The sequence below is a fragment of the Duganella sp. S19_KUP01_CR8 genome, from assembly GCF_036688705.1.
GTDB lineage: Bacteria > Pseudomonadota > Gammaproteobacteria > Burkholderiales > Burkholderiaceae_D > Rugamonas.
Genome location: NZ_JAQQPR010000004.1, coordinates 56,568 through 171,910 on the forward strand (window position 1 = coordinate 56,568; position 115,343 = coordinate 171,910).

General features: G+C 64.8%; 88 protein-coding genes (2 of these 88 cut by a window edge). 46 read left to right on the forward strand and 42 right to left on the reverse strand.

The features are described 5' to 3' along the window. From V6M89_RS05425 to V6M89_RS05450, 6 genes are all read left to right on the forward strand, one after another. Positions 1-460, forward strand: the 3' portion of a protein-coding gene (locus V6M89_RS05425) for a LysR substrate-binding domain-containing protein (RefSeq protein WP_332852235.1). 458 nt of this gene lie to the left of the window's left edge; 460 of the gene's 918 nt are visible here — the last part of the coding sequence; the start codon falls outside the window, past its left edge; its stop codon occupies positions 458-460. Between the two features lie 11 nt (positions 461-471). Next, the gene (locus tag V6M89_RS05430) at positions 472-906 is read left to right on the forward strand and encodes a GNAT family N-acetyltransferase (protein WP_332852405.1); all 435 of its coding nucleotides are present in this window, start codon (positions 472-474) and stop codon (positions 904-906) included. Between the two features lie 11 nt (positions 907-917). Further along, positions 918-1,400, forward strand: a complete 483-nt coding sequence (locus tag V6M89_RS05435; RefSeq protein WP_332852236.1) for an SRPBCC family protein — start codon at positions 918-920, stop codon at positions 1,398-1,400. 2 nt (positions 1,401-1,402) lie between these two features. Beyond that, entirely contained in the window at positions 1,403-2,083 is a 681-nt protein-coding gene (locus V6M89_RS05440; RefSeq protein WP_332852237.1) for a hypothetical protein, read from the forward strand. A gap of 71 nt (positions 2,084-2,154) precedes the next feature. Next, positions 2,155-2,475 (forward strand): hypothetical protein, encoded by a 321-nt coding sequence (locus V6M89_RS05445; protein WP_332852238.1) that lies wholly within the window; start codon positions 2,155-2,157, stop codon positions 2,473-2,475. A gap of 126 nt (positions 2,476-2,601) precedes the next feature. Further along, entirely contained in the window at positions 2,602-2,976 is a 375-nt protein-coding gene (locus V6M89_RS05450) for a YajD family HNH nuclease (RefSeq protein WP_332852239.1), read from the forward strand. A gap of 32 nt (positions 2,977-3,008) precedes the next feature. Here the strand turns inward: V6M89_RS05450 and V6M89_RS05455 are convergent, their stop codons facing one another. The 5 genes from V6M89_RS05455 to ygfZ form a co-directional block, all read right to left on the reverse strand. Beyond that, the gene (locus tag V6M89_RS05455; protein ID WP_332852240.1) at positions 3,009-5,915 is read right to left on the reverse strand and encodes a TonB-dependent receptor domain-containing protein; all 2,907 of its coding nucleotides are present in this window, start codon (positions 5,913-5,915) and stop codon (positions 3,009-3,011) included. A 141-nt stretch (positions 5,916-6,056) separates the two neighbouring features. Then, positions 6,057-6,866: a hypothetical protein gene (locus tag V6M89_RS05460; RefSeq protein ID WP_332852241.1), complete on the reverse strand. Its 810-nt coding sequence runs from the start codon at positions 6,864-6,866 to the stop codon at positions 6,057-6,059. 64 nt (positions 6,867-6,930) lie between these two features. Beyond that, complete coding sequence (locus V6M89_RS05465; protein ID WP_116993864.1) at positions 6,931-7,674, reverse strand: NRDE family protein; 744 nt, start codon at positions 7,672-7,674, stop codon at positions 6,931-6,933. Further along, complete coding sequence (locus tag V6M89_RS05470) at positions 7,665-7,952, reverse strand: DUF4936 family protein (RefSeq protein ID WP_332852242.1); 288 nt, start codon at positions 7,950-7,952, stop codon at positions 7,665-7,667. Before V6M89_RS05470 ends, V6M89_RS05465 begins: the two co-directional genes overlap by 10 nt. A gap of 1 nt (position 7,953) precedes the next feature. Next, entirely contained in the window at positions 7,954-8,970 is a 1,017-nt protein-coding gene (ygfZ, locus tag V6M89_RS05475) for a CAF17-like 4Fe-4S cluster assembly/insertion protein YgfZ (RefSeq protein WP_332852243.1), read from the reverse strand. A gap of 155 nt (positions 8,971-9,125) precedes the next feature. Here ygfZ and mltG point away from each other — a divergent pair, with 155 nt between their 5' ends. From mltG to V6M89_RS05500, 5 genes are read left to right on the forward strand one after another with little or no spacing between them, the layout of a single operon-like run. Continuing rightward, positions 9,126-10,115 (forward strand): endolytic transglycosylase MltG, encoded by a 990-nt coding sequence (mltG, locus tag V6M89_RS05480; RefSeq protein WP_332852244.1) that lies wholly within the window; start codon positions 9,126-9,128, stop codon positions 10,113-10,115. A 14-nt stretch (positions 10,116-10,129) separates the two neighbouring features. Next, positions 10,130-10,753, forward strand: a complete 624-nt coding sequence (gene tmk / locus V6M89_RS05485) for a dTMP kinase (protein WP_332852245.1) — start codon at positions 10,130-10,132, stop codon at positions 10,751-10,753. Between the two features lie 42 nt (positions 10,754-10,795). Further along, positions 10,796-11,830, forward strand: a complete 1,035-nt coding sequence (locus V6M89_RS05490; protein WP_332852246.1) for a DNA polymerase III subunit delta' — start codon at positions 10,796-10,798, stop codon at positions 11,828-11,830. Between the two features lie 10 nt (positions 11,831-11,840). Continuing rightward, a complete protein-coding gene (locus tag V6M89_RS05495) occupies positions 11,841-12,224 on the forward strand; it encodes a PilZ domain-containing protein (protein WP_036622204.1) in 384 nt (127 codons plus the stop codon). Between the two features lie 30 nt (positions 12,225-12,254). Further along, positions 12,255-12,776 (forward strand): GNAT family N-acetyltransferase, encoded by a 522-nt coding sequence (locus tag V6M89_RS05500; RefSeq protein ID WP_332852247.1) that lies wholly within the window; start codon positions 12,255-12,257, stop codon positions 12,774-12,776. 3 nt (positions 12,777-12,779) lie between these two features. Here the strand turns inward: V6M89_RS05500 and V6M89_RS05505 are convergent, their stop codons facing one another. Then, positions 12,780-13,796, reverse strand: coding sequence for an alpha/beta fold hydrolase (locus V6M89_RS05505; RefSeq protein ID WP_332852248.1), 1,017 nt, complete (start codon positions 13,794-13,796; stop codon positions 12,780-12,782). Positions 13,797-13,864: 68 nt separating this feature from the next. Here V6M89_RS05505 and V6M89_RS05510 point away from each other — a divergent pair, with 68 nt between their 5' ends. From V6M89_RS05510 to V6M89_RS05530, 5 genes are all read left to right on the forward strand, one after another. Continuing rightward, positions 13,865-14,644, forward strand: a complete 780-nt coding sequence (locus V6M89_RS05510) for a TatD family hydrolase (RefSeq protein ID WP_332852249.1) — start codon at positions 13,865-13,867, stop codon at positions 14,642-14,644. Between the two features lie 7 nt (positions 14,645-14,651). Next, positions 14,652-15,323, forward strand: coding sequence for an ankyrin repeat domain-containing protein (locus V6M89_RS05515; RefSeq protein ID WP_332852250.1), 672 nt, complete (start codon positions 14,652-14,654; stop codon positions 15,321-15,323). Between the two features lie 135 nt (positions 15,324-15,458). Then, entirely contained in the window at positions 15,459-16,382 is a 924-nt protein-coding gene (locus tag V6M89_RS05520; RefSeq protein ID WP_332852251.1) for a methyltransferase domain-containing protein, read from the forward strand. A gap of 59 nt (positions 16,383-16,441) precedes the next feature. After that, a complete protein-coding gene (locus V6M89_RS05525; protein ID WP_217945244.1) occupies positions 16,442-16,690 on the forward strand; it encodes a hypothetical protein in 249 nt (82 codons plus the stop codon). 131 nt (positions 16,691-16,821) lie between these two features. Then, positions 16,822-17,022 (forward strand): hypothetical protein, encoded by a 201-nt coding sequence (locus tag V6M89_RS05530; RefSeq protein ID WP_332852252.1) that lies wholly within the window; start codon positions 16,822-16,824, stop codon positions 17,020-17,022. A 6-nt stretch (positions 17,023-17,028) separates the two neighbouring features. On the opposite strand, the gene V6M89_RS05535 is transcribed toward V6M89_RS05530, so the two are convergent. Beyond that, positions 17,029-18,168: a phospholipase A gene (locus V6M89_RS05535; protein WP_332852253.1), complete on the reverse strand. Its 1,140-nt coding sequence runs from the start codon at positions 18,166-18,168 to the stop codon at positions 17,029-17,031. A 149-nt stretch (positions 18,169-18,317) separates the two neighbouring features. Between V6M89_RS05535 and fusA the strand changes: the two genes are divergently transcribed. Continuing rightward, positions 18,318-20,429 (forward strand): elongation factor G, encoded by a 2,112-nt coding sequence (gene fusA, locus V6M89_RS05540; RefSeq protein WP_332852406.1) that lies wholly within the window; start codon positions 18,318-18,320, stop codon positions 20,427-20,429. A gap of 86 nt (positions 20,430-20,515) precedes the next feature. On the opposite strand, the gene V6M89_RS05545 is transcribed toward fusA, so the two are convergent. The 6 genes from V6M89_RS05545 to V6M89_RS05570 form a co-directional block, all read right to left on the reverse strand. Then, on the reverse strand, positions 20,516-21,007 hold the full coding sequence (locus V6M89_RS05545; RefSeq protein ID WP_332852254.1) for a hypothetical protein: 492 nt from the start codon (positions 21,005-21,007) through the stop codon (positions 20,516-20,518). Between the two features lie 34 nt (positions 21,008-21,041). Beyond that, positions 21,042-21,824 carry a sterol desaturase family protein gene (locus tag V6M89_RS05550; protein ID WP_332852255.1) on the reverse strand — a complete coding sequence of 261 codons (783 nt, stop codon included), beginning with the start codon at positions 21,822-21,824 and terminating at the stop codon, positions 21,042-21,044. A gap of 78 nt (positions 21,825-21,902) precedes the next feature. After that, positions 21,903-22,631: a PEP-CTERM sorting domain-containing protein gene (locus tag V6M89_RS05555; protein ID WP_332852256.1), complete on the reverse strand. Its 729-nt coding sequence runs from the start codon at positions 22,629-22,631 to the stop codon at positions 21,903-21,905. A 215-nt stretch (positions 22,632-22,846) separates the two neighbouring features. Next, positions 22,847-23,908, reverse strand: a complete 1,062-nt coding sequence (locus V6M89_RS05560) for an acyltransferase family protein (RefSeq protein WP_332852257.1) — start codon at positions 23,906-23,908, stop codon at positions 22,847-22,849. 11 nt (positions 23,909-23,919) lie between these two features. Next, complete coding sequence (locus V6M89_RS05565) at positions 23,920-25,068, reverse strand: DUF5009 domain-containing protein (protein ID WP_332852258.1); 1,149 nt, start codon at positions 25,066-25,068, stop codon at positions 23,920-23,922. Beyond that, positions 25,055-27,802, reverse strand: coding sequence for a TonB-dependent receptor (locus V6M89_RS05570; RefSeq protein WP_332852259.1), 2,748 nt, complete (start codon positions 27,800-27,802; stop codon positions 25,055-25,057). Before V6M89_RS05570 ends, V6M89_RS05565 begins: the two co-directional genes overlap by 14 nt. Before the next feature lie 159 nt (positions 27,803-27,961). Here V6M89_RS05570 and V6M89_RS05575 point away from each other — a divergent pair, with 159 nt between their 5' ends. The 6 genes from V6M89_RS05575 to V6M89_RS05600 all read left to right on the forward strand — a co-directional run bounded on the left by V6M89_RS05575 (position 27,962) and on the right by V6M89_RS05600 (position 34,939). Next, positions 27,962-28,618 (forward strand): response regulator transcription factor, encoded by a 657-nt coding sequence (locus V6M89_RS05575; protein WP_332852260.1) that lies wholly within the window; start codon positions 27,962-27,964, stop codon positions 28,616-28,618. Continuing rightward, on the forward strand, positions 28,615-29,991 hold the full coding sequence (locus tag V6M89_RS05580) for a sensor histidine kinase (RefSeq protein ID WP_332852261.1): 1,377 nt from the start codon (positions 28,615-28,617) through the stop codon (positions 29,989-29,991). The genes V6M89_RS05575 and V6M89_RS05580 overlap by 4 nt, the downstream gene beginning before the upstream one ends. 61 nt (positions 29,992-30,052) lie before the next feature. After that, positions 30,053-31,447, forward strand: coding sequence for a DUF2799 domain-containing protein (locus tag V6M89_RS05585; protein WP_332852262.1), 1,395 nt, complete (start codon positions 30,053-30,055; stop codon positions 31,445-31,447). Positions 31,448-31,542: 95 nt separating this feature from the next. Continuing rightward, on the forward strand, positions 31,543-33,405 hold the full coding sequence (locus tag V6M89_RS05590) for a serine hydrolase domain-containing protein (RefSeq protein WP_332852263.1): 1,863 nt from the start codon (positions 31,543-31,545) through the stop codon (positions 33,403-33,405). A 107-nt stretch (positions 33,406-33,512) separates the two neighbouring features. Next, on the forward strand, positions 33,513-34,067 hold the full coding sequence (locus V6M89_RS05595) for a sigma-70 family RNA polymerase sigma factor (RefSeq protein ID WP_332852264.1): 555 nt from the start codon (positions 33,513-33,515) through the stop codon (positions 34,065-34,067). Then, positions 34,064-34,939 (forward strand): hypothetical protein, encoded by an 876-nt coding sequence (locus V6M89_RS05600; protein ID WP_332852265.1) that lies wholly within the window; start codon positions 34,064-34,066, stop codon positions 34,937-34,939. Before V6M89_RS05595 ends, V6M89_RS05600 begins: the two co-directional genes overlap by 4 nt. Here the strand turns inward: V6M89_RS05600 and V6M89_RS05605 are convergent. Next, positions 34,932-37,847 carry a VIT domain-containing protein gene (locus tag V6M89_RS05605; RefSeq protein ID WP_332852266.1) on the reverse strand — a complete coding sequence of 972 codons (2,916 nt, stop codon included), beginning with the start codon at positions 37,845-37,847 and terminating at the stop codon, positions 34,932-34,934. The two genes, V6M89_RS05600 and V6M89_RS05605, sit on opposite strands and share 8 nt — an antisense overlap. A gap of 135 nt (positions 37,848-37,982) precedes the next feature. Here V6M89_RS05605 and V6M89_RS05610 point away from each other — a divergent pair, with 135 nt between their 5' ends. From V6M89_RS05610 to V6M89_RS05625, 4 genes are read left to right on the forward strand one after another with little or no spacing between them, the layout of a single operon-like run. After that, on the forward strand, positions 37,983-38,933 hold the full coding sequence (locus V6M89_RS05610) for a phosphate acetyltransferase (protein ID WP_332852267.1): 951 nt from the start codon (positions 37,983-37,985) through the stop codon (positions 38,931-38,933). A gap of 4 nt (positions 38,934-38,937) precedes the next feature. After that, the gene (locus V6M89_RS05615; protein WP_332852268.1) at positions 38,938-40,131 is read left to right on the forward strand and encodes an acetate/propionate family kinase; all 1,194 of its coding nucleotides are present in this window, start codon (positions 38,938-38,940) and stop codon (positions 40,129-40,131) included. After that, positions 40,128-40,904, forward strand: a complete 777-nt coding sequence (fabI, locus tag V6M89_RS05620; RefSeq protein WP_332852269.1) for an enoyl-ACP reductase FabI — start codon at positions 40,128-40,130, stop codon at positions 40,902-40,904. The genes V6M89_RS05615 and fabI overlap by 4 nt, the downstream gene beginning before the upstream one ends. Positions 40,905-40,912: 8 nt before the next feature. Further along, positions 40,913-41,386 (forward strand): GNAT family N-acetyltransferase, encoded by a 474-nt coding sequence (locus V6M89_RS05625; protein WP_332852270.1) that lies wholly within the window; start codon positions 40,913-40,915, stop codon positions 41,384-41,386. Here the strand turns inward: V6M89_RS05625 and V6M89_RS05630 are convergent. After that, the gene (locus V6M89_RS05630; RefSeq protein WP_332852271.1) at positions 41,360-43,570 is read right to left on the reverse strand and encodes a patatin-like phospholipase family protein; all 2,211 of its coding nucleotides are present in this window, start codon (positions 43,568-43,570) and stop codon (positions 41,360-41,362) included. The genes V6M89_RS05625 and V6M89_RS05630 overlap by 27 nt on opposite strands. A 161-nt stretch (positions 43,571-43,731) precedes the next feature. Here V6M89_RS05630 and V6M89_RS05635 point away from each other — a divergent pair, with 161 nt between their 5' ends. The 6 genes from V6M89_RS05635 to V6M89_RS05660 all read left to right on the forward strand — a co-directional run bounded on the left by V6M89_RS05635 (position 43,732) and on the right by V6M89_RS05660 (position 49,063). Further along, the gene (locus V6M89_RS05635) at positions 43,732-44,568 is read left to right on the forward strand and encodes an endonuclease/exonuclease/phosphatase family protein (RefSeq protein ID WP_332852272.1); all 837 of its coding nucleotides are present in this window, start codon (positions 43,732-43,734) and stop codon (positions 44,566-44,568) included. An 83-nt stretch (positions 44,569-44,651) separates the two neighbouring features. After that, complete coding sequence (locus V6M89_RS05640; protein WP_332852273.1) at positions 44,652-44,999, forward strand: hypothetical protein; 348 nt, start codon at positions 44,652-44,654, stop codon at positions 44,997-44,999. Positions 45,000-45,052: 53 nt separating this feature from the next. Continuing rightward, positions 45,053-46,411 carry a TolC family protein gene (locus V6M89_RS05645; protein ID WP_332852274.1) on the forward strand — a complete coding sequence of 453 codons (1,359 nt, stop codon included), beginning with the start codon at positions 45,053-45,055 and terminating at the stop codon, positions 46,409-46,411. Continuing rightward, positions 46,408-47,799: a multicopper oxidase family protein gene (locus V6M89_RS05650; RefSeq protein WP_332852275.1), complete on the forward strand. Its 1,392-nt coding sequence runs from the start codon at positions 46,408-46,410 to the stop codon at positions 47,797-47,799. The genes V6M89_RS05645 and V6M89_RS05650 overlap by 4 nt, the downstream gene beginning before the upstream one ends. 11 nt (positions 47,800-47,810) lie before the next feature. Next, positions 47,811-48,182 carry a copper homeostasis periplasmic binding protein CopC gene (gene copC, locus V6M89_RS05655; RefSeq protein WP_332852276.1) on the forward strand — a complete coding sequence of 124 codons (372 nt, stop codon included), beginning with the start codon at positions 47,811-47,813 and terminating at the stop codon, positions 48,180-48,182. Further along, complete coding sequence (locus V6M89_RS05660; RefSeq protein WP_332852277.1) at positions 48,182-49,063, forward strand: copper resistance D family protein; 882 nt, start codon at positions 48,182-48,184, stop codon at positions 49,061-49,063. Before copC ends, V6M89_RS05660 begins: the two co-directional genes overlap by 1 nt. A gap of 15 nt (positions 49,064-49,078) precedes the next feature. Here V6M89_RS05660 and V6M89_RS05665 read toward each other — a convergent pair whose 3' ends face one another. Beyond that, positions 49,079-52,273, reverse strand: coding sequence for a di-heme oxidoredictase family protein (locus tag V6M89_RS05665; RefSeq protein ID WP_332852278.1), 3,195 nt, complete (start codon positions 52,271-52,273; stop codon positions 49,079-49,081). A gap of 299 nt (positions 52,274-52,572) precedes the next feature. On the opposite strand from V6M89_RS05665, the gene V6M89_RS05670 reads away from it, so the two are divergent. The 3 genes from V6M89_RS05670 to V6M89_RS05680 all read left to right on the forward strand — a co-directional run bounded on the left by V6M89_RS05670 (position 52,573) and on the right by V6M89_RS05680 (position 54,145). Next, positions 52,573-52,896, forward strand: a complete 324-nt coding sequence (locus V6M89_RS05670; protein ID WP_332852279.1) for an ArsR/SmtB family transcription factor — start codon at positions 52,573-52,575, stop codon at positions 52,894-52,896. Continuing rightward, complete coding sequence (locus V6M89_RS05675; RefSeq protein ID WP_332852280.1) at positions 52,896-53,318, forward strand: SRPBCC family protein; 423 nt, start codon at positions 52,896-52,898, stop codon at positions 53,316-53,318. Before V6M89_RS05670 ends, V6M89_RS05675 begins: the two co-directional genes overlap by 1 nt. 98 nt (positions 53,319-53,416) lie before the next feature. Next, the gene (locus V6M89_RS05680; RefSeq protein ID WP_332852281.1) at positions 53,417-54,145 is read left to right on the forward strand and encodes a hypothetical protein; all 729 of its coding nucleotides are present in this window, start codon (positions 53,417-53,419) and stop codon (positions 54,143-54,145) included. Between the two features lie 56 nt (positions 54,146-54,201). Here the strand turns inward: V6M89_RS05680 and V6M89_RS05685 are convergent, their stop codons facing one another. After that, on the reverse strand, positions 54,202-54,693 hold the full coding sequence (locus V6M89_RS05685) for a hypothetical protein (protein WP_332852282.1): 492 nt from the start codon (positions 54,691-54,693) through the stop codon (positions 54,202-54,204). Positions 54,694-54,726: 33 nt separating this feature from the next. Next, positions 54,727-55,647 (reverse strand): hypothetical protein, encoded by a 921-nt coding sequence (locus tag V6M89_RS05690; RefSeq protein WP_332852283.1) that lies wholly within the window; start codon positions 55,645-55,647, stop codon positions 54,727-54,729. Positions 55,648-55,905: 258 nt separating this feature from the next. On the opposite strand from V6M89_RS05690, the gene V6M89_RS05695 reads away from it, so the two are divergent. Beyond that, positions 55,906-58,107 carry an OsmC domain/YcaO domain-containing protein gene (locus V6M89_RS05695; protein ID WP_332852284.1) on the forward strand — a complete coding sequence of 734 codons (2,202 nt, stop codon included), beginning with the start codon at positions 55,906-55,908 and terminating at the stop codon, positions 58,105-58,107. Positions 58,108-58,126: 19 nt separating this feature from the next. Here the strand turns inward: V6M89_RS05695 and V6M89_RS05700 are convergent, their stop codons facing one another. Together V6M89_RS05700 and V6M89_RS05705 are read right to left on the reverse strand one after the other, a co-directional pair. Then, complete coding sequence (locus V6M89_RS05700) at positions 58,127-58,678, reverse strand: DUF4123 domain-containing protein (RefSeq protein WP_332852285.1); 552 nt, start codon at positions 58,676-58,678, stop codon at positions 58,127-58,129. After that, on the reverse strand, positions 58,671-59,297 hold the full coding sequence (locus V6M89_RS05705) for a hypothetical protein (RefSeq protein ID WP_332852286.1): 627 nt from the start codon (positions 59,295-59,297) through the stop codon (positions 58,671-58,673). The genes V6M89_RS05700 and V6M89_RS05705 overlap by 8 nt, the downstream gene beginning before the upstream one ends. 304 nt (positions 59,298-59,601) lie before the next feature. On the opposite strand from V6M89_RS05705, the gene V6M89_RS05710 reads away from it, so the two are divergent. Further along, positions 59,602-60,366, forward strand: coding sequence for a hypothetical protein (locus tag V6M89_RS05710; protein WP_332852287.1), 765 nt, complete (start codon positions 59,602-59,604; stop codon positions 60,364-60,366). On the opposite strand, the gene V6M89_RS05715 is transcribed toward V6M89_RS05710, so the two are convergent. The 9 genes from V6M89_RS05715 to V6M89_RS05755 form a co-directional block, all read right to left on the reverse strand. Further along, entirely contained in the window at positions 60,324-60,713 is a 390-nt protein-coding gene (locus V6M89_RS05715) for a hypothetical protein (protein WP_332852288.1), read from the reverse strand. The genes V6M89_RS05710 and V6M89_RS05715 overlap by 43 nt on opposite strands. Before the next feature lie 9 nt (positions 60,714-60,722). Next, positions 60,723-63,998, reverse strand: a complete 3,276-nt coding sequence (locus V6M89_RS05720) for an nSTAND1 domain-containing NTPase (RefSeq protein ID WP_332852289.1) — start codon at positions 63,996-63,998, stop codon at positions 60,723-60,725. A gap of 125 nt (positions 63,999-64,123) precedes the next feature. Beyond that, a complete protein-coding gene (locus tag V6M89_RS05725; protein ID WP_332852290.1) occupies positions 64,124-75,325 on the reverse strand; it encodes a hypothetical protein in 11,202 nt (3,733 codons plus the stop codon). Positions 75,326-75,337: 12 nt separating this feature from the next. Then, the gene (locus tag V6M89_RS05730) at positions 75,338-76,540 is read right to left on the reverse strand and encodes an endonuclease/exonuclease/phosphatase family protein (RefSeq protein WP_332852291.1); all 1,203 of its coding nucleotides are present in this window, start codon (positions 76,538-76,540) and stop codon (positions 75,338-75,340) included. Further along, positions 76,537-79,971: a hypothetical protein gene (locus tag V6M89_RS05735; RefSeq protein ID WP_332852292.1), complete on the reverse strand. Its 3,435-nt coding sequence runs from the start codon at positions 79,969-79,971 to the stop codon at positions 76,537-76,539. Before V6M89_RS05735 ends, V6M89_RS05730 begins: the two co-directional genes overlap by 4 nt. A gap of 8 nt (positions 79,972-79,979) precedes the next feature. Beyond that, positions 79,980-81,209 (reverse strand): hypothetical protein, encoded by a 1,230-nt coding sequence (locus V6M89_RS05740; RefSeq protein ID WP_332852293.1) that lies wholly within the window; start codon positions 81,207-81,209, stop codon positions 79,980-79,982. A 107-nt stretch (positions 81,210-81,316) separates the two neighbouring features. Continuing rightward, positions 81,317-81,802 (reverse strand): hypothetical protein, encoded by a 486-nt coding sequence (locus tag V6M89_RS05745; protein ID WP_332852294.1) that lies wholly within the window; start codon positions 81,800-81,802, stop codon positions 81,317-81,319. Positions 81,803-81,819: 17 nt separating this feature from the next. Then, positions 81,820-82,236 carry a hypothetical protein gene (locus tag V6M89_RS05750; RefSeq protein ID WP_332852295.1) on the reverse strand — a complete coding sequence of 139 codons (417 nt, stop codon included), beginning with the start codon at positions 82,234-82,236 and terminating at the stop codon, positions 81,820-81,822. A 268-nt stretch (positions 82,237-82,504) separates the two neighbouring features. Further along, positions 82,505-84,034 (reverse strand): hypothetical protein, encoded by a 1,530-nt coding sequence (locus V6M89_RS05755; RefSeq protein ID WP_332852296.1) that lies wholly within the window; start codon positions 84,032-84,034, stop codon positions 82,505-82,507. A 286-nt stretch (positions 84,035-84,320) separates the two neighbouring features. Here V6M89_RS05755 and V6M89_RS05760 point away from each other — a divergent pair, with 286 nt between their 5' ends. Next, entirely contained in the window at positions 84,321-91,802 is a 7,482-nt protein-coding gene (locus V6M89_RS05760; RefSeq protein WP_332852297.1) for a two-partner secretion domain-containing protein, read from the forward strand. 79 nt (positions 91,803-91,881) lie between these two features. After that, positions 91,882-92,013 carry a hypothetical protein gene (locus V6M89_RS05765; protein WP_332852298.1) on the forward strand — a complete coding sequence of 44 codons (132 nt, stop codon included), beginning with the start codon at positions 91,882-91,884 and terminating at the stop codon, positions 92,011-92,013. 170 nt (positions 92,014-92,183) lie between these two features. Here the strand turns inward: V6M89_RS05765 and V6M89_RS05770 are convergent, their stop codons facing one another. Next, positions 92,184-93,551, reverse strand: a complete 1,368-nt coding sequence (locus tag V6M89_RS05770) for an ISNCY family transposase (protein WP_332852299.1) — start codon at positions 93,549-93,551, stop codon at positions 92,184-92,186. A 349-nt stretch (positions 93,552-93,900) separates the two neighbouring features. On the opposite strand from V6M89_RS05770, the gene V6M89_RS05775 reads away from it, so the two are divergent. After that, complete coding sequence (locus tag V6M89_RS05775) at positions 93,901-94,758, forward strand: hypothetical protein (RefSeq protein WP_332852300.1); 858 nt, start codon at positions 93,901-93,903, stop codon at positions 94,756-94,758. Between the two features lie 87 nt (positions 94,759-94,845). Here V6M89_RS05775 and V6M89_RS05780 read toward each other — a convergent pair whose 3' ends face one another. Further along, positions 94,846-96,270 (reverse strand): SAM-dependent methyltransferase, encoded by a 1,425-nt coding sequence (locus V6M89_RS05780; protein WP_332852301.1) that lies wholly within the window; start codon positions 96,268-96,270, stop codon positions 94,846-94,848. Between the two features lie 144 nt (positions 96,271-96,414). Here V6M89_RS05780 and V6M89_RS05785 point away from each other — a divergent pair, with 144 nt between their 5' ends. Next, positions 96,415-97,164: a hypothetical protein gene (locus tag V6M89_RS05785; RefSeq protein WP_332852302.1), complete on the forward strand. Its 750-nt coding sequence runs from the start codon at positions 96,415-96,417 to the stop codon at positions 97,162-97,164. A 25-nt stretch (positions 97,165-97,189) separates the two neighbouring features. Here the strand turns inward: V6M89_RS05785 and V6M89_RS05790 are convergent, their stop codons facing one another. Further along, entirely contained in the window at positions 97,190-99,010 is a 1,821-nt protein-coding gene (locus V6M89_RS05790) for a glycoside hydrolase family 35 protein (RefSeq protein WP_332852303.1), read from the reverse strand. Positions 99,011-99,188: 178 nt separating this feature from the next. Here V6M89_RS05790 and V6M89_RS05795 point away from each other — a divergent pair, with 178 nt between their 5' ends. The 3 genes from V6M89_RS05795 (at position 99,189) to V6M89_RS05805 (ending at position 102,076) form a co-directional block, all read left to right on the forward strand. Further along, the gene (locus tag V6M89_RS05795; RefSeq protein WP_332852304.1) at positions 99,189-100,202 is read left to right on the forward strand and encodes an ABC transporter substrate-binding protein; all 1,014 of its coding nucleotides are present in this window, start codon (positions 99,189-99,191) and stop codon (positions 100,200-100,202) included. Between the two features lie 110 nt (positions 100,203-100,312). Beyond that, complete coding sequence (locus V6M89_RS05800; RefSeq protein WP_332852305.1) at positions 100,313-101,293, forward strand: porin; 981 nt, start codon at positions 100,313-100,315, stop codon at positions 101,291-101,293. Between the two features lie 12 nt (positions 101,294-101,305). Continuing rightward, entirely contained in the window at positions 101,306-102,076 is a 771-nt protein-coding gene (locus tag V6M89_RS05805) for a substrate-binding periplasmic protein (protein ID WP_332852306.1), read from the forward strand. On the opposite strand, the gene V6M89_RS05810 is transcribed toward V6M89_RS05805, so the two are convergent. From V6M89_RS05810 to V6M89_RS05820, 3 genes are read right to left on the reverse strand one after another with little or no spacing between them, the layout of a single operon-like run. Beyond that, entirely contained in the window at positions 102,073-102,963 is an 891-nt protein-coding gene (locus tag V6M89_RS05810; protein ID WP_332852307.1) for a ribose-phosphate pyrophosphokinase, read from the reverse strand. The two genes, V6M89_RS05805 and V6M89_RS05810, sit on opposite strands and share 4 nt — an antisense overlap. Further along, positions 102,963-104,261 carry a thymidine phosphorylase family protein gene (locus V6M89_RS05815; protein WP_332852308.1) on the reverse strand — a complete coding sequence of 433 codons (1,299 nt, stop codon included), beginning with the start codon at positions 104,259-104,261 and terminating at the stop codon, positions 102,963-102,965. Before V6M89_RS05815 ends, V6M89_RS05810 begins: the two co-directional genes overlap by 1 nt. Beyond that, positions 104,258-105,619 (reverse strand): MBL fold metallo-hydrolase, encoded by a 1,362-nt coding sequence (locus tag V6M89_RS05820; protein ID WP_332852309.1) that lies wholly within the window; start codon positions 105,617-105,619, stop codon positions 104,258-104,260. The genes V6M89_RS05815 and V6M89_RS05820 overlap by 4 nt, the downstream gene beginning before the upstream one ends. 148 nt (positions 105,620-105,767) lie before the next feature. Between V6M89_RS05820 and V6M89_RS05825 the strand changes: the two genes are divergently transcribed. Beyond that, the gene (locus V6M89_RS05825; protein WP_332852310.1) at positions 105,768-106,433 is read left to right on the forward strand and encodes a DUF6901 family protein; all 666 of its coding nucleotides are present in this window, start codon (positions 105,768-105,770) and stop codon (positions 106,431-106,433) included. A gap of 3 nt (positions 106,434-106,436) precedes the next feature. Here the strand turns inward: V6M89_RS05825 and V6M89_RS05830 are convergent, their stop codons facing one another. The 7 genes from V6M89_RS05830 to V6M89_RS05860 all read right to left on the reverse strand — a co-directional run. Then, on the reverse strand, positions 106,437-107,906 hold the full coding sequence (locus V6M89_RS05830) for a CHASE3 domain-containing protein (RefSeq protein ID WP_332852311.1): 1,470 nt from the start codon (positions 107,904-107,906) through the stop codon (positions 106,437-106,439). A gap of 88 nt (positions 107,907-107,994) precedes the next feature. Beyond that, complete coding sequence (locus V6M89_RS05835; RefSeq protein WP_332852312.1) at positions 107,995-108,375, reverse strand: response regulator; 381 nt, start codon at positions 108,373-108,375, stop codon at positions 107,995-107,997. 23 nt (positions 108,376-108,398) lie between these two features. Next, the gene (locus V6M89_RS05840; RefSeq protein ID WP_332852313.1) at positions 108,399-111,308 is read right to left on the reverse strand and encodes a response regulator; all 2,910 of its coding nucleotides are present in this window, start codon (positions 111,306-111,308) and stop codon (positions 108,399-108,401) included. Then, the gene (gene cheB, locus V6M89_RS05845; RefSeq protein ID WP_332852314.1) at positions 111,305-112,348 is read right to left on the reverse strand and encodes a chemotaxis-specific protein-glutamate methyltransferase CheB; all 1,044 of its coding nucleotides are present in this window, start codon (positions 112,346-112,348) and stop codon (positions 111,305-111,307) included. Before cheB ends, V6M89_RS05840 begins: the two co-directional genes overlap by 4 nt. Then, entirely contained in the window at positions 112,345-114,354 is a 2,010-nt protein-coding gene (locus V6M89_RS05850) for a response regulator (RefSeq protein ID WP_332852315.1), read from the reverse strand. Before V6M89_RS05850 ends, cheB begins: the two co-directional genes overlap by 4 nt. Then, on the reverse strand, positions 114,347-114,874 hold the full coding sequence (locus tag V6M89_RS05855) for a chemotaxis protein CheW (protein ID WP_332852316.1): 528 nt from the start codon (positions 114,872-114,874) through the stop codon (positions 114,347-114,349). The genes V6M89_RS05850 and V6M89_RS05855 overlap by 8 nt, the downstream gene beginning before the upstream one ends. Further along, on the reverse strand, positions 114,871-115,343 hold the final stretch of the coding sequence (locus V6M89_RS05860; protein WP_332852317.1) for a CheR family methyltransferase. The gene runs 1,027 nt beyond the window's last position; the window shows 473 of its 1,500 coding nt (coding positions 1,028-1,500); its start codon lies off the right edge, out of view; the stop codon is at positions 114,871-114,873. The genes V6M89_RS05855 and V6M89_RS05860 overlap by 4 nt, the downstream gene beginning before the upstream one ends.

The window sequence follows — 115,343 nt, forward strand, 5'->3', positions numbered from 1 at the left end:
GCCGCACCTGATCGCGCGCCGGCTGATGGACAACCACCGCATCCTGTGTGCCGCGCCGTCGTATCTGGAACGGCGCGGGACGCCGCGCACGCTTCAGGAATTGGCCGACCATGACTGCCTGGCGATCAAGGAACGCGACATGCCGTTCGGCGTATGGCGCTTGCGCAGCGGCGCGCAGGACGAGATTGCGGTGAAGGTGACGGGGCCGCTGTCGTCCAACCACGGCGAGATCGCGCTGCAATGGGCGGTGGCGGGCGCGGGCATCGTGCTGCGCTCGCGCTGGGATGCGCAGCCGCACCTGGACCGTGGCGACCTGGTGCAGGTGCTGCCCGACTACACGCAGGACGCCAACGTCTGGGCGGTGTATCCGCAACGGCTGGCCAGTTCGGCTAAGGTGCGCGTGTGCGTGGACTTCCTTGAGCGGCACCTTGCATGCGACAATCCTGCTTCCCCCAACTAGCCTGCACGCCGATGACCAACACCGCCAAGCACGACATCCGTACCGGAGACTGGACCACCCTCAATGCCGACGCCAGGCTGATACGCTTTGAAGTCTTCGTCGAAGAACAGAAGGTCCCCGCCGAACTGGAAATGGACCACATGGACGCGGTCTGCCTGCACGCGGTGGCCTACGATGCCAGCGGCACGCCGGTCGGCACCGGCCGCCTGCTGCCGGACGGCCATGTCGGTCGCATGGCGGTGCGCCAGGTCGCGCGCGGCAGCGGCGTTGGCGGCGCCTTGCTGCAGGTTCTGATGGAGCAGGCGCGCGCCCGTGGCGACAAGCAGGTGGTGCTGAGCGCGCAATCGCACGCCGCGCCGTTTTACGAGCGCCACGGTTTCGCCATCGACGGCGACGAATTCTTTGAGGCCGGCATCGCCCACATCAACATGCGGTTCACCTTTTAAGGAGCTCAGCCATGACGCACATCGTAGAGAATTTCGATCCCAAGCTGGATCTGGTATTTGAGCGCGACATCGACATCGCACCGGAGCTGGTGTGGGCCGCCTGGACCAAGCCGGAGCATCTGGTGAACTGGTTCACGCCAGCGCCGTGGAAGACCCTGGAGGCACATTGCGATCTGCGTCCCGGTGGCCTGTTCAGCTCCGTGATGGCGGGCCCGAACGGCGAGCGCCACGACAATCATGGCTGCTATCTGGAAGTCGTGGAAAACCGCCGCCTGACCTGGACCGATGCGCTGGGCCCCGGCTATCGTCCGACCGGCAACTCCTTCATCACCGGCGTGGTGACGATGGAGCCGCTGCCCAACGGAGGCACCCGCTACATCGCCTGCGCCCGTCACAAGGACGAGGCCACCTTGGAGACGCACAAGCAGATGGGCTTCCAGGAGGGCTGGGGCAAGGCCCTCGACCAGCTGATCGCCTACATGAAGCAGCAGTAACAATGGCGCGCGCCTTCACGGCCTATTTTCTCGCTTGCGTCCTGGTGAGCCTCACTTTCGGTGGGGGGGCGATCTTTGTCTTGCCGCTGTGTTTGATCGAAGTAGCGCTGATTGCGGGACCGATCTTTTGGCTGTGTCGGCGCCTGGGCTATTTGAACTGGTGGAGCGCCGTGCTGGCCGGCTTATGTTGCTCCGGTTTTCTGTTTGGCGTGGACGTCAGCGGGAATCCCCTGCGCGCGGAAATGTATGGACCGATGCACGCGGCATGGTGCGTGGCCGCCGGGATCTCTGGCGGTCTGGTGTTCTGGTGGGTAGGCTTATATCGGAATGCCGCATTTCCAGCGGTGCCGGGTGGCCGGCTGTGGAGTATGTTGTTGATGCTGCCGCCGTTGGCCATGGCCAGCGCGGTGTATCTGCGGTGCGAAACCGAGAGCGTACTGGTGGGCCGATTGCTGGCGGAGGGTGGCCCGCCGATCGCAGGCATGAGCAACGAGTCCACGGTCAGCGTGATCTTGCCTGGCGGGGAGACTGTGCGCGCCATGGTGAGTGCGGGCACGGACGAACCCACGCGCCTCGGTATGTGCGTATCGGTGATCAGCCGGGCGGAAGTCTGGTCGGGAAGACGCTTGTACTGGGTGAGTCACTTCCTGGATGAGCATTTTGAGGGCTACGACAAATGCTGAAAATAGTGGATTAGCTGTAGTAGCTTGGACCACGAGCGGACATGAGCGTGCCATAACAATGGGTATCCAAGATGACGGTCAAGTCGCCTTTTCCTGAAAAGTATTCGCGTTGGCGTACCGTGAGCTTTGCGGCCTTCGCGGTGATGGTTGCCCTGTTTTTGTTTGTAAGTTCAAAGGCTGGAATTAGGGCGCTGGGCGTTATGATGCTCATAGGTGCGGGAGTGCAAATTGCGGCACGTCGGATCCCATATGGCTTGGAAGGAAAAGAACCATCAGGTTATATAACTGGTTTTCCAGCTTTACTGGTAAGCCTGTTAATAGGCACAATTGGCATCGCAATGATTGTCCAGCCTGAACTCATGCTGGCTCTGTTCGAGTGGGCAGATGCATAACTCGTTTACACAAAGTTATGGATAGGGAAGCATCGGCTACCGGTTGAATTCGCAGGCGCCAGCGGCCGAGCCGGCCGACTGTGGCCGCTGCCGGCCAACATGTAACAGCAAGGGAAGGAAATAAGCATGACCGTTGGAAAAAAACCGGACGCCGCGCGACTGGACAAAATTGTGGCTGACGCACGGCGCGCGGCCGACCAGCGTGAGCTAGGCTATCGCGAGCGCTCGCTGAAAATGTACCCGTGGGTATGTGGGCGCTGCATGCGCGAATTCACGCATACCAATGTGTCGCAACTTACGGTGCATCATCGTGACCACAATCACGACAACAATCCGCCTGATGGCAGCAACTGGGAATTGCTGTGCCTTTACTGCCACGACAATGAACACTCGCGTTATCTTGAGGCCGACCGTGGACTCAGTCTGAAATCGGCCGAGGTCGCGCCCGCAACGCATAATCCGTTTGCCTCATTGGCCGGTCTGATGAAAAAGAAAGAATAAAATTAGGGCGATGCCGACGGCGTGAGTAGGTACTAAAGACTGCCACGCACGCCGAGGTAGTAGCGGCGGCCGATCGGGTCGTAGACGCTGGCGTTGGTCTCGGTGCCGATGGTGTCGCCGGTCAGGCCGCTGATCACTGGCGCGGGCTTGGTGTTGAACGCATTGTCGATGCCGAGGTAGAGCGAGATGGTCTTCCGCAGCGCATAGCTGAACTGGAAGTCGTTGACGATCTTGCTGCCGACCTTGATGCTGCCGGCCGGGAGCTTGAACTGCGATAGCAACTGGTCGTCCAGCGCCGAGGCGCCGATGTAGCTGGTGGTCGAGCCGACCGTCCAGCGCTGCCACTGGTAGCCCAGGTTGAACATGGCCTTGTTGCGGGGGAAGCCGACTTCTCCTGCGGACTGGTCGGCCGGCGCGCCCCGCAGCGGGATGGAGTAGAACTCCTTCAGGTAGGTGTAGGCCAGCCGCGCCGCCAGCCGCCCCGGACCCATTTGGCCGGCCCAGGCACCGGTGAGGTCGACGCCGGACGTGCCGGTACCGCCGCTGTTAGAAACGGCGCTATCGACATAGGTCAGCGCACCGGCGCTGAACGCACCGGAATTGCTGGTGCGGCGCGTGATGAATTTGCAGAAGCTGCTGTTGCCAGCGTTGTAGCACTGTTCCAGCGCATATTGGCGCGGCGTGGTGACGATGGCGTCGGCGATTTTGATGTCGAAGTAATCGACGGTGAAGGTGAACTTGCCCGGCGTGAGCACCATGCCGATGGTGCTGGACCGACCTTGCTCGGCCTTCAGGTCTGGGTTGCCCCGGTTGAAGCCGCTCAGCGCCTGGATGTCCGGTTGGCTGAGCGTGAACTTGCCATTGGCGGCGATGTTGGCCGCCACACCGGCGTCGGCGCGGCAGGCGCTGTCGCGCGCGCCTTGCGAGCCGGCCGTGACGCCGCTGCACGGATCGACGATGCCGGTCGGGAAGACCTGGCTGGGCGGCAGGAACAGCTCGTTGATATTCGGCGCGCGAGTCGACAGCGCGCGCGTGGCGCGCAGCTTCACCATGTCGGCCGGCCGCCATTCGAGGCCGGCATTCCAGCTGTTGGCGGTGCCGACGGTGGAGTAATGGCCGGAGCGGAACGCCCCCAGGAAGCTCAAGTCCTTCGCGTAGGCGCGGTCCTTGAGTAGCGGCAGGCGGGCCTCGGCAAAGATCTCGCGTACCGAGAAACTGCCGGCCGTGGCGGGGATCGCTGCGCCGGAGTTGAGGCCCCCTTGGGTCAGCGCGTCGGGCACGCTGGACGAGCTTTCCTTGCGCCATTCGAAGCCTGCCGCCAGTCCGACTTTGCCCGCCGGTAGCGCGAATGATTCGCCGCTGACCGAGGCGCCGGCCAGCTTTTGCGTGATCTCCACGGCCAGTGTGCTGGGCACCATCACATAAGCCAACGCGGCTGGCGATATGGTGTTGTAGCCGAACAGGTTGAGCGGCGCGCAACCTTGCGCGCGCGCCGCCGCGTCCGCGCAGACCAACGCGCCGCTGGCGTCGGGAATCGCTTGCAGCGCGTTGCGGAATTTCTGTAGCTCGACCTGGCCGTCGGCGCGCTGGTTTTCGCGGGTCTTGCCGTAGACCAGATAGCTGTCGTAGCGCCAGCCGCTCACAACGCCTTTCAGGCCGGTGGCCAGGCGCGAAGTATCGCGGTCGATGCCGGCCTGGCGATTGCCGACTTCAGCCAGGCGGCGGCTGAAGCTGTAGTCGCGCAGGCCGTCGCCGGTGGTGTCGGCGATGCGGTCGTACAGGTATTGCGGTACTAGCGGATTGCGCACCGCTATGCCGTTGACCATGGCCTCGGCCGGCACCTGGCCGTTGCTGCTCTTGTAGAAATCGGCCGAAGACAAGGCCAGCGGTTCGATGATGGTGCGCACCTTGGTGCTGCTGTAGTTGGCTTCGACGAAGCCGGTAACGGCCGGCGTGAATACATGTTCCCCATCCAGCGCCAGCAGATAGCGCTCGGTCGGCACGGCGATGGTGCGGTAGGCCGAGCGGTTGAAGCCGGTCGCGGCCAGGCCCAGGCTGGCGTCGCCATTGGTCGACCACGGGATCACGTTGCCGTTGCGGTCGTAGGTGTAGTTGCCGGCCTTGCCTGCGGCGTCCTTGTTGTAGAAGAAGCGGCCCTGGGGCGCGGCAGCCGAGTAGTTGCGCACCGCTACAAACGCGTCCGCCGCCAAGCCGCTGCCGATCATTTTGGAAATCTGGTCGATGGCCGAGATGTCGCGGTCGCGCGAGTACACCGCGCCTTGGCGGCTGTAGGCCAGGTGGGCCATCAGGCTGCTGTTGCCGTCGGCGCTGTTCAGGCCGTAGCTGAGCGCCAGCTTTTTCTTGAAGTCGTCGCCGTGGCTACTGCGGCCGCCGCCGGCGTCGAAGCTCAGGCCGTTCAGGCTGCGCTTGAGGATGATGTTGATGACGCCGGCCACGGCATCCGAGCCGTAGGTGGCCGAGGCGCCGCCGGTCATCAGCTCGATGCGCTCGATGAAGTCGGTGGGGATGGCGTTGAGGTCGACCGCGCTGCTGCCCGATACTCCGGCTACGAAGCGGCGACCGTTGACCAGCACCAGCGTGCGGGCGTCGCCCAGGTTGCGCAGGTTGACGGTGGCAACGCCGCCGCCGGTCGGCAGGAAGTTGGAATTGGCGCGGCTGAAGGCGGGTGTGCCCAGGGTCGGATTCTTTTGCAGCAGTTCTTGCAGGTTGGTGGCGCCGGAGGCGGCGATGTCGGCCGCGCTGAGGACCTGCAGTGGCGATGGTGATTCCGCGCCGGGCAAGGCCAGCCGGGTGCCGGTGATCTGCACGGACGGGATGGTTGGCGCGTTGTCCTGTGCCCAGCCGGCCTGGCTGCCGAGCGCCATGCCGCACGCTCCCAAAGTGTGCCATGTGCTGCGGCGGGAGTTCGACAGGCTCATGGCTAACCCTCCTGAATGGATGAAGACAGGATTGCGTGTTGCTAGCGTTTTGTTTCTAACAAAACACTTTACGCAACAAGATAGCAGGGTGCAAACAATTTACGGCGGGGCCGGCCATAAACGCAACAGAGTGCGCGTCGGCTAGTTGCCGTACTTTTTGAGCAGGGCGCTCAGGCGGGCGGGACCATGCGTGCCATACCATTGCCAGATGGCTTCGGCTTGTTGGCGGTTTTGCTCGTAGTAGGTTTTGTTGAGGGCCAGCCAGGCGGTGGTCGAGAACAAGGGCTTGTCGAGCCGCGTGAATTCCTTGCCGTAGCGTGCCGCCACGGTGGCGTCCATGTCGTCCTGCGACGCCAGCGACACGGCAAAGCCGTCGATGCGGTGGCGGCGCAATTTTTCAAAATTGGTGTCTGGATTGGCGGCGCCCTGGTCGACCTCGACGCCGCGTTCGCGCAGCGCCTTGATGTGCGGCGCGCCGTGCGACAGGCCGATGATGCGGCCCCGCATGACCACCGCCGGATCGCCATTCTTGGCCAGGCCGTCGCTGGTGCGCACGAACACCACGCTATGCAAGGCCAGGCCGCGGGCGGGGTCGGGTTTGCCGTGCTTGTCGAGCGGGTAGACGATATTCGGCGAGGAGCCGATCACATCGGGAGAGAACAGCGAGGTGGCGTCGATCTTGCCGCTTTCCATGCTGAGGCGCAGGCGCGGCGGCGGCATGCGCACCATCACGGTGGCGCAGCCGGCGCTGGCGGCTGCTTCGCGGGTCAGGTCGGCCAGCGCGCCGGCGGCTGGCTTGCCCTCGTTCGGGCCGACGCCCAGATAGTAGGGCGGTACGGCCTGATCGGTGTAGCCGAAACGCAGCGGCGCGCAGGCAGCGGCGGCTTGTCCGGCCAGCAGGACCAGGAAAGAAATAGATAACAGCGCAGACAACAGCGGCGGTACACGCATGGGCGTTCGGCAAGTGATAAGCCTGCGGCGGGCCGGGCTGGCCGTGCGCAAACAGGTGTGCTTGCTAGTGTATCAGCATCTCTTGCAAGGTCGCAGGTGCGTCGGCGTAGAGCTTGACCACGGTGGAGGTGCGGGTGCCGTAGCTCGGGCTTTCGATCCGCACCGCCGACAGCATGCGTTCCAGGTCCAGCGGCACGCCGGTTTCCGGCAGGCGCTGATCGGGCGCGGGCGTGGTGTCGGCCAGCATTTCGAAGTAGGCGTCGTCCGGCGCGCCCAGGCACAGCAGGCTGGCGAACTGGGCTTTGGTCTTCAGCACCTTGGGCCATGGCGCGTCCAGCAGCGCGTTCGACAGGCCGTACACGCCCGGTTCCAGCGGCTTGCCGTTGCGCGGGTCGTCGTCGCCGCGGTTGGAGAACCAGATCAGCGTGTCGCCGTCGCTCAGCACCAGGTTGAAGCCGTTGTAGGCGCCGGCATCGGCGCGGATGGCGTCGACGTATTCCTGCGGTGTCATGTTGCCGGCCAGGTAGTCGGCCACCAGATGACCGCGCGAAGGCGCGTTGTCGCGGTGTTCGGACGGTGCGCGGATGTTGGTGATGGCGGCAAAGCGCGAAGCCTTGCTGCCGGCGGCCGGCTGGGTGATGCCCATCCAGCTGCCGCCGGCCTGCAAGTCGCGGCCGGCGAAAATCTGCGGATGTTCCGGCCACGGGGCCGCCGGCGCGGTGGCGCGCTGGTAGAACTCATCACGGTTGGCGGCTGCCACCAGCGGAACCGCCGGTATGACTCGCCAGGCAAAAACGATCAGGCACATGTGACTAAATCCATAAACAATTCGGTGTGGCGCGGGCCGGCGGTCCAGGCGGACAGGCCGGCCAGTTCGACGGCTTCATCCAGCGCGGACGGGAAGCCGGCCGGCGTGGCGGCATACACTTCCATCCACGTCTGCTTGCCGTCCCTGGCTTCCGGACGGCGCTTGAGCTGGCAGGCGATGCCATGCCGCGCGCCCAGCGCCGCCTGCATCGGGACGACCGCCGCCAGCAAGGAAGCCGCGTCGGCATCCTTGACCTGATAGTAAATGTAGAGATCCATGCTAGAGGTCGAGTGGGTCCAGCACGTATGGCATGTCGAGGAAGGTCAGCGGTGCGCCGCCGGCCGAGCCGAGACGGACCGAGGCCGCTTCGATGGCGGCCAGCTTCATTTCGACCAGCGCGTCGATGCCGCCTTTGCCGTTGGGGGCGGCGTTGACGACCATGCCGCAAGGCTGCTCGGGATCGGCGGTGGCGAACACTTCAACGCCGGCCGCAGCGGCCGCGTCGGCGATGCTGACCAGCGTGGTGCGCCGCTTGAGCTTGCCCAGATACTGGCTGCGGGCGACGATTTCCTGGCCCGGATAGCAGCCCTTCTTGAAATTGACGGCGCCCAGCAGTTCAAAATTGATCATCTGCGGGACGAACTGTTCCTGCGTGGCCTTGGTAATCTGCGGAATGCCGGCGTGGATTTCCGACAAATGCCAGGCATCGGTGCGGCCCACCGAAAGCTTGGTGGCCAGCTCGGGCGCCACCGTCTGCGCGACTTCGGCCGACATCAGCCACTGGTAGCGCGGCGCGCCAAACGCATCGGCCACGCGGATCAGCGTGCCCAGCGGATGCTCGACCTTGGTGAACGGTTTGGCTGGCAGCGGGTCGAACCAGTTCTGCAGCGCGGTTTCGGCCATGCCGCCGCCCAAACCCAGTACAACTTGATTTGCCGGCGACTCGCTCGCATCGCTCAGTTTGGTCTTGGCGCGCAGCACGAACATCGCCAGCCGCTTCTGCACCGGCGCCTGGATCTCGCGCGGCAGTTGCAGGAAGATGGTGGTTTCGCTGCGCCACATCAGGAACGAGGCCAGCAGCCGTCCCTTGGGCGAGCAGTATCCGGCCAGGCGGACTTCGCCCAGGCCCAGGTGCTCGACGTCGTTGGTCAGCTGATTGTGCAGGAAACTGGCCGATTCCTCGCCGTCCAGCGCGATCAGGCCCTGGTCGCTGATAGTCGCGACAAAGCCCACGGCAAGCTGGGTGGTGGTCAGCGCCTGGGCTTGCTGAGCTAAAAGTTCATTCCAAGAAGACATAATTTCCATTAATTTGACGATTAAAGCATTATCATTACGGGCTCATTATAGTGATGTCGGACGGATCGCGTCGGATACCGCGCAAAACGCGCACTGGCGGACTGTGCCAAGAAGTGGCAAGCTGTGCGACTTGTTCCAACCCTATGGCTTTAACAATGGCTTTTATCAAAAAAATCATCACCTTATGCATCATGCTGGCGATCGCCGGCGGCGGCTACTTTATCTATTGGTCGCAGCACCCGATCATCGGCGACGAGATCGAAGCCATTGAATTCACCATCGCGCCCGGCAGCGGCGCCCACGCCGCCGGCCAGCAGATCGCCGAAGCGGGCGTGCCCATCGAGCCCTTGCTGTTCAACCTGCTCGCGCGCGTGACCAACAAGAGCGGCAAGCTGAAAGCCGGCGCCTACGAACTCAAGCCCGGCACCACGCCGCTGCGCCTGATCGAGCAGCTGGTGCGCGGCGAGTTCGCGCAGGAACAGCTGACCATCATCGAGGGCTGGACCTTCCGCCAGATGCGGGCCGCCATCGCCGCCCACAAGGGCATGAAGCACGATACCGTCGCCATGTCGGACAAGGAAGTGATGCGCGCCATCGGCTCCGAATACAAGCTGCCGGAAGGCTTGTTCTTCCCGGATACCTATCTGTTCGCCAAGGGCGCCAGCGATTTGCAAATCTACAAGCAGGCGCACGCCATGCTGCTGACCCGCCTGAACGACGCCTGGGACAAGCGCGATCCGGCGCTGCCGTACAAGACGCCGTACGAGGCGCTGGTCATGGCCTCCATCGTCGAAAAGGAAACCGGGCAAAAGTCCGAGCGCGGCATGATCGCCGGCGTGTTCGTCAACCGCCTGAAGCTGGGCATGCTGCTGCAAACCGACCCGACCGTGATCTACGGCATGGGCAACAAGTACGACGGCAAGATCCACAAATCGGATCTGGAGACCGACACCCCTTACAATACCTATACCCGCGCCGGCTTGCCGCCGACTCCGATCGCCTTGCCGGGCGTGCAATCGCTGGCGGCGGCGCTGTCCCCGGCCAAGACGCCGGCGCTGTACTTCGTCTCCAAGGGCAACGGCACCAGCCAGTTTTCCGATAATTTGACCGACCACAATCGGGCAGTGAACAAGTTTCAAAGATAAGTTTTAGAGAATTCATGACTCAACACCGCGGTAAATTCATCACGTTCGAAGGCATAGACGGCGCCGGAAAATCGACCCACATCGCCTTCGTCGGCGACTATTTGAAGGCGCGTGGCGTCGACCTGGTCAGCTCACGCGAGCCGGGCGGCACGCCGCTGGGCGAGAAGCTGCGCGAGCTGGTGCTGCACGAGAAAATGCACCTGGAAACCGAGGCGCTGCTGATGTTCGCCAGCCGCCGCGAACACATCGCGCAAGTGATCGAGCCGGCGCTGCATCGCGGCGCCTGGGCCATTTCCGACCGTTTCACCGACGCCAGCTTCGCCTACCAGGGCGGCGGCCGCGGCATGGACCTGGCCAAGCTGGAAGCGCTGGAGCAGTGGGTGCATCCGCATCTGCAACCGGACCTGACGCTGCTGTTCGATGTGCCGCTGGAAGTGGCGCGCGCGCGGCTGGACGCCACCCGCTCGCTGGACAAGTTCGAGCAGGAGAAGGCCGATTTCTTCGCCTCCACCCGCAACGAGTACCTGCGCCGCGCCACCCAGTTCGCCTCCCGTTTCCGCGTGATCGACTCGACCCAGTCCATTGCGGACATCCAGGTCCAGATCGCCGCCATCCTCGATGAAATGCTTGCACTTTAAAAGTATTGCATAAGCGCTTGTTTTAAAACAGAATACCAAACAATGAGTAATTCCATATATCCGTGGCAGGAAGCGTCCTGGCAGCAGTTGCAACTGCTGCGCCAGCGCATGCCGCACGCCATCCTGTTTCATGGCGCCGCCGGGATAGGCAAATCCGACTTCATCGAGCGCTTCGCCCAGGGTTTGCTGTGCGAAGCCGTGCTGCCCGACGGCCACGCCTGCGGCCAGTGCGCATCCTGCGGCTGGTTCTCCCAGCAAAATCACCCGGACTACCGCCGCGTGCGGCCGGAAGCGCTGGAAGACGAACCCGCCGCCGAGGGCGAAGAGGGCGACGGCGAAGCCAAGAAGACCGCCAAGTCGACCAAGGCGCCGTCCAAAGAGATCAAGATCGAGCAGATCCGCAACCTGGCGGACTTCATGAACATTTCCACCCACCGCCAGGGGCTGCGGGTGGTGGTGCTGTATCCGGCCGAGGCGCTGAACATGCCGGCCTCCAACGCGCTGCTGAAGACGCTGGAAGAACCGCCTCCGGGCACCGTGTTCCTGCTGGCCTCCAACAGCCTGGACCGGCTGCTGCCGACCATCCTGTCGCGCTGCCGCAAGTTCGCGCTGCCGATGCCGAGCCACGCCGAGGCGCTGGCCTGGCTGAAGGCGCAAGGCGTGGCGGACGCCGACAGCTGGTTGCGCGAGCAGGGCGGCGCGCCGCTGGCGGCCATGGCGCAGGCCGAAGTCGGCAACCGTGACGATCTGGAAGTATTGCTGCAACTGCTGGCCCATCCCAGCGTGGAAGGCGCGTTGAAAGTTGCCGATAAACTGCAAAAAGTGCCGTTGAGTGCACAAGTTTCATGGTTGCAGCGCTGGCTTTATGATGTGTTTTCCTACAAACTGGCAGGTAACATCCGGTACTATCCTCGTTACCAGAAGGAACTAGCCAGCCTGGCCGCCAAGATCCACGTCAGCCGCCTGCTGGCCGCGATCAAGGGCGCCAACGAGCGCCGCGCGACGGCCGACCATCCGCTGTCGCCCAAGCTGTTCCTGGAGGATATGTTGCTCGATTACGCCGCCTGCTGCGCCTGAAAGGGAATGAATGTCTGCTGCCAGCCCTCTTGATCCGAACACCGTGCCTGCCGTGGCGCGGCCGACGGTATTGTCGCTGGCCATCAAGGAGAAGGCCGCGCTGTACGCGGCCTATATGCCTTTCCTGAAGAACGGCGGCATGTTCGTGCCGACCCAGAAGCCCTACAAAATCGGCGACGAGATCTACCTGATCCTGGCGCTGATGGACGACGTCAACAAATACCCGATCGCCGGCAAAGTCGCCTGGATCACGCCGCCCGGCGCGCACAACAACAAGGCGCAGGGCATAGGCGTGCACTTCCCGGAAGACGAAAGCGGCCAGCGCGCCCGCCTGCGCATCGAAGAAATCCTCGGCGCGGCGCTGCGTTCCTCGCGCGCCACGCATACGCTTTAGTTTCAAAAATACTCCCTCACCGTTTCCGACATGACCACAGCTTTCCGCCATCGCCTCGCCACGCTCGACGACTTGCCTACCATCGTCGCCATCTACAACACCACCATCGCCTCTCGCGAAGTCACGGCCGATACCGAGCCGGTGTCGGTGGAATCGCGCCTGGGCTGGTTCCACGAGCATACGCCGGAGAAGCGTCCGTTGTGGATCATCGAGCAGGCCGACGATAGCTCCGCCACGCCGGAGATCCTGGGCTGGATGTCGTATTCGAATTTTTATGGCCGTCCCGCGTATTCGGGCACGTCGGAGATTTCGATCTACCTGGCCGAGGCCTGGCGCGGCAAGGGCGTGGGCGGCTACTGCATCGCGCAGGCCATCGCCCATGCGCCGGCGATCAAGGTGCGCACCTTGCTGGGCTTTATCTTCGGCCACAACAAGCCCAGCCTGGGCCTGTTCGCCAAGTTCGGTTTCGAGACCTGGGCCAACCTGCCCAAGGTGGCCAACCTGGACGGCGTCGAGCGCGACCTGATCATCCTGGGCAAGCGCGTCGGCTGATCTTCACTTCAACGCGCGGTCCACCGCCGCGCGGATCTGGTCGCTTGCGCAGGTCACCGCCGAGTGGCCGCAATCGCCTTGCAGCACCGTGGTCGTGGCCCGGATCTGGCGCGCGAACGCCAGCGCCGGCGCCGGATTGACGATCAGGTCCTGGCGCGGGTTGATGATGTGGACCCGGGCTTTGACTTTCTTGGCGGCATCGTCGCCGATATCCTGCGCCAGGAAGGCGCGCATTTGCCAGCGCATGTCGTTGGCGTCGGCCGCGTCCGGGTCGTCCTCGACCGTCTCCGCGATGAACTTATCCACTTCGGCCGGCTTGGTCTTGGCCGCACGGTAGGCCGGCGTGTCGAAATTCAGCGAAAAAATCTGGTGGTACAGCGCCAGCTTGGGGTTTTGCTTGTAGTCGCCGTTGGCGTATTGCGGGTCGGCCAGCATGGCCGCCTCCTCGGTGCGCCAGAACAGCAGGTCGTAGCTGGTCTGGCGCGGCGTGCCGGCGATCGGCACGGCCACGTCCATGTAGCCGGGATGGCTGACCATCCACTGGAAGGCTTGGGTCGCGCCCATCGAGTAGCCGACGATGGCGTGCACGTGCTTGAGGCCGAGCTTCTCGCTCAGCAGTCGATATTCCGACTCGACCATGTCGCGCACATTGAAGGCTGGGAAGGCCGTGCCGTGTTGCGTCGCGCTGTTGGACGGTGAGCAGGCCACGCCGTTGCCGATCGCGTCGATGACGATCACGTAGTGCCCGGCGGTATTGAACAAGCCCTTGGGACCCAGCAGCGATACCGCCTCGATGCTCTTGCCGGTATGCCACGGCAGGAACACGACGGCGTTGGAGCGCGCCGCGTTCAGCGTGCCGATGGTGCGGTAGCCTAGCTTGCAGTCCTTGATGACGGCGCCGCTTTCCAGCCGGACGTCGCCGAGGTCGGCAAATTGCTGGGGCGGAGCGTCGGCGGCGGCGGCCAAGGGTAACTCAAGAGCGAGGGCAAGTGCGAGGGCAAACGGAAGGCGGTTGAACATCAGGCAAGCTCCTGAAGTGAATGGGAACGCCGATTCTAGGCCAGGCGTGCTTAGGTTACAATCACGGCATGTTTATCGATTCCCATTGCCACATTAATTTCCCCGAGCTGGCTGCTCGCATGCCCGAGATCCTGGCCAAGATGGCCGACAACAAAGTCACCCACGCGCTGTGCGTGTCGGTCGACTTACCGGATTTCCCACAAGTGCTGGCGCTGGCCCACGAGTATCCGCATATCTACGCCTCGGTCGGCGTGCACCCGGATTATGAGGACACGCCTGAACCGACCGTCGAGCAACTGGTGGAACTGTCCAACGACCCGAAAATCATCGCCATCGGCGAGACCGGGCTGGACTACTTCCGCCTGCAAGGCGACCTGGAGTGGCAGCGCGAGCGCTTCCGCACCCACATCAAAGCATCAAGAATCACGCGCAAGCCTTTGATTATTCACACACGCAACGCCAGCGAGGACACCATCCGCATCATGCGCGAAGAGGGCGCAGGCACGGAGGCGGGCGGCGTGGCCGGCGTGATGCATTGCTTTACCGAGTCGCTGGAAGTGGCGCGTGCGGCGATCGAGATGGGGTTCTACATCTCGTTCTCCGGCATCGTGACCTTCAAGAGCGCCAAGGATCTGCAGGCGGTGGCGCTGGAAGTGCCGCTGGAACGCATCCTGATCGAGACCGATTCGCCCTACCTGGCGCCGATGCCGCATCGCGGCAAGATGAACGAGCCGGGTTTCGTGGCCCACGTCGGCGAATACATCGCCAAGCTCAAGGGCGTGCCGGTGGAGCAGGTCGCCGAGCAGACGACAGCCAATTTCTTCAAACTATTCAACGTGGTAGCGTGAACTCTTGATGCTGAATCTATCCAAACGCCGCTTGCTGTTGGCCGCCCTGGCCGCCACTCTGACGATGCCGCTGCTGGCAGCCGAGCAGACCGAGGATGAAGTCGACCTGTTCCGCGCTGCCCAGTTGGACAACGTCTCCGGCGTCAAAAAGCTGCTGGAACGCGGATTGAGCCCCAATCTGCGCGAACCGGGCGGCGAGACCGCGCTGATCGTCGCGATGCGCTACGAGGCCTACCGTGTCGCCACTTTGCTGATGGACCAGCCCACCATCGATCTGGAAGCCAAGGCGCCCAACGGCAATACCGCGCTGATGATGGCGGCCTTCCGTCAAAGCAAGACCGTCGTGCTGGACATGCTCAAGCGCGGCGCCCAGGTCAACCAGAAGGGCTGGGCCGCCTTGCACTACGCGGCGGCGGCCGGCAGCACCGATATCACCAGCATCCTGCTGGAGCACCACGCCTACATCGACGCCGAATCGCCATCCGGCATGACGCCGCTGATGATCGCCGCCCGAGAAGGCCAGGAAAAGGTCGTGGAATTATTGCTGGAGCAGGGCGCCGACGCGACCCTGAAAGACGGCGGCTTCCACCAGACCGCCGCCGAGTTCGCGACCCACGCGGACAAGCCATGGATCACCAAAACCATCAATGCCCACCTGGCCGCAAAAGCCAAGCGCTAGGCGCATGCCGAATTGACAAGGCCCGAATTGGCAGGTTTTTGGCGCTTATCTCCGCGTTTGGCTCGTCAACATTGTTGACGATAATGGTTCCAGTGCATTGCCTCCAGACACAATGCGCATCAACCAAGGATATCCATGCTGAACGAACGCGAGATTGAAAGCTGCTATCTGGGGCAATTCATTCCAGTCCACTACCATCACAACATGCTGATGGATCAAAACCGTATGCATGGCTTCAAGTCGGCCATCGACTACGCCGTCAAGCCGGGCGCCAAGGTCCTGGAGCTGGGCGGCGGTACGGGCGTGCTGTCGTGGTTCGCGGCGGCCAAGGCGGACAAGGTGTATTGCGTGGAGTTCAATCCCGACATGGTCAAGGAGGCGCGCAAGATGCTGGCGCTGAACCCTAACGGCGAAAAGGTCGAAGTGGTCCACGCCGACGCCTTCGAGTACCTGCCGCCGGAGCCGGTCGATGTGGTGATCTGCGAGATGATCCACGTCGGCATGCTGCGTGAAAAGCAGGTGGAGGTGATCGAATCGTTCAAGCGCCGCTATACCGAGCGCTTCGGCGGCCCGCTGCCGGTGTTTCTGCCGGAAGCGGTCATCATGGCGGTGCAGCCCTTGCAGCAGGAATATGATTTCGAGGGCTTTTACGCGCCCATCGTGCAATTCCAGGAAACCAATGTGATTTATCCGGGCACCGTGGAAGCGGCGCAGCCGGCCGTGTACAGCATCATCGACTTCAATCAGCCGAATGACCTGACCTACGCGTGGCAGGGCAAGTTCGTGGTCGAGCGCAACGGCGAAATCAACGCCATGCGCTTTGTCACCAAGAACATCCTGGCCGTGGTGGCGGAGCGCTCCACCACCATCGACTGGCTCAACCACTACATGACGCTGCCGCTGGCCAATCCGGTCAAGGCGCGCGAAGGCGACGTGCTGCAAGTGAGCTTCCAGTACCGCGCCGGTGGCTCGATTCCGTCGCTGCAAGCCTCGCTGCGCGCCGAAATCCTGTACGAAGCAGCGCTGCAACCGGCCAGCTACGTGCCGGCCTACGCTTAAAAAGCTCTTCACGCGGGTCGTTCTGAAGCGTATATTTCGTCTTTTGCAGAAAGAAATATATGGAACAGAACGACCAACGCTACCTCATCCAGCAGAACAAGATCGCCGACGGCGACCAGAAACCGCCCGTATTTGCCAAAGTCATGCGCAGCAAGGAAGGCGCGTTTGAAGGCGTTTCCTTCATCAAATCGAAGGAAAAAGCCTCGATCCTGACCATCGAACAAGCCAACCAGGCAATCGAATGGGCCGCCAAGAAGAAACCGAACGCCCACGAGTACATCACCAAGATCATCTGCGTCGGTCAATAATCCCCATTCATTCCCCGTTTCGCGCGATTGATCGCGGTTTTCTGCCGTTGGTCGCATGCCAATTGCCCGCCGGGGAGCGCCGCACTACAGTGACAGCATTGACAACGCATCAACTGGATCGGGAGCATCTCATGTTCGGATTTCTGCTGTGGCTGGTTTTGCTGTTCCTGTGCTGGCCGCTGGCCCTGCTGGCGCTGGTGTTGTATCCGCTGTTCTGGCTGATCACCTTGCCGTTTCGGCTGATCGGCATCGGCGTCGATGGCGTGTTCGAACTGCTGCGCGCCGTGGTCATGCTGCCGGCCCGCATCCTGCGCGGCTCGCCAGGCCGCTAAGCCTGCTTAGAAGTCCACCAGGAAACCGGCGCCGAGCGACTTCTGCGAGTAGTTGTAGTCGATCAGGCTTTGGCCGTAGCCGCTGAAGGCTTGCACATAGCCCTTCAGGTTGGCGAGCACCGGGAACGACCAGCCGGCCTGCAAGGCGCCGTGGCGCGTCGAGAAATTGCGGCGCGCCATGAGCGAGAACGTATGGCCGTCGCTGCGGTAGCTCAGGTTCAGGTCGCCGTGGCCGAGGTAGTCGGTGATATCGATGTTGTCGTTGTCCGAGCGGGCATTGTCCAGCCGCTTCCAGAAGCGCAATTGCGCCCCCAATTTGCCGTGCTCGGCGCCCACCTCCGCATATACCCGATTCCAGCTGCGCGACAAGGTCGACGTTTGTCCGTTCGACTGGTGCACCATGCCGACGGTCAGGTAGCGGACGTCGAGCGCCGGCCCCAGGTTCAGGTTCAGCGGCGTGGTCAGCATCAGCTCGGGCTGGTAGTTGGTCTCGCGGAATGGGCTGGAGGCGGCGCGGTTGTAGGCCTGCCAAAAGCTGTTCTGGGTGTAGCCGAACCACAGGTCGACAGGCGTTTTAAGCACCTGCTCGATCAGCTTCATCTTGAAACTGAGCTGGTAGGTCAGTTCCGCGTGCTGCGATTTGATGCCGGCCGGCGTGAAATCGTCAAAAGGCGCATCATTGGAGCTGGTGCTGTAATTGGCCAGCAGCAGATAGGTATCGCGGTGCGGGCGGACGTTGAACACGCCGCGCTTGGCCGAGCGGTCCAGCTCCCACCACTGCACCATGCGCGAGACGGTGTCTTCCGGCGGGATGGTGGTGATCGCGGCGACCTTGGCCGGCAATACCGGCGCGGCAGGCGGCTCGGCCGGCTGGGTGCTGGACGGCAGCGTCAAGGCGGTGGCGAGTTTGCTGACCTTGCCAGGGTCGGGGACGCCGACCGCGGCGCCGCCCGCCGCCTGCAGCGCGGGGCCGGCCTTGGCCAGGCCGTCGTAGCATGCCAGGCGGGCGCTGGCGTCGCCCAGCACGGAGCAGCGTTCAATCCGCAACTCCAGATCGGAAGCCTGCGGTGGCGCGGCCTGGGCGCAGGCCAGCACAGGGGCAAGGCTGAGCGAGAGCAGGAAGGTACTTTTGGTTGATGCGGACATGTGGGACTTTCGGATAAACTTGTAAATTATTCCACAGGGTATATTAATTGCCGCTAGTCATGTCGCACGGAAGGAAAAACTGTCTTGAAATTGGCAGCAATCACCACACTTGAGACTTCCTGCATTCATATTGCATCAAGGAGAGAATGATGACCCGCAAGACCCCCATCGAGCGTTACCGCAACATTGGCATCAGCGCGCACATCGACGCTGGCAAGACCACGACCACGGAGCGCATCCTGTTTTATACCGGCGTCAATCACAAAATCGGTGAGGTGCACAATGGCGCCGCGACGATGGACTGGATGGAGCAGGAGCAGGAACGCGGGATCACCATCACCTCCGCCGCCACCACCGCCTTCTGGAAAGGCATGGCGGGCAATTTCGCCGAGCACCGCATCAACATCATCGATACGCCCGGCCACGTCGATTTCACCATCGAGGTCGAGCGCTCCATGCGCGTGCTGGACGGCGCCGTCATGGTGTACGACGCCGTGGGCGGCGTGCAGCCGCAATCCGAGACGGTCTGGCGCCAGGCCAACAAATACGCCGTGCCACGCATCGCCTTCATCAACAAGATGGACCGCGTCGGCGCCGACTTCTTCCGCGTGCGCGAGCAGATCGCCACGCGGCTGAAGGGCGTCGCGATTCCGATCCAGATTCCGCTGGGCGCCGAGGACAACTTCCACGGCGTGGTGGACCTGGTCAAGATGCGCGCGATCAACTGGGACGACGAGAGCCTGGGCGTCAAGTTCACCTACGAGGACATCCCCGCGCACCTGCAGGCGCTGGCGCAGGAGTGGCACGACAAGATGGTCGAGGCCGCCGCCGAAGGTTCGCCCGAGCTGCTGGAGAAATACCTGGACGGCGGCGTGCTGAGCGAAGAGGAGATCAAGGCCGGACTGCGCCAGCGCACCATCCGCAACGAGATCGTGCCTATGCTGGCCGGCAGCGCGTTCAAGAACCGCGGCGTGCAGGCGATGCTGGACGCGGTGGTCGAGTATTTGCCGTCGCCGCTGGATGTGCCGGCCATCGCCGGCCATGACGAGGACGACAATCCGATCGAGCGCCATCCGACCGACAGCGATCCGTTCTCCGCGCTCGCGTTCAAGATCATGACCGACCCGTTCGTCGGCCAGCTGACCTTCTTCCGCGTGTACTCGGGCGTGGTCAATTCCGGTGACACGGTCTACAACCCGACCAAGAGCCAGAAGGAGCGCCTGGGCCGCATCCTGCAGATGCACGCCAACGAGCGCAAGGAGATCAAGGAAGTCTACGCTGGCGACATCGCGGCGGCGGTGGGCCTGAAGGGCGTGACCACCGGCGATACGCTGAGCTCGCCGGACCACGTGATCGTGCTGGAAAAGATGATCTTCCCGGAACCGGTGATCTCGCAGGCGGTCGAGCCCAAGACCAAGGCCGACCAAGAGAAGATGGGCATCGCCCTGAACCGGCTGGCGCAGGAAGACCCGTCGTTCCGCGTGCATACCGACGAGGAATCGGGCCAGACCATCATGTCCGGCATGGGCGAGTTGCACCTGGAGATCCTGGTGGACCGCATGCGGCGCGAGTTCAGCGTCGAGGCGACGGTGGGCAAGCCGCAGGTGGCGTATCGCGAAACCATCCAGAAGATGGCCAGCGATGTCGAAGGCAAGTTCGTCAAGCAGTCCGGTGGACGCGGGCAGTACGGCCACGTGGTGCTGACTTTAGAGCCTATGGAGCCGGGCAAGGGCTATCTGTTTGTCGACGCCATCAAGGGCGGTGTGGTGCCGCGCGAGTTCATCCCTGCGGTCGACAAGGGTGTGCAGGAAACCTTGCGCAGCGGCGTGCTGGCCGGTTATCCGGTGGTTGACGTCAAGGTGACGCTGACCTTCGGTTCGTACCACGACGTCGACTCGAACGAGAACGCCTTCCGCATGGCCGGTTCGATGGCGTTCAAGGACGGCATGAAGCGCGCCGATCCCGTGCTGCTGGAGCCGATGATGCAGGTGGAAGTGGAGACGCCGGAAGAGTTCATGGGCAACGCCATGGGCGACCTGACGGCGCGGCGCGGCATGGTGCAGGGCATGGACGAAATCCCTGGCGGCGGAGGCAAGATCATCCGCGCGCTGGTGCCGCTGGCCGAGATGTTCGGCTACTCCACCACGCTACGCTCGCTGACGCAGGGGCGGGCGACGTACACGATGGAGTTCAAGCACTACGCCGCCGTGCCGAAGCACATCCTGGATCAGATCGCCGTCTCGTCCAAGGCCCGCCACTAAGCAACTCCGGGGTCAGGTCCCCCATTTATTCATCAGCTCGGTTATTCAACCGAACTGATGAATAAATGGGGGACCTGACCCCGGGTTTATTCGAAGACCTTCAGCTTGAGCTGAACGGAAATGGCGCCATAGAGCCGGTCCTTATAGGTCGGCACTATGGCGACATTGACGCCCACGCTCTTGTATTCGAAGCTGGCGGTCGGGATGGCCGCCAGGAACCAGCCGCCGTCGCGCATCTTGGGGTAGCCGCTGAAGCCGCCCGCTACCGCCCCCAACCTTACCGGGCCGATCTTCCACGGCTGGTAGTACACGCCCACATAATTCGAATAGCCGCGATCGCTGTTGTAGAAGCGGCCCGCCGTCGCCGACGCCACCGTCGAAAAACGGTACTCGCCACCCAGGCCGGGATTGCTGTCGTTCAGGCCCTTGTCGCGCTGGAAATGGTAGGAGTAGAAACCGCCGTTCAGCCACACTTCCTTCAGCGGCGCCGATTCGATGGTTTCGAAGGTGTCGGCCACGGCCGCGCCGGACAGGCCGGCCAGCAGCAGCGCGCCGGCAATACGCAAACTTTTGATCATCCGAAGCTTTCTTCGTCAGGTTGAGGACAATGGATTATAGCGAACGCTCAGCTTGCGTGGTATCGGCCAGGCCGTAGGCCACCGGCCAGCCGGCCGGCAGGTGCCAGGTACCGAATACGCGGTCGAGGAAAGGCAAGGTCGACGAGAAGTTGCGGTCCAGCGGCGTCACGCTGGTGTGGTGCCAGTGATGGAAGGCCGGCGTGGCGATGATCGATTCCAGCAGGCCCAGCCGGACCCGCAGGTTCGAATGGATGAAGAAGCCCCAGACCGTGCCGATGATGATCACCAGCGCCGGCGTGGCGCTGCCGCCCGCGCTGGCGCCGGCCAGGCCGAGCACGTACAGCGGCGTCATGCCGAACAGCCGGGTGACGATCATGTCGACCGGATGCGCGTGCGTGTTAATCAGGAAGTACAGGTGTTCCGGCTTGTGGTGCACCGAATGGAAATGCCACAGCCACGGCAACTGGTGGCTCAAGCGATGTCCCCAGTAAAAGCCGATTTCCGCGATCAGCAAGGACAGCGGCAGTTTGACCGCCAGCGGCAATGCGCCCACGGCGGCGGGCACGGATGCCGGCAGCAGCGCCTGCGCCGCCACGGCGACCACCGACATCAACGCGCCCAGGATCGCGGCCGGCAGCAGACTGTTGAGGAAATACAGGCCCAGGTTGATCGCCAGCGCGCGGCGCGGCAAGTGGGCCTTGCGCACCGCGAGCCAACGCTCCAGCGGCACGAACACCAGCGACAGCAGCACCAGCCACACGCACAGCCGCCCCACGTTGACGGCAAAAGTAGGCAGGTAGGCGAGCAGTTGATTCATCGGTGTCATGGCGTAGTAAAAGGCGGAAACGACAATGCCGGACGCGAACGTCCGGCATCGATTCAAGCAGGCAGCGAGTTAAGCAGCCTTGGCTTTGCGGCGACGCGCGGCGAAGCCGACCAGGCCGATGCCCAGACCCAGCATGCCCCAGGTTTGCGGCTCAGGCACGGCCGAGGTCATCGACACGCCATCCAGCAGCGAGAACGGCGGCACGCCGGCAGGCGTACCCACGGCCAGGAAGCTCAGCACTTCGCTGGCGCTGGTGGCGGTAAAGGTGAAGGTCTCTTTCTGCCAGCCGGTGAAACCGTGGTTGGTATTGTTCTTCACTGCGGTCGAGATGGTTTGGCCGCCCAGCGAGACTTTCCACTGTTCGGTGTTTGGGCCGTCGAAGGTGTATTGCTGCGCGCCAGCCCAGTAGAAGCTCAGGTTGTATTGTTGACCAGCGACCAGGCCGTTGACGGTCTGGGTCAGCGGGGCGATTTCAAACGCGCCATCGGCGGCGATGAAGTTGCCGCCGGCCGGGCTGGCGCCCAGGCCGTTGGCGGAGCCATTACCGGCGCCCCACAGTTGCAGGTTGCCGTAGGTGCCGTTGACGCCGCCGTGGTCCGCGTTGGTGCCGCTGAACAGGAAGTTGTAGCCGGTGGTGTCCCAACCCTGAACCTGATTGCCGTTGTAGCCGATCTGGCCGTAGTTGCCGACTTCGAAACCACCGTTGACGATCAGTTCGCCAGGAACGGCGGCGTTTGCCACGCCTGCACACAGGGCGGCGGCGGCCGACAGGGCCATCATTATCGATTTAATACGCATCTAAACACTCCAGGATTCGAATTTCAGGCGGGCTTCCGGCCGCCGGCGGTGTGGAAAGTTCATTGATTCTGGTCAATTAACTTGTTCGAAATGCATTATGAATGAACAATGTATAAATGTGAATGTTTTTAATTTGTAAAGCAAGTTGAACGCAGTGTAATACCTGTGCTAGCAATGGAAGCGCTACCGCAACTTGCTAAAACAAAGCAAGTGGCTCAGATCGTGATGCGCCAGCCGCGTTTTTCGGCGCCTGCCATAGCCAGCCAGAAGAGTGCCGTGAAGGCGGCGGCGAAGGCCAGCGATGCGGCCCACGGCCCAAACACAGGGGTCAGCGGGCCGCTGAAAACGTGGGCGTAAAGTGGTCCCATCAAGCCACTGCCTTCAATCACGCAAGTGGCGATCCAGGAGCCGGCGTATGCGGCGATGGCGTTGACGCCCATCGCCCGGCCCAGCGCCGGCCAGCCGCGCACGTCAATCAGCTGGTGGGCCAGCGCGATGGCCAGCATGCCGAAGCCGCCGGTCCACAGCACGAACGACGAGGTCCACAGCTGCTTGTTGAACGGCAGCGCCAGCGACCACAGGCCGCCCAGCAGCATCGTCGCGGCGCCCGCCAGGGCCAGCGTGCGGGTCTGGCCGCGCCGCAGCCAGTCGCCAACGCGCAGGCCGAGGATGACCGTGGCCAGCGACGGCAACGTGCCCAGGATGCCCTCGGGATCGTGGCCGATGCCGGTGGCGGCGTCGTACTGGTAGGCCAGATGCCCCAGCAGCGCGCTGTCGATGCGGTCCGACATATTCAGGCCCGGCTCCAGCGAGCCGCCCGCCGCCAGCAGCGCCCAGTAGCCGAGCAGGATCGCCGCGAAAGCCGTCCATTGGGCGCGGGCGCTGCGCGCGTAGATGGCCAGCAGCCCGGCCGCCGCGAAACAGATGCCGGTCCTTTGCAGCACGCCGAACAGGCGGAAGCCGCGCCCGTTCAGGAGCAGCATGGCCACCACGTGCAGCGCTATCCCCAGCAGCACGATGCGCGCGGCGCGCCACAGCACCGAGCGCGCCAGCGGCGCGGCGTCCGCGCCGGCGTCCAGGCGGGGGCTTAGCGCCAGGTTGATGGAGACACCCACGATCAGCATGAAGATGGGGAAGATGAAGTCCGGCGGCGTGCAGCCATGCCACTCGGCGTGTTCCAGCCAAGGGTAGACGTGCGACCAGTCGCCGGCGTCGTTCACCAGCAGCATGGCGGCCACCGTCAGGCCGCGCACCGCGTCGATAGAATTGATACGCATAGTTTGAGAGTTTAGAGCTGCAATTTGATATGCATGCGGTTGAGGCCAGCCGCCAGCGCCATGACGATCATGGCGTAGGCGAGAGCCCAGAGGAATCCCGGCAGGCCGGAGCCCAGCACGTCCGGGAACGCCAGGTGCAGGACCTGCATCAGCGCATAGACGATGTAGGGAATGATGTAGACCAGCAGCGGGTTGGCCGCCGCCGGCCGGAACAGCGCAGTCCAGCCGCTCAGCCGCTTCAGGTCAATCACCCAGTACAGCGCCGCGAACAGCAGCACGCAGATGGCGGAGCTGTACAGCGCCCAGCTTGGCGTGGCGTAGATCTTCGAGATCCTGAAGTACGGCCGCAGCACATACGCCAGCATGGCCAAGGCCAGCGCCAGCAACAGCGCATCGCGGAATGGCTGCTTGCGCCCCTGGCCGAAGAAGATCAGGGACGTCAGCAAGCCGCACAGCGCGATCGACGTGTGGACCGCATTCTCGGCCAGCGCGCCTGCCGCCGTATGCGCCGCGCAGTACAAGCCTGTGCAGGCCAGCACCAATACGCCGAGCGGCAGCAGGCGGGCCCGCGTCAGCGCCCATGCCATGGTACTGAGCAGGTATGCCCAGCCTATCAGTCCCAGTATGCCCCACCACTGCGGCGCCAACGGCAGGCTGCCATCCGGACCGCCTCGGAATATCAGCGCCAGGGCCAGCAAGCCTGCGACACCGGCCGCGCGCAAGCCCATGGCGAGCGCCTTGTTCTCGAAACGATAGACCGCCCACACCAGGATCGCGCAGCCGTAGAACAGCAGCGACCACAGATGGATGGACATGCCCATGGCCGCTTCGTTGTAGCCATCCTCCGCGTTGACCATGAACACGCCCAGCACCAGCAGCCCGGCGGCGCGCGCCACCACATGCCGCCAGCGCTGCGCCGCCGTGTCCCCGGCCGCCTGCCGCTGCGCCATCGCGAAGGGTATCGACATGCCGACGATGAACAGGAAGGCCGGGAACACCACGTCCGGAAAGGTCATGGCGTCGGCGTCCGCCGCGGCATGCTCCATCCAGGCCGGCATGCCGCGCACGCCGGCCAGCGTGTTCACGAAGATCATGACCAGGATGGTGATGCCGCGGAAGGCGTCGAGCGCCAGTATCCGCGCGGGTCTAGAGTTTGCCACGCAGTCCCAGGTAGTATTGGCGGCCGTTCGAATACGAAGCGATAGGCTGGTCCTTGTTGCTGCCATAGTAGCGCAGCACGGCGTTGTTGAGGTTCAGCGCATCGAAGGTAATCGACAGGTTTTCGTTGATCTTGTAGTTGATCGACGCCGCCAGGTTGCCGGTTCCCGCCATCACCTGCGGGAAGCTGTTGTACAAGCCGCCGGAGAAGCTGGAACGATAGGTGTAGGCCAGGCGGGCGCTCAGCTTGTCGTCCTCATAGTAGGTCTCCGCATTGTAGGTGTTTTTGGAGTTGCCTACGACCGGCAGTCCGTCGCCCGCCTTGCCGTCGGTGTAGGTGTAGTTGGCCAGCACGCCGACACCGCCGAACAGATGCTGCTGGTAGGCCAGCTCCACGCCCTTGTTCTTGGCGGTGTTATTGGTCGGCGACGAGATGGCGTAGCTGTCGAAGCGCTTGAACGAGCTGTTGAAGTAGGTGAGGTTGGCCGTGCCGAAGGTGACGTAGGACGACATGTCCATGTAGAACACGCCGGCCGACAGCAGCGCTTTCGGCGCGAAGTACCATTCCAGCGCGACGTCGTAGTTGGTCGAGCGTACCGGCTTCAGGTTCGGGTTACCGCTGCTGCCGGTCAGGTTGGTGTCGTTCAGCGTGACCGCGCCGACCATGGCGCTGAAGTCGGGGCGCGCCATGGTCTTGGCGACGGCGGCGCGCGCCACCAGGTTGGGCGACAGGTCGAACTTGAAGTTCGCGCTAGGCAGCACGTCGTTGTAGCCGCTCTGGTTCAGCGTTGGCGTGTAGACGCCGTTCACGTTATCCTGGCCGATCGGGTGGTCGCCGCCGGGGATGTTGGTGATCGTGGCCTGGTTGGTGTGCACATAGCGCACGCCGACGTTGCCGCGCCAGCCGTCGCCGGCCAGGTTGACCATGCCGTAGATGGCGCTGGTCTTCTCCCTCACGTCCATCTCGCCGGCCCAGTTCTCGGTGGTCGGGCCGCCCGCCAGGTCGTACTTGGCGGCCCAGGCGGCGATGTCGCCGGGATTGATCTGCCAAACGTTGCGCAGGAAGTCGGCGCTATTGGTGATGCCGTTGCCGAAGTTGGATGGGTAGGTGGAGCCGTTCCACGCCGGCAGCGGCGCCGAAGTGGTGCCGTCGCAGGCCTTGCAGCTGCGGTTTTCCGGCTGGCTGACGCTGCGATGGTGTTCGGCAAAGCGCACGCCGAACTTGGCCGATTCCATGACGCCGCGGTCGAGCCGCAATTCGCCGTCGGCCTGCGCGTATTTTTCGCTGTCCTTGGTGATGACGTGCGAACCCCAGGCCGAAGCGGTGACGTAGTTGGTGAACTTGGACGTGTCCGCGCCCGGGAAGGACATGGTGGCCGGCGACATGCCGTTCAGCGTGTAGCTGGAACCGGCGCCGGTCAGGCCGGCCTCATAGCCGATATCGGCCGGCGTCTTGCCGGAGCCGCGCGTGTAGCCTACGCTGCCGTTGATGCGCAGGTCCTGATTGACCTTGTAGCTGCCGTCGAGGTCAATGTAGGCCGACGAGGACGACGAGCCGGGACGGTAGATCTGGTCGCCGAAGGCCGAGTACAGCGAGGAGTTGTAGGTCTGGGTGGCGCTGACGGCCGGGTACTGCGAGGCTGGTATCGTGGCCGCCACCAGCGTGCCGCTCTTGATGGTGTACGCCGAAGGGACCACGCCGACCGAGGCGCCGGTGTCCGGATTGGTGGCGTTGATGTTGGCGGCGATGTTGTTGTAGAAGCTGCGGTTGTAGTTGGCCGCGTCCAGCTGCGAGCTGAAGCCGTTGAGGTCGAAGGTCAGGTCCTTGCTCGGCTTGAATTGCAGGTCGAAGGCGCCGCCGGTGCGCTTGCGGGTCTGCTCGAACAGCGAGGCGCTGATGCCGGCCGGCGCCAGGATGCCCGCCAGTTCCGGGTGCGCCTTGGCGGCGTTGCTGTCGGCGGCGATGGCGGTGTAGCCGTAGAATTCCTGGCCGTCGCGGCGCTCGTGGCGTTTTTCCGAGAACAGCTGCACCAGCACGCCGAAGGTCTTGGCGTCGTTCTTCCAGCCGAGCAGCGCATTCATTTGCGGATCGGTCTTGCCCGGCAAGTCGGAATGGATGGCTTGTACCGAGCCTTCCAGCGTCAGCTGCTTCTTGAAGTCGAGCGGCTTGCGGGTCTCGATGTTGACCGAGCCGGCCACGCCGCCTTCGACCATGTCGGCCTGCTGGCTTTTCTGCACCGTGACGGCGCTGACGATTTCCGACGGCAGCAGCGCGTAGCTGACACTGCGACCAACGGCGCCCGCCTGGTCTAATACGAACCAGTCGCCGGTGCCGATCGTATGGCCGTTGACCTGCGTCTGCGTCAGGCTGGAGCTGGTGCCACGGATGCTGACGCGGTCATTTTCGGCGAAGCCGCCTTCGCCGCCGGCGGAAGACGAGATGTTCACGCCCGGTACGCGCTGGATGGCGTCGGCCACGTTCTTGTCCGGCATTTTGCCGATGTCCTCGGCCGATACCACTTCGGACAGCGTATCGCTATTGCGCTTGCGGGTCAGCGCCTGTTGCAGGGATGCGCGGATGCCGGTGACCACCACCTGTTCGAGCGGCTGGGCGGCGTTGTCGCCGGCCGCTTGTTGCGCCATGGCCGGCGCGGCCGCCGCCGCGCATGCCAGCATCAATCCCACGGCCGAAGCTATCGGCGTGAGCGTCGTTTTGATCCCTGCGTTGCTGTCCATCTGTTCTCCCTCGTTTTAAGTGTGGGCAGATTGTCCCCAGTCTTCCTTAACGCTATCCAAAAGGAACCTTAAGGTTTTCCTAACGCTGTGGCGCGCAGACGATTGACAGTCCGGCAAGAAGATGCGTAGATACGGGCTTCACGAATGAGGTAGCCACATATGAAGATTTGCCTGGTCGAGGACGACCTGGAATTGGGCAAGGCCTTGCAAGCGGCCTTGCAGGATGCGGGACAGGAAGTGATCTGGGTGCGCCGCGCCAGCGACGCCCGTCATTGGGTGGAAAACGAACCGTTCGACGCCGTGCTGCTGGACCTCGGCCTGCCCGACGGGAACGGCATCGACGTGCTGCGCGAGCTGCGGGCGGCCGGCCACACGCTGCCCATCCTGGTGATCACCGCGCGCGACAGCCTGGAGGATCGCTTGAACGGCCTCGATCGCGGCGCCGACGATTACCTGGTCAAGCCTTTCGTGGTCACGGAGCTGCTGGCGCGGCTGCGCGCGGTGATGCGGCGCGCCACCGGCTGGAGCGAAGCTGGTGAGCCGGTGTGGAAGGTCAAGGACCTGGTGCTGGACGATAAACGCATGCTGTTGACCCGCGCCGGCGCCAACGTGGTGCTGTCGAAAACCGAGTTCGCGCTGCTGCACGCGCTGATGCGCTACCCGGACCGGGTGCTGACCCGGCGCGAACTGGAATCGCGCGCGCTGCCGCACAGCGAGGGCGCGGCGCTGGACGTGCACATGTCGCACCTGCGGCAGAAAATCGGCGAGGGCTATATCCGCACCGTGCGCGGCGTCGGCTACGTGGTCGATAAATGACGATGCATAACCGCTCGCTGTTCAAGCGCCTGCTGTTCGGCTTCATCTCGGTGATGATGCTGATCTGGCTGGCCAACCTGGCGTTGGATGTCTACGAAACCCGCACCAGCAAGCGGCGCGACATGCAGCGTGAGCTGCGCGCCAGCGCCTTGCGCATCATCGTGCTGATGCAAACCGTCGGCGAGCGGCCGCCGGAACAGGTCCAACCGCTGGTGCGCAAGATGGAACAGCTGCACTACGCGCTGTACACGGAGCTGGGCTGGTACATTCCGGCGCTGCAAACGCAGGTGTGGCGGCATGGGCAACTGGTCTACGCGTCGCCGGATGCGGGGCTGCCGCCCACCGTTGCCGCCGCCGGCCCGCATGCCCAGCCGCTCAAGGACGGCTGGGTGGTATCGGTCGAAGACGATCCCGCCAGCGGCGTCACCGTGCGCATGGCGACGGAGGTGATCGGCGAGTGGATGCTGCAAGTGTCCAGCATCGGCTACTATTTTGCGCCGTTGCTGTTCAGCGTACCGTTCCTGCTGCTGCCGGCGTGGTTCATCATCCGCGTCGGGCTGCGGCCGTTGAAGTCCATCGTCGGCGAGATCGAGGAGCGCTCGGCCACCGACCTGTCGCCGCTGGCGCCGTCGCCGTACCTGGAATTGTCACCGCTGGTCGGATCGGTCAATCGCCTGATGGAGCGGCTGACCGAGAGGCTGGAGCGCGAGCAGGAATTCCTGGTCGACGCCGCCCACGAGCTCAAGACGCCGCTGTCCATCATCCAGATCAACGCCGACACCTTGACCACGACACGCGCGGCACAGCGGGTGGAGGAGGCGGGGCAGGGCTTGCGCACAGGCGTGCAGCGCGCCACGCACACGGTGCACCAGTTGCTGGCATTGGCCCGCTCCGGCGGCGACCGCGATCACGCCAGCCTGCTGCCGCGCGACCTGGTCGAGCTGGTGGCGGACCGGCTGGCGCTGGCCGGGCAGATCGCCGCCACGCGTCATGTTGAAATCGAATTGCAGGCGCCGGAGCGCTGCGTGCTGGCCATGCACCTGGAAAGCATGGCGTCGCTGATCGATAACCTGGTCAGCAACGCGGTCAAGTATTCGCCCGAAGGCGGGCGCGTGACGGTGGCCGTGACTCAGGCGGATGGGCGCATCGCCTTCTCGGTCGCGGACCAGGGGCCGGGCATCGCGCCGGAAATGCAGCGCAAGGTGTTCGAACGTTTCTTCCGCCTGCCGGACCAGGACCAGGCGGGTAGTGGTTTGGGCCTGGCCATCGCCGAACGCGCCGCAGCACGCAACCAGGGACGCATCCAGCTGGCCAATCGCGATGACGGGCCGGGATTGCAGGTGGTCGTGAGCTTTGCCGATGTAAGGGAGTGACGTATATTTTCTTTGTTATTTATGCCATATAATCGGGCCGCTGAAACTCTCACAAGCCGCCATGAACTATCTGACCCGTTTTCGACCACTGATCCTCGCCGTGCCGCTGCTGCTGGCCGGCTGCCAATCCACCATGCAGCGCATCGCCGACTGCAAGGTCGGCGACTGGACCGCCATCGGGCATAAGGACGGTGTGCAGGGCGAGCCGTCCGACTACGCCGAGCGCAAGGACTTCTGCGACGATCACGCCGACGACAAGAAGCCCGCTGCCATCGGCGCCGAGGCGCAGTACCTCGCCGGCTGGGCGCAGGGTAACTGGGACCTGTGGTCGCAGCTCGGCCAGCAGGATGGCGGCAAGGGACTCCAGCCGCAATATGACGCACACGTCGCCAGCGACGACGTTCGCAAGCACAAGACGCCAGTGAACCGTCCCGCCTACGATGCCGGCTGGGCGATCGGCAATTCCGAGTATTGGAAAGGACTGGGCAAACGCTCCGGCACCGAGGGCCAGCCACTGTCGGCCCAGAAGGATGCCGCACGCGCCAGGGCCGCCGGCATGCAGCTGCGCTTCGACGAAGCCGCATATACCGACGGCTGGCAGATCGGCAACCGCACCTTCTGGCAGGACGCCGGCTACACAGACGCGCGCAACGGCACGCCGGACAGCGCCTTCCGCGACCGCGCGGCCAACGCCCGCAGCGCCGGCGTGCAGGTGCAGGAGGAAGCCTACCGCGCTGCCTGGAACGGCGAGATCGTCAACTACTGGCGCAATCTCGGCACGCAGGATGCCGTCAGCGGCAAGGACTTCGCCATACGCAGCAAGGAGGCGCGCGCCAAGGGCCTGAAGATTTTCGAATCCGAGTATCGCCAGGCCTGGGAAGCGCGCCTGACCGACTATTGGCGCCAGGCCGGCGCCGACGACGGCTACGGCAAACCCTTCATGCTGGACGACCGCATCGCCAACGCAAGCCGCAACGGCGTGTTTGTGATCGCGGCGACCCGCGATCTGTACACGGCGGCTTGGGACGCGCAGAACGCCAAGTACTGCATGCCGGAGAACGCCTTCGAGCGAGGCCGCAGCAACAGCGGCATGGCGGTCGAGGTCTGCCGCGGCGAATTGCGCAACCAGTTAAAGCACGCTTATCTCAGCGGCCAGGATTATGAAGTGGCTGCGGCCAAGTATCGCCAGGCGGTCGACGACGTCAACGAGATATCGGGGCGCCTGAACGACGCCCGCCATCGGCTGGACCGGCTGCTACGCGAGATCCGCTCGAACCTGGAGGCCAAGGACCGCGTGGTCAACGACGACACAAGGAGACAGGACTCCCGCCGCGAGCAGGAGCGCCGCGATCTCATCGACTATATCCGGCAATTGGAGCGGCAGCTGGACGACGCCCGCCGCTGGGTGGAACGCCACGAGCAGCAGATGCAGCGCCTGCGCCGCGAGATCTACTAACCCTTAAAAATTGACTTGCATTTCAACCAAGATGCTCTATGATTGCCTTACTGTGCTACTTCACTAGTACACTAAACACGCTCAAAGGAGTACCGATGCCGTCATTAAACCCCTTCCGTTTGCTCGGCGCGCTGCTGCTGGTGATGACCAGCGGCGCGATGGCGATTGCCGCCGAGCCGGCACCGTCCACGCTGGACGAGCTGGACCAGCGCCTGGCAAAAATGTTTGCACAGCGCGGCATCCCGGGCGCGGCGCTGGCGCTGGTGGAAGACGGCAAGATAGTCCTTCTCAAAGGCTATGGCGTGGCGGACAAGGCCAGCGGCGAACTGGTCACGCCGGATACGATCTTTCGTGCCGCCTCGATTTCCAAGAGCTTCACCAGCATCGCCATCATGCAGTTGGTCGACAACGGCAAATTGAAACTGGATGCGCGACTGGCCGACCTCGCGCCCGAGATCAGCTTCAACAATCCATGGGAACAGAGCGACCCGGTACGCCTGGTTCACCTGCTCGAACATACGACCGGCTGGCCTGACATTAGTACCCGTGTCGAGCTGCAGAATGGTCCTGATTGGTCGGTGCGGCGCGGCGTCGAGTTCGCCAGCCCGGAGTACGTCAGTCGATGGAAGCCTGGCCAGTTTGCCGTCTATGCAAACGCCGGCCCTGCCGTGGCGGGCTATGTGCTGGAAAAAGTGGCGGGGCAAGATTTCGCGGCCTATGAACGCGAACATGTGCTGCGGCCGTTGGGTATGGCCAGCGCCGATTTCACGCTGACGCCTGAACTGGCGGCCAAGCTGGCCAAGAGCTACGCACCCGATGGCGCGCCGACGCCGTACCAGCACATCATCATGCCGCCGTCCGGATCGCTGGCCACCAGCGTGCGGGAACTATCGCGCCTGGTTTTGTTCTTTGTTGGCAGAGGTACAGTCGATGGGCACCGGATCCTGTCGCCGCAGGCGGTCGAGCGTATCGAACACGGCGAGTCCTCGCTGGCTGCGCGGGTGGGGTTGGGCGGAGGCTATGGCCTGGGCAACTTCCCGCTGAATGACGCCGGGCCAAGCTTCCGTGGCCACAACGGTGAAATCGATTCCTTTACCTCCGTCTACGGCTATTCCGCCGTGCAAGGCAGCGGTTATGTGGTGTTGGCCAATGGCGGCGAGGGTGTCGACTTCCGGACTCCGATTACCGGCCTGATCCAGGCTTACCTGAGCCGCAAGCATGTGTTGGCGCCAGCTCCATTGTTCCCCGTCGAGCGAGCGGAACTCGCGGCCCTGACCGGTTTCTACCGCAACGTGACGCCGGCCAAGGACTTGATGCGGCCCTATGCGGAAGTATTGGGCATGTCGAGGGTCACCCTGGTCGATGGCGGCCTGCGTGTCGGCGGCAAGCCTTACCTGCCGACCGGCAAGCACACGTTCCGCCGCGCCGATCGGGAAGCGGCCAGCCTGGCCTTCGCGGTGCAAGACGGAGAAACCTACGTCCTGTCCGGCGGCCTGGGGGACCGCAAGCGTGAAGCCACCTGGCGCGTCGCCGGCTCCGCCATCGTGGCCGCGCTGGCCTTGCTTGGCGGCGTATTTGGCCTTTTGGCTTTGCCTGTCTGGGGCGTGGCCGCGTATCGGAACACCCTGCAAGCCAAGGGCGGCTGGAAGCTGCGGCTCATGCCGTTGCTGGCCTTTGGCTGCTTGTGTGCCACCTTCATCCTGCCCCTGATCGGCATAGGTGGAGGCATCGGCACCATGGCAATGCTGGCCGCGCCGAGCATGCTTTCAGTGCCGATTCTGTTGTGCAGCGTGGCGTTCCCGCTGCTGGCGGCTGCCGGCCTCTGGCAGGGGCTAAGGAACAAGCACGCCAGCCGGCTGGTGCGCTGGCATGCGGGGCTGACGTCGGCCGGGATCCTGGGCATCGCCGCTTACGCATGGTCGATCGGCTGGATCGGGCTGCGCACCTGGACGATGTGACCGGATCTTCTGGAGCGGCAATATTTGGTAACAATACGCGGGCCTCGGGCAGCAGGTCCCTGCGTTATCATTACGCCATGTCCGCCCCACGATCCGATGAAGTCCTCATGCTCAGCTATCGCGATGGCGATCTGGCGGCGTTCGCGGAACTGTATCAACGCCACAGCCAGGGGCTGTATCTGTTTCTGGCATGGCGCTCGCCGCGCCGGGAGTGGGTCAACGACATCATGCAGGACAGCTGGGCCAATCTGCACCAGGCCCGCGCGCGCTATGAACCCGGCGCCAGCTTCCGTACCTATCTTTTCCAGATCGCCCGCAATCGCCTGATCGACCTGATACGCATGAACGAACGCGTGCTGTTGGCCAGCGACGGCGGCGAGGAGGGCTGGTTCGATCATGTGGCCGATGCAGCACACGACAGCCCGGCGCCCGACGGCCAACTGGAACGCAAGCAGCAGACCAGCCGTTTGCATGCGATGATACGGTTGCTGCCGGTCGACCAGCGCGAGGCGTTGGTGCTACAGCAGTTCAACGGCATGAGCCTGGAAGAAATCGCGGAGCTGGTGGCGGCGCCGGTGGAGACGGTGAAGAGCCGCCTGCGTTATGCGATGCGCAAATTGCGTCAGGAACTGGCGCCGTCGGCCGAAGAGGCGAGAGCATGAATCCACACGATCACACTGAAGACGCGGAGTTCGAAGACTTCCTCAAAGGCGAGGGGGAATTGGCGCGTCAACTGGGGGCGTTGCCGCAGCCGCAGCTGCCGGAGGCTTTGTCCGCCGCCATCCTGGCGCGGGCGGCCTCGGATCTGGACGGCGCGGCCGTGCCGGGGGCGTCGGCCAACGATGCGGTGCATGATGCGGCGCCTGCTGCACCGCCGGCGCGCCACTATCTGCGGCGGGCGCGGGTTCCTCTCGGCCTTGCCGCCAGCGTGGTGCTGGCGTTGTTTGTGGTGCGCGGTTTGATGCCGGAGGCGTTCGCGCCGGTGGCTGAACGGGAAGTCGCCTCGCAGGAAGCCGCGCCGTCGGATGCAAAAGTGGCGGCCGCCAGCCCGGTTGAGGAAGCGCCTGCCGCAAGCGTATCGGCGCCGCCACCACCGCCGGCACCGAAGCTGGCGCAGGTGAAGCGGTCGGTGGTTCGGCCTATGACGCCGCCAGCGCCGGTCGCCGATATCGCCATTGCGGATAGCGCAATCGCAGCGGCGCCTCCGCCATCCAAGCCGTTTGCTGTTGAATCGTCGGCCTCCGCCGACTACGCGCGCGCCCAAAAGCCGATGATGCTTGCCGCGCCGGCTACGTCGCCTGCTTCTGCTCCCGAGCAGAAGGTACTGGGTTATTCCGCCGCGCCGCCGGTGTTGATGCGCAGCGCGCCAGCGGCGGAAGCCTTGTCCGCGCCTGCCTGGCTGGCCCGCATGACCGAGATGCTGAAGGCAGGCCAAACGAAAGAAGCGCATGCGGAGTGGTTGAAGTTCCGCATGCGCTATCCCGATGCCGAGGTGCCGCCTGAACTACGGCAGCAACTCGACGCGATCAATTAACGTCAAACTCTCCCACGAGTACCGTGCTGCCGGTGTCGCGCAGGCGCAGCGTCACCATCTGGTCGCGCTGTTTCGCCGTGCCGAAGCCTGTGCTGAGCCGCAGCTGCACGGTGGTGGCGCCGGCCACGATCTGCTGGCGATGGCCGAACGAGTTGACCTCCACCCGATACTTGCCCGGCTTGGCCACCCGCAGTGAAAATTCCTCCGGCCCGTAGCCGCCGGTGAAGTCGCGCGACATGCGGCCGCCCTGGTGGGTGTAGCGGTTGGCGTAGTAGCATTTCTCTCCGTTCGGATCGGTAACCCACAAGTCGATGTCGGTGTTGTCCGCATCCCAGGTCAGCACGGCCCGCAAGGCCAGCGGCAGGTTGCGCAGCAGGCGGCGATCGATGCGGCTGGTATCCGGCTTGACTGCGGCCTTGGCGACAATCGCATTGAGCTCCGCCAGCGTCACCAGTTCGATCTCAGCGAAGCGACCGTCCCATGGGCGGTTCAGCACCTCCGCAAGCTGGTCGATCGCGGGCTGCACCTGGCCGGCGGCGGCGTAGGCGAGTCCAAGGTCGCGATACGATTGCGGTTCTTCCTCGGCCAGCCGCAGCACTTGCTGGAAGACAGGGATCGCCAGCGCCTGCTCACCGGCTTGCAGCAGGCGGTAGCCGAGGATACGCAATACCTGGCGGTTTTCCAGGTTCATCTCCGCCAGGTTGGAAAGCACGCGCAGCGCCAGGTCACGCTGGCCTTGTTCGAGCAACATGTCGGCGCTGTCCAGGAAGAAGGCGCTGCTGTTGGTGTAGTTCGGTTTTTCGTCCAGATAGATCGCATACAGGTCGGCCGCCTTGGCGGACTTCATGCGTGCGCGATACGGCTCGTTGGGTGACCATTTCTTGAGCTGGATGCCGACGTTCGTTGTGTCGTCCACTGGCGCCGCCATTGGCTTGGCGGCGGCTTCCATGCGCCGCGCATCGGCACGGCCATAGGACAACGTGGGCGATGCCAGGGCTATCGGCGGTGGCGGCGCCATTGGCACGGTCGCTGCCGCTGATGGCGCGTATGCCGAGCGTGCCGCCCTGATCGGCTCCGACGCGGCGTCGGCCGACTCTTCTTCCGTGCCCTTGAAGTCGATCAGCTTGGGCAAGCCGGATTTCGGATAGCTCTTTTCCCACCACGCGACCTTTTGCTCAAACTCGCGCACAATCTGATCGGTGTGCTGTGTTGTAATGCGGCGTTGCGATACCAGGCGATTTTGTTTGAGCTGGGCGTAGGCCTCCTTGTTGGCGGCCGGTGGCTCGATCTCGTAGCGCACATAGTCCTCCAGCCGGTCCAGTACCAGCAGCGAGGTCTCGCGCGTGGGTATGCCGAAGCGTTGGCCGAGGCGGCGAATTTCGCCGCGCTTCAAATCGTAGTCCGCCTCCAGCGCGTGCAGGCGATAGCTGGCCCACATGCCGGCGGCCAGCGGATGATATGGCGCATTGGCATTCACTGGCAGGGGCACAGTGCGGCTCTTGCCTTGCTGCGTCAAAGTCAGTGTCAGTTCGGCCGAGGGCTGCGTCAAGCGTCCGGCGATGCGCAGGATGCCGTCCTGCGGCTCATGCGATTCGACCGAAATATCCCTGGCGCCGGTGGCGGCGATGTCGCTCAATCGCAGCGTATCCGCCAGCAGTGCCTGCGCGGCTTGCGCCGGCTGGTTCGCCTGCAGCTGCACCAGACGGCCGCCGCTACGTTCCGCCAGCGCGGCCAGGCGCCCGCTGTCCGACACCAGCGCCGAATTCAAGGCATACAAACGCTGGGCCTTGGCCAGCGTGGGGAAGGGCGCGTCGCCGTAGTTGGACAACCCGTCGCTGACCAACAAGTATTCGTTGATGTCCGCTTCCGGCTTCCAGGCGCCCAGCGCACTGGCGCCATCGTACGCGGTGCTTGCCAGCGCCGCCCGCAAGGCGGTCCAATTGCCGTTGACGACGCGGAAGCGTTGACTGGCCTCGGCGCGGTCGCGCAGGCGGATCAGCCGCACTTCCACATTGGGCACGGCCTTGAAGTAGTGATCCAGCACGGCCAGTTCGGCTTCGGTTTGGCGTTGCGCGCCCGAGCCGGAGCTGTCCCATAACAGACCCAGTACTGCCGGCGGCAAGCGTGCTCCATGCGCATTGTCGCCGGCGACGGCGATCTCGCTGAGGAAGAAGGTCTCGCCGTCGAATTCCTGCACAAACGTTTGCGGCTGCGTGGAGGCGGCCAGTGCCAGTTCCAGCGTGCCGTCGGCGCGGTAGGCGCTTTTGCTGACGCGGGCACGATAGCCGTCCTGCTGCCGCTCGAACTGCATTCCGCCCAACATACCGCGCGGCTGCGGTGGCGTGGTCGCGCCATGCACATTTAGTTCCAGATCAAATTCGGCAATGCTGTCGCCGTAGGCCAGCGGCAGCCGATAGAGGCGCTGGCCTTCAAGACGCGCCAGCGGCTCGGCGTATTTCAGCTGCACGGTGCGGGTGCCACGCGGCGGTATCGGATAGACGCGCAGCTTGAAGTTGTTCCCCTGCGTGACCTCCAGCAGCGCGGGATCGATGCGGCGGCGTTCGACCTCCTCAAAGATCATGCGGCCTTTGGCCTTCTCGACCGGCACGGCCGGCCGCAGCGCGCCGTCGATGTCGAGCGCGAAGGCCGTCACCCGTTGTTCGGGCAGCAGCGGGAATTGCAGTTCACCTTCCAGTTGAACCGCATTGGGATTGTAGAACACCATCTCCACGGTGGTCTGGGCCAGGCCGCCGCTGATCTCCGCGTTGATGCGCAGGCTTTGCAGGCGCACCGGCGTTTGCGCGTGCGGGGCGATCAGACGGGGCGGCATGATGGGCGGCAGCGGCCTATTGGCTTGGGCCATCGTCGATACCATCAATAAAAACACGACTAGCAATGGGCGTAACATGACGTCTCCTTCACCGGAAAAGCCCGGCGTCTTGCATGTAACGGACCAGCGGAGCAAACGGGGTTAAACCATTTGAAAATTGCTTTTTCTGTAATTATTGATATCATTCCCCAGGCTTACTGCCGAGGAGAGTAGATGAATGCCCCGAACACGCCTCACCCGAATTACGAAACACTGATCGCCGCGGCGCGCAAAGTAGGACCCGTGACGGTCGCCGTCGCGCACCCGTGCGACCGCCACGCGCTGGAAGCGGCGCTGGACGCCGCCCGCATGGGCTTGATCAACCCGATACTGGTCGGCCCGCAAGCGCGCATCCGCAAAGCGGCCGAGGAAGCGGGACTGGATATCTCCGCGCTGCCATTGATCGATACTGAACATAGCCACGCATCGGCGTTCCGCGCGGTGGAGCTGATCCGCGAAGGCAAGGCAGCGGTACTGATGAAGGGCAGCCTGCATACCGACGAGTTGATGGGCGCCGTGGTCGCCAGCGACACCGGCCTGCGCACCGGCCGCCGTCTCAGCCACTGCTTCGTGATGGACGTGCCGGGCCGCAGCGAGCCGCTGATCATCACCGACGCCGCCGTCAACATCAATCCCACGCTGGACGACAAGGTCGACATCATCCAGAACGCCATCGACCTCGCGCATGTGCTGCAGTTCGATCCCGTCAAGGTGGCCATCCTGGCGGCCGTGGAGACGGTCAGCGCCAAGATGCCGTCGACGATCGATGCGGCCGCGCTGTGCAAAATGGCGGACCGTGGCCAGATCACCGGCGGCATCCTCGATGGTCCGCTGGCGATGGACAACGCCATCGATCCCGAGGCTGCGGCCATCAAGCATCTGGTATCGCCGGTGGCTGGCAAGGCGAACATCCTGGTGGCGCCCGATCTGGAGGCCGGCAATATGCTGGCCAAGAGCCTGACCTTCATGGCCGGCGCGGCGGCGGCCGGCATCGTGCTTGGCGCCCGCGTGCCTGTCATCCTGACCAGCCGCGCCGACTCGGTGACCGCTCGCCTGGCTTCCTGCGCGGTGGCGGTGCTGGTGGCGCACAGCAAGCTGGCTGACGCCCGCATCCTGGGAGGCTGACGCAGTGGCTCCCAACGATAGCATTGTCGTCATCAACGCCGGCTCGTCGAGCATCAAGTTCTCGCTGTTCAGCGGCGCCGCGCTGGCGCTGACCTTCAAGGGAAAGATCGAGAACCTTTATAGCGGCGTCACGCGCTTCAGCGCCGAGGACGCGCAGGGCCAGTCCATCGGAGCGCACAGCTGGCCCGACGCGCCGCTGGACCACGAAGCCGGCATGCGCTTCCTGATCGACTTCTCGCAGACCCATCTCGAAGGCCGTCGGGTGGTGGCGGTCGGCCATCGCATAGTGCATGGCGGCGTGGCCTATAGCGGGCCGCAGCGCCTGAATCCTGAAGTGCTGGCCGCGCTGGAGCAGCTGATACCGCTGGCGCCACTGCATCTGCCGCACAACCTGGCGCCGGTGCGCGCCGTGATGGCGATGGCGCCGGACGTGCCGCAGATTGGTTGCTTCGACACCGCCTTCCACGTCGGCCAGCCGGCGGTAGCGCAGGCCTTCGCGCTGCCGGCACGGATCACGGAGCAGGGCGTGCGGCGCTACGGTTTCCACGGACTTTCATACGAATACATCGCCAGCCGCCTGCCGGAAGCCGATGCTTCGCGGGCCAGGGCCAAGGTGGTGGCTGCGCACCTGGGCAACGGGGCCAGCATGTGCGCGATGGCGGCGGGACGCAGCGTCGCCAGCTCGATGGGCTTTACCGCCGTCGACGGCCTGCCGATGGGCACCCGCTGCGGCGCGCTCGATCCCGGCGTGGTGCTGTACCTGATCGATGAATTGGGCATGGATGTCGGCGCGGTGCAGAAGTTGCTGTACCAGGAATCGGGCCTGCTCGGGGTCTCCGGCATTTCTTCGGACATGCGCACGCTGGAGCAGAGCGACGATCCACGTGCCAAGACCGCCATCGCATTGATGGTGTATCGCATCGGCCGCGAACTCGGATCGCTGGCGGCTGCCTTGGGCGGCCTCGATGCGCTGGTCTTCTCCGGTGGCATAGGCGAGAACAGCGTCGCCCTGCGCGCCGCCGTCTGCCGCGACGCCGCCTGGCTGGGCGTGAAGCTGGACGCCGCCGCCAATGCGGCCAATCCGCGCGGCGTGGCGCGCATCAGCGACGCCGACAGCAAAGTGGCGGTCTGGGTGGTGCCCGCCAACGAAGAATTGATGATAGCCCGTCACACGCTGACGCTACTGGAGCTGACATGAACACGGAAACGATTTATCCAATTTTGGCCGGCAAGCGCGCACTGGTCGTGGGCGTCGCCAATGAGCATTCGATCGCCTGGGGTTGTGCGCTGGCGTTCCGCAAGCTGGGCGCGGAAGTCGTGCTCACCTACCTGAACGAAAAGGCCTTGCCGCATGTGGCGCCACTGGCGACGGAAATCGACGCCCAGCTGCTGCCGCTCGATGTGACGAAGCCCGGTGAGATGGAGGCGCTGTTCGCGACGCTGGCAGGGCAGGGCAAGCTGGATATCCTGGTGCATTCGATCGCCTTCGCGCCGAAGGCCGATCTGCAAGGCGGATTGCTGGACTGTTCGCTGGATGGCTTTTTGCAGGCGATGGACGTGTCCTGCCACTCCTTCGTACGCATGGCAAAGCTGGCGGTGCCGCTGATGACGGACGGCGGCAGTATGTTCGCCATGAGCTACCATGGCGCCGAGAAGGTGGTCCCGAACTACAACGTCATGGGGCCGGTGAAGGCTGCGCTCGAGGCCTGTTGCCGCTATCTGGCCTATGAGCTGGGTCCCAAGGGCATCCGCGTGCACGCCATCTCGCCGGGGCCGCTGCAAACCCGGGCTGCGTCGGGCCTGAAGGACTTCGAACTGCTGCTGCGCGACGCCGTAGCCCGTGCACCTCTGGGTGAATTGGTGGACATCCTCGATGTCGGCAACACCTGCGCCTACCTGGCTTCACCATATGCTCACCGCCTGACGGGCAGCACGGTGTATGTCGATGGCGGACTGAATATAATCGCTTGAGGATTTCAATGGCAACACACGTCACACTGCAAGACATCGACGAAGACAATTTCGAGAGCTTCATGGACATGGAGCTGCCGGAGCACCAGCGCGATTACCTGGACAGCAATGCCTATTCGATCGCGCAGTCCAAGTTCTATCCCGACTTCTTCACGCATGGGATCTACTGCGACGGCGAACCGGCCGGCTTCCTGCTATACGACTGCCGGGCGGAGGATGTCCCCGGTCTGTACGGCATCTACCGTTTCATGGTCGACTTTCCGCAGCAAGGCAAGGGCATAGGCCGCAAGGCGATGGCGCTGCTGCTGGCGGAGCTGCGCGCGAAGCCGGATGTCCAACGGATCATCATCTACTACAAGCCGGGCAACGCGGTGGCGCGCGAGTTCTATCGCAGCTTCGGCTTCCGCGAATGCGGGATCGATGATGCGGGCGAGATGATCGCCGAGATCATCCCGTCAGGGCTTCCCGATCAGCAGATATAAGGCCGTCTGGTTGCGCGAGGCGCGGCCGGCGCCGAAATACAGCGGCCCCAATGGCGTATCGATGGCGATGTACAGCGCGTTGCTGCGCACCGTCTGTTCGCCGTTTTGCGAGTCGATGGTGTTGCCGACGCGGCCAAGTTCCGCGGACGCGCCGATGTAGGCGCCGTCCAGCAATCCCGGCGCCGAAATACGGTAGTTGTAGACCAGGCGACCGAAGTGCAGGCTATTGCCTAACAATTCGCCGGTGCGCATGCCGGACATGCGCAGGAAACCGCCGAACGAGACGATCTCGTGATCCGGCAAATCGCTGGCCCCCAGCTTGTGCTGTACTTCCAGCGCGCCTTGCAGGGAATGCGGACCGGTGGCCACCGCCGTCAATGCGGAGAACGAGACCTTGTTGTAGTTGGTGTCCGCGCCCAGCGCCGTGCGCGACGAATAGACCTGTAAGTCGGCCTTGGCGCCGGAACGCGGGAAGGCGCTGTTGTCCAAGGTGTCTGCCCGCAGGCGCATCTGCACGCCGCCGGTGCGCGCGCGGGGGAACAGCTCGGACGGCGGCACGAAGCTGGTGTCGGCCAGCAGGTTGACGTGGCCGCGCGCGACGCCGATGCGCGCCTCTCCCCATTCGGCGATCGGCACGCCCAGATCCAAGCCGGTGGTGATCGATTCGTGGCGGTAGCGCGCCAGCCGCGCGCCCTTGGAGTAGACGTCCAGCGGCGAGCGCTCTCCGGACAGGTAGGCGCTGGCGAACAGGCGCTGCGCCGGCGTCAGGGGTTGCAGCCATTCTGTGCTGAGGCGGTCCGTGTGGCCGATCTCTAGATCGTTGCGCCATTCCGCGCCCAGCGCGTTGAGCCAGGTCCAGCGATGCATGGCGCGCAGCGAGAAGAAGGAATCGCCCTCGAAGTCGGTCGATACGCCCAGGCCCAGCCGCAGGTACTGCGGGCCCCAGGATTTTTCATTGACGGTGGTGGTCATCTCATGGCGGCCGTCCTGCTGCGGCGTCAGCGCGTAGCTGACATGCTCGAAGTCGCCGCGTCCGTACAGGCGGCGCATGTCGCGTTCCGCCCTGTGGGCGTCGAACAGGTCGCCGGCCTTGGTGTCCATGGTGCCGCGCAGGGATTCCTCCGGCACCCGCTGAGTGCCGTCGATGCGCACCGCCGACAGCAGCACGCCCTGCGGCGCATGAGCTCTGTGGCGGCGCGCGCTCAGCACCGCGTAGTCTTCCGGTGACACGGCGTAGCGCCGCAACTTGGCGGCGGCATCGCGGCCCGCCTGTTCGCCGTAGCCTTCTGCCTCCTTCAGCAGATCGAAGCTGCCGGCATCGACGCTGGCGAGGTTGGGGGTGACAAGTACGTCGACCTGCGGATCGAGCTGGGTCAGCGAGGTGCGTAGGTTGCTGGCGCTGAGCATGCGCATCATTTGCTCGGACATCGACAGCACCGACTTGATTTCTTCCCGCTTGAGCAGCGGCGTGGCGATATTGATGGCGATGATGACTTCCGCCCCCATTTGCCGCGCCACATCGACCGGCAGGTTGCGGGAGACGCCGCCATCGACCAGCAGCCGGCCGTCGATCTCCACGGGACTGATGACGGCGGGGATGGCCATGCTGGCCCGTATCGCCTGCGCCAGGTTGCCGTGATCCAGCACCACCATCTCGCCGTCGCTGACGTCCGTGGCGATGGCGCGGAAGCGGATCGGCAGCCGGTTGAAATCGGGATCGCCCTGGCGCACGGTCAGGCGCCGCAGCAGCGCCTCCAGCGCCACGCCGGACACCGCGCCCTTGGGCAGCGACAGGCCACCCGGTCCGATGCCGATCTCCGGCCCGACGTAGCTGCCGGCGTCGTCGCTCTTGCGGGCGATCGACAGGTCGCCTCGGGCGACGTCATGGAAAAGGTTGGCGGTGCTGAGCGTCTGCATCTCGCGCTCGATGTCGGCCAGCGGCATGCCGCTGGCATAGGCCGCGCCGACGATGGCGCCGGCGCTGGTGCCGACGATCATATCGATCGGTACATGCAGCTCTTCCAGCACCTTCAGCACGCCGATGTGGGCGCCGCCGCGCGCGCCGCCGCCGGACAGCACAACCGCCACCTTGGGGCGCGACGCGCCGACCACGGCATCGGCATGTGCGGACCGGAAGGCAGAAGAGAGCAGGCAGCAGAGCAGCATCGCAGGGAGTTTTCGCATGCCTGACTCTAGCACAGCGGTATTTTTCAAACAACGTTCTGGTTCGCCGCTGCGCAGCCGTTTAGTAAAGGTGGTTAAACTGGCGAGTCGTTCAGCCGCTGTCGCGCCATGGACCACAGGTCGTGGTTAAATGAACCGTCATATTGCCGGAGCCGATCTACATGAGAATACTGTTTTCGCTGTTTGCCATGCTGCTCGCCATCGCCTGCGCGCCAGCTGTGGCGGCCCCGATCAACGTCGCCACCTACAACCTGCGTTATAACCATGCCGAAGACGGCGCCAATGCCTGGCCGGCCCGCAAGGAAATGGTCAAGGCGCTGATCCGCTATCACGAGTTCGATATCTTCGGTACTCAAGAGGGACTGGCCGACCAAATCGCCGACCTGGCCCAGATGAAGGAATTCGACCATGTCGGCGTCGGCCGCGACGACGGCAAGACTGCCGGCGAACATTCGGCGATCTATTTTCGCAAGAGTCGTTTCGCCTTGCTGGGCAAGGGCGACTTCTGGCTGAGCGAAACGCCGGACCGCCCGTCGTTCGGCTGGGACGCCACCTGCTGCCACCGGCTCGCGTCGTGGGCGCGCCTGCGTGAGCGCGCCAGCGGCCGGTCGTTCTACGTTTTTTCGGTCCATTTCGACCACCAGGGCGAACAGGCTCGACGCGCCTCGGCCGATCTGGTGCTGCGCAAAATCGCCGAGATCGCCCACGGCGAGCCAGCCATCTGCGTCGGCGACTTCAACTCGACACCGGAAACGGTGCAGATGCAGACCATGGCCAAGGCGATGCGCGACGCTTTCCGGGTGAGCGCGGCGCCGCCATATGGCCCGGTTGGCACCTTTAACGACTTCCACCTGGACGCGGCCATGACGGAGCGGATCGACTATATCTTCGTCGACCGCCATTTCGACGTGCAGAAATATGCGGTGCTGAGCGACTCGCTGGACCGGCGCTATCCGTCCGACCATCATCCTGTGGTCGCCCGCGTCAACCTCAAATAGGGCTTGACCTTACTGCAGTGGGAAGGTGTAAGGTACGCACAGTTGCCTCTCCTGGAGAGACTGCGGTACCATTCTGCCTACTTATGCGCCCATTCATCCGTTTCCTGCTCTGGATTTTGATAGCCGCCTTGCCGCTGCAGGCGACGGCTGTCGTCTTGATTCCGTGCGTGGCGCTGACGTTGCCGGCGCAGATGGCCAGCCAACCGGCTGCCAAGGCGGAACACTGCGCGCCCGAGAAGTCGGACCAGCAGGCTTCCGGCGCGCATGGCAAGTGCAGTCATTGCGCCAGCTGCGTGGGCGCCTCGGCGCCGCCCGGCGTGCCTTCGCTTGTACTGCCCGCGTCGTTTTCCGGCGCCGGTTTCATCGCGGCCGAGCCTTCGATGACGGCCTATATTCCCGCCACGCTGGAACGTCCGCCACGCCTGTCCTGAATTTGCCGAAGCTGCGGGCCTGTCCCGCGTATCCGTAATTTTCCAGGAATCCTATGAAACAATTCCCTATACTGCTGCCCGCAGGACTTTCGCTCGTTCTGCTGACGGGGTGCGCCAGCCTGTCGAATGACAGCGGGCTGAATGACGTCTCCCGGCTGACGCAGGAGCGCATCGGCCAGCCGGCCGGCTTCTCCCGCGACGCCAACAATGACCAGCAAGTGAGCGCGCTGCTGGCGCAACCCCTGACGGCGGAAACCGCCGTGCAAATCGCGCTGCTCAACAGCCCGGCGCTGAAGGCTTCGTTTGCGGAGCTGGGCGTATCCGAGTCCGAGTTCGTCCAGGCGGGCCGCATGCGTAACCCCAGCCTGGGTTTTGGCCGCATACGCGGCGGCAGCGAGACCGAGATCGATCGCAGCGTGATGTTCGACATCGCCGGTCTGCTGACGTTGTCGGCGCGCTCGCGCATCGAACAGCGCCGCTTCGAACAGGCCAAGCTGCGGGCCGCAGCGCAGGCCGTCCAGCTGGCGGCCGACACCCGGCGCGCCTACTTCATGGCGGTGGCGGCCGCGCAATCGGCCGCGTTTGCGGAACAGGTACGCGGCGCCGCCGAAGCCTCGTCCGAGCTGGCGGCACAGATGTCCAAGGCCGGCAACTGGAGCAAGCTGGATCAGGCGCGCGAGCGTGCGTTCCACCAGGATGCGTTGACGCAGCAGGCCCGCAGCCGTCATGAGGCGCTGGCTTCGCGTGAACAATTGATACGGCTCTTGGGCTTGTCGGGCGAGCAGCAGAGTTTTGTGCTGCCGGACCGCTTGCCCGATCTGCCGCCGCAAGCGCAGGAGATCAACAACGCGGAAGCCCAGGCGCTGTCGCAGCGGCTGGACATGCTGGCCGCGCGCCGCGACACCGAAGCCACGGCCGACGCCCTCGGCCTGACCAAGGCCACGGGTTTCATCAACGTGTTCGACGCCGGCTATGCCAACAAGAGCAGCACCGGCCTGCCGCGCGAGAACGGCTACCAGGTCTCGTTTGAACTGCCGATCTTCGACTGGGGCAGCGCCAAGGTGGCGCGTGCGCAGTCGCAGTACATGCAGTCCGTGCATCGGGCAGCCGATACGGCGGTGCGCGCCCGCTCCGAGGTGCGCGAGGCGTATTCGTCCTACCGCACCACCTACGAAATCGCCCGCAACTACCGCGACGAGGTGGTGCCGCTGCGTAAAAAGATCTCCGACGAGGTCCTGCTGCGCTACAACGGCATGCTGGCCAGCGTGTTCGAACTGCTGGCCGACTCGCGCGAGCAGCTCAACAGCGTCAACACCGCCATCGAAACACAGCGCGACTTCTGGATCGCCGACACCCGCCTGCAAGCAGTCGTCAACGGCGGCAGCGCCAACGAAACAAGGATGACCCCATGACCTCACGTAGAGACTTTTTCAAAGGCGCAGGCGCCATCGCAGTCAGCGCGGCCGCCATCAGCAAGGCCGGCGCGGCGACGCTGCCGGAAGCGATGACGATGGATAACGCGAACACCCACGTGCCGCCGCTGCCGTCCAACGGCCGTCCATTCAATCCGGTGGTGACGCTGAACGGCTGGTCGCTGCCGTGGCGGATGAATAACGGCGTCAAGGAATTCCACCTGATCGCCGAGCCGGTGGTGCGCGAAATGGCGCCCGGCATGACGGCCAACCTGTGGGGCTACAACGGCCAGTCGCCCGGCCCGACCATCGAAGTGGTGGAGGGCGACCGCGTGCGCGTCTTCGTCACCAACAAGCTGCCGGAGCACACCAGCGTGCACTGGCACGGCCAGCGCCTGCCCAACGGCATGGACGGCGTGACCGGCCTGACGCAGCCGGGCATCGAGCCGGGCAAGACCTTCGTCTACGAGTTTGTCGCCAAACGTCCCGGCACTTTTATGTACCACCCGCACGCCGACGAGATGACGCAGATGGCGATGGGGATGATGGGCTTCTGGGTCACGCACCCCAAGGATCACACGCAGTACGCGGTGGACCGCGACTTCGTGTTCCTGCTGAACGCCTACGACATCGATCCAGGCAGCTACACGCCCAAGACCAACACCATGTTGGACTTTAACCTGTGGACCTTCAACAGCCGAGTATTCCCTGGCATCGACTCGATGCCGGTGCGGCAGGGCGACAAGGTGCGCATCCGCGTCGGCAACCTGACGATGACCAATCATCCGATTCATATCCATGGTCATGAGTTCCATGTCACCGGCACCGATGGCGGCTGGACGCCACCAGCCTCGCGCTGGCCGGAAGTGACGACCGATATCGCGGTTGGCCAGATGCGGGCGATCGAGTTCATCGCCACCGAGCCGGGCGACTGGGCTTTCCACTGCCACAAGTCGCACCACACCATGAACGCCATGGGCCACAACGTGCCGAACATGATAGGTGTGGACCACAGCGGCATCGCCGAAAAGATCAACAAGATCGTGCCGGACTACATGACCATGGGCGACAAGGGCGGCGCGATGGGCGGCATGCAGATGCCGCTGCCGGAGAACACGCTGCCGATGATGTCGGGCGATGGTCCGTTCGGCGGCGTCGACATGGGCGGCATGTTCACTGTGGTCAAAGTGCGCAAGGAGCAGAAGCGCGGCGACTACACTGACCCCGGCTGGTACAAGCACCCACCCGGCACGCAGGCCTACGAATGGACCGGCGCCTTGCCGGAACCAGCACGCAAATATACCGCCGGCGGCCAGTCCATGCCGGCATTGAACCAACCGAACGTGGAGCTCACAGTGCGCAAGCCGAGCGGCCATAGCGGACATTAAGGAGAAAACAGATGAAGACTTTGCAAACCATGCTGGCAGCGGCGATTGTGGTGGCGGCGACGCTGGCCGCGCCGTTCGCCGCTGCGCACGCAACCCTGAAGAAGGCCAATCCGGCGTCCGATGCCGTGCTGGATGCGGCGCCGAAAGAGATTACGCTGACGTTCAACGAAAAGGTGGAGCAGGCGTTCAGCAGCATTACATTGACCGACGCGGGTGGCCACGTTGTTACCGACAAGGTCAAAGCCACGGTCGATGCGGCCAACCCGGCGATCCTGCGGCTGGCCCTGCCGCCGCTGCCGGCCGGCGCTTACAAGGTTGACTGGGCGGCGGCGGGCCATGATGGCCATCGCCGTAAGGGCGAGTTCACCTTCACGGTTAAATAATGGGAGCTGGATTCGATCCGGTCTGGCTGCTGCAAATCAGTTCGGCATTCGTGCTGGTTTGCGGTTTCAGCTGGCTGGCAGGTTCCTGGTGCGCGCGCCGTTGGCTCCCGTCCGATGTCGAGCTGCATCTGCGCACGTTCGATTTGGTGGCGGCCGGCGCGGCCATCGTAGCCGGCGTCTTGTCGCTGCTGGCTGCGACCGCCGTCATGGGCGGCACCGGCTTGGCCGAGGCGTGTGGCATGTTCTGGATGATGGTCAGCAGCACGGCCTACGGCTTGTCCGGCGGCGTTGCCATCGCGGCGCTGCTCGTGGTGCTGGCGTTGCGGTGGCCGCGAAGCCAGTCGACAAGCCGCGAGATTGCCGTTGCGGCGGCCATGCTGGTGTTTGCGGTGACGCGGGCGTCCATGGGCCATGCGGGCGAGGAGGGGCTTTGGACCGTGGCGATGGCTGCGGAGTCCCTGCACCTGTCCGCGATCGCGGTCTGGGTGGGCGTGGTGGCGGTGTCCGGGTGCTGCGTGCTGTCCGCGCGGATGTCGGCGGCGGATATGAACCGGTATCTGGATAGCATGTCGCGTGCGGCGATGGGCGCCGTTGTGGCCATCGTCGCCACGGGTATTTACACTGCCTGGCATCGCGTCGGCGTCGCGGAGAATTTGATTTATACCGATTACGGCCTTGCCTTGCTGGCCAAGATCGCGCTGGTGCTGGCCGCCATCGGCATCGGCGGCTATAACAAATTCATCGGTTTGCCAGCCGCGTCCCGTTCATATCAGGGCGTGGTCACGGTGCGGCTGGCTTTGCGGGTTGAGATGGTGCTGCTGCTCGGCGCCATACTGGCCGCCGCCATCCTCACATCGCAACAGCCGCCGTCAAGCTTCTGACGGCGGCCGCTGTCACTACAAGGACTTCAGGAAAGCCAGCAAGGCATCGCGATCAGCCTTCGACAAGTTCTCGAAGCGCTGACGCGACTTGTCGGCCTCGCCGGCGTGCCACATGACGGCTTCGGTCAGGTTGCGCGCGCGGCCGTCGTGCAGGTAGCCGACCTTGCTGCTATTGCCCATCACCTTGTCGGTATAGCCTATGCCCCACAGCGGCGAGGTGCGCCACATGCCGCCCTTGGCCTGGCCTTCGACGAACTTGTCGGCCAGCCCCGTGCCCATGTCGTGCAGCAGCAGGTCGGAGTACGGACGGATGGTCTGGTTGCGCAGTTCCGCAAACAGATGGCCGGAGCCGGTCTTCATCTCGGCAGTGTGGCAAGCCACGCAGCGCATGCCCTGGAACAGTTTGGCGCCGGCGGCGACCTGCTGCGCATCGACGCGATGCTCATCCAGCGGCGCCACGCCTTTCGGGAAGCCGCTCGGGATGCTGCGCTGGGCCGGTACCGCCACCAGCGACAAGTAACGCGAGATCGATTGCAGGTCGGCTTCCGAAATGCCTTTCTGTGTGCCGCCGGCGGCGCAACCGGTCGGGCCGGTGGCGCACGCGCGGTTGGGATAGACCGGCGAAGTGACCGCCATGTCCAGCAGCAGCGCTTCGCTGGCCTGGTGGCGCAGCGTCGACTTGCCGGCCTTCCAGCCGAAGCGGCCCAGGCGCACCGCGCCTGTCTCCGGCTCGTAGACATAGTTGGCCACGCCGACCACGCCATCCGCGTCTGGTGCCGTGCGGGTGCGGGCGATGATGTCCGCTTCCGGTATGGCTTCCAGCAGGCCCGCGCCGATCATCGGCTGGGCGGCGCGCAGCGAGTAGATGTCCGGCACCGGACCTTCGAAGGCCAGCGTCGGCTTGCGCAGTTCGACCGCCGTGCCATCGGCCAGCTTGACGGTGCGTGCTTCGAAGCCGCCCACGCTGACGGTGTTACCCCAATTCTGCGGCGCGCCGGTGGCCGATACCGCGTTCATCTGGATTGCGCTGCCGTACAACGCGTGCGGCAGTTGCTGGCCTTGCGCATTGGTGGTCGCCACGCGGATCGCCATGTTGTCCAGCTTCTGGTTGATGGCGGTCGGCGCCGCGCTGCGGCCGTTGTTGACGTGGCAGGCGATGCAGGCGGACTGGTTGAAGCGCTGTCCCTGCAAGCCCACGGCCGGCAGGTAGCGATCGTTGCCCGGTTCGTTGTGGTCGCCGGTGGTGAAGTTGGTGTGCACCAGGCGGCGGCCTTCAACGAAGCGCTGCATATTCTGCATGCCGATGTTGTTGTGCGGCTGCTGGAACATGAACAGGCCGTTGTCCGAGTAGTTGTACGACACCGAGCCCTGGCCGCCGGACAGCGTTGCTTCCGGCAGCGGCACCGAGTTCAAACGCGGCTGCACGCCGTACCACGGTTTCAGGCCGGCGCCGACCACGTAGGTCCATTCGTAGGAGTAGTAGCGGATGCCGCCGGTGTCGCCGTTGGCGGTCATGGATTCGGTGGTGGAGAACATCGACGGCGAGACTTCGATGATGTCGCCGGTCACCAGCGGGCGTGCCTTGACGTCCCCGCCGTTCGGCATGCCGTTGGCGTCGAGGTCGCCGTGGCCTGGATATTCCTTGATGCGCAGCGTGCAGGCGCCGTTGATGCCGTCGACGCTGGCCAGCTTGCCGGCGGCGGGGAAGGCCACCGGTTTGCAGACCGGCACGTTGCGGTCCACCAGTTCACCCGGCGCCATCCAGCCGTAGCCGGTCACGCCGGGACGGTCGAAACCGCGGAAGAAGGCGATGCCGCCGGACAGGAAGTCCACCGTGGTGTACTGGTTGACGATCAGCACAGGCTTGGTCACGCCGGGTACGCGGCTGTTGTCGATGATCTCGACGCCCCAGGTGCGGTTCTTGAAGTAGTTCGATACGAAGGTCAGGTAGTTGCCCGGACCTTTGTCGACCGGCAGGCCGGTGACGGGATCGACGGTGTCGTTCGGACCGTAGCCGATTTCATTCCATTCCTCGCCACGCTCGCGGCCGTGGCGGGCCAGGCCGCGCGCGCCGAAGCGGGTGACCAGGGTACCGTCTGGCAGCGTGAATTGCAGCGTTTCCAGCGGCTGGGCGGCGGCGGGCAAGGGCGCCCAGCCGGCGCCGCTGGCCGGGTATTTCAGCGGCGAGGTGGCGCTGCTGGCCAGCGTGTTGTCGCTGCCCGGCGTCTTGAATTCCACTTCGAACAGCGAGTAGCCGTACTGGGTGGCGCGCGCCACGCCTTGCAGGCGGATGTAGCGGGCGTTGATGCCGAGGTTGTAGAACTCTTCGGTGCCGCCCTGGCCGGCGCTGACGTAGCGCACCTGCGACCAGGCCTGGCCGTCGTCGGACACGCGCAATGCGTATTGCTTGCCGTAGGCGTTCTCCCACTGCAGCTTCATGTAGCCGACCTGGGTCTTGGCGCCGAAGTCGAACTGGATCCAGGCGCCGTCTTCGGACGTGCTGGCCCAACGGGTGGTGGTCTTGCCGTCGATGGCCATGCTGGCCGACAGGCCGCCGTTTTCCACCGCCGACGAGGTCGCCGCCACCGGTTTGATCACCACGCCAGGCTTGGCCGGGTCGATCACCACGGGTGGCGTGTTGTCCACCGGCGGCGTCGTGACCGGGGTGCCGGTGAAGGCCTGGATCTCGAAGATCGAATAGCCGTACTGGCTGGAGCGTTTGACGCCTTTCACGCGCAGGTAGCGGCCCTGGCCGGACAGCCCGGTCCAGTCTTCCGTGCCGCCCTGGCTGTTGTCGACGGTCTTGATCGTGGTCCAGGTCGAGTTGTCGTCGGACACCTGCAGCAGGTACTGGGCGGCGTGCGCGTTTTCCCACGCGATGTGGACGCGGCTGATGGCCTGAGATGTGCCGAAGTCCAGCGTCAGGTACTGGTCGTCGCTGAAGCCGCTGCCCCAGCGGGTGGCGTCGTTGTGGTCGATGGCGGCGGCGGCGGACAAATCGCCCCGTTCGGACGAGCTGGCCGAGGCGCTGACCGGCGTCAGCGCGGTTTCGGCCGAGGCGGCGGCGCCGCCCTGGACCTTCATCGCGCTGAGCATGCGCGCCGACTGCGGCGCGGCGGCCTGATCGCCACCACCGCCGCAAGCGGCCAGCAGCAGCGACAAGACTACGGGGAGGCCCTGTAGCGATAGATTCCTGCAACGATTATTCATGGTGCGTCCTTCGTTCCTGGTTCGTGATGGCGAAAATCGGAGGGTGTGGAATCGCTTCCATCTCCGGTCGTGGCTTTCCAGTCGGGTGCTGCGATTCAGTTAAGGCTGGGGGTGCTGGGTGTATGCAGGTGAAACTTGCCCGGATTGAGTTTTTTGAAAACTTTCGATGGAGCAATGATTGTGAAGATATCTTGGGTCGTCAGACATGTCAAGCGTGCGCGCATCCGTGTATCTTTCGCTTGACCATCCATAACCAACGGGCTATGATTAAACCCATAACTTAGTGGCTATGAATTGAAATGACAAACTCCCATGACGAGCTGTTTCGCGCGCTGGCCGATCCCACCCGGCGGTCCATCTTCGAAAAGCTATGCACCGGCGGCGAACACACCGTAGGGCTGTTGACCGCCCATGCGCAGGTGTCGCAACCGGCCGTGTCCAAGCATCTGGCCGTGCTGAAGCAGGCCGGACTGGTGCTGGACCGGCATGAGGGCCGCCAAACCCACTATAGCGCGCAGCTGAGGGCGCTGACTCCGCTGTTGGACTGGACCAACCAGATGAGCCGTTTCTGGGATGGCAAGTTCGACGATCTTGATGACCTACTGAAAAGGATGGACCAATAATGAACGCTATCGCTGACCAACTCCGCACCGTCGTCGTCGAACGGGAGTTTGCACATCCGCCGGAAAAGCTGTGGCGGGCGCTGACCCAGCCGCACCTGATCGAAGCCTGGCTGATGAAAAATGATTTCCAGGCCGTGTCCGGCCACCGCTTTAACTTGGAGGGCGATTGGGGCACGGTCGATTGCCAGGTGATGGAAGTCGAACCGCAAAAGACGCTGGCCTACACCTGGAACGCGATGGGACTGGAAAGCGTGGTGACATGGACACTGGCCGCCACCGCGACCGGCACTCATGTGCGGATGGAGCAAACCGGCTTCCGTCCCGACCAGGAACAGGCCTATCAGGGTGCGCAATATGGCTGGCAGCATCTCTTCACCTCGCTGGAGCAGGTGGTGGAGAAGGACGTCGCAGCTTCACATTAATTTACAAAAACTACATAAACCAGCATCGCAGTCCCCTTAAAGTCGTCAACGGCATGAGGAATAAACCTCATGCCCTATCGACTAGAAAAGGGGACACCATGCACCACTCCGCACCGACCTTGGCTGACCAGCAACAACGTTCGTCGGCCCGCACCGCCGGGCTGGCGATCGCCGCCGCAACGATATTATCGACCATCTTTGTGGCGCTGGACCAGGGCGCTTCCGGCAATACGCCGCAGGAGATCATGACCAGCATGGCGGCTATGCGGCCGATGAAGGCGCTGGTGCATTCGGTGGCCATCGCCAGCGTGCTGGCCTACGCTTTCGGCTACGCCAGCCTGGCGAGCCGGCTGGATCTGCGGCGGCCGTTGGTGCTGGCCAGTTTGACGACGTATCTGATCGGCTGCGTAGCGATGATAGGCGCCACCACGCTCGACGGTTTTGTCAGCGGCGACCTGGCCGCGATGTTCGCCGGGGCCTCGCCCGACAGCGTGAAGCAGGGCTATAACATGATCGCCTTCACCGGCGTCGCGTTGACCGATTTGGCGCGGGTGGGCTGGGTGCTGCAAGCCGTGGCCGGAATAGGGTGGTCGTTGGTGTTGCTGGGCGGAGGCGGCCTTCAGCGCGGCGTGGGATTGTTTGGCTTGCTGTCCGGCGCGCTGGTGGTGGGCACCGTCATTGTCGTTGGCGTCAATATGAGCCTTGCGGCCATCCTCAGCATTCTGGTGGCGCAGGCGCTCTGGAATCTGGCGGCCGCGTTTCTACTGGTGCGCAACAAGTTCGTTGCGGCCGTTCATGCCATCGGCGGCGCGGCGCTCGCGGCCTGAACCTGATTGATCGCCGCAGGAGCGCAGACTGCTACGCTCCTGCGGACGGTTGCGGCTTACTTCGAGTTCTCAATGAACTCCAGCACGTTCTCATCGACGAGAGCGTTGTTCTTCACGTGTGCGAGCAGCTTGTTTTCCAGCGAGGCGTCGGAATCGACACTGGCCGTTTGCACGATGGAAGACTTGCCAGCCTGCTTGCTGCCGGCAACCAGCGCCAGGTGCACATTCGAACCGTGCACCACGAACGATTTGACGTCGGAAGAGATGTCCGAATTGTTGGTCACGATAAAGCCCTGGTAACCCAGCTTGGGTTCCGGCTGGACTTCCTCGCTTGCCAGCACGCCTTTCTTGCGCGGCAGATTCTTCGCCAGCGCCAGGATTTCCTTGATCTGGACCGGGTCGGTGACGACAAAAGTCGGGTTGGGGCGGCCGGAGAAGACCAGCAGTTCGACTGTCAGCGACTTCACGATTTCCCCCGCTTGCGCGCCGGCCAGAACGCAGAATGAGCCGACTACCAATAGCGCGTACTTGATAAAAGATTGCTTCATTTGGATATGTCCTATTTTAAGTGGGTATGCGGATCAGCGGATGTCCGCTTTGCCCTGGCCTTGGACGGCGTCCGACGGCGTGAAGAAATAGCCTACGAACAAGGTGTACATGCCGCGGTTGGCCGTTTCCGGATTGGTGATCGTCACGCCGCTATTGTCGACATTGGTCGCGCGCGTTTGTCCGGGCTTGTGGGTCCAACGGCCATCGCTGTCCTGACGATACCAATGGTAGTCAATGCCGGGGGCTACCACCAGCGCGATTTTGGTTTTTCCTTCAGGCGAGGTGCCGGAGCTGGTGGTCGGCACCAGGCCGTCCGCCACGGCTGCGTTGTAGACGGCCGGACCGGTCATCGCGTAACCCGTCACGCCATGGGCGCGGCCTGGCTGGGCGAAGGTGTCGGTGCGCTTGTTGTTGGCGTAGTTGTAGCAGTTGTTATTGCGCTGGATGGTGCTGGCGTCGTTCCAGAAGGTCGGCTGGTAGGACGGGGTCGAATAGATGGGCGGCGGCTGGACCGAGGTGTTGCTGGCCCACAGTACCGTGTTGGCGGCGGATTTGACGACCAGGTTGCCACTCGACAGCAGTTGCAGATAGGAGCCGGGATTGTTGTAGGTGCTGGTGTGGAACAGGACTTCGGTGCCGTTGGGGCCGTAGACGACCAGATTGCCGTCGCCCTGCATGACGGTGGTTGCGCCAGGATGGCCCCAGCTGCTGGTATGCCATAAGGGCGCATTGTCCGCCTGGCGGTACAGGACCAGGTTGCCGTCGCCTTGCATGACCAAGCGGACCAGGTTGTTGTCGACAGGCTTGATGAATTCATTGGCTTGCAGGGTTTCGCCGGCCACCAGCTTGTCCGTATAACTGTGGGCTGCCGAGGCTTGCAGCGCGACGCTGCAGGCAAGTACAGCGGCCGCGAAATGTAGCGGTTTGACGCGCAGAGAAAGTGTTGATGCCATTATTTTTCCTATTTTTTGTGGATTGAATTTGCGTTTCACCAAAAATACGGCCATGGTCATTACGTTCCTAAATGCACCTAATCGCTGGCTTCGGGCTGGATTGTTTGCATGGAAAAAGTATAGGCTTAGCATATCTTTTTGTAAACATTATATTTGGGGCAATCTTGCCGGTGCCAACGTCCCGGTCAACGGCCTTTGCCGCAAAGCGAGAAGGGCGGATAATGGCGGATTATTTTGTGCAAAAATTGGAATTTACCCATGGAAATTAAGGTCAACTTTCTCGATAAGCTGCGTCTTGAAGCTAAATTCGATGATTTCACGGTCATCGCTGACCAGCCCATCCGCTACAAGGGCGATGGCTCGGCGCCTGGTCCGTTTGACTACTTTCTGGCCTCGTCGGCCCTGTGCGCCGCATATTTCGTGAAGTTGTACTGCTCGACGCGCAATATCCCCACCGACAATATCCGCCTGTCGCAGAACAATATTGTTGACCCGGAAAACCGCTACCAGCAGATTTTCAAGATCCAGGTTGAGTTGCCGAGCGATATCTCCGACAAGGATCGCGAAGGCATCCTGCGTTCGATCGACCGCTGCACGGTGAAAAAAGTGGTCCAGGCCGGGCCAGAGTTCGTCATCGAATCGGTGGAGAATCTGGATGCCGACGCCCAGGCCTTGCTGATGCTGAATCCGGCTTCAGAAGCGAGCACCTATATCGCGGGCAAGGATCTGCCGCTGGAGCAAACCATCGCCAATATGTCCGGACTGCTGGCCGGCCTGGGTATCAAGATTGAAATCGCTTCGTGGCGCAATATCGTTCCCAATGTGTGGTCGCTGCATATCCGCGATGCGCACTCGCCGATGTGCTTCACCAATGGCAAGGGCTCGACCAAGGAAAGCGCGTTGGCGTCGGCGCTGGGTGAATACATCGAACGACTGAGCAACAATCACTTCTACGCCGGCACCTTCTGGGGCGAAGACATCGCCGAAGCGCCGTTTGTGCACTACCCGAACGAGCGCTGGTTCAAGCCTGGCCGCAAAGACGCGCTGCCGGCGGAAATCCTGGATGAGTACTGCCTGGAAATCTACAATCCGGATGGCGAATTGCGCGGCTCGCATCTGTACGACACCAATTCCGGCAACGTGGAGCGCGGCATCTGCTCGCTGCCGTATGTGCGGCAGTCGGATGGCGAGGTGGTGTATTTCCCGTCCAACCTGGTCGAAAACCTCTTCGTCAGCAACGGCATGAGCGCCGGCAATACGCTGGTCGAAGCCAAGGTGCAGTGCTTGTCGGAGATTTTCGAAAGGGCGGTCAAGCGCGAAATCCTGGAAGGCGAAATCGCACTGCCAGATGTGCCGCAGGAAGTGCTGGCGAAATATCCTGGCATTCTGGCCGGCATCAAAGGGTTGGAAGAGCAGGGCTTCCCGGTGCTGGTTAAGGATGCGTCGCTGGGCGGCGAGTATCCGGTGATGTGCGTGACCTTGATGAATCCACGCACCGGCGGCGTGTTCGCCTCGTTCGGCGCGCACCCGAGCCTGGAAGTGGCGCTGGAACGCAGCCTGACGGAATTGCTGCAAGGCCGCAGTTTTGAAGGATTGAACGATTTGCCACGGCCTACCTTTGTCAGCAACGCCGTCACCGAACCAAACAATTTTGTCGAGCACTTCATTGATTCCAGCGGCATCGTTTCGTGGCGTTTCTTCAGCGCCAAGGCGGATTACGATTTTGTCGAGTGGGATTTCTCCGGCCACGGCGAGAACTCCAACGCCGAGGAAGCCGCGACCCTGTTCGGCATCCTCGAAGGCATGGGCAAGGAAGTCTACGTGGCGGTGTACGACCAGCTGGGCGCCGCTGCCTGCCGCATCCTGGTGCCGGGCTATTCGGAAGTCTATCCGGTGGAAGATTTGATCTGGGATAACACCAACAAAGCATTGAAGTTCCGCGCCGACATTCTGAACTTGCATCGCCTCGATGATGACAGCCTGGAAGCGTTGATTGAGCGTTTGGAGAACAGCGAGCTGGATGAGTACTCCGATATCGCGACCTTGATCGGCGTCGAGTTTGACGAGAACACGGTCTGGGGCCAATTGACCGTGCTGGAGTTGAAGCTGTTGATACAACTTGCATTGCAGGACTTTGAAGCGGCGCAAGAGTTGGTGGAAGCCTTCCTGCAATACAACGACAACACGCTCGAGCGCGGACTGTTCTATCAGGCCTTGAATGCGGTGCTGGAGGTGGTGCTGGATGACGACATGGAGCTGGACGATTACGTGGTCAACTTCCGCCGGATGTTTGGTGACGCGCGCATGGACGCGGTGATCGGTTCAGTGGATGGCAGCGTGCGCTTCTTCGGCTTGACGCCAACCAGCATGAAACTGGAGGGGCTAGACAGGCACCAGCGCCTGATCGACAGCTACAAAAAACTGCACGTGGCGCGCGCCAAGGCGTCGGCCGCCAGCTAGGACAGCTTTCGTACGCGAATCAATGAGGTTCGCGTACGACGGGGTATTCCTGGATACGCATGGCATCGTCGTGCAGGGCGAACTCGCGCGCCTTGTTGCCGCCGTCGCTTTCCGCGACCAGCCGGGCCAATGGACCGAGAAAAGTACGAAACTCTTCGCTCGTGCACGTGGGCAGATAGGTATTGAGTACACGTGGGTCGTAGTAGCGAAAGGCCAGTAGTTTCCCGTCTTCGGTCTGAACGCGCAGGAATTTTTTCAGATGGAGGCGCTGCTCGGCCAGCGTGATGTCGGCCTTGGCAATGGTGAAGATTCCCCATGCGTTTCCCCAGCCGCGTTTCAGCAGTGCAGCGGCAGCTGGTGAACCTGGCGGCAAATGCACCAGATAGGGGGCCGCCGCCTGCAGGCGCGGGTGTATGTCACCTGAAAACAAGCAGGTATGCTCCAGGCCGCTGGCACGGACAAGATGAACAATGTCAGGATCGCGTGCTCCGTCGAGCAGCCAATGGACGTGCCCGCCTTCCAGTTCGGCGTCACCCGCCCAAAGCGTATTTTGTAGTGTGGCCTCATTCATTGGATGACTCCTGGGTTGCTCGCATTTTCTCGCATATCTCGCAGAATGGAACCCCATCCTTGGCAGCCTCCTCAAGAACTTCTGCCTGGGCAATCTGGTCGGCGGCGGATGCGGACCATTCCGACTCCGCGATAGCAGACGTATCGCTGGCCTGCGTTGTTGCCGCGCTCGCAGTCGGCTCCTGCGCAGGCGATGGGGTTGGGGACGGCATGTCGCTGAGCAGCGGCAGCGCGTCCACGGCGGCATCGGTCGCGCCGGCAGACGATGGGCCGACCAGCCGCCCAGGAGCAGCAAGCCGGCTGTGTTCTTCCACCACCACCACAGCGCCGGTCGCCATGCGCCGCGCAAGCGCGTGCTGCCATCCGTCCACGCCCGAATGCGCGCCGGCCAACGATGGGCCGGAGCGTTGCAGAATCGACTTGAGTTCGGAGCGCGCACCAGGCTCGCCCAGCCAATAGCGCAGATAGTCGAAAGCGTCGCCGGCCGACGTGAAGCGGCGCCGGGTGCTCATCGCCTGTGAGCGGCTCCATGCGGCCAGACCGTGTTCGGCTAGCCCCGGGGATCGGTAGAACAACACGCGTGTCGGATGGCGCCAAAGGCTGGCAAGCGGATGCTGCATACGGTGAAATCCCGACATTGAAATCGATTCGACTTACTTCCTTCGTTGTTAATCATATACCAAAACTATTGCAGCTTGTCGGCGCGCGTTGGGTGTCCGCGCTTCTTGCTCTCTTCGCCTGCTTTATCCGCTCATTCACCGTGATATTTCAGCTAAATGAGGGTAGGCGTTACGGTAACTCTACCGCGATCTTCCGGCCGTAAGGTGGGCGGAAGGTATTTCTCCCGGTAAGGCAGTACATTGATCACAGCAGCTTGCACATGCAACTGCGAACCGCCTCGCACACTTCTTACGGGATGCCTAAATGAATGCTCGTTGTCAGCCTTCCGTCGCTGCACCGGATACCGTGCCGCCAGTCGATGAGATATGGCGCTTCGTCAAGCAATTGCTGGCCAGCCCGACCTTTGCCAAGGCGCCCCGCATGTGCCAGCTGCTGACCTTTCTACTGCAGAGAAAGTTGAGCGGCTGCGCACATGAAATCAACGAATACGCGATCGGGCTCGGCGTGTACGGACGCGACTCGGGCCAGTACGACACGGCGCTCGACCCGTCCGTGCGGGTGCAGGTCGGCCGCTTGCGCAACCGGCTGAAAGCGTATTACGCCGACTCGTCCGTGTCGGCGGGCGTGCTGATCACGATACCGCTGGGCGGCTATGTGCCGGTGGTGCGGGCCAACCTGCAGCCGCAGGCGCTTGCGCGCGGCGCAGGCGGCTTGCATCTTGCGCCCTTGCGCAACCTGGCGGCGGCCGGCACGGCGGATGCTTTTGTGTTCGGACTGGACGAGGAACTCGGGTCGCGCCTGTACCGCCATGGCGCCAGCCTCCAGCTCGATGGCGCCGGCGCGGCTATGCCGCTGCGCCTGGAAGGCAGCGTGCGGGTGGAGGAGAATCGGGTGCGCGCCTCCATGCGGCTGGTGGACACCGGCGCCAACCGGGTGGAGTGGCTGTCCCAGTTTGACCGCTGCGGCCATCTCGGCATCTCCCTGCAGGAAGAGCTGGCCGCAGCGATATGCAGCGAGGTGCAGACTTATCTAGGGTGGTCCCCCATTGGCGGGATGTTGACTTCCTGAGGATCGATGAAGTAAGTCGCGTTGCTCAGGGTGTTGAAGTAGACGATGAAATACCTGTAGATGCCGAATTTCTCCACATTACCCAAGGTCAGCGCGGACAAGCCACGCGGGCCGAGTTGATAGTCGATCGACTCGCTCCTGTTCGGCAGGATTTGCGTGATCGTCCAGCCGTTGCTCGTCGATGCGGCGTCAAGCACGAACATGCAGCACGACGGTTTGAACAGCATCAGGTCACACACGTTGGTGGTGACATATTTGTTGGTGTTGGGATCAACATAACTGTAGGTCACGGTGGTGGGGTTGTCGATGTGGACAATGATGTAAATCTGTTGGATGGGTTCGGCCATGGCGATGTCTTATAAATGAGTGGATAAGAATTGAACATATGACTGGTCGCGGTAGTTGATTTTGCTGAGTCTTTTCACCCCCGGTTCGATTGCCTCGCTGTCATGCAGGCATAGGTTGGCCCGGACCCACGGGTCCAGGAGTTGATGATTCATGGTGGTCTTGATTTCATCGCCGACGACGACGCGCACTTGCTCGCAGCTGGCGCGCACCGACGCCGGCCGCGCGCCCGACGCCTCCTCGATCGCGGACCACAACAGCAGTGACTCCAGCCATGCCACGCGCATGCCGAAGTTGTTGGGGTTGTCCTGGTAGAGCGCGCGCAGGCGCTGCCCGGCCGTGTCGGCCTGCCGGCGCGCAGCCGCCACCTGTCCGGAAGCGAGCAGGCCGGCGGCCAGGCGGGTGCGGGCGATCGCCTCGCGCCGCTCCCAGCTGGAATTCTTCGGATCCAGGGCGAGTATCGCCTCCAGCGTTTGGTGCACTTCGCCCAGCGGCGCCAGCATCTGTTGCGGCGGCCGCGTGCGCGCCAGCAGCCGCAGGCGCTCCTGTTCCAGCGACGCCAGCTCCACCTGCCAGGCGCGATTCTTGCCGTCCTGCGCGGCGATGTGCGTGAACATGCGCTGGGCTTCGTCATAATCGCGCAAGGCCTCGGCGTCCTGGCCCATGGCCGCGGCCAGCATGGCACGGTGCTGCAGCGCCACCACATGACGGTGGACCCACATCGCATCGCCCGGAAGGCGCTCGTGCAGCTGCGCCACCAGCTCCAGTTCCTTGGCGTACAGCTGGCGCGCCTCCTGCAGTTCGCCCAGCGCTTCCCGGGCCGACGCCAGCCATGAGTAGCTGGCGGCCAGGTCGGCCGCGACGGTGTGGGACTGCGGCGCGCGGTCCAGCGCCCGCCGCTTGAGCGCGATCGACTGCAGGAAGTCCGGCACCGCCAGCGCCGGCTGGCCGCGGGTGATAGCCAGGCTGCCCAGATTATTGTGGGCGTACGACTGTTCCACCCACCACTCCGGATTGTCCGGATCACGCTCGTGGAGCAGATCGGCGAAGCGCAGATAGTCGCGCCACGCGGTTTCCGCCGCCGCCAGATTGTTCTGATCCTTGTGCATCTGCCCCACCCAGTAGGCATTGTCACCGAGCGCCTTGAGCACCTGGGTGTCGTGCGGCGTTGCGCGGTGCTGGCTCATCAGGATGGCACTGGCCTGGGTCAGCGCATCGAGGGCGCGCGCGGAATCGCCGCGTGAGCGGCTGACTTCGGCGATCACCTGCAAGCCCTTGGCGCGCAGCGTCAGCGCCGTGGGGTTGAGCGTCTGGTCCGGCGAGTTGTTCAGATATTGCAGCGCCTTGCCGCTGACGCTTTCGAGAAAGTCCAGCCGTCCCAGCGGCCGCAGCTTGTCGGCAAAGTCGCCCAGCATGAAATGCATCAGGCTTTCGGCCTCGTTGCGCCGCTGTTCGGCCGACCGCTTGGCCTGGATGGCGCTCACGCCCAGCAGGGAGGCCAGCAGCGACAGCACCACAATCAGCGTCAGCGCCGCCCAGCGCACGAGCTCACGCTGACGCGCGCGCTGCCGCGAGGCGCCGATCAGTTCGAGCTCGGCCTCGGTCAGCGCCAGCACGCCGCCCTGCAGCACTTCCAGCGCTTCGCTCAGTGGCTTGCCTCGCGGCAGCAGCAAGTCGGCCGGGCGGCCCTCGTCGCGCCAGCGCGCCGCCTGCTGGGCCAGGGGGCCGCGCGCCCGCAGGGCGTTGCGGTGGGTCGCGATCCAGTCGGTCATCCGCGGCCAACGGCGCAAGATGGCGTCATGGGCAATGCCGAACACCGGCGTGGAGCCGGCCAGGTCGCTGATGAACAGCCGCGATTCGACCAGCGCCGCCAGCGCCTGCTGCGCCGACTCGCCACGCAGCGCCGAGCACGGCGCGCGCTGGCTGGTGACGGTGTCGCCGTCGGTCGACAGCACGGTCACGAGCGACATCAGATGCGGCAGCGTGGCGCGCTGGGCCTCGGTCATGGCCAGCACCACCCGCTCGGCGCGCAGGCCGATGGCGCCTTCCAGATCGCCCAGCTGGTGGAACGCCTCGAAACTCAGTTCGCCTTCCGGCGTGCGCAGGCGATACAGCTCGTGCAGGCAGTATTGCAGCAGCGGCAGGGCGTCCGGGCTGGCGGAGGCGCTTTCGCACAGCATGTCGTCAAGCCGCGCGCCTGTGGCCGGATCGACGCCGAAGGTCAGCCGCGCGGCGGCCGCCGGCCGGCGGATGATTTGCGCAATGTCGCTGAAGCCGGGCGCCCTCAGGTCGAAGTGGCCGCCGTGGCGCCGGCCCTCGGTCAGCGACGGATACCTGGCGATGCTGGGATAGAAATCGTTGCGGCAGGCCACGATCAACAGGACCGCGCGGCTGCGCGCAAGCTGGTCCAGCGTGTTGAGGAAGGCCAGCCGCTCTGCCTCGGCGATACGGCTGGCGTTGAACAGCGCCTCGAAGCCGTCGAGGAAAATGCCGAAGCGAAGGCCATCCTGGCGCGGCGCCTGCGCCGCCAGATGCGCCGCCAGGGCGGCAATGACCGCGCCGCTATCCCGCTCCAGGCGCAGGCCGAGCGAGATCGCGCTCTCGCCCGGGAACGCCAGTTGTTCGCCCCATTGCAGATCGAGCAATGCGCCGGCCAGCGCGGTGAACAAGGTCTGCTCGCCCTGGTCGAGCAGGGCGAAGGTGGTCGACGCCAGCAGGCCGACAGCGCCGGCCGCGCGGCGGCCTTCCAGCAAGGGCAGCAGGCCGGCCTGGATCAGCGAGGTCTTGCCGGTGCCGCTGGGACCGAGCACCATGGTCAGCGCGTAGCCGGCGCGCACCTGTTCGGCCACGGCTTCGTGCAGTTGCCGTATCACCTCGTCGCGGCCAAAGAACACGTCGGCGTGCATGGCATCGAACGGCAGCAGGCCGCGGAACGGCGAGCCGCCAGCCCAGGCCTTGGCCGAGCTGCGGGCGTTGAAGTCGAGCGGGGCGACGGTGCGGTAGCCGCGCATGCGGATGGTTTCGATGTAGGCGGGGGTGCGGGCGTTGTCGCCCAGCAGGCGGCGCAGGTTCGCGATGTTCTTGTGCACCGGGCTGTCGCCGAGCATGGTGCTGCCCCAGCATTGTTCCAGCAACTGCTCGGTGCTCAGCACCGCGCCGCGCGCGTTGCATAACGCAAGCAATACGTCCATCGTCCGCGGCTCCGTCTGCCGGATGCCGTCGGCATTTTCGATGGTGTTGGCGGATGGATCAACCAGCCATTCGCCGAACTCAAAAGCGTGCTTCATGGCGCACGGTCATCCGGGTGGGGCAGGGACGCGGTCATCGGCGAGTGTTCTTATAATAGCAATGATTCCATGCTATCACGATTTTCCAGCCGCAATTAACTAACTTTTTCCCGTTGTATTTGCTGTCATGAAGACAGCCAATACCGCACCGCCCGCAGCTCCAGCAAAGGCTTCACGTCGCCGCCGTCCGTCCTGGAAAAGAGCGCGATCTCAAAATTCACTGCCGCGTTCTGGTGGGATGGCTGCGTGTTTTTGTCCCATTCAATCACGAAGCCAGTCAGTTGGCCGGCGAACTCCGCGATGCCCACGCCGGTGGCGCCGTCGCCGTTGATGATCAATTCAATGGCGGGTATCAGCGCGACGGGGATGGCGGTGCTGAGTCCAGCGGACGCCGCCTGGACGGCATCGTGCGCGGCACTGTCGCCGGGCGCGCCCGTCAGCAGATAGCTGAAGGCGGCCGCCACGCGCAGCACGCAAGTGGCGCCGGCGGGGGCCTGGCTGCGCGCGAGCAGCGTGGCGAGGAACCCGCCCAGCGCACCCTCAAGGCCATGGAGCTCGCCCCTGCCGATGCTGTAGTCGTCCGCAAAGTCCAATAGCGGCACCAGGGTGGAGGCGAAGCTGGTGTAGGGGGTGGCATATACGAACAGCGGGCTGACCTGGGCGCCGCTGACCAGATCCGCGTTTCGTTCCACCGCCACGCTGGTGCTCAGCTGCTGCACCATCACCACATCCATGCCGGCCAGGCTGACCTGGTAGCGCAAGGTCTTGCCCCTTGGGGTGTCCGGCGGATAGTTGTAGTTTGCCTTGTCACCGCTGGCGGAGGTAAAGGCCAGCGCCTGCCAGCCCAGGCCCGCGCCACGGTCGACGGCAAGCATCGGCCATAAGCTCGCGGTATTGTTGCGGTCCGCGCCAAGCTGCAACCGGGTCAGGTCGCCATCGCCCGGGGCGGGCTGCAGCGTGTAGGCGTAGCTGCCCGGGGCGATCTCGTCGCCGTCGGCTTGCCGGGCCAGGCTCAGCAGCGGTTTGGGAACCACGGCATCGGCCGGCCAGGCGGCCGCCACGGCGGAGGCCATGTCGGCGAAGGCTTGCACCGCCTGCGTGGTCACCGGGCTGGCGGCGCTGCCGGCGGTGCGCTGGGTCAGCTGGGCAAGGTCGGGCTGCAGCGCCGGATAGGTGGCAATGAACTGCGCCAGCGCCGCAAACAAGGGAGAGCCGCCATCGAGTGTGGTCAGGGCATGCTGACGGCTCAGGTGGCCGCTGGCGAACGGCACGCCCACTTCCAGCAGCAGGCGGCCGCTGTCCTGGTCGGCATCCTGATGGCTGTAGCTGGCGGCGGCGTCCCAGCGCGTCAGTTGCGTGACGGCAGGGCGATCCGGGTAGCTGGCGGTGGCGGCCTGTGCCTCCAGCGTCGGCGGCAGCGGATAGCAGCGCAGCGGTACCGGCAGCGTCAGCGTATCGATGCGGCCGCGGCCGTCGTCCAGCGGATGTATCAGCGTCAGCCAGCTGGAGGACTGATAGCCGTCCTCGTCCGGTGGGCCGCTGGGCACTTCGATTTCCGCCACGCTGTAGTCCAGATCCGCGACGAAATTGCGCTGGCTGGCGGGCGATTGCACGCTCAGCAGGAAAGTGGCCAGGGCCGGCGCCGCCGGACTGGTCCGGGCCAGCACCACCTTGCCATTCGACAGCGAGGCATTGCGTATCGGCTGGCTGCCATGCGGCTGGCTCAGCTTGGGCCGCCCCGACAGGCGGGGCGCCGTGACCGGGTCGTCATAGGGCGCGCCGACGTCGACCACCGCTTGTATCAGGCTGGATACGCTGTAGGCGCTGGCGAGCGAGACCTGCAGCGATTGCCGCAGCGCGGCGATGGCGGCGCTGCGGCGCGGGTCGGTCTCGCCATATTCGCCCGGGCCGCCGCCGTCGAGCACATATTGGGTGCGACCGGCGATAGCGGCCGCCAGCGTGCCTTTGGCGGCGATGACGGCTTGCAGGGCGCCGGCGTTTTCCTCGTGGGCCGGCAGGGCGTAGACGGGAGACAGCAGCATGTCCATGGCGGACAGGAATTGGCTGCCCCAATTATCCAGATCGATGCCGGCAAACATCTGCGGCTGCGCGGCGCCGTCCAGTCCCTGGCCCGAGACGTAGGGCCGGACGGCGGCGCTGCCCGATACCAACGAGGTCGACAGTGGAGGCAAGGCGAAGGAGCGTACCTGGTCGGCGCCCTCGAAACGGTAGTCGATTTGGGCGGCGCCGGGGTAGCCGAAATTGACCAGCCACAAGCGCTTTTCGCTGCCCGCCGCGCTGCCGGTCGAGCCGTCGCCGGTCGCCAGGCGCACGCCGGGCAGGGCCGCTTCGACACGGGTGGCGAAGTCGCCCAGCGACAATACTTCGCCACCGGCGGCGGTCTGCGGCGGCACCTCGAACTGGCTGCAGCCCACGCTGGCGGTCGCCTGGAAATCGGCGGCGATCCAGTCCGGCTGGCGGGTTTCCCGCAGACTGACGCTCAGTTCGCTGATGGCGGCGCTGAAGCCGGGCTTGACGCTCAAGCCGGTGCTGCAGGCGATGGCGAACGGCAGTATCAGGCTGTCCTTGGCAAGCAGGGGCAGATCGGCCACGGCCAGCGCCAGCGCGGCCAGCGATGGCGCCGGCCTGCCTGGCCGGGTGCAGCGCCGCAGCAGGGCGTTGAAGGTATCGTTGGCCTGGGTATGCAGGCTGATGCCGTCGAAGCTGAGAGCGACCCCGGCCGCAAGGAAGCCCAGCACGGCCGCGTTGCCGCGCGCCACCTGGACGGCATCCGGCGTCCCATCCGCGTTCACCAGGCCGTAGCGCAGCGCGATCGCGAGCAGGCTGTCGCCTTCCAGCACCACCATGGGTGGGCACAGCCACAGGCCGCCGGGGCGCACCAGCGCGGGCGTGTCGGCATTGTCCCGCGCCAGGCTGGCCGGGGTGGCGCTGACCTGCTGGGCGGCGAAGGCGGCCACCAAGGTGGCGAAATTGCTGTCCGCTTCGGTGGTCACGGTCTTGCCGCTGGCGACGTCGCGCACCGTCGCCCCCGCCAGGAACAGGCCCGGCATGGCGACATTGAGCTCGCCTAGCGTGGCGGCACTGCGGCCGAGGAATTTGGCCGCCAGGCTGGCGATATCGTCGTCGCCGACCTGGGCACGGTAGGGGGCGTGGCGGTCGCCGCCCTGATTGCTCACCGTGGCGGGTATCATCATCGACGCCGTGGCGGCCAGCGGCGCCTGCTGATTCAATGCGGCCGGTTCGGCGCTTTGCAGGCCGTCATACAGGGCAAGGCCGAGGCTGGCGAGGCCGATGTTCTGGCCGGCGGCGAATTGCGCCAGCGTGATGCCGGCGCCCGGCGCCGGCACTGGTGTGCCGGCGCCGATATACAGCGAGGTGCCGGCCGCGTACAGGTTAGCCAGGCTGGCGTTCGCCGCCGCCAGGGTGGCGATGCCGAAGCCGAAAGCCTGCTCCAGTGAGCCGAGCGAGTCGCCCGGGGCGGGCACCAGATCGTCTATGGCCAGACCGGCCTCGGCTGCGAACAAGCCTGCCACGCCCTGGTTCGCCAGCGCCACTTCACCCAGCGTCACGCTCAGGCCCAGCGCCGCAAATTTTTGCGCGGCGCTGGTGAAGCTGTCGTCCTGGGTGGTGATGCCGATGCCGGCCACCGCCAGCGTCAGCCTGTCCGCCAGCGGCGCCAGCGGGTTGGACACCGCAATGCCGCTGACCGAACATTGGTGGTCGCGCGCGATATCGGCCAGGCTGTCGTGGCGCGATGGCGTGACGCGGCGTTGGGGCGCGGCGAGGTCGATGGCGGTGCTGAGCGCCGCCCATGGGTTTTGCCTGGCGAGGATGACGGGGTCCAGCTGCCAGGCGGCGGCGATGTTGTCGAGGCTGTCGCCGGCCACGCTGGTGTGGAGCGCCGGCACGTTCAATTGCGCCTGCCCCAATAGCTGGGAGTACAGCGCATCGCCATTGCCCGCCAACAGCTCCGCCAGCGCGACGCCATAGCGCGCGGCCAGCGTGCCCAGTGTGGTGCCGGCGTGGTCGGCCCGCCATACCTCCGCCGTGGTCGCAGACAAGGCGTCCAGCACCACCCAGGCGCTGTTGACGAACTCACGGAAGGGATGCGGCTGCAGCGTCCGGTAAGCGGGCTGGCCTTGCGCGTCCGGGGCCAGCGAGCAGGCGAGGCTGAAGCCGATGTCCGGCTGCGCCAGTTGGTAATACGCGCGCAGATAAGTGAGCTTGTCGGTGGCGACGTGCTGGGCTGCAAGCGCGCTCGCCAGCGTCGCACTGCCGAGGTATTTGTCCAGCTGCAGGCTCAGCTCCAGGGTCAGCTGCGGCGCGGCCGTGCCGTCGCCCGCCAGCGTGTAGGCGGTGGCGCTGGATGGCCATTGTCCCGGCCCCACCAGGTCGTCGAAATAGCGCACCGGCTGGGTCAGCACGCCGCCGCCCGGCAGCGGCAGGGCGTTGCCGTAGGGGTCGTGAAAATCCAGTTCCATGCTCACTTGAGCGGCCGGGCCCACGCCGGCGTACGGACTTTGGGCCGCCTCCGGCAAGGCCGGGCTGGCAGCGCCCATGCCGGCGGCGGCGAACGGCGCGCACGCGATCGCCTGGTGGTAATCCCAGACCGGGTTGGCGCTGTCGGACGGCGCCAGCGCGCCGTCTTCCGTGGGGCGGCTTTGCGTCGGGCCGGTGGGCACGCCTTCGCTGCTGCGCAGGAAATCGGCGCGCCCGCCGGCGGCGACCACGATGCGATTGCCGGCCATGTGGTAAAGCTCTTCCAGCATGCCGGCGCCATCCATGGCGTTGAGCGCCAGGCGATTGCCCGGATCCGGATTGCGGCGGCTCAGCTCGTACCCGGCGCTGCCGGCGGGAATGGCGGCGGTCCGCACCAGCGCATCGGCATGGAACTGCACCAAGCCGGTCGGCGCCAGCAGCGCCGCCGTGGCGTTGGCACCGTACGCCGCCAATCCGGCCGGCGACAGGCTGTAGCGGGCCGCGAGGCTGGCCAGCGTATCCTGCAGGGCCACGGCCACGGTCCGGCTGCCGCCTTTTCCGTCGGGCACCTGCAGGCTGGCGCCGGGCCGCAACAGTTGCGGCACGTCGGCGTTCAGGGTGGCGACGGCGGCGGCGTCGAGCGGCAGGCCGAAGGTCGCCAGCGCATAGGCGGCGGCGTCCGCAAGGCTGCTGGGCTGGCCGACCAGCCAGGTGGGTGATTGCACGAACACATTGCTGTCGGCGGCGTCGATATTGTCCGCCACGATGGCGCAGTTGTTGAACGGTAAAATCGGCGCATGGGCTTTGTTCTGGCTGTCCAGCACCACCAGCAGGGTCAGCTCGGCCGTGGTGCCGTTGCTGAACAGTCTGGCGGGCAGGCCCTGGCCGCCGTTCGCGTTGATATAGCGCAGATAGTAGCCGCCGCTGCGGACGATCGAGCCGTCGCGCACCAGCCGCAGGAAGGCTGCGGCGTTGCCGATCGGGGCGACATGCAAGTCTTCACCGGTCGCGCTGTCGCGCAAGGCGGCGGCGCGGCTGAAGCGGAGCTGGTTGCCGCTGTGGCTCAGGGTGGAAAGATTGGTTTGCATGAGCACCGTTTGCGCCGTCAACTGGTCGGACAGCAGCCCCCCGCCCGCCGCGAGGCCAGGCGCATACAGCAGGTACAAGGTGGCATCGTCATGCCGCAGCTGGCTGTCCAGCGCGTCCAGCAAGGCGATGCCGTGGTCGTCGGTGCCGAGCATGCCGACGATGGTGGCCGCGGCCGGCGTGGCCGCTTCGTCGGCGGGCAATTGCTGCACGCTGAAGCGCAGCTGGGTGGCCCAGGCGTAGGCCCGCGCCGGCTTGACCGTCATGCCGCCCGCGTTCTGGTGGGTGGCGATGGCGACCGAGCAGGGCATCTGGTTGCCGCTGTCCTGGTTGAGGCGGCTGATCAACTGGTCGGGGAACAGCCACAGGTCCGGGTTGCCGGCCACGTTGCCGATGTTGGTCGGGTTGTAGATCGCTTGCGCGGACAGCAGGGCAGGTTGCCATGCGATGTGTTTTTGCAGCGTGTAGCGGTCCGCCGCCAGCCGGAACGGCGGCAGCGCGGCCAACTCGACCACCGGCGCGAAGCTGGCCGCCTTCAGTTGATTGATCACGGCGACCGATTCGCTGCCGAGGCCGAAGCTGAGGGCCTGCGGCAGGTCGAACCACGGCGCGGCGGCGCTGAGTTCGAAAGCGATGGTGTAGCCGGCCGGCGGCGGCGCGGCGATGCCCAGTTGCTGGCCAGTCAGCACATACAGCGGCAGCGTGGCGATCGCGCCCAGTTTGCGCGGGTCGCGCATGTCCGCCAGCGTCAGCTTGCGGAAATCGGCGTCGTTCGGGTCGGGCAGGCGCAAGCCGGCCAGCATGAAGCGCGAAGCCATCGGCGCGATGGTTTTCCAGTGCGTGGCGGCGAGGCCCTGAGTGAGCGCATCCAGCGTCATTTCGGCGATGTTGCCGACGGCCGGGCTGGCGCCGGCGGCGAAAATCGCCGTCGTATCGGCCGCCTCCAGCACCTGCTCGAGCGCAGCCAGCGCCAGGTTGAACTGGGCGGCGATGCCACCGAAGGTATCGCCGGCGCGCAGCGCGTAGTTGAGCGGCGGCAGCGCCAGCAGGCCGTGGGGGGCCAGCAGATTGATCGTTTCCGGCAGCGCCAGCAGGTTGTCGCAGATATTGCCGGTGCCGGTCAGCAGCCTTGCCGCCAGCGAGGCTATGCTTTCACCGGCTTCCAGCGCATGCGCCACAGGCGGCAGCGCCAACAGCGTGGCGGCAGGCTGGGCGAGGTCGGGGTCGGTGACCGCGAGGGCGTTGTTGGACAGCGTCCAGTCGATCAGGCCGTGCAGGTCCACCAGCGTATTTTGTATCGCCAGCGAGGTGGCGGCGATGCGGATCAGGTTGTCGCCCGCCACCGTCGCGTAATTGCTGAACGCGGCCGACGCCGGCAGGCTGACCTGCGGGTGCAGGGCCGGGTCGATCGGGCTGTTCAGCGCTGCGATCGGGTCGGCGCCGGCCGGGAACAAGGCCGCGTTGGCCGGCAGCGCCAGGATGGCCTGGGCCAGCGTCTGCAAGCCGGTGTAGCCCTGCACCACGGTGGCGGGCAGGGTGCGCACGGCCAGCCGGGCCAGGATCAGGTTCAGGCTTTCTCCGGCCAGCGTGGTCCAGTGCAGGCCGCTGAAGTCGACCGCGGTGCCGGTGTTGAACAGCCCGGCGGCATGCTGATTGTGCTGGGCGATCTGCAGCGCGCTGATCTGGGCATCTGGCGGCAATACCGCGTTGAAGCTGGCGGCGATGCCGGCGAAGCGCTCGCCCAGCTTGATCTGGTGCCGCACCTCGTCCAGCACCAGGCTGGCGCCGGTGCGCAGGATGGCGCGTTCGCGGTTGGGCAACACCACGGCGGCGGCAGGCAGTTGCGCGGCTCCCAGCTGGGTGCGGATGTCGGCCAGGCTGAACGCCACGGCGCGATCGGCATAGCTGAACGCGAAGCTCTCCATGCAGTCGCCGCTGGCTTTTATCGCCGCGCGCAACTGCATGGCGACATATTGCTCGAATACCACCTGGGCTATCGGCCTGGGCTGCTGGTCCAGGCCTGCGTTCGCCGCCTGGGGCGGGGCGTCATCCTTGCCCGCCACGAATTGCTGGTAATTGACCGCCATTAGTTCGAAATAAGCCTGCATCTTGTCCAGGCTCAGCTCATCGAGCTGGTTGAACCGGGCGAAGTCCACCGCCACACCGCCCGCCGTCATTTTCAATACCGGCGGCATGGGGAACAGGCTGACACCGGTGTCGCCGTTGCCGCTGGTGGCGGGCGCGCTCAGCGCGAAGCGGAAATTGCGGTCGAGGAAGTCCTTCAGGTACAGCTGGTAGTCCACGGCGGAAGCCAGCGCGTCGGTGTCGGCAAAGGCCCGGCTCAACAAGGCGATGTCTTCCGCATCCACCTGGTTGTCGCTGGTCGATTTTCCCAGGCTGGCGCGGGCGTTGAGTATCGCCCAGCGGGTCAGCCCTTCGAGCACGTCGGCGATGCCGGGCCGGCTGTCCGCGCCCGGCGCCACGTGCGCGGCCAGCGAGGCGGCGCGGCCGTCGATACCGTTTTCTATGCCCAGCAACAAGACGCCGGCCACCTCGCCGTCCGCCTTGGTGAAGGCGGGCATGGCGTGCAGCGTCAGCGCGCGCGGCTGGTCGAACACGGTGCGGGCCTGCCATTGCAGGCTGACCTCGCCAAGCGCCAGGCGCAGGTTCATCAAGGCCAGGCGCTCAAGGCGGCCCAGGCGGGCGTAGACCCGCTGTTGGCTGGCATGCACGCTGCCGCGTTGCGCGAACAGCCGGCGCTCACTGCCATTGGCCGGCTGGGCAACGATCCACGGCGTCGGCGTGGCATTGCCTATGGTGAAGGCGGCGCTGATGGTGGTGGAGAAGGAGCAGTGGATGGTGAAGAAGACGATTTTTACGCTGACCTCCACCGACACGCCCACCGACATGGAAATATGGATGGGCTGGTGCGCCTCGATCAGCAAGGTGATGCAGGCATAGGCGGTGACCGACAGGCTGGCCTGGATGATCGCGAAATCGATGCTGCCGTACAGCCGTCCGGTGATCGCCACCGTGCCCTGCAGCCAATAGTATTCGCCCTTGGGCGTGGCGGCGTCGGTGGGATGGAACCAGCCGATGACGCCTTCCAGGATGCCGACCACGGTGACCGACAAGCCGCCGGAGAGTATGCCCTCGTCGATGGTCTTGCCCACCCCGACCGACAAGGCGATGCCGAATTCGATCACCGGGCTGAAGCGGCCATTGCTGATCTGCGGCACCCGGCTGGAGGTATCGCCGTCGAGCACGGCGAAATAGAAGCCGCCATAGCCGACGAAGGGGAATACCTGCAGGCAGAAGGAAGCGCTGAAATCCAGACCCTTGGGGAAGCCCAGGTCCACCCGGAAATTGCCATTGGTGTAGATGTCGATGATGACGACGGGCAGGGTCAGCGAGACCGCGCCGAATTCCAGATGGCGCATGGCGTCGGGCAGCTTCAGCTCGATATGGTAGACGCCGATGCTGTCGCTGACCTTGCGGTAGAGGATCTCGAACTTCAGCCCGCCAAAGCTCTTGGCGCGCTCGCCCGACAGGCCGATCAGAATGCCGTACAGCTTGGGATCGTTGAACACCACCGCCAGCCGCAGCGTTTCCATGATGGTGAAGTCGGCGCCCACCAGCCAGCTGCTGTCCTTGGCGAAGCGCAGGCCGTCGGGGCTGGTCAGGTTGGGCAGGTTGCCGCCGCCGGCCGGCAGCGCCAGCGCGCTCATCTTGTCGATGACGTCTTCCACATTGGTGGGCTGCCAGCTTGGATCGAAGCCCACATGCTGGCCGATGCCGGCATAGCGCAGGTCGGACAGTTTGTCGCCGGCGCCGGGCACGGCGGGCGGATTTTCGTTGATCGGGTCCCAGGCCAGCGGCGGATTGGACGAGCCGGCGCCAAAACCGACGCCGAGGAAGTTGCCGGAAATGACGATCCGGGTGGTGCTGGGGCCCTCGGCATTCTTCTGCCAGGTGAGACCCAGCTGCGTCAGGGTGAGGAAGCCGAGGTCGATGGTGTCGACATAGGCCAGCGACACGGTTTTCTTCGTGAGGTCCACCGTCAGGACGAAGGCGTCGAGGCTGATATCGAGCAGCCGGTCCCACGGCTCGCCCAAGGTGATATCGAGGGTCGGGTCGACCAGGTGGACCAGGTGCCCCAGCATGGTGCCCACCGTTTCGTCCACCAGGTGGATGGTCAGTACGCAGCCCACATCGGGATCGTTGCTCAGCGTCGCGTCGACCTCGGCGGCGATGGGGCCCAGGCTGATCTGGCCGTTCAGCGTGCCGGTGTACAGCTTCTCCGGACCGGAGGCGTCGACCAGCACGCCGATCGACATCCCCCTGAGGGTCAGTATCTGCGCGCCGAACAGCGCAATGCCGGCGTTGGCGACAAAGCCTATGGCCAACGTCCTGGCGGCCTTGTCGATCTCGATGTTGAAATCGCTGACGGCGATGCTCAGCAGCTCTTCCGGCACGCTGACCGCGCCCGCGCCAAACAGCTTGTCGACCGCTTGCCTGGCCGTCAGCCTGATCGGCGCGCCGCTCTGGGTGCCGCTGATATGCAGCTCCGGCAGCGTGACGGTGACGTCGAACTGCATCTTGCCGTCGTAATTGAAGCCGGCGTGCAGTTGCAGGGTTTGCAGCGCGTGCCGGCCGAGGAACTGCACGTCCCAGTTGGCATCAAGCGTCAGCTGATAGGCGTCGCTCCACAGCTTCCAGGGTTTGAGCGTGCCGACGCTCAGGTTGAGCGAGGTCACCTTGCCGCTGCTGCCGAAGCACATGCTATAGCCCAGCAGGCCGAAGGTGTCGAAATAGGGCTTCAGCTCGGCGGCCGGGCCGGCAAAAAAACTATCCCAGCTTTGGCCGGCGACCAGCGATCCCAGATTGCCCAGGCTGGTGGTGAACTTTTTCGGCAGCACCGCCAGCTGCAGCGGCGCGCCGGCGCCGATCAGCGGCATGCTGCTGATGATGTCCAGCTGCACCTGGGTGCCGCCGGCGGCGCCGAAATCCGCCTCGGCGGCCAGGTAGAGCCGCACCAGTGTGTCGCTGACGCCGTTGGCGTCGTTGGCGCGCGCGTAGCTGACGCCCACCCGGGGACTTTGCAGGGTGATGATGTTGTCTATGCCAAAGCTGGCCAGGCCCAGGCCGGCCTCCAGTGTAAAGCCGAGCTTGCCTTGCTTGTCCCGCAACAGGTCGCCGTGCAGCGCGAACTTGCCGCTCAAACTCATCAACGTGGCGAGCGCCTGGAATATCCCATCCAGCGCAAGCTGCCCGGAAAAACCCAGGCCCTTGGACTGGGCGGTGGCGAACCCCAGCCGTGGTTCGACGAGGTTCAGGTCGTCATAGGGTTGACCGGTCAGCTCAACGAAGCTGTCGCTGAACACCCAAGGCAAACTGGCGCCGCCGGCGTTGCGACGGGTCTGTATGGCCAGGCTCAGGTCCAGCGTCTCGCCGACGGCGAAGGCCAGCTCCACCTGGCGTTGGTCCAGGCGCAGAAAGCCGTCATCGCCGGCCGGCACCGCGGCGGCCACCGTGAATCCGGCGGCGGGCGGCTGCGCCGGAACGCTGGCGGGATCGATCAACAGCAGCAGCGTGCCCGATGCGCGCAGCAAATCACGCGCGACCAGGGCGTCCAGCCCGGTGGTCTGCAGCGTCTGGTCGTTCAGGCTGATCAGGCCGTCGTTGTCTTGCGCCTGGCTGCGCAGCAGGTCCGCCAGTGCCTGGGACGTCATCATCGCCATTGTTCGCTCCGGTTATACAGTGACAAGAATCGGCAGATGGTCGCTGGTGCCGTCGCCGGGCTCCTCAGCGGTTGGCGCAGTGCGGCGTGGCTGGGCGATGTGCCCGTAATTCCAGCGTTGGCGGAATAGATCCAGCGTCATGTTGGTGGCATCGGTCGGGTCGACCCCTCGCTGCATTTGCGTCAACAACTCGATGGCGCGATATTGTTCCAGCGTGGTGCTCATATGTACCGAAAACGGCGGAGTAGGGGTGCCGGCCACCCGGTTGACCACCTCGACGGCAGGTTGGAAAGTGCCGGGGATACGGGCGTTCGCGCCATAACCGACAAAGGCATAGTCGAGCGACAGTGCGCGCTGATAGTTTGTCCAGTTGGCTGCGGGTCTTTCACAGAGCAGCGTTCCCGGATAGGCCCCGGACACCTGCGGCGGCCGGACCACACGAAGGTCCGTCAACAGCGCGAAGGCGCTCAGGGTGGCCTGCTCAGCGGTATTGGTGCTATTGAGATCCAGATTGAAATCACCTGTCAGCACAGATATTTCATTGTCATTCGGGGCCAACTCATTAACGCCCAGCATCCTGGCGCAAGCGTCCCTTGCGGTACTCGGGGAGGTATGCATGGCGAATACCTTGAGGTGCCGGTGGGTGCCGCCCCGCTCCCTGAAAGTGCAGAGGAAGGGACGGCGGTTTGCCTCGGCCGGAAAATGGATTTCGCCGGTTGCGGAATAAAAGCTGGCTTGGCCCGAAGCGGTTACATCGTCGGGCACCAAACGGTTCCATGGCTCAGGGTAGGCGGCCGCTACGGTGTGTTCTCCAGGCGCCCTGGCCCCAGCGGCGGTCCAGACCCACGGGCCGGTGAATTCCAGCACCTCATTGCGCCAGAACACGCCGACGCATTCGGTGTAGGTATTGGAGGAATGTATGTCCCTCGCGTTCAACCGTAAAGGCGGCACCAGATTCCAGCTGGTTGAACCGAATTTGCCCAGCATCTTGGCATACAGCTTTACCAGGCCTATCGGCCCATTGCCACGCGCCAGGCCGCCCACGTCGCCCTGGTTGGAGCGCGGTTCGATCACCACGAAAATGTCGGGCGCGGCCTGTTGTATGGTGCTCAGTATATAGGCGAGATTGGCTTCCACCCGGTCCAGGTCGTTTTGCGCCGTGGTGGAAATGCGTGCGCTGGTAAAAAATTGGATGTTCCACACTAGTATTTTCATGAAGGCTCCCGGTCCGGCAGGCGACGGGTCCGCATGCGGGCGCCGCGCAGGGCGGCGAAGCTGGCCCTGTCCTTGCCGCCGCTGGGCTGTTGCGCCTGGTCCTTGGTGTAGGCGGCATACCAGCCAGGGCTGGCGTTGTGCTGGTCGTCCGGATTGCCGAACAGGGCCATGTCGATCTGGCCGCCGGGCGGGAAGCTCAGGCTGAGGAATTTCAGCGCCAGCGCGTTCAGCAACAAATAGTAGGTGGAGGCGCCATTGCGTCCCAAAACCAGGGCGCGGAAACCGAGGTCGAGCACGCCCTCGATGCTGATATTGCCCTTGCCGCCGTCGCTGCCCGGCAATTTCAGGCCGACAAACGTTGGGCTGCTGCCGCTCGATGGACTCCAGGCCGCCAGCAACTGCGCGACGAATCCTTCCCTGGCCGCCAGCGCTCCCAGTGTGCCCAGATCGAGGTCGAACACCAGGCCGTACCAGGGCAGCGACAGCGCGCTTTGCGTCAAGGGACTTTGCACCGACAAATAGCCCAGCTGGGGCGGCGCCGCGCCCTGGGTGGCTTGAATCAAGCCAGTCAGAGAGAGCGGGAAATGCTGGTACAGGCTGTCGCTGCGGGCGGTGCTGCGCGCCAGGTCGAAGCTGACGCGGCCGGCGTCGAAGACAAATTGATTGCTGCCGGCCACAGCGGGAGCGAACGCCATGCGGACCAACAACTTGCTGTAGCTGAGTCCGGCGATCTCCTGCGTCGTTTCGGCGCCGAACGAGAGCAGGTCCAGTTCGTCGAACTTGACGAAGTCCAGCAGGCCGGCCAGGGCGAAATAGGTGTGGGTGAGGCCGTCACCGGTATCCAATTCGGTCACAAACTGGGCGCTGGCGACCTGGATATTGCGCAGCACGCTACCCTCGGCCAGCGGGAACAGCATGGCCTGGTTTTGCGCGGTCTGGAACAAATAGCTGTCCACCACGGCGTTGCCGATGGTCTGTCTTTGCATGACGCCGAACAGCAACAGGTTGCGCCGCGCCGGCTCAAGCGCCACCGTATCGCCGAACAGCGTGTTGACGGCCAGCTCTATGCTGCTGGTGAAGGCGCTGATGGCCGAGTTCTGGAACAATACCTTGAGGCTATCCACCTGAAACTGGTAACTGCCGCCCAGCACGATTTGCGGAATATTGGGGGCGGCATAGTGGATCAGCGCGAACATCGACGACGGCTGCACCGTCATCTGCGGCCCCTGCTGAATCTTGGCGATATTGATGCCGATGTGGTGTCCATGGAAACGCGCCGGATCGATCCCCGCCGCCAGTCCGCGGCACTGCTGGGGCAACTCGCTCAATGGCACCGCCGCGTTAAGTATCAGTATGCCCTGCCACTGCGGGTCGCTGACCGCTTCCACAAAGGTCTTGAAATCCAGGTCGCCCTTGCCGCCGTCGTAGGCGCCGATGGCGGCGTCGATCAGCTTGCCGATGCGCCGGGCGGTGGCCTTGTCGTCGAGATTGAAGGGCGTTTGCGCCGGCTGAGCCCTGGACCAGGCGCCGGTATTGCTGGCCAGATCGAGCAGCGTCCCATTGGCGAACTTGAAGACCAGGGTGGTGCCCTGCAGGCCTGCCGGACCGGTCTGGGACCAGACGGCGGGGTCGAGATTGAAATTCCAGCCTTCGATACCGATGTGGTTGTTGCTGGCCCCCGCCGGCAGATAGGGACTCACGGCCGCCGGATTGCTGAGCACCAGGAACAGCTGGTTGGAAGCGAGCGCGGTGCGCAGGGCGGAACCGCTGGGCAGACCGCGCAAGGAAAAGCGCTGCTCATCGGCCATCATCGCCAGCACCAGCTCGCTCATCAGCGTCAGCGAGGTGTCGCTGAACCGGGCCAGCAAGCCCTGCGGCGTCACCCCGGACAGGGCGCCCGCGCTTGCCGCGCCGGGGGAGGCCTGCGCCGGCGGCGGCTTGCCGCCCAGCGCGGCGATCAGCGCGCGCCGGCCGGGGCTGAGCACCTTGCTTTCCAGTGCCTGGTAGAGATCGCTTTCATCGGCGCTGGCCGGCGCCACGCCACGGTAGGGAAACAGGGGCAGGGCATGGGCTGCCGCCACAGTGGCGGGCAGGGCGTTCGCCGCCACTTCCAGGTAGACCAGCGGCGCCAGGCCGCCGGCGGATGTCGGTTGAAACAGCACCGAGTGATCCGGCTGGGCGAAATAGGTGAGCGGCCCCGCTCCGTCCAGCCGGCTGGGCAGGGCCCAGGCCGTCGTCGCCGCCGCGGTCAATGAGGTGGCGGCGCGCTGCGCCGGGTCAAAGCCCTGGGCATATGCCGCTTGCCCGGTGAAATAGGACAGGGCATGGTCGCGGGCGGCATCCAGGCCGATGTATTCCACCCCGGACAAGCCGCACATCAAGCGCTCATTGGGCTGGCTGGTGGCCACCATGGGCGTGGCGGCGGTCGGCCCGTCACGCCGGCGCGGCGGCGGACCATCCACGCTCGCGGCGAAATCGCCTTTGGGAATCAAGGTGTAGAGATCGTCGGGCGAGGCGGACAGCGCGAGGGGACGGTCGGCGAACACCAGTCGGGCCGGCGTGGCCGAAGGGCCGCTGTCATCGCAGTAGGGCCGCAACGCCAGACGGTAGCCGGTCACGGTCACGTGATTCGATGCCAGCGCGCTCTGATCGGCGAAACGAAAATAGCTGCGCGATTCCGCCACGCTCCACGGTGCAAGGCAGGCGCTCAGCGCCATGCCCTGGCTTTCCTCAAAGAGCGGATAGCGCAGGGAGGTCAGGAGGCCGGCGTTATCGCCGGGCTGCCCATCCGGCGTCGGATAGTAGCTGCGCAGGCCGATATCCAGCAGGGCCTGGTCGCTCACGCCGCCGGTCCGGCCCAGCGTGAGGGCAAACCGCAGGCAGCCGGCGCTCTCGCCCGTCAACGGTATGCTGATGTCGCCAAGGCCGGTGAGCGTGCTGGCGCCAAAACCGGCGCTCAGGCTGATGGGATGGCGGCCGCTCTGTGCCAGGGTAAAGGCGGCATGCTGCAGATCGATGCCGAACCCGGTGCCGGAATCGACCATCAGCGCATAGTTTCGATAGCTGACGACCAGCGTACGCCCCGTCACGGCCGGATTGAGCGGCGAGGTGGACAGGACGTAGCCGGCCAGCATCCGCGCGGTGGGAACGCCGCTGTCGAACCAGGCGATACGCGGCGCCTGGAGGGCAGGGGAGACCAGAAAGGGCCAGGCGCCGTCGGCAAACAGGCGGTCCGCGCCGGCGGGCAGCGCGGTCTCCAGAAAGCAATAGCAGCCGGGCAGCGCCCAGCTCTCCGCCAGCGTCAGTTGTGCCGCCGCGGCGCCGCCCTGGGGCAACAGGAACCAGCACACCACGGTGCCGGCGCTGGGCGCCTCGGCGGTGGCGGAGGCGGCGTACAGCTCGGGAACGGCGGTGGAGCGGAAGAAGCGCATGCTCGGGCTCATGGTATCGGAAGATTCAACAGCAGCGCGTCGCCGGGCAACAGCGGCAGATTCAATACACGCAAGTCGGTGATGCTGGCGGTCTGGGGCGCGAAGCTGATCTGCACGCCGCTCAGCGAACCCTGGTTGCTGGGCGAATAGACCATGCGATACAGCACGGTGACGTTGCGCGCATCATTGGTGGACAGCGGCTTCCAGGCGCCGAAGCGCTCCAGCAGATGGTTCACGGTCGTACCCAGCGGCACATACAAGGGCGTCAGGTTGCCGGTTGATGGTCCCAGCCACACGCAGATCTCCGGCACCACCAGGTCGCGGCCAAAAAACAGCTGGGTGGCGGCAGGGCTGTGATACAGGTCAGCCAGGGTGTTGGCCGCCAACAGCTGGATATTTTGTTGCGCCGTCAAGTTGCCGGCGTTGTTGGCGGCAATCACATTCTGCGGGTAGATCAGGCGGTGGTAGCGATAGGCGCTGCCCGCCAGTTGCAGATCGATCAGGCTGTTGATGGGGACTGGCGCGGCGGGCGGCGGGGTGATCTGCGGCCCGGCGATCGCGCCAAGAAAGGCGTCAAACTGCTGCAACGGCGCCTGGCCGGCGTTGCCGCTGACGTTCCAGCTCAGCGTGCCGCTGGCAACGTAGGCGGAGAAACCTTGATTGGGCGGCGCCAGGTATTGCCGGGCCGACGGCTCGCTGCGCAGGCGCATGCCGGGCTGGAGATTGACCGCCGGCGCCGCGCCGGTGCCGATGCCGGTCTCCAGGCCGCAGGCGTACAACAGCGTTTCCGCTATCGGCAACGGCAAGATCTGCGTGAACGCCGCGGCGATCATGGCGCTGGCGCCGGCGATCAATGCCGGTGTGCCGTTCTGCTCGAACTGCAGTTCGATTTGCTGTATCAGGGTCAGGAAATTGGCGCGCAAGGCATTGCGGGCGGACGCGCCGGTGCTCCAGGCATGCTTGCCGGTGACCTGCAGGCCGATGCTCACATTCTGCGGCGTCGGGCTGCCGCTGTACACGGCGGCGATGCTGAAGTCGTCATTGGAAAGCTGCTTAAGCGCCGCAAGGTTGCCGTTGCCGGTGTAGAGGAAGGGCAGCTTGAGCGGCTGTTGCGGCGTGGCGCCGTTGGCGACCGCATTCGGGGGCAGCAGCCAGGTCTGGGTCACAGTGGGCTGGTCCGGGCCTACATAGCCAGTGTAGACGAGATACTGGTTTGGCAAGATCGGTGGGGCCATCATCGTACGCACTCCTCGCGTTGGACCAGTCATTGATGTCACAGGAAACAGCCGAAGAACGGATCGGGCAGGCCGCCTGATCCGTGCTGAGGCAAATGGCAGGCGCCGCGTCAGACGGTGGAGATAAATGGATCCCAGGTGACGTAGTAGTTGGTTGGCCGCAGGCCACCGGTTTGCACCAGGATCTGGATCTGATAGGTCATCGACGGGCCGGCGTTGACGGCCTGTCCCACCCAGTAGCTGTTGTCGGCGGAGGCGCTGATCGGGTAGCCTTGGCTGCCGAATACCGAGCCTGAGGAAATGTTGAACCCGGTAATGCTGACCGTGTCCTTGGTGTTGGGATTGATAGGCACCACATCGAAGCCAATCAGGTCGCCCAGATTGACGCGCGATTGCAATTCCAGGCTACCTTCGCCGCCGCTGCCATTGGTCAGGCGGTTGTCGAACATGTAGATGCCCGAATTGACCGAGCCGCCGCCCTGTGCAACGACATAGGCGGTATCGACGGCGATGGTGATCGCCGTTTGCGGGTTGTAGCTGGGCGCAGCGGATTCGATGCGGACTTGGGCCGTACCCTTGTTGACGTGCTCACTCATGATATTACCTCCTTGGTTTAGGCGCTCACATTGACAGAGGGGTTCAGCTTGACGGTAAAGCCCGATCCGCCCGGCACCTGAACAGTGACGCCCAGCGAGTATGAATTGTTGCCGGCGTTTTGCATCGTGCCGGTGAAGGCCGCGGTGTTATCCGGCGCCATTTGCGGCTGGCCGCTGGGACCCCATGCGTCCGAGTTGCCGATCGATTGGATCTGCACGGTGGACTTGGACTTCGGGTTGATCAGGAATACTTGCCAGCAGACGTTGCTGTTCTTGGACGTGGCCGTGCTGAGGTTGGCGGAACCTTCGTTCTGGCTGCCATAGTTGACGCGGTTGTCGACCAGATACACGCCGGTCGGATTGTTCAATGTGACGGCGTTGTCGTCCACCCAGATCTGGATCTGTACGGGACAATCAGTGGTTGCAATTCCCATGTTGTGCTCCTAACTCGTTGCGATTAAAAGAGGCAACTCCCTGCGGTCAGGCAGGGCGCGCCGTCTGAGCGTATCGGCCGCATAGGCGAAATGTCCTGGCAGCCGGTCAAGCCGGATCGCCGCAGGTCAGATTGAAAATGGACCGTCCTGTGTCGGAGTTTTGGAGAGGCTGGCTCGCTGGAGCCCGGCTTTCCAGCCGACCTCTGCACTGTAAGTAGCGCCGGCCATGGGCACAAGTATCGTTACGGTAACTCGAAGGTAACAGCGCTTAGGCCCAGCCGGTGTGCACGGTCAGGCCATGCATATTGGCGCGGGTGACCACCGTGATCCAGATGGTAATGCCGCGCCGGCTGACCTGGACCGGCGGATGCAGCCAGTTGCCGTTGCCCTGCTGGACGGCCAGATGGTAGGTGGCATGGGCCGCTTCGATCATGGCAGCAAGCACATCGTCCGCATCCCACGCCACCGGGAAATAGGTGACAAAATGGCCCGGCCAGGCGTGATTGGTGACGGCGTTCGGCGGCGCCCCGTGCAGCGCGGGATTGTACATGCCCAGATGCTGGCCGCCCGTATGGTCGCCATGCAGGATATGGATGGCACGCCAGCCCGGCACGTAATAGGGCGCTGGAGCGTGGTTGGCGTTATTGGCGATGGGGGGCTGCAGTAGCGGCAGCGGCGGGTTGAGCGTCAGCGCATGCAGCGCGTTCTGGAAATTGTTCACCTGCTGAATCAGATTCATCCAGCCGAGGGTGGGCAGCAGTGGCGGCGGATTGGCAATCAGGTTCAGCAGTGCCGCCTGGAAGTTCGCATGGCGCTGCATCAGGTTGCGCCAGTTGGCGGTTGGCTGGACCGGCGGCGGCCGATTCGTCAGCGCGGCAACCGCGTTGAGGAAGTTGGCGCGCTGCTGGGTGAGCCGGCGCCAGCCCGGTCCCGGCGTCGGCTGCAGCTGGGCGTCGACCGCGCGCCGTGCCGACTCGACGCGTTCACGCCGCGCGCTGCGGTCCTGCTGCCCTTGCAGCAAGCTTTGCTGAAATGCCTGCAGCGCCGCGCGCGCCGCCAGGAAGCGCTGCGTGGCCGGCCTCACCCTGAGCACGCGCCGTATCGGCACCTCGTCTGCCACGCTGGTCTGGCTGCCGCCCGGCGGTGGATCCGGCGGCGCGCCGCCGGTGGCCACCCGCATGCCATTGCCGCCCAGCCGCAGTTGCAGCGGAAGCCGCGTGTCGCGCTCGACGCCGGTCAAGCCACCACCCGGCGGCGGAACGCCAGGCGGCCCGCCACTGCCTGCTACGCGCATCCCGCCGCCCGGTGCAAGGCGCAGGGTGAGTGTGCCGCGTTCCAGCGCGTTGATGCGGGCCTGCAGTTCGTTGATCTGCCTCATCACGCCGTCCAGCCCCGACAGTGCCATATCCTGCGACATGCGCATCAGCGTGCACATGGCGGCCAGCAGCTCCTGGCGCTGGGCGCCGATGTCGGAGCCGGGATCGGCCAGCGCGGTCGCAGTCACCACGTCGCTGATCGGCGGCAGCGGCGCTTGCTGCTGCGTCGGCTGTTGGGTCTGCTGCTGTTGCAACAGCCGTGCGCGTTCCATGCGCTCCCGGTGCAGCTGCCCGGTCAGACCGCCGGCGTTCGGGCTGCCGTGCCCCAGCGCCTGGCCTGGCCCGGTAGTCTGCGGCCCCTGTGGCGCCGGGGTGCCGAAACCATGCACATTGCCGCCCACATGGACCACCACTTGCTGCGGGTTTTGCTGGCCCGTGTCGGTGGTGGTCTGCACTGTGCTAGTGGAGTGATGGGGCATCATGGCGGCGGGTCCTTGCAAGGAGGAGGGATGACGCCAGATTATCATCTTGACAATCATGAAAAATACACGAATTGTCACACGGTATGGCTGCGCGTTCACATCGGAGATGCGCTCGCCCCCCGGACCAGCCCGGCGCTTCACGTTTAAATTCCAATAGATAATATAAACAGCGTTACACTGCTCATAGCGGATCGATCCACAGGGCGGGTGGCGGTACACCTACGCCCCGGGGGATGTCAAAAACATACGCGACGCCTGGACGCCGCGCAACGTGATCGGGGAAACAATGATGAAGCGACTCTGCTCCGGCCTGGCGACCGCAGCGCCGCGACGCACCTGGCTGCCCTTGCTGATAGCCGCCTGTTTCAGCACCGCGCAGGCGGCGCCCAGTTCGCCGCAGGTGGTGGCCGGCCAGGCGACATTTGCCCAGCAAGGCAATGTGTACTCCATCACCAACACCCCCAACACGATCATCAACTGGCAGAGTTTCTCGGTCGGCGCCGGCGAGGTGACCCGTTTCATCCAGCAAAGCAGCTCAAGCGCCGTGCTGAACCGCATCCTGGGGCAGGACCCCAGCCAGATTTTCGGCGCGCTGCAGTCGAACGGCCGCGTGTTCCTGATTAACCCGAACGGCGTGCTGTTCGGCCGCGACGCGCGGATCGACGTCGGCGGCCTGGTCGCCTCCAGCCTGAACCTGTCGAACAGCGACTTCCTGGCGGGCCGCAACAACTACACCGGCGTCGCCAACGCGGGCGCGGTCAGCAACGCCGGCAGCATCACCACGCCGTCCGGCGGCCAGGTGTTCCTGATCGCGCCGAACGTGGACAACAGCGGCATCATCACCTCGCCGCAGGGCGACGTGATCCTGGCGGCCGGGCACGCGGTGCAATTCGTCGAGGCCGCCAATCCGTCGGTGCAGGTGGTGGTCAGCGCGCCGGACAACGCGGCCCTGAACCTGGGCCAGGTGATCGCCCAGGGCGGCCGCATCGGCATCTACGGCGCGCTGGTCAACCAGCGCGGGCGCCTCAACGCCAACAGCGCGGTGGTGGGCGAGAATGGCCAGATCATGCTCAAGGCCAGCCGCGACACGCTGCTGGAGGCGGGCAGCGTGACCAGCGCCACCGGCGCCGGGCAGGGCGGGCAGGTGGCGGTGCTGGGCCAGCGCGTGGCCTTGATCGGCGACGCCCGCATCGACGCCAGCGGCCAGGCCGGCGGCGGCACCGTGCTGGTCGGCGGCGACTACCAGGGCAAGAACGCGGCGGTGCCGAACGCGCAGCAAACCGTGGTCGGTGCCGACGCCAGCATCCGCGCCGACGCGATCGCGCGTGGCGACGGCGGCAAGGTGGTGGTGTGGGCCGACGGCGCGACGTCGATGGCGGGGCAGGTGTCGGCGCGGGGCGGGGCGGCCGGCGGCGACGGCGGCGTGGCCGAGTCGTCCGGCAAGCGCTTCCTCGATTTCCGCGGCGCGGTCGACCTGCGCGCGCCGCGCGGCAAGACCGGCACCCTGCTGCTGGACCCGAACAATATTTCCATCAACACCGGCAGCGACACCTTTATCACGCAAAGCGGCGGCTCGCCTTTCGTCTACGAGGCCAACAACACCCCGGCCGTGCTGACGCCGACCACGCTGACCAACCAACTGGCCATCTCGGACGTCAACGTCTACACCGGCACCGGCTCGATCACGGTGCTGGCCCCGGTCAGCTGGTCCACCTCCAATGAACTGACCTTGTCGGCCACCACCGGCATCGCGCTCAACGCGCAGGTGAGCAATAGCGGCGGCGGCAAGCTGTCGCTCTACACCACGGGCGGCAACATCACGCAGACCGCGCCGATCTCGGTGCCGACGCTGGCGGCGATCGCCGATACCGGCAGCGTGACCTTGACCCACAACGTCAACACCGTCGACACGCTGGCCGGCTCCGGCGCCACCGGCTTCTCCTACCACGACGCCGACGCCCTGACGATCGGCACCGTGGCCGGCGGCGCGATCCCTACGCAGGTCGGCGTCAGCTCCAGCAGCGGCGCCATCGAGATCAGCTCCGGACTGGCCCTGGTCAGCGGCGGCCTGGCCATCAACGGGCCGCTGTCAACGCCGGTTGGTGTCCTCAATTTACGCGACTACAAGGGCGACATCACCCAGACCGCGGAGATCACCGTGCCGTCGGCGCTGATCATCGCCGACGAGGGCGCGGTCACGCTGACCAATACGTCCAACGCCATCAGCTCCCTGGCCGGCTACAGCAATGCCGCGGCCGGCTTCAGCTTGGTCAATTCCACCGGCCTCACGGTCGGCACCGTCGCCGGTTCGCATGGCGTCTTGAGTTTTGGCTCGGCGCCCCTGAGCCTGACGGCGCTGACCGGCGACCTGACGATCGCGGATACGACCTACGGCGTCAGCGCCGGCAATTCGGGAGTCTCCGCGCTGACGCTGGTCGCGAGTAACGGCCAGGTGCTGGGCAGCGGCATCGTCAAGGGCGGCGCCACCAGCATCACCGCGGGCACCGGCATCAACCTGGCGGGGGCAAGCAACGGCATCGGCGCGCTGACCGCCAGCGTCACCGGCGCCGGCGATGTCGTGCTGGTCAACAACCAGTCGCTGTCGATCGCCTCGGTCAGCACCGGCTCGGCCAACGCCCTGGTGGACGTTTCGACCACTGCCGGCTCCGCCTACGGGATCGAAGTGGCCGGCACGATCGGCACCGGAGCCGCCGGCCAGGTCTTGCTCAACGCCGGCGGCAGCGGCGCGATCACACGCACCGGCGCCTCCAGCGTCATCAGCTCGAACTACATCCAGTTGCAAGACAGCAGCACCGGCGCGATCGGCACTTCCGGCCTGCCTTTGCTGACCGCCGCGGTCAGCAGCGGCAACAGCGAGTTCCACATCGGCGCCTCCGGCGCCGGTCCGCAAGGCCTGTACCTGAGCCACGCGGGCACGATGACCCTGAACTCGGACTCGCACTACGGCAGCAACGCCGCCATCAGCATCGGCTCGACCAACAACCTGACCATCGCCGGCAACCTGAACGCCGGCAGCGCGAACCTGACGCTGGACACCTCGGGCAGTCTCGCCAGCGACAACAGTTCCGTCCTCACCGGCGCCACCGTCAACCTGCTGGCGACGCAGAACATCGCCGTGGGCAGCGTGGTCTCGACCACCGGCAGCATCACCATGACGGCCCAGCAGGCGCTGACCGCGCGCGGCGTCAGCACGGCCGCGCTCAATGCCGGCAACGTGACCCTGACCGCCAACGGCGGCGATCTGATACTGGGCGCCGACGGCCCGCTGGATGCGCGCTCGACTGCGAGCGGCACCAACGGCACGGTGTCGCTCACCAGCGCCGGCGCGATCCAGGTGCTTGCCGGCAATGCCATCAAGGCCGGCGCGCTGGACCTGAAGGCCACCACCGGCATCTACGGCATTAACAATGCCAGCGCGCTGGCCATCGTCAGCGACGGCGTGCAGGCGCAAAACACCGCGTCGGGACCGATACGGCTGGCGAACAGCGGCACCAATCTGTCGGTGGGCGGCGCCAGCGGCTACGGCATCGATCAGCAAGGCGCGGGCGATGTGGTGCTGGACAACGCCACCGGCTACACCACCGCGATCAACAAGCCGGTCGGCACCGCCGGCGGCGCCATCACGATCCGCGGCAACGGCGGCATCGCGCTGACGGCTGCGCAACCGATCGGCAGCGGCGGCGGCGCCATCCAGTTGTTCGCGTCCGACGCCAACGCAGCGCTGGTCATGCCGGCCGGTTCCAGCGTGTCCAGCGGCGGCGGCCAGATCACCCTGAAAGCCGACGCCATGTCGTTCACCGGCAGCGCGCTGCATGCGGGCTCCGGTGCCGTCGCCATCAGCCCCGGCAACGTGGACACCCTGATCCAAGTAGGCGTGGGCGCGACCGATGTCAGCGGCGCGCCCGGCACGCGGGTGCTCGGCCTGAGCCAGGCCGAACTGCAAACCATAGACACCACCGGCAATCTGTCCTTGGGCACCAGTTCCCAGACCGCCGACCTCGCCATCTCCGGCGCGCTGGATCTGTACACCGGCAATTACGTGACCGGGCAGGTCGGGCTGATCGGCGGCAGCGGCAACGTCGTCATCAACAGCGCGCTGACGACGGGCTCGCTGAACGTATCCAACACTGATCCATCGAAATCGATCACGATAGCCAACGGCGGGCTGGTGCAGACGCATGGCGCCACCACGTTCAACTCGCAGGGCGGGCTGGTCATGAACGGCAACGGCGCCATCGCCAGCAACGGCAGCGCGCTGACCGTGCATGGCACCACCGGCGTGACCCTGAATGGCACGTCCAGCATCGACACCACCGGCGGCGCGCTGGTGATCGACGCCAGCAACGTTGACGGACTGCTGTCCACCCAGGCCGGCACCGCGATCTCCAGCGGCGGCGCGCCGCAGACGATCTCGGCCGACAACATGAGCCTGGGCGGCGCGATCACCAGCACCAACCGGGTCACGCTGGCGCCGTACACCTCGGGCGTGCTGGTCAAGGTCGGCGCGCTGGCCGGCGACAGCAGCGGCGTGCTGCGCCTGACCAGCACCGAACTGAACGGCGTACACGCGCCCGTGCTGCGCATCGGCTCGTCCACCGCCGGCGCGATGGCGATCGAATCGGCGCTGGACAGCGGCAGCGGCGGCGCGTTCGAGCACGTCGGCTCGGCGCTGCACCTGACGTCCTTCGGCGCCATCAGCCAGAGCGCCAGCGCCACCATCGGCGGCATCGGCACGGTCGCGCTGACGGCCGGCAGCGTTACGCTGGACCAGGCCAACGCCACCGGCCACATCGCCGGTTCCACCAGCGGCTCGTTCGCCTACCGTTCCGCCAACCAGGTCTCGGTCGAGACGGTCGACGGCGTCAGCGGCATCACCGCCGGCGCCGGCCAGGCCATCCGGCTCAAGTCCGACGGCGCCGGCATCGGCCAGGTGGCCGGGGCGCCGCTGGTCGTGTCGGCCGGCACGCTGGTGCTGGAGGCCGCCGGTCCCGCCGAGCTGAATTTGATCGCCAACAGTTTCGGCACCTTGGGTGGCGCGCTGAACCAGGGCGGCAGCGGCACCAAGGGGCCGTCGGAAATCTACGCCGGCAGCAATGTGAGCGTCAACAGCGTGACGGCGATCGACGGCAGCACCACCATCAACGGCCTGTCGACCAATAACCAGGACCTGGAACTGTCGACCGGCTTCGTCACCCATCAGCTCTCGGTCGACAAGCCGATCAACGTCGGCACGGCCGGGGCGGTGCTGGAGACGGACAATCTGGCGCTCAACGACACCGTCACCGGCAGCACCGTGATCCTGCAGCCGCACACCACCGCGCGGCCGATCACGGTGGGCTCGGCCACCTGCCATGCGGGCGGCGTCGGCGGCTGCCTGGCGATCACCCGGCTCGACCGCGTGATCGCGCCGAACATCGGCATCGGCCGGCGCTACGCCGACGCCGAAGCGCCGGGAGACCTCTACGTGGCCGGCATCACCACCGCCGGCACCGCCGTCGCGACCGACATCAATCCGGCCACCACGCTGATCGGGCTGGGCAGCGGCGGCACCATCACCCAGGGCGGGCCTGTCTTGGTCACCACGCTGGGTCTGTCGGCGGGCGGCATCGTCACGCTGAACGATCCGGGCAACCTGATTTCCACGCTGGCGGCCGAGACCAATGGCAGCGCCATCTCCTACAGCAACGGCGCCGGCTTCACGGTCGGGGCGTTGCCGGCCAATGCGCTGATCGAGTCGGGCGGCGGCACGGTGGGCGGCGTGCGCACGCTGGGCGGCAACGTCACGCTGACGGTCAACGGCGGCGCCACCAGCGAACTGGCGATCGTGGAGCGGATCGACGCCGGCGGCGGCGCTGTCGCGCTGGCCTCGTCCGGCGCCGTGTACGGCGCCACCGGCCTCAACGATATCGTCGGCGCCACCCTCAGCGTGACGGCCAGCGGCAGCTCCACGCGCGGCGCCGGCATCGGTGCCATCGACGGCAGCGGCGGCCTGCATACCACCGTGCCGCGCATCGCTTCGTTGACGGCGTCGGCGGCAGGGGCGGGCATACAGGTCAGCAGCCTGTCGGACCTGGTGCTCGGACAGCCGACGGCGGCGGCGGGCAACGTCGTCGCCACCGACGGCACGCTGGTGCTGAGGACCGCCACCGGCCATGCGCTGACCATCAACGGCGACCTGGCGGCGACCGGCAATATCGATCTGACGGCCGGCGCGGCCGCTTCCAGCAACCCGCTGGACCAGATCATCTTTGCCCAGAACGTCACTTCCAGCGGCGGCAATATCACCATCAATGCGCATGGCGTCAGCGGCGCGCACGTGCCGTCCGGCGGCAACGTCAGCTCGCATTTGTACACCGCGCCGCCGCAGACCCAGCCACCGACCTTGACGGACTGTATCGTCAACCCGGCGCTGAGCGGCTGCGCCAGCGTGCTGCCCAGCCTGGAGGTCTGCACCAACGCGCCGGCCACCGCAGGCTGCTCGGTGGTTCTGCCCAGCCTGGCCATTTGCACGATCAATCCAGCCACGGCCGGTTGCAGCGCCGTACTGCCTAGCGTGAGCACATGCGTTGCGGCGCCGGCCACCGCCGGCTGTTCGGCCGTGTTGCCTAGCTTGGCGGTCTGCGCGGCGAATCCCACCACCGTCGGTTGCAGCGTGGTCTTGCCGAGCATGAGCGTATGCGTCGCCGCGCCGACCACCGCCGGTTGCGAAGTGGTGCTGCCTAGCCTGGCAGCCTGCACCAGCAATCCAACCGCCGCCGGTTGCAGCGCGGTCTTGCCGAGCCTGGGCGTCTGCGTGGCTGCGCCGGCCACCGCGGGCTGTTCGGTGGTACTGCCTGCCTTGGCCGTTTGCACGGCGAATCCGACGACCGCCGGTTGCAGTGCGGTGCTGCCGAGTTTGGCCGTTTGCGTCGCCGCGCCGGCCACCCCGGGATGCTCGGCTGTGCTGCCGACCATCGCCGCGTGCAGTGTCACGCCGGCCTTGCCGGGGTGCTCGGTTGTGCTGCCGACCATCGCCGTGTGCAGTGTCACGCCGGCCTTGCCGGGGTGCTCGGTTGTGCTGCCGACCATCGCCGCGTGCAGTGTCACGCCGGCCTTGCCGGGGTGCTCGGCTGTGCTGCCGACCATCGCCGCGTGCAGTGTCACGCCGGCCTTGCCGGGGTGCTCGGTTGTGCTGCCGAGCATCGCCGTGTGTAGTGTCACGCCGGCCTTGCCGGGCTGTTCGGCGGTGCTGCCTACCGTGGCGGCTTGCGCAGCGGCGCCGGCCTTGCCGGGTTGCTCGGCCGTGTTGCCTACCTTGGCCGCCTGTATCGCCGCGCCAGGTTTGCCAGGTTGCGTGGCCGTGCTGCCAACGGTGGCCAGCTGCATGGTAACGCCGGGTCTGCCTGGTTGTTCGGCAGTGCTGCCGCCGGTGGACGTTTGCCTCAGCAACCCGAGCGCCGCCGGCTGTGTGGCGGCGGTGCCGCCGCCACAGCCGCAGTCCAGCGGGCCGATCGCGCAAGCGCTCAATACCTCGATCAACGTGATCAACGCGACCACGGCGGTGGTCAGCGGCGGCGTCAAGTCGCCGAGCGCTGGTGGTGGTGGCGGAGGCGACACGCCATCGACCGCCAGCAACGGCGGCCCGGCCGCGACGTCCAGCACGCCGGATGACGGCGACAGCAAGGACAAGGGCGAGAAGAAAGAGGGCGTCGTCGCGCAAAAAACCGAGACCAAAACAGAAGCGCCGAAGAAGACCTTCTGCAACTGACGCATGCTGACGCCGGCCGATTTTGTTGTGGATAGGCGATCTACATGGCAGCACGGCATGCTGAGAGGTGACTAACAAGATGAGAAGTGACCAACAAGATTTCGCAAGGATGATCGCCAGCGCGCTTGCGGCCACGCCGGGCGCCAGTTGGAAATTGCTTGGCTTGCCGCGCTTGCGCGAGACCAAGCCGCTGGCGCCGGCATCGATGTAGCTCTGGCCTGGTGATATCCAGTCGAGCGGCCGCCGCGCTGGCTTTGATCTGACCAGCGACGACGGCTTGGATCGTTTTGAGTCGATCCAGCTATTTCTACTTAGCTTCTACACCTTGTTAAGGCTAAATCAGAATGTCTCGTTCTTAGCCAAATCAGAATGTCTCGCCGTTCAGTGCTTGGCTTTCTTGATGGCGTCTTCCAAGTCGACCAGCGTTAGCTTCCGTTGCACCTTTTTGCCCGGCGCCGCCTTCGTTTCCACTGGCGGCCGTCCTTGATTGGTTCTAGCCGGCGCAGACCGGCCACGTCGGCTATCGCGCTGTTCTTGCATCAGTTGGGCGATCTGCAGGACGTGGCCTAGCCGCTTGTTTTCGACGATGGCGCCCTGGTCGACCACAGCCAGGCGGTCGTAGGGGACGACCGGCAGCGCGGCACCGTTGGCCCGGATCTCGATCCGGCCGTCCGGGTATTCGTAGACCTCGATGTAGCGGCCGATCAGCCGGCGCATCTCCGGCCTGTCGGCCAGCAGAAACATCGTCTTGTCGTATTGGACGGTCAGCGCTTTGGAGACCTTGCGCGTTTCGCGCCAGGTGAAAATCAACTCAGGATCTTCATCCTCACGCAGTGGGCGATGGGCGTCGAAGTCGTTGCGGGCCGGCTTAGCGAAACGTTGGTTATAGTCCTTCATGAACGCTGCGGCGTAGCGGTTGGCGTCCGCGTGCGACGATATGCCTTGCAGGCGCAGTTCCTTGACCAGCCGGTCCTGCAGGGTCTTGTTCGCCCGTTCGACGCGGCCCTTGGCCTGGCTGCTGTTGGCGCAAATGCTCTCGATGTTGAGTTCGAATAACTGCGTGTGGCCGTCACCTGCGGCGACTTGCTTACGGTTGCAACGGAATACCGTCGCCTTGTCGCTGTAAAAGGCCACAGGCTTGCCATAACGCTCCAGGTAGGCCCTAGTGGCCTCGAAGTAGCTGAAGGTCGATTCAGAGTAGGTGAAGTGGAGGTGCATGAGACGACTCGTGGCGTCGTCGATGTAGACCAGTAGGGTGCATGCGGGCGCGCGGCCTTCAAACCAGTCGTGATCGCTGCCGTCTATCTGGATCAGCTCGCCGATGCAATCACGGCGGTTGCGTGGCTGATAAACAGATGGCGATCGTAGCCGACGCTCGATCCATAGTCCGGCATCGAGCATCAAGTGCCGAACGGTTTCTTTGGACATGTTGATACCGTGGAGTTCGCGCAGTTTCTCGCTGGCCAGCGTTGGTCCGAAATCCTGGTAGCGTTCACGAATGATGGCCAGTGCTTGCTCTGCGGCGCCTGGCGGTAGTTGGCGGTGACCGGGCTGGCCTCGTTGGCGGGAGATCAAACCAGTCGCGCCTTCATCGCGAAATCTCGAAAGCAAACGGTCAAGTTGGCGCTTGGTCACGCCCAAATGTGTGGCTGCTGCGGTAGCCTTCAGCTTACCCGCAATGACGTCCTGAATCGTCTTGAGGCGGTCGAGTTCGCGCATGCTGATCGTGATGGTTCTGGGCCTGGTCATATCAAGCTCCGCACAGGAAGCTCAAGTATGATTGGCGCTCATATAGGCTGTTTGACCTTGGATAAGACCGCCCAGTTCGGCCAGCACATCAAGACATTCTGATTCTGCTCGAACGAGACATTCTGATTTTGCCGCTACACTCCAGTTTCGCATAATTTATATTATGTAAAATGACTGTTCGGCCCACAACTTCTCTTCAGGCAGCCTTCGTTTGACTAAATCTGTTTCCGGATTGGGACTAAATTTGCTCCTGGCCGCCTACCGACAGAATCTCGCCCCCCTCGCATCGACAGAATCCAGCCGTGCAATTTCGCGCTATGATCGCTGATTTCGTACCCCAAACTTTATAATGCCCTCCCACCTTCATCGTTACCGATTCCCGTACATTTTTCTAATCGTCATCGTCACCTTGGCCGCCGTAGGCCTGCTTGCTTTTTGGTCTATTAACCGAAATTGGAGCCGCTACTTTTCAGTGGCGTTGGTTCTGTTCACATTGATATTGACCGTCGCCGCGACGCACTCGAAGCGTCAGAAGTTAACTTCACTGTTTAAGAGTGGCGCGGACATCGAACTGCCCAAGGCTAGAATGAAACTTGTTGCTGAAGTGATGGCTGGCTGCGCACTTGTTGCCTTCATCACGCCGTACTTCCAGAAAGGATTGGAATTCGATCGCCAAGAAAAAGCGCCGCGATTTGAACACTATCAGCTCGCCGCGCGAATGATCAATGAGCAACTTTCACCACAGTTTTGCGCGTCGCGCCCTTCTCGCACTATCACGTGTGGAACGGTCGCTAAAGGTCTTGATTCCCTATTTTGGGCATTGGTTCAGGGCGACGAAGCTCTTGCCGCACGTTGCATCGATTCGATTATTCTTAATCTGCAGAGCGAACTTTCCTTTCCTGAGGATGCCGATAGAAAAACAAAATTAGCCAACACAATTGATGAGTTGCGGGGGCTCGATCTCACGGACAGTGTTGGCGTGAAATCCCTGTCGCTTCTTCCTTTGCTCTCTTTGCTGTTTGTTAGTCTAGCGGTGTCTTCAAAAATCGCAGTGGCCTGGCACGAGTATGAGGTACGCCGCTTGCCACGCGCTTTGCGCCAGGTGCCAAATACGCATTCGCCGGCCGGCGCAGTACCTGTAAAACCCAGAAAACCGAAATCGCCCCGGAAAACAAATCATCGGCAATCCCAAAGATATTTGAAGTAATTGTGCTGCCCTGAGGTACCAACAGCGGCCCCCTCCCCCTCGGGTCTGCTGGCGACCGACATAGGCGTCCCTCGCACCACAGGGCTGCTAGGTTCCTTCGGCTTGCAACTGCCACGGCAAATCAAGCCCAAGACGACGACACATGTCCGCATCTACGTCCGGCGTCATCACGGGAGGCAAGTAGAGCGTCGATATTCCGGAAAGGTGCTCCACTGAGATTGTCGATAAAGAGAGCTTCTGGAGCTTTGGCCGGAACTGCGGAAGTTGCGAGCCGTCGTAGACGACGACCGGGTGGTCTTTGGGATAGATCGCCTGAAGAGATTCGACCAGGATCGGGAAATTCTGCTTCTTGTACCCAGCGAAGTTGAAGCCAAAGTCGCCGACGCACTCGACTTGCCAGAGCAGAACATGGCATGAGGTGTCGATAGTGCGTCTCCGAATCAGAAAGTCGGTTGCTTCCAGTGATTGCATGCCGAAGGTGGAGGGGTCCAAGCCCAGATCGGCCAGGAGGGAGGCTTCCGCCGAAATGGCCGGCGACATCTCCGCGCGATAACCCTCTTTGCGAGCTTGGCGAATGGCCTCATGAGTAGACCATGCAAATACTCCGGGATGGCCGTAGAAGACCGCACAAACGGACAAGCCCATGCGAACGTAACCCAGTATGACGCTCACCATTTCCTGATACGTTTCGATCCGTGGCTTGTCGTTGCCATAGAGTCTGTACAGAGATTCAGCGTTGGGATTCAAGCGATGAATTTGCCGCTCGGTTACTGGGTCGGCAACACAATAAATCACTTTGGCGGCTGCGCGAATATCAGCTTCCGCCCCAAGACTGAGATCAACAATTGACCGAATGCCGGTGCCAACCACCTTTAGTGCTCCGCGCTTCGTGGAAGCTGGCTCGCCAAAGTAGTGTATGGCACTGTCGATGTCCTCGATTGCGGATCGTAGCCAACTGATTTGTTTATTCGTTGTGGTATTGGTCGTCTCTCGTGTCACATCAATGTGGTAGGTATCGAAATTCGTACTGGTCGTCATGACCGTGGTCTCGATCATTGATGGGCTCATACCGAACTTGTCGCTGACCAAAGGGGAGAATCCCGCCTTCTCCAACTCCTGAATCAACCTCACCCGCAGAAGTCCCCGATCACTTGTACTAAGCCAGTGTTGCTCGACGTCGGAAAGCCCTGCTTTGGCGAGCTGCTCCGAAGGGTTGGCTAAATAGCTGGCAAGGAACGCAGGATTCCGCAGGCGCGATATAAAATCATTCATTGGCGTTTCACGGTTTTCCCTCAGTGCCAGACGATCGGAGTTCTCGATAACGATCTGATTGGCGAGGGCGCTACATTGCTCTTGCAGATCAGGGGCGGCAACGAACGCCGCCAACTCACGGAGCAGCAAACCGAGGACGAGTTGGTTGGCAGGCAATGCGGTATTTGCGGCGTCTTCCGGACGATCTTGAAAACAGTTGTTAATTTCGCGTAAGCAATTCATTAAGCGGACTGTTGTCATGTCTCTTTCCCTTTCTGTTGATGCCACTAAACTCAACAACCACCGTGAAGATTGTGCTCTAAGCGTGAGCAGCTTCTGCTTGCAGATTGATTTCTGCTTGCGGTAAATCAAAGTGGATTGAAGTCAGGGGTAGCGCCTTGAGCTATGCTACTGCTGGCGGCATGCGAATATTCACAGTGGGAACGGCAGAAAATGCAAAGAAGAATCTACGGCGTTACGGAGCAGTATTGGGCTGGCAGAGATCCGGAATTTAAGCTTTACTGGGGGCTCGCAAGACAAGCTCTCGCATGGTGCTTAGGCATATTCATCGTCACAAAAACCGGCAATATCTTTGCGGATGCGTTCGTCGCCCTCCTTGCCGGCGGCATACCATTACTTATCACGGCAGGACAGCGCGATTTCAGCAAGTACTCGCGCCCGCTGCGACGACGTATTACTAAGTACAGCGTCAGAATTACACTGACCGCAGTGACAGCACTTGGGATGGGCATATACCTGGCTCTAGTGTACGGACTATTTTCCGGTGTCGTGGCCGCGCTACCGGCCCTCGTCCTCAGCGCGCCCTCTTCATCATTTCAAGCCTTGGCTAATATTCCAACCGCGCCTGAAGTGGTGTTTTTCCAAACGGCGCACATTGTAATAATTTGCGCTACGGTTATCGGATCGCTTGTGGCAGCAACTTTTAATGTCTTCCGAGGAGTGCAGCTTGAAGAGCTCATTCATTGGTTGCCGAAGCGCGGGCTCATCAAATACCTTGTTCGCAAAGAGCTAATAGCAACAGACATCACTACCTTTGTTGGCTTCGAAGTCAGCGTCATCATGGCAAGCGTCATGTTCAGCTCGGGTGTCGTCATGCTCTTCCAGATCGCGACCATAAGCCCGGCCGGCAAGTAGAGCCTTTCCAGCCGGTGGCGCCTGATCAACCCGGTGTGGCGAACACCGGATCGCGCAGGCCCTGCACGCTTGGCGCTTCCGCTGCGCCGTCCATGTCGAGAATGACGATTTCGTTGTCCTCTTTGCGTAGCCAGGGCGCAGGCAGGAACAGGCTTTGTTGCGGACCGATGCGCCAATAGCGCCCGAGGTGGTGGCCGTTGACCCACACATGTCCCTTGCCGAGGGCGCGCGTGTCGAGGAAGGTGCTGCCGCTCGCGCTGGTGCTGAAATGACCGCGCCAGAAAGTGGGGCCGCGCTTCGCCGGCGCACCGCGCACAAAGCGCAGGCCGGATACATCGGCCAGCGGCATCGGGAACACTTCCCAGTCCAGCAGCGGCTTGTCGCCCAGCGACACGGCGCGAGTCAGGCCCTTGCGCTCCTCCGCCAACATTGGACCAAAATTGACGCGGCCCATGTTCTCGACCACCACATCCAGCGTGCTGCCCGCCGCAAGATCGAGTTCCGTCACATGCTCGTCGCGCCGGCGATCCAGCGTGGCGAAGGTGGCGCCGTCCGCCAGAAGATGAGCGTAATCGCGGACAGCGCCCAGATCCAGCTTGCCGGACGCGCCTTCCGCAAAGCGCTTGCGATAAACGATAAAGCCATAGCCCTGTCCATACGCTTCCATATTGCGCGCCAGGCGGGATGCGATCGGCTTGGGCAGCGTATCGACCAGCGCCACGGATTCGTCCAATGTGAAGCGCGGCACGGCGATGGTGGCGGCCTGCGCGGGCAGGTCCGGCAGGCGTTCGCCCGGCGCCAGATGGCGTTCTATCGCGGCGCGGACGGCATGGAACTTGGGCGTCGGCCGGCCCGCTTCGTCGATGGCGGCGTCGTAATCGTAGCTGGTGGTATCCGGCTGATAGGTCGTGCCGTGGCTGTTGGCGCCGGGCTGCCAGCCGAAGCTGGTGCCGCCGTGCGCCATGTACAGATTGAAGGAGATGCCCTGCCCCAGCATCCAGTCGACCGCGTCGGCCGCCAGCTTGGGGCTGACCTGATGACGACGCTCGCCCCAATGGTCGAACCAGCCGGCCCAGTATTCCCCGGACATGCGCGGCGTGTTCGGACGGAAGGCGGCCAGCTGCGCAAAGGCGTCCTTCACCTCGTCCACCGTGCCGTTGAAATTGACCACCGGCGTCAGGCCGGGCAAGGTGCCGCGGTCGAGCAGCGTCGGGTCGGGGCCGTCCGAGGTGAACAGCGGCAGATCGAAACCGGCGTCGATCAGCTGTTGCTGGATGGTGGCCATGTAGGCGTGGTCTTCGCCGTAGGAGCCGTACTCGTTTTCCACCTGCGTCATCAGGATCGGGCCGCCGCGCGTGGACAGCAGCGGCGCCACTTCCTGCGCCACGCGCTTGAAGTAGCGCGCCGTCGCTTCCAGGAAGCGCGGATCCATGCTGCGCACCCGCAGGCCGGGCGTGCGCAGCAGCCAGGCGGGAAAGCCGCCGAAGTCCAGCTCGGCGCAGACATACGGGCCGGGCCGCAACACCACATTCAGGCCGACCTCGCGGGCGGTGCGCACGAAGGCGGCCAGGTCCAGGTTGTCGCTGAAGTCGAAGCGGCCCGGCTCGGGTTCGTGCAGGTTCCAGAAAACGTAGGTGGTGACGGTGTTGAGGCCCATCGCCCGCACCTGCTGCAGACGTTCGCGCCAGAAGGCGCGGGGTATGCGGGCATAGTGCATTTCGCCGGCGCGGATGACGTAGGGCTTGCCGTCCAGCTCGAAGTGATCGCCCGCCACGGCAAAATGCGGCACGGCCGCCTGCGCGCCCAGCGCCGCCATCATGATGCCCAGCGCCACTAGCCGTTTCATGTTTTTGTATTGCAATGCAGTCTCCCGAAAGAATCGAAACGTAAACATAAGACCATAACGAAAGTAATTGCGTCAATGCATAAATATATTTTCGCCAAACGAAACATGCCGCATAAGTTTCTTACGATTTGAAGACCGTACTGAACAGAGTATTATGGCTATGATCGGAGGAATCTATATGAACGATCGCCGTGCCATCATTGCATTGCCGTTGTTATTTGCCGGGCTATTGGCATGCTCCCCGTTCAGCGCCGCCGCTGCGCCGGTCAGGCGACTGCTGGTCGTCGACACGCAAAGGACCGAGCCTTACATCACCATCACGGGCGCCATGCTCGATTCGCTGGCCGGCTACGGCTTTGTCGTTGGTCGCAACCTTGAGGTCGAACGCTATTCGCTCGCACAGTTCGAGGGCGCGGCCACGCACATCTGGGAGCTCAAACATGGCGCGAGCTTTGACGTGGTTTACATCGCCGGCACCATCGCGGCCCAGGCGTTTGTAAAAATTGCGGCCGAAAACCCGAACAGCCGTTTCGTATTCGCCTCGGTCACCGACCCGGTCGGACTGGGACTGATCGACGGATTCGGCACGGCTCCGACCCGGAATATCACCGGCGTTTCCTTCCCAGTACCGGTCAGGGACAGGCTGCGATTTATACGGCGGCTTATGCCGCGCGCCCGCACCATCGGCCTGATTCATGGCGACATGCCGCAGTCGGCGAGCTATCGCGCATGGCTGGAAAAATTGCTGGCCAGTGAACCGGAGTTTAAGGATTTAAAGATCATCTATCGGAGCGTCAAGTTCGTCAGGGGCGACAACGGCACGCAACGCATGGCCATGCAAACGGTGCCGCTGATCGAAGAGCTGAATCCCCAGGTCGACCTGTTTCTCGCGCCAAACGATCAAATGGGGATCAATCCGGAGTTCGCCCGCACGATGGTCAAATATGCGACCAAACCGCTGGTCGGCATCATCGAACCGGATGCAGGCGCGGGCTGGGGAGCGACCATGTGCATCTACCCGTCGCTGCCAGGCATGGGCCAGCAAGCTGGAAAAATGATCGCCCGTTTGCTGGCCGGCGAGCCTATCGCCGCGATTCCGGCCGAATCGCCGGCCAGGATAGGCGTGGCCTTCGACTTCAAACTGGTCAAGCAATTTGGGATCACGGTGCCTTCCGACCTGATAACGAAGTGAAACTCTGAAGGCGCGCAACACTTTCCTCGCTGAATACTTGATCGCCATTACTGCACGGTGTAACGTAAAAGTAATGAAGCCGCTCCCTGCGTCTTGGCCGGAGACCACACATGAAAATGTTGCGAGCTATGCTACTCCCGTTGGCTTGCGTCATGCAGCAGGCTGCGGCACAAAGCGCGGTCAGCGTGTATGGCGTGCTCGATCTGGCCGTGGTCGCGGACCGCGACTCCGGCAAGTCGACCACCGCCGTCAACAGCGGCCAGCAGACCGCGTCCCGCTTCGGCATCAAAGGCAACGAAGACCTCGGCGGCGGCTTGCGCGCCAGCTTTGTGGTCGAATCCCAGATCGAAGCCGACACCGGCAATCCATCGTTCGCCGGCCGCGTTTTTGGCAGCCAGAGCTGGGTTGGCCTGTCCGGCGCTTTCGGCAGCATCAAACTGGGGCGGATGTTCACGCCCTACTTCGGCGCCATCGCCACCAATGATCCGTTCGATGCCAAGGGGCCGGGCGAGTCGACCCGGGTGTTCCAGGATTCCGGTGTACGCATGGACAACACGGTAAAATACTCGCTGCCGGATCTGCATGGTTTCTATGCCGACCTGGCCTACGGCGCCGGCGAGGTGGCCGGCAACGCCAAGGCGAATCGCCAGATCAGCGCCGATGCCGGCTATGCCGCGGGGCCGTTGAATATCGAGCTGGCGTATCACGACACCAACGATGCGCTCGGCGTCCGGGCCGCGCGCAGCACCCTGGTGGCGGGGAATTACGACTTCGGGCCGGTGCGGGGCTGGATGGTGCTGGCGCGCAGCCGCAATGGCGCCACCCTCGATACCCGCGATACGCTGGTCGGCGTCAGCATCCCGTTTGGCCGCAGCCTGATCGCCGCCGATGTCGTCCACAAGACCGACCGCATCATCCGCAACGCCAATGCGACCCAGCTGGCGCTGGGTTATTACTACACACTTTCAAAGCGGACCAATTTGTATGTCGTCAGTTCGAACTTACGCAACGGCAGCGCCGCAAGCTACCAGGCCGCACTGCCGGGCGGCACGCGCCGGCTGGTCTCAGCCGGCATGCGGCATCAATTCTAAGCGAGGCACGCCATGAATCCACGCCATCGCCTTGCCCCGGCGCTGCTCGGCGCCCTGCTGGCTTGTCTGTGGAGCCCGCTGGCTGCTGCCGACACGGTCCGCATGGCCATGGGCGAAAAGATACCGCCGTTTTGTTTTCCCGAAACCGATTCCGGCATTGAAGTGGAAATACTGCGCGAAGCGCTGGCCTATCGCGGCCACGTCATGAAGCCGCACTACTATCCCTTCGCCCGCATCCCGGTCGCGTTCAAGGCCGGCGACGTCGATGCCGCGATGACCGATCTGGGCGAAGACATGGAGAAATGGGGCGCGTATTACGGCGAACCTGCGGTCTTCTATGACAACGTCTTCATCAGCCTGAAAGAACGCAAACTGGACATCAAGACACCCGATGACCTGCGCGGCCTGACCGTCATTTCGTTTGCCGGCGCCGCCAAGCGCTATCCGGAATGGCTCGACGAGGTCAAGCGGGCGGGCCACTATTTCGAGCAGAACGACCAAGCGCTGCAAGTGCTGACGCTCGATCGCGGACGCTACGACATCGTGCTCAGCGACCGCAATATTTTCCGCTATTTCACGCTGCAACTTAAGCTGAACAAGAGCTTCCATCCCAAGGCCGTCGTCGAGCAAAGCTTTGTCAAGTTCAACGCGATGGACTACCGCGCCGTGTTCCGCGACAAGAAAGTGCGCGACGATTTCAACGCCGGTCTCAAGCACTTGAAAGACAGCGGGCGCTTCAACGCGATCTATCAAAAATACCTGGGCGATGGCAAGGGGGGCTAGCCGCCCAGCATGCGCGCGACCGCCGTCGCCATCGGCGCGCCCATGCCGATCGCGTTGCTGGCGTGAGGCACGGTGTCGCAGCTGACGATGCGCCCGGCGCCGGCCGCCTTGAGCTCGGCGTAGGCGGCGCCGCCAAACAATGCATGCACACCGATGCAGACCGGCGGCGCGCAGCCGGCCGCCTTCAGCTGCAGCGTGGCGGCGATCATGGTGCGGGCGGTCGAGATGATGTCGTCCACCAGCACCGGCGTGCTGTCGGCCAGTACCCCGGCAGGCGGTAGCGACACGCTCACCTCGCGGTCGCCGCTACGCACCTTGCGCAAGACGGTGTAGGGGCAGCCGACGGCGACGGCCACCTGCCCCACCCATTGTTCGCTTTCCTCGTCCGGCCCCACCAGCACCGGACGTTCCACATTGGCGCTGATCCAGGCGGCGATTTCCGGCGCGGCGGGCACCACCTCGGTGGCGATCCCGTACAACTCGGATAATTGGTGAAACCGGTGCAGATGCGGATCGACCGTCACCAGACTATCGAAGCAGCCCGACAACAGCCGAGCGAAATGGCGCGCGGTGACGCCCTGCCCCGGCGCGAAGCTGGCGTCCTGCCGCATATACGGCAGATACGGCGCGACCAGGCCGACGCTGCGCGCGCCCAGCTCGCGCGCCACGCAAGCGCACAGGTACAGGGCCATGATTTTATGGTCCGGCTGGTGCAAGGCGGCGACCAGGATGACGTCGCGTCCGGCCACGGCGGGCGTCAGCTGCGGGCAGGTTTCGCCGTCGGGAAACTGGTGCAGCAGCAGCTCGCCCGCCTCGCAGCCCAGGTGTTCGCGCAGGTGGCCGGCGAATGATTCGGCGCCCGGCAGCGCCATCAACATCGCGTTCATCACGCCTCCTGTATCGAAAAGATACTGTCCTGCGACTCGGCATAGGCCAGCGCGTACGCCAGCTCGCCCGGCGACTCGGCGTGCAGCGTCAACAACGGTTGGCCCGCGCTCAGCATGGTGTCCAGCGGCGCGTGCAGCACCAGCCCGGCCGCCGGCGACTTCGGCGCGCCGGCCAGCTTGGCCAGACCCGCCAGACGGCGATTGTCGATGGCGACCAGGCGCCCCTGGTGCAAGGCGGTCAGCACGTGGGTGTAGGCTGCGCGCGGCGGCGTGCGCATGCCGCCTTGTGCTTCGCAGATCGCTTGCAGCTTGCGCCAGGCGGCGCCGTTGTCGAGCACGCTGCGCGCCAGCGCCATGCCGAATCCCGGCGCCGCCTTGCGGCCCAGCTCCAGCACCCGCGCCGCCAGCTGCAAGGCGCGCTGGCGCAAATCGTCCGGCGCGCCGGCCTGGTTTTGCAGCACCGCCAGCACATCCCATGCTTCCAGCGCCGGGCCGACGCCGCGGCCGACCGGTTGGCTGCCGTCGCTCAGCATCACGCTGACGTTGATGTCGAACGCCGCGCCGACCGCGTCCAGTCGGTGCGCCAGCGCCTGCGCCGCCTGTTGCGAGCGCACCTTGGCGGTGCGCCCGACCGGAATGTCGATCACCACGTGGGTGGAGCCGGCCGCGATCTTCTTCGATAGCACCGAGGCCACCATCAGGCCGTCGCTGTCGAGCCCCAGCGGGCGTTCGACCCGGATCAGCACATCGTCCGCCGGGCTCAGCGACACCGCCCCGCCCCAGGCGATGCAGCCGCCCTCCTGTTCCACCACCCGCCGCATGGTGGGCAAGTCCAGCGCCACCGGCGCCAGCGTCTCCATGGTGTCGGCGGTGCCGGCCGGCGAGGTGATCGCGCGCGACGAGGTCTTGGGTATGGTCAGGCCGCAGGCGGCGACGATGGGCACCACCAGCAAGGTGGTGCGATTGCCGGGCAGGCCGCCGACGCAGTGCTTGTCGACCACCAGTTCGCTGTTCCATCGCAGCCGCTGGCCCACCGCCACCATGGCGCGAGTCAGCGCGATGGTCTCGGCCACGTCCATCCGGTCGCCGGAACATGCCGTGATCAGGGCCGCCAGTTCGATCTCGGAATAGCGGCCATCGACCACGTCGCGCACGATGGCCTGGGCGGCGTCGCCGCCGATCGGCCGGCCGTAGATCTTGGCCCGCACCGCCGACATGGACGCCACCGGCTCATGGTAAGTGTCGATATGCAGCTGGCGCAAGCTCAGGCCGGGGACCGGCGCGCTGGTCCGGTTCATGCCAGCTCCTGCTGTTCCATGTAGTCGGCCACGCGGCAATCCCAGTGCAGCGCCTGTTCGATGCGGTGGCGCAGCGCATCGGCCGCCGCCGGCTCGCCATGGGTGATGAAGGTGCGTTTGGGCGGCTGCTCAAAGTGACCCAGCCAGCTCATGATCTCCCCGGCGTCGGCATGGGCGGACAGATTGTCGATCTGCCGTACGTTGGCGCGCAGCGGCACGTATTCGCCGTAGATCTTGATCTCGGGCGCGCCGTCGAGCATGGCCGCGCCGCGCGTGCCGCCGGCCTGGAAGCCGGCGAACAGGATGGTGTTGCGCGGATCGCCGCCGAACGCCTTCAGGTGGTGCAGCACGCGGCCGCCGGTGGCCATGCCGCTGGCGGCGATGATCACCATCGGCAGCTGCTTCTGGTTGAGCGCGATCGATTCCTCGACGCTGTTGACGATGTGGGCGGCATGGCACATGGCCTCGCACTGCCGGCGGTCGAGGCGGTGCAGATGGCGGTGCTTCTGGTACAGCGCGGTGGCGTCGGTCGCCATCGGACTGTTCAGGTAGACCGGCAGCCCCGACGGCAGTTGGCCCTGCTGCTTGAGCTGATGGATGGCGTACAGTATCGATTGCGCCCGCCCGACCGCGAACGCCGGGATGATGGTGACGCCGCCGCGCGCGGCGGTCTCGCGTATGGTTTGCCCGAGCAGGATGGCGGGATCGGCCGGATTGTGCAGGCGGTCGCCGTAGGTCGATTCCAGCACCAGGTAATCGCTGCGGGTGATGTGGGCCGGCTCGGCCATGATGGCGTCGTGCAGCCGGCCCAGGTCGCCGGAAAACGTCACGCTGCGCTGGCCGTCGGTGACGCTGACGATGGCTGCGCCCAGGATATGGCCGCCGAGCGCCATCTGGCCGCGCAGCGGGCCGCAGATATCGAAGGGCTTGCCGAACTCGACCGGCGAAAAGAATTTCAGCGCCCGTTCAGCATCTTGCTCGGTGTACAAGGGCAGCGCCGGCGCGTGCTTGGAATAGTTGTGGCGGTTGGCGTGGTTCGCCTCCTCTTCCAGCAGATGTCCGCTGTCGGGCAGCAGGATCTTGCACAGGTCGTAGGTGGCTTCGCTGCACAGGATCTTGCCGCGGAAGCCGTGCTTGACCAGCAGCGGCAGATAACCGCTGTGGTCCAGGTGGGCGTGGGTCAGCACCACCGCCTGGATCGACGATGGCGCCACCGGCAGCTCGGCCCAGTTGCGCAGCCGCAGTTGCTTGTAGCCCTGGAACAGGCCGCAATCGAGCAGCATGCGGCTAGTGCCCGAAGTCAGCAGATACTTGGAGCCGGTGACGGTGCCGGTCGCTCCGAGGAATTGTATTTTCATGGTCTCCACCCCCGCTGCTTGCATCGAATGTCGGGTAATGCATTGCAGTCTATTGAGGTGGGGAAAGAAAAACCTTGATGCAGATCAAAATCACCCAAGCTCGGCCAAATGGGAGTAGCCTACGGAATCCGACTGAACGGGAGCGTCCATGCAGAACGTGGTCTATCACTTTCGCTTCGCCGACGGCCAGAGCGCCAGCTGCGCTGTCGCTGACGATGGCGGGGCGGCGCCCGGCGCGCTGCCGGCATGGACCGCGCTGGAGTTCGAGCAGTGTCCCAACTGTCCGCTGCCGCCCGGCAGCAGGCCGCATTGCCCGATGGCGGTAAGCTTCGTACCGCTGATCGCCATCATGGGCAAGCTGCGCTCCTACGAACAGGTCGAGGTGCGGGTGGAGACGGCCGAACGCAGCGTCAGCAAGCTCACCACCGTGCAGCGCGGCGTCGGTGCCTTGATGGGTTTGCTGGCCGCCAGCAGCGCCTGCCCGCGCGCGGACTTTCTGCGGCCCATGGCGCACTTCCACCTGCCGTTCGCCTCCGAAGAGGAAACCATCTATCGCGCGGCCTCCACCTATTTGCTGGGACAGTATTTCATCGCCCGCAACGGCGGCGTGCCGGACTGGGAACTGGATGGCCTGAAGGCGCGCTACCTGGCGCTGCAAAGCGTCAACAGCGCGATGGCCAGGCGCCTGCGGCACGCGGTCGACGAGGACGGCGCCATCAACGCGCTGATCATCCTCGACCTGCTGGCCAAGGCGCTGCCCTACTCCATCGACGACAAGCTGGACGACATCAAGGCGACCTTCCCGGCCGCCTGACGGTCACACCGCCTGCGGATGCACCAGCCGGCGCAGGTCCATCGACAAGCCGGCCAGCTGCGAGGCGGTTTGCAGCGTCTGGGTCGAGCTGGCTTCGGTCTCCTGCGTGGTCTGCGCCACGTCGGACACGGCGATGCGCACCTGGTCGGCCGCCGTGGCCTGCTGCTTGGTCGACAGCTCGATCTCGCGCACCGCCTCGGTGGTGGTGCTGACCAGGTCGGAAATCTGCTTGAACGACAAGGCCACCTCGGCAAACTGGCGCGCCCCCAGGTCGACCGCCTTGGCGCCGCTCTCGGTGGCCATCACCGTGGTGTTGACGGCGCCGCGCACATCGTCGATCTGGATGCGGATGCCTTTGGTCGAGGCGGCCACGCGGTCGGCCAGCTTGCGGATTTCCTCCGCCACCACGGCAAAGCGGCGGCCCGCCTCGCCGGCCCCGCTGGCCTCGATGGTGGCGTTGATGGCCAGGATGTTGGTCTGCTCGGCCAGCTCGGAGACGATGTCGAGCACCGCGCCGATCTCCTGCGATTTGCGGCCCAGGTCCAGCATATGGCTGACCACCAGGTCGGTCTGGCGGCGGATGCCGGCGATCGATTCCTGCCCCCGTTCCACCGTGCCCTCGCCGCTGCGCGCCGCGCCCGCCGTCTGCTCGGCGATCTGCGCCACCCGCTGCGCGCTCTCGGCAATCTGGCGCGAGGTCACGCCCAGTTCGCTGATGGTGGTGCTGATCTCGCTCATGGCGCTGGCCTGCTCGCGGGCGCCGGACGCCTGCTGGGTGGCGGCGGCCTGCAACTCGGCCGAGGAACTTTGCACATGGCCCACCGCCATGCCCAGCCGGTCGGTCAGCGAGCGCGTGATGGTGAAGCCGGCGGCGATCACGAACAGCAGGCACAGCACGGTGCCGACTACGATGGTCATCTTGGCGCTGCTGGACGTGGCGTCGGCGTCGGCCTCGCGCTTGCTCAGCAGGTCGCGTTCCTCACGGCTGATCTGCTCGGTCACGGCGCGCAGGCTGTCCATGACTTTCTTGCCCTCGCCGCTGAGCACGATCTTCATCGCCTCATCGGCATGGCCGCTCTTGCGCAGGTCGATGGTGCGCTTGAGCTCGTTGAACTTGGCGGTCACCAGCGCTTCGGCCTGGCCTATCCTGGCCTGCTGGCCGGGGTTGTCCACCGTCAGGCTGCGCATTTCCGCCAGCACCGTCGGCGTGCCGGTGGCGGCCGCCTGGAACGGCTCCAGATAGGCCGGGTCGCCGGTCAGCAGATAGCCGCGCTGGCCGGTCTCGGCATCCTTCATCTGGCTCACCAGCGCGGTCACGTGCTCCAGCACTTTCTGCGTATGGTTGACCGAGCTGGCGGTGCCGATCAGCACGTAGATGCTCCAGTACGCCGCGACGCCGATCGCGATCAGGAAGGTCGACGATACCGCAAAGCCGAACGCCAGCTTGCGTCCAAAGGTCCAGTTTTTGTTCATGGTGGGTCGCTCCCTCAATCCTTCAATCCCTCAGCCGGCGGATCGGTCCGCCTACCCTTGCGTGTATCTTGTGTGTATCTTCTATGTCTTAAACGTGGCGCGCAGTGCCGAGTATGCGTGCGACCTCGGCCATGAAACTGTCGTAATCGATGGGTTTTTCGATGTAGCCGTCAAAGCCGGCCGCCAGCATGCGCTCGCGGTCGCCTTTCATCACGTAGGCGGTCAGCGCCACCACCGGTATCGCCTGCGTGCGCGGGTCGGCCTTCAGGATGGCGACCGCCGCGATGCCGTCCAGCTCCGGCATCTGCACATCCATCAGGATCAGGTCTGGCTGCTGTTCAGCCGCGATGGCGATGCCGGCGCGGGCCCGCTCGGCGCAGTACAGCGTGTGCCCGTCACTTTCCAGCATGATGCTGGTCAGCAGCATATTGCCAGGCGTATCTTCGACGATCAGTATGCGTGCCATCATTTACCCCGGTTGTCGTGCTTGCCTCATTGCCGCGGCTCGCCTGCGCGCTGTTGCAGCGCGCGGCCGACCTCGAACAGGAATTGGCGTCGATTGAAACTGTCTTTTTCCATGATGCGCAGCACCTGCCCGCTCAGGCGCCGCTTGTCGTCCTCGCTGACGCTGCGGTCGCTCAGCACCAGGATGGGCACCTCGGCGGCGGCGCCGTGGCGCAGCGCCGCGATGACCTCGAAGCCGCTGATGTCGGCCAGCACCAGGCCGATGATCAGCAGGTTCGGCTGCAGCGCCGGCATGGCCGCCAGCGCGCTGGCGCCGTCGGCGTAGCACTGCACCTTGTAGTTCAGCGCGGCCAGGTCGCCGCTCAGGCGGGCGCAAGTGGCGGCGTCGTCGACGATCACCACGCTTGGCGCCAGCGCATCGTCGTTGCCCAGTCCCAGCGCGTACACGGCGTCGCGCAGGTTCTGGTGCGACACCGGCTTTTGCAGCAGCTGCGCCGCGCCCAGCACGCAGGCCTTCATTTCCTCGGCCAGGATGGAGACGATCACCACCGGCACGCTTTCCAGCCGGGGATTGCTCTTGATCTCGTCCAGCACCGCCCAGCCGCTGGCGTCCGGCAGCAGCAGGTCGAGCGTGATCAGGTCCGGCACTTCGCTGCGCGCCATCGCCAGCGCGGTGACGGCGTCGCGCGCGCGGCTGACGACGAAGCCGATGCTTTCCAAATGCAGCTGCAGCAGCTCGGCGGCGTGTTCGTCGTCCTCGATCACCAGCACCCGGCGGTTGGCCGGAGCGGGAGGTGGCGCCTGCGGTTCCAGCCGCAGCGGCAGCCAGACCGAGAACTGCGCGCCCTGCCCCGGCGCGCTGGTGACACCGACGGTTCCGCCATGCAGTTCGGCCAGGCGGCCGACCAGCGCCAAACCCAGCCCGCTGCCCTCGTGCTGGCGCGAGCTGGACGAATCGAGCTGGCTGAAGGTCTCGAACAACACCGACAAGTCGGTGGCGGCGATGCCGTCGCCGCCGTCGCGCACCCGCACTTCCAGGAACTCCTGCTCGCTACCGTCCGGCAGCGGCAGCAGCCGGCTGGTCCATTCGCCGTCCTGGCCGTAGCCGACGTCGGGACGGCGCACGCGGTGCAGCGACAGCGTCACGCGGCCGCCGTCATGGCTGAACTTGACCGCGTTCGACAGCAGGTTGTAGGCCATCTGCCGGAACTTGCGCAGATCGACCTGCACCGGCCCCAACGGCGTGCACGGCAGGAACTCCAGCCCGATGCCGCGCCGCGCCGCGCTATCCTGCACGATCGACAGGCATGCGCGCAGCACGGTGTTGGCGTCCACCGGCTCCAGCGCCAGGTCCATCTTGCCGGCCTCCACCTTGGACAGGTCGAGGATGTCGTTGATCAGTCCCAGCAGGTGCCGCCCGCTGGACAGCACATGGCCGACGCAGGTCTGCTGCTTGGTGCTGAGCGCGCCGGTGACGCCGCGCGCCATCAGGTCGGAAAAGCCGATGATGGCGTTGAGCGGCGTGCGCAGCTCATGCGACATATTCGACAGGAATTCGGACTTGAGCCGGTTGGCCTGTTCCAGTTCGCGGTTCTTTGCCGCCACCTCGCGCTGACCCTCTTCCAGCGCCTGCACGGCCTGCTCCAGGTCGCGGTTCTTTTGTTCCAGCTCGGTCAACAGGGCGGCGCGGCTGTCGGCCAGCGCGCGCGCGGCGCGCATTTCCGCCGCCTCCAGCTCCTTGCCCATCAGCTCGGCGCGGATGCGCCGGCTCTCGTCCTCGAACTGCTTGCGCCGCAGCTGGGCCCGCACGCGCGCCTTGAGCACGTCGAAGTCGCTCGACTTCAGCACGTAGTCGTCGGCGCCGGTGGACAGGCCTTCGATCATCGCCGCCCGGTCTTCCATCGCGGTCAGCATGATCAGCGGGATGTCGCGGGTGGCGGGATCGCCCTTCAGGCGGTAGCAGGTGTCGGTGCCGGACAGGCCGGGCATCAGCCGGTCCAGCAGCACGCAATCGACCTTCTGCACCTTCAGCAGCGCCAGCGCCTGCTCGCCGGATTCGGCCAGGATCATGTCATAGCCCTCGTCGCCCAGCACCTCGGCCAGCTCGAACAGATAGGTGCGGCTGTCGTCCACCGCCAGGATGCGCTGGCCGGCCTGCGGCGCCATCGGCTTGCCGCCGCCGTCCACATTGCGCAGCACCGCCGCCAGCCGCGCCAGCAGCATGCCGGCGTCGCCGTCCTTGCGCACGAAAGCGTCGGCGCCGGCTTCCAGCGCATGCAGTTCGGCGCCCTGCTCGTCGGCCCCGGTCAGCAGGATGCAGGGCACGGTGCGCAGCGCCGGATCGAGGCGCAACCGGCGCACCACGCCGGCGCCGTCGATGCCGGGCAGCACCCGGTCCACCACCAGCGCCGCCGGCCGCCGCAGCGCCATCGCGCGCAAGCCTTCTTCGCCGGTATGGGCCAGCGCCACCTGGTAGCCCTGCTCGCGCAGCAGCGCGCCCAGCTGCTCGCGGTAGGTCAGGCTGTCGTCGATCACCTGCACCAGCGGCGCGGCGTCGTCCGGCGCGCCGGCCAGTTCCAGCAGCTGCATCGCGCGCGCCACCAGGCGGTCGCGGTCGTAGGGCTTGCCGACGTAATCGTTGGAGCCGGTCAGCATGCCGCGGATGCGGTGGCTGACCTGGGCTTCGCTCGACAACACCAGCACCGGCAAGGTGGCGCCGGCGTCGGTGGCGCGCACTTCGCGCAGCAGGTCGATGCCGTCGCCATCGGGCAGCATCACGTCCAGTATCATCAGGCCCACTCGCTGGCTGGCCATCACGGCGCGCGCCTCGGCCAGGGTGGCGCAGGCGATGGTGGCGATCTGGTGCTCCTCGAACGCCTCCTCCAGGTCGGCCCGCACGGTCAGGCTGTCGTCGACGATGAGCACCGGGGCCGTCATGACGCCCTCCAGCTCGCCAGCGCGGCCAGCGCCGGGCCGATCTCCGCCAGCGGCAGGATGCGCTGCGCCGCGTTCAGCAGCGCCGCCTCGCGCGGCATGCCGTACACCACGCTGCTGGCTTCATCCTGGGCGATGGTCAGGCCGCCGGTGTTGCGCACCGCCAGCATGCCGCGCGCGCCGTCCTGGCCCATGCCGGTCAGCAGCACGGCGGCGGCCGCCGCGCCGCATTCGCGCGCCACCGATTCGAACAGCACGTCGACCGACGGCCGGCACGAGTGGCGCTCCGGCCCGCGCTCGCACACCAGCTGCCGGCCGCGCAGCTCCAGGTGCAGGCCGGGCGCGGCCAGCACCACGCCGCGCGCGGGCAGCGGCTGGCCGTGGCGCGCCAGCCGCACGTCCAGCGCGCAGTGGTCGTCCAGCCAGTCGACGAAGGAGGCGCCGAACGGCTCGGCGATATGGATCACCACCAGCAGCGGCAAGGGAAAATCGGCCGGCAGCCCGCCCAGCACGTCGACCAGCGCGCGCGGCCCGCCGGTCGAGGCGCCCACCGCGATCAGCCGCAGGCCCTGCTGCGGGATAGTGGCCGGCGCCAGCACCGGCGCAGGGCCCGCTGCGCGCCGCCCGCGCAAATGGGTCACCACCTTGATCTTGGCCACCAGCTTGAGCATCGCGATGTAGTGCTCGCCCCAGCCGAACTGGTCGGGCTTGGGCTTTTCGATCACGTCCAGCGCGCCGGCCGCCAGCGCCTCGTACGTGCGGAACAGCTCGCCACGGTTGACGGAGGACGACACCACCAGGATCGGCGTCGGGCAGTAGGCCATGATGTATTCGGTGGCGGCCAGTCCGGTCATCACCGGCATCATCATGTCGAGCGAGATCACGTCCGGCCGCAGCGCCAGGCACAGCTCGATGGCCTGCTTGCCGTCCTCGGCCGAGCCGACCAGCTCGATCGCCGGGTCGGCCGCCAGCAGTTCGCACAGGTGCATGCGCACCGTCAGCGAATCTTCCACCACCAGCACCCGTAGCTTGCTCGTCGTCATCGCTGCACCAGCTCCCCGATCTGCGCCAGGAACGCGGTCTGATCGAATTCGTTCTTGACGATGTAGCCGTTGGCGCCGGCCTCGGCGCCGCGCCGCCGGTGCGCCGCCGTGTCGAGCGAGGTCACCAGCATGGCCGGGATGTCGCACAGCTGCGGATCGGCGCGGATCTCGGTGATGAAGCCGAAGCCGTCCATGCCCGGCATCTCGACGTCGACCAGGAACAGCGCGTAGCGGTTCTTCCGCGCCAGCTCCAGCCCTTCCTCGGCCGACGCCGCCAGCGCCACCTGGTAGCCGGCCGACTCCAGGATGCTGCTTTCGAGCATGCGGGTGGTCAGCGAATCGTCGACGATCAGGATCGGCAGGCAAGGCGGCGCCACTTCGCGGCCGCTGCTGCGGCGCCGCGTCAGCGCCCGGCCCAGCTCCTCGGGATCGAGCACCAGGCGCGGCTCGCCTTCGATGTCCAGGTACAGGCCCAGCACCATGGGATCGGCCGCCACCAGCGGCGGCAGCGCCCGCAGCACCACGCTGTCGACACCGCCCAGCCGGCTGGTGGCCAGGGCCAGCAGCTCGCCCTGGCTGCGGATCACCACCGCCGTCATCGCGCGCGGCGTCCACAGGTGGGCGTTGCGCGCCGCCGCGCCCACCGCCAGCGGCAGCAAGGGCAGCAGCTGGCCTTCGTAGACGATGGCGCCGCCTTCCACGGTATGCACCACCTGCGCCAGCGGCACCCGCAGCGCGCCGTGCACGGCGTCCAGCGGCAGCGCCATGGTCTGGCCGTCGGCCTCGACCAGCAGCACGTCCAGCGCCGCCAAGGTCAGCGGCACGCATAATTCGAAGGTGGCGCCGCCCGCGCTGCTGGCGGCCTGGGCCTTGCCGCCCAGCTTGCCCATCGCGGCGCGCACCACGTCCATGCCGATGCCGCGCCCGGACAGCTCGGTCACCACGCTGCTGGTGCTGACGCCGCCTTGCATCAGCCGCGCCATCAGGCCGGCGCTGTCGTCGGGCGCGTCCAGGCCGCGTTCGGCCAGCGAACGGCGCAGCGCCGCCAGGTCGATGCCGCGCCCGTCGTCGCGGCAGCGGAACCACACCATGTAGCCGCGCCGCGCCACCTCCAGCAGGATGCGGCCGGCCGCCGGCTTGCCCGCCGCCACGCGCTCGGCCGGGGGCTCGATGCCGTGCGCCACCGCGTTGCGCACCAGTTGCAGCAAGGCGCCCAGCACCACGTCCAGCACCTCGCCGTCGACCCGCAGCTGGCCGCCGACGGCCTCGAACACCACTTGCCGGCCGCTGCTGTGGGCGGCGTCGCGGGCGCAGCGTTCCAGCGTGGTGAAGATGCCTTCCACCGGCACCAGCCGCAGGCGCTCGGCGGCGTCGCGGGTCTGGCGCAGTTCGCGGTCGATGCGTTCGGCGCCGCCGGCCATCCTGCGCTCCAGCGTCTCGAGCTGCGCCACCAGCACCCGGCCGCCCTGCGCCGCTTCGCCCGCCAGCGCCAGTTCGCGCAAGGCGTCCAGCGTGGCTATGGCGCGCCGCATGGCCGCCAGCTCGGTGCCGATCTCGCCCAGTCCCTCCAGCAGCACATCGACTTCCAGCACGTCGGCGCGGCCGAGCCGCTGCGGCGCTTCGGCCTCGGCTTCAGGTGCCGGCGCTCCAGCGGTGGCAAGCACCGGACCGGGCGCCGTGGGGGCGGCCTCGGGTTGCGGCAGTTGCGCCAGCAAGCTGTTCACCCGGTCGCAGGCGGCCAGCAACTGGTCGACGGTGCTGCGCGGCAGCGCTGCGTCGTCGCTGCGCAGAGGAGCCAGCAGCTCTTCGACGCCGTGGATCAGGTCGGCGATCTCGGCCTGCCGCACCACCCGCGCCGCGCCCTTCAGCGTATGGGCCCAGCGCAGCAGCAGCGCCACCTGTTCGGCGTCGCGCACGCCCTGCTCCAGCGCCAGCACGCCCTTGCCGATCTGCTCGATCAGCTCGCGCGCCTCGATGCGGAAATAGCGGTAGGGATCTTTAGCCATGCCGGCCTTCCTGCTGCACCCGGACCGTGCGCGCTTCGACCTCGGCCGCCAGAGCGGCGATGGCCAGCACCGGCACCACGCCGCCGGCCGTGTGCACCGCCTCGCATTGCTGGCCGTCGGCCGCAGAGATCAATTGTTCGGCGCTGGCGCAGATGTGCGATTCAAAAGCTTCGAAGGCGAACGCCAGCGGCGCGCTGGCCTGTACCAGCACCATCCAGCGCGGCGCGCCGGCGGCGGCCTTGCCCAGCAAGGTGGTCAACTGGTAGACCGGCACGATCTGGCCGCGGAAGTTGGTCACGCCCAGCAGTTCCGGCATCGGGCTGGGCACCTCCAGGATGCGGCGGTCGGCGTGCAGCCCGCGGATATCGGCCAGGCGGATGGCGTAGGGTTCGGCGCCTATCCGTATCGTCAGCAGGTTGACGCTGCCGGCGGCCGGCAAACTCGGGGCCAGCGCGAACGAACGGTCGAACTGTTCGCGCAACTGGCGGGCGCTGTCGGCCGGCATGCTGTCCGGGCTCATGGCGTCGCTCCCAGTGCGGCCAGCTCGGCCCGGCACAAGCCGACCAGGGCGCTGCGCGGGAAGCCGCCGCCAAACAGCAACAGTCGCGAAGCTTCCTCGTGCTGCAGCAGGATCAACGCTTGGGCCAGGTCGCGCCGGGCCAACTCGGCATCGCCCATGCGCCGCTCCAGCACGCCGATGTGCAGGCGCGCCAGCGCGAAACCGGGATCGAGATAGGCCGCGCTGCGGTAGTGGGCCAGCGCCGCCGCGTTGTCGCCGCCCTCCTCGTGGCACAGCGCCAGCACGTACTGGGCGCCGGCATTGAGCTCGTCGCGCGCCAGCAGTTGATGGCAGACGTTTTGCGCCGCCGCCAGCGCGCCGCTCTGGCTGAGCGAGATGGCCTTCAACAGCAGCACGTCCGGCTCGTCGGCGTGTTGTTGCGGCAGCTTGTCGATCAGCGCCAGGCTTTGCTCGAACTGTTCATTGTGCA

Excerpts from the sequence above, each read along its gene's own strand:
- V6M89_RS05505 (WP_332852248.1), bottom strand. The coding sequence starts at position 13,796 with ATGTTCAACCGCCTTCCGTTTGCCCTCGCACTTGCCCTCGCTCTTGAG.
- V6M89_RS05735 (WP_332852292.1), bottom strand. The coding sequence starts at position 79,971 with ATGCGCTTCTTCCGCTCCACCGCCGTTCCCGAGCTGTACGCCGCCTCC.
- V6M89_RS05530 (WP_332852252.1), top strand. The coding sequence starts at position 16,822 with ATGTTCGGATTTCTGCTGTGGCTGGTTTTGCTGTTCCTGTGCTGGCCG.
- V6M89_RS05745 (WP_332852294.1), bottom strand. The coding sequence starts at position 81,802 with ATGAGTGAGCACGTCAACAAGGGTACGGCCCAAGTCCGCATCGAATCC.
- V6M89_RS05780 (WP_332852301.1), bottom strand. The coding sequence starts at position 96,270 with ATGACAACAGTCCGCTTAATGAATTGCTTACGCGAAATTAACAACTGT.
- mltG (WP_332852244.1), top strand. The coding sequence starts at position 9,126 with ATGGCTTTTATCAAAAAAATCATCACCTTATGCATCATGCTGGCGATC.
- V6M89_RS05805 (WP_332852306.1), top strand. The coding sequence starts at position 101,306 with ATGAATCCACGCCATCGCCTTGCCCCGGCGCTGCTCGGCGCCCTGCTG.
- V6M89_RS05545 (WP_332852254.1), bottom strand. The coding sequence starts at position 21,007 with ATGATCAAAAGTTTGCGTATTGCCGGCGCGCTGCTGCTGGCCGGCCTG.
- V6M89_RS05605 (WP_332852266.1), bottom strand. The coding sequence starts at position 37,847 with ATGTTACGCCCATTGCTAGTCGTGTTTTTATTGATGGTATCGACGATG.
- V6M89_RS05820 (WP_332852309.1), bottom strand. The coding sequence starts at position 105,619 with ATGAAAATACAATTCCTCGGAGCGACCGGCACCGTCACCGGCTCCAAG.
- V6M89_RS05750 (WP_332852295.1), bottom strand. The coding sequence starts at position 82,236 with ATGGGAATTGCAACCACTGATTGTCCCGTACAGATCCAGATCTGGGTG.
- V6M89_RS05760 (WP_332852297.1), top strand. The coding sequence starts at position 84,321 with ATGATGAAGCGACTCTGCTCCGGCCTGGCGACCGCAGCGCCGCGACGC.
- V6M89_RS05525 (WP_217945244.1), top strand. The coding sequence starts at position 16,442 with ATGGAACAGAACGACCAACGCTACCTCATCCAGCAGAACAAGATCGCC.
- V6M89_RS05710 (WP_332852287.1), top strand. The coding sequence starts at position 59,602 with ATGAATGCTCGTTGTCAGCCTTCCGTCGCTGCACCGGATACCGTGCCG.
- V6M89_RS05800 (WP_332852305.1), top strand. The coding sequence starts at position 100,313 with ATGAAAATGTTGCGAGCTATGCTACTCCCGTTGGCTTGCGTCATGCAG.
- V6M89_RS05660 (WP_332852277.1), top strand. The coding sequence starts at position 48,182 with ATGGGAGCTGGATTCGATCCGGTCTGGCTGCTGCAAATCAGTTCGGCA.
- V6M89_RS05580 (WP_332852261.1), top strand. The coding sequence starts at position 28,615 with ATGACGATGCATAACCGCTCGCTGTTCAAGCGCCTGCTGTTCGGCTTC.
- V6M89_RS05680 (WP_332852281.1), top strand. The coding sequence starts at position 53,417 with ATGCACCACTCCGCACCGACCTTGGCTGACCAGCAACAACGTTCGTCG.
- fusA (WP_332852406.1), top strand. The coding sequence starts at position 18,318 with ATGACCCGCAAGACCCCCATCGAGCGTTACCGCAACATTGGCATCAGC.
- V6M89_RS05770 (WP_332852299.1), bottom strand. The coding sequence starts at position 93,551 with ATGACCAGGCCCAGAACCATCACGATCAGCATGCGCGAACTCGACCGC.
- V6M89_RS05715 (WP_332852288.1), bottom strand. The coding sequence starts at position 60,713 with ATGGCCGAACCCATCCAACAGATTTACATCATTGTCCACATCGACAAC.
- V6M89_RS05515 (WP_332852250.1), top strand. The coding sequence starts at position 14,652 with ATGCTGAATCTATCCAAACGCCGCTTGCTGTTGGCCGCCCTGGCCGCC.
- fabI (WP_332852269.1), top strand. The coding sequence starts at position 40,128 with ATGAACACGGAAACGATTTATCCAATTTTGGCCGGCAAGCGCGCACTG.
- ygfZ (WP_332852243.1), bottom strand. The coding sequence starts at position 8,970 with ATGTCTTCTTGGAATGAACTTTTAGCTCAGCAAGCCCAGGCGCTGACC.
- V6M89_RS05850 (WP_332852315.1), bottom strand. The coding sequence starts at position 114,354 with ATGGCTAAAGATCCCTACCGCTATTTCCGCATCGAGGCGCGCGAGCTG.
- V6M89_RS05585 (WP_332852262.1), top strand. The coding sequence starts at position 30,053 with ATGAACTATCTGACCCGTTTTCGACCACTGATCCTCGCCGTGCCGCTG.
- V6M89_RS05630 (WP_332852271.1), bottom strand. The coding sequence starts at position 43,570 with ATGCGAAAACTCCCTGCGATGCTGCTCTGCTGCCTGCTCTCTTCTGCC.
- V6M89_RS05725 (WP_332852290.1), bottom strand. The coding sequence starts at position 75,325 with ATGGCGATGATGACGTCCCAGGCACTGGCGGACCTGCTGCGCAGCCAG.
- V6M89_RS05700 (WP_332852285.1), bottom strand. The coding sequence starts at position 58,678 with ATGAATGAGGCCACACTACAAAATACGCTTTGGGCGGGTGACGCCGAA.
- V6M89_RS05440 (WP_332852237.1), top strand. The coding sequence starts at position 1,403 with ATGGCGCGCGCCTTCACGGCCTATTTTCTCGCTTGCGTCCTGGTGAGC.
- V6M89_RS05755 (WP_332852296.1), bottom strand. The coding sequence starts at position 84,034 with ATGATGCCCCATCACTCCACTAGCACAGTGCAGACCACCACCGACACG.
- V6M89_RS05555 (WP_332852256.1), bottom strand. The coding sequence starts at position 22,631 with ATGCGTATTAAATCGATAATGATGGCCCTGTCGGCCGCCGCCGCCCTG.
- V6M89_RS05695 (WP_332852284.1), top strand. The coding sequence starts at position 55,906 with ATGGAAATTAAGGTCAACTTTCTCGATAAGCTGCGTCTTGAAGCTAAA.
- V6M89_RS05765 (WP_332852298.1), top strand. The coding sequence starts at position 91,882 with ATGAGAAGTGACCAACAAGATTTCGCAAGGATGATCGCCAGCGCGCTT.
- V6M89_RS05510 (WP_332852249.1), top strand. The coding sequence starts at position 13,865 with ATGTTTATCGATTCCCATTGCCACATTAATTTCCCCGAGCTGGCTGCT.
- V6M89_RS05830 (WP_332852311.1), bottom strand. The coding sequence starts at position 107,906 with ATGAACAAAAACTGGACCTTTGGACGCAAGCTGGCGTTCGGCTTTGCG.
- V6M89_RS05670 (WP_332852279.1), top strand. The coding sequence starts at position 52,573 with ATGACAAACTCCCATGACGAGCTGTTTCGCGCGCTGGCCGATCCCACC.
- V6M89_RS05495 (WP_036622204.1), top strand. The coding sequence starts at position 11,841 with ATGTCTGCTGCCAGCCCTCTTGATCCGAACACCGTGCCTGCCGTGGCG.
- V6M89_RS05520 (WP_332852251.1), top strand. The coding sequence starts at position 15,459 with ATGCTGAACGAACGCGAGATTGAAAGCTGCTATCTGGGGCAATTCATT.
- V6M89_RS05445 (WP_332852238.1), top strand. The coding sequence starts at position 2,155 with ATGACGGTCAAGTCGCCTTTTCCTGAAAAGTATTCGCGTTGGCGTACC.
- V6M89_RS05625 (WP_332852270.1), top strand. The coding sequence starts at position 40,913 with ATGGCAACACACGTCACACTGCAAGACATCGACGAAGACAATTTCGAG.
- V6M89_RS05790 (WP_332852303.1), bottom strand. The coding sequence starts at position 99,010 with ATGAAACGGCTAGTGGCGCTGGGCATCATGATGGCGGCGCTGGGCGCG.
- V6M89_RS05690 (WP_332852283.1), bottom strand. The coding sequence starts at position 55,647 with ATGGCATCAACACTTTCTCTGCGCGTCAAACCGCTACATTTCGCGGCC.
- V6M89_RS05685 (WP_332852282.1), bottom strand. The coding sequence starts at position 54,693 with ATGAAGCAATCTTTTATCAAGTACGCGCTATTGGTAGTCGGCTCATTC.
- V6M89_RS05455 (WP_332852240.1), bottom strand. The coding sequence starts at position 5,915 with ATGAGCCTGTCGAACTCCCGCCGCAGCACATGGCACACTTTGGGAGCG.
- V6M89_RS05590 (WP_332852263.1), top strand. The coding sequence starts at position 31,543 with ATGCCGTCATTAAACCCCTTCCGTTTGCTCGGCGCGCTGCTGCTGGTG.
- V6M89_RS05730 (WP_332852291.1), bottom strand. The coding sequence starts at position 76,540 with ATGAAAATACTAGTGTGGAACATCCAATTTTTTACCAGCGCACGCATT.
- V6M89_RS05430 (WP_332852405.1), top strand. The coding sequence starts at position 472 with ATGACCAACACCGCCAAGCACGACATCCGTACCGGAGACTGGACCACC.
- V6M89_RS05810 (WP_332852307.1), bottom strand. The coding sequence starts at position 102,963 with ATGAACGCGATGTTGATGGCGCTGCCGGGCGCCGAATCATTCGCCGGC.
- V6M89_RS05815 (WP_332852308.1), bottom strand. The coding sequence starts at position 104,261 with ATGAACCGGACCAGCGCGCCGGTCCCCGGCCTGAGCTTGCGCCAGCTG.
- V6M89_RS05785 (WP_332852302.1), top strand. The coding sequence starts at position 96,415 with ATGCTACTGCTGGCGGCATGCGAATATTCACAGTGGGAACGGCAGAAA.
- V6M89_RS05855 (WP_332852316.1), bottom strand. The coding sequence starts at position 114,874 with ATGAGCCCGGACAGCATGCCGGCCGACAGCGCCCGCCAGTTGCGCGAA.
- V6M89_RS05775 (WP_332852300.1), top strand. The coding sequence starts at position 93,901 with ATGCCCTCCCACCTTCATCGTTACCGATTCCCGTACATTTTTCTAATC.
- V6M89_RS05600 (WP_332852265.1), top strand. The coding sequence starts at position 34,064 with ATGAATCCACACGATCACACTGAAGACGCGGAGTTCGAAGACTTCCTC.
- V6M89_RS05840 (WP_332852313.1), bottom strand. The coding sequence starts at position 111,308 with ATGACGGCCCCGGTGCTCATCGTCGACGACAGCCTGACCGTGCGGGCC.
- V6M89_RS05470 (WP_332852242.1), bottom strand. The coding sequence starts at position 7,952 with ATGGATCTCTACATTTACTATCAGGTCAAGGATGCCGACGCGGCTTCC.
- V6M89_RS05645 (WP_332852274.1), top strand. The coding sequence starts at position 45,053 with ATGAAACAATTCCCTATACTGCTGCCCGCAGGACTTTCGCTCGTTCTG.
- V6M89_RS05640 (WP_332852273.1), top strand. The coding sequence starts at position 44,652 with ATGCGCCCATTCATCCGTTTCCTGCTCTGGATTTTGATAGCCGCCTTG.
- V6M89_RS05575 (WP_332852260.1), top strand. The coding sequence starts at position 27,962 with ATGAAGATTTGCCTGGTCGAGGACGACCTGGAATTGGGCAAGGCCTTG.
- V6M89_RS05825 (WP_332852310.1), top strand. The coding sequence starts at position 105,768 with ATGCAGAACGTGGTCTATCACTTTCGCTTCGCCGACGGCCAGAGCGCC.
- V6M89_RS05740 (WP_332852293.1), bottom strand. The coding sequence starts at position 81,209 with ATGATGGCCCCACCGATCTTGCCAAACCAGTATCTCGTCTACACTGGC.
- V6M89_RS05595 (WP_332852264.1), top strand. The coding sequence starts at position 33,513 with ATGCTCAGCTATCGCGATGGCGATCTGGCGGCGTTCGCGGAACTGTAT.
- V6M89_RS05650 (WP_332852275.1), top strand. The coding sequence starts at position 46,408 with ATGACCTCACGTAGAGACTTTTTCAAAGGCGCAGGCGCCATCGCAGTC.
- cheB (WP_332852314.1), bottom strand. The coding sequence starts at position 112,348 with ATGACGACGAGCAAGCTACGGGTGCTGGTGGTGGAAGATTCGCTGACG.
- V6M89_RS05500 (WP_332852247.1), top strand. The coding sequence starts at position 12,255 with ATGACCACAGCTTTCCGCCATCGCCTCGCCACGCTCGACGACTTGCCT.
- V6M89_RS05635 (WP_332852272.1), top strand. The coding sequence starts at position 43,732 with ATGAGAATACTGTTTTCGCTGTTTGCCATGCTGCTCGCCATCGCCTGC.
- V6M89_RS05610 (WP_332852267.1), top strand. The coding sequence starts at position 37,983 with ATGAATGCCCCGAACACGCCTCACCCGAATTACGAAACACTGATCGCC.
- V6M89_RS05570 (WP_332852259.1), bottom strand. The coding sequence starts at position 27,802 with ATGGACAGCAACGCAGGGATCAAAACGACGCTCACGCCGATAGCTTCG.
- V6M89_RS05720 (WP_332852289.1), bottom strand. The coding sequence starts at position 63,998 with ATGAAGCACGCTTTTGAGTTCGGCGAATGGCTGGTTGATCCATCCGCC.
- tmk (WP_332852245.1), top strand. The coding sequence starts at position 10,130 with ATGACTCAACACCGCGGTAAATTCATCACGTTCGAAGGCATAGACGGC.
- V6M89_RS05705 (WP_332852286.1), bottom strand. The coding sequence starts at position 59,297 with ATGCAGCATCCGCTTGCCAGCCTTTGGCGCCATCCGACACGCGTGTTG.
- V6M89_RS05450 (WP_332852239.1), top strand. The coding sequence starts at position 2,602 with ATGACCGTTGGAAAAAAACCGGACGCCGCGCGACTGGACAAAATTGTG.
- V6M89_RS05535 (WP_332852253.1), bottom strand. The coding sequence starts at position 18,168 with ATGTCCGCATCAACCAAAAGTACCTTCCTGCTCTCGCTCAGCCTTGCC.
- V6M89_RS05835 (WP_332852312.1), bottom strand. The coding sequence starts at position 108,375 with ATGATGGCACGCATACTGATCGTCGAAGATACGCCTGGCAATATGCTG.
- V6M89_RS05465 (WP_116993864.1), bottom strand. The coding sequence starts at position 7,674 with ATGTGCCTGATCGTTTTTGCCTGGCGAGTCATACCGGCGGTTCCGCTG.
- V6M89_RS05560 (WP_332852257.1), bottom strand. The coding sequence starts at position 23,908 with ATGCGTATCAATTCTATCGACGCGGTGCGCGGCCTGACGGTGGCCGCC.
- V6M89_RS05795 (WP_332852304.1), top strand. The coding sequence starts at position 99,189 with ATGAACGATCGCCGTGCCATCATTGCATTGCCGTTGTTATTTGCCGGG.
- copC (WP_332852276.1), top strand. The coding sequence starts at position 47,811 with ATGAAGACTTTGCAAACCATGCTGGCAGCGGCGATTGTGGTGGCGGCG.
- V6M89_RS05665 (WP_332852278.1), bottom strand. The coding sequence starts at position 52,273 with ATGAATAATCGTTGCAGGAATCTATCGCTACAGGGCCTCCCCGTAGTC.
- V6M89_RS05435 (WP_332852236.1), top strand. The coding sequence starts at position 918 with ATGACGCACATCGTAGAGAATTTCGATCCCAAGCTGGATCTGGTATTT.
- V6M89_RS05550 (WP_332852255.1), bottom strand. The coding sequence starts at position 21,824 with ATGAATCAACTGCTCGCCTACCTGCCTACTTTTGCCGTCAACGTGGGG.
- V6M89_RS05460 (WP_332852241.1), bottom strand. The coding sequence starts at position 6,866 with ATGCGTGTACCGCCGCTGTTGTCTGCGCTGTTATCTATTTCTTTCCTG.
- V6M89_RS05675 (WP_332852280.1), top strand. The coding sequence starts at position 52,896 with ATGAACGCTATCGCTGACCAACTCCGCACCGTCGTCGTCGAACGGGAG.
- V6M89_RS05490 (WP_332852246.1), top strand. The coding sequence starts at position 10,796 with ATGAGTAATTCCATATATCCGTGGCAGGAAGCGTCCTGGCAGCAGTTG.